Annotated in this window: 101 protein-coding genes and 5 pseudogenes (1 of these 106 running past the window's edge); 66 read left to right on the forward strand and 40 right to left on the reverse strand. The window is 68.8% G+C overall.

Annotated features, from left to right (window positions below; translation table 11 throughout):
* Window positions 1-170: 170 nt before the first annotated feature.
* A pseudogene (locus tag QM693_RS23970) lies at window positions 171-580 on the forward strand (Rv1733c family protein).
* 42 nt (window positions 581-622) lie between these two features.
* Here the strand turns inward: QM693_RS23970 and otsB are convergent.
* The 3 genes and pseudogenes from otsB to QM693_RS23985 all read right to left on the reverse strand — a co-directional run.
* Window positions 623-4,326 (reverse strand): annotated as a pseudogene (gene otsB, locus QM693_RS23975) (trehalose-phosphatase).
* A gap of 90 nt (window positions 4,327-4,416) precedes the next feature.
* Entirely contained in the window at window positions 4,417-4,950 is a 534-nt protein-coding gene (locus tag QM693_RS23980; RefSeq protein WP_280783212.1) for a flavodoxin family protein, read from the reverse strand.
* 374 nt (window positions 4,951-5,324) lie between these two features.
* Window positions 5,325-5,954: pseudogene (locus QM693_RS23985) on the reverse strand (serine hydrolase domain-containing protein); the annotation flags it as partial.
* A 174-nt stretch (window positions 5,955-6,128) separates the two neighbouring features.
* Between QM693_RS23985 and QM693_RS23990 the strand changes: the two are divergent.
* From QM693_RS23990 to QM693_RS37670, 7 genes and pseudogenes are all read left to right on the forward strand, one after another.
* Window positions 6,129-6,383 carry an SHOCT domain-containing protein gene (locus QM693_RS23990; RefSeq protein ID WP_164063258.1) on the forward strand — a complete coding sequence of 85 codons (255 nt, stop codon included), beginning with the start codon at window positions 6,129-6,131 and terminating at the stop codon, window positions 6,381-6,383.
* A 202-nt stretch (window positions 6,384-6,585) separates the two neighbouring features.
* Window positions 6,586-8,007, forward strand: a complete 1,422-nt coding sequence (locus tag QM693_RS23995) for a wax ester/triacylglycerol synthase domain-containing protein (RefSeq protein ID WP_283332422.1) — start codon at window positions 6,586-6,588, stop codon at window positions 8,005-8,007.
* A 69-nt stretch (window positions 8,008-8,076) separates the two neighbouring features.
* Window positions 8,077-8,364 (forward strand): DUF1876 domain-containing protein, encoded by a 288-nt coding sequence (locus tag QM693_RS24000; protein WP_280783214.1) that lies wholly within the window; start codon window positions 8,077-8,079, stop codon window positions 8,362-8,364.
* Window positions 8,365-8,398: 34 nt separating this feature from the next.
* Window positions 8,399-9,545 (forward strand): annotated as a pseudogene (locus QM693_RS24005) (4Fe-4S dicluster domain-containing protein).
* A 208-nt stretch (window positions 9,546-9,753) separates the two neighbouring features.
* Window positions 9,754-10,035, forward strand: a pseudogene (locus tag QM693_RS24010) (NADH-quinone oxidoreductase subunit B family protein); the annotation flags it as partial.
* Window positions 10,019-11,311: a Ni/Fe hydrogenase subunit alpha gene (locus QM693_RS24015; RefSeq protein WP_283353614.1), complete on the forward strand. Its 1,293-nt coding sequence runs from the start codon at window positions 10,019-10,021 to the stop codon at window positions 11,309-11,311. The pseudogene QM693_RS24010 and the gene QM693_RS24015, both read left to right, overlap by 17 nt.
* Complete coding sequence (locus QM693_RS37670) at window positions 11,308-11,634, forward strand: hydrogenase maturation protease (RefSeq protein ID WP_349307520.1); 327 nt, start codon at window positions 11,308-11,310, stop codon at window positions 11,632-11,634. The genes QM693_RS24015 and QM693_RS37670 overlap by 4 nt, the downstream gene beginning before the upstream one ends.
* A gap of 157 nt (window positions 11,635-11,791) precedes the next feature.
* Here QM693_RS37670 and QM693_RS24030 read toward each other — a convergent pair whose 3' ends face one another.
* On the reverse strand, window positions 11,792-12,805 hold the full coding sequence (locus QM693_RS24030) for an Acg family FMN-binding oxidoreductase (protein ID WP_283353616.1): 1,014 nt from the start codon (window positions 12,803-12,805) through the stop codon (window positions 11,792-11,794).
* Between the two features lie 203 nt (window positions 12,806-13,008).
* Here QM693_RS24030 and QM693_RS24035 point away from each other — a divergent pair, with 203 nt between their 5' ends.
* From QM693_RS24035 to QM693_RS24060, 6 genes are all read left to right on the forward strand, one after another.
* Window positions 13,009-13,749 carry a universal stress protein gene (locus QM693_RS24035; RefSeq protein ID WP_283353617.1) on the forward strand — a complete coding sequence of 247 codons (741 nt, stop codon included), beginning with the start codon at window positions 13,009-13,011 and terminating at the stop codon, window positions 13,747-13,749.
* Window positions 13,750-13,853: 104 nt separating this feature from the next.
* Entirely contained in the window at window positions 13,854-14,870 is a 1,017-nt protein-coding gene (locus QM693_RS24040) for an Acg family FMN-binding oxidoreductase (RefSeq protein ID WP_283353618.1), read from the forward strand.
* A gap of 13 nt (window positions 14,871-14,883) precedes the next feature.
* A complete protein-coding gene (locus QM693_RS24045) occupies window positions 14,884-15,702 on the forward strand; it encodes a universal stress protein (protein ID WP_283332548.1) in 819 nt (272 codons plus the stop codon).
* Between the two features lie 65 nt (window positions 15,703-15,767).
* Window positions 15,768-16,367, forward strand: coding sequence for an Rv1733c family protein (locus QM693_RS24050; RefSeq protein WP_283332417.1), 600 nt, complete (start codon window positions 15,768-15,770; stop codon window positions 16,365-16,367).
* 61 nt (window positions 16,368-16,428) lie between these two features.
* On the forward strand, window positions 16,429-17,856 hold the full coding sequence (locus tag QM693_RS24055) for a wax ester/triacylglycerol synthase family O-acyltransferase (RefSeq protein WP_283353619.1): 1,428 nt from the start codon (window positions 16,429-16,431) through the stop codon (window positions 17,854-17,856).
* Complete coding sequence (locus QM693_RS24060) at window positions 17,853-19,163, forward strand: wax ester/triacylglycerol synthase domain-containing protein (protein WP_283353620.1); 1,311 nt, start codon at window positions 17,853-17,855, stop codon at window positions 19,161-19,163. Before QM693_RS24055 ends, QM693_RS24060 begins: the two co-directional genes overlap by 4 nt.
* 16 nt (window positions 19,164-19,179) lie before the next feature.
* On the opposite strand, the gene QM693_RS24065 is transcribed toward QM693_RS24060, so the two are convergent.
* The gene (locus tag QM693_RS24065) at window positions 19,180-19,773 is read right to left on the reverse strand and encodes a hypothetical protein (RefSeq protein WP_283353621.1); all 594 of its coding nucleotides are present in this window, start codon (window positions 19,771-19,773) and stop codon (window positions 19,180-19,182) included.
* A 37-nt stretch (window positions 19,774-19,810) separates the two neighbouring features.
* Window positions 19,811-20,692 (reverse strand): universal stress protein, encoded by an 882-nt coding sequence (locus QM693_RS24070; protein ID WP_280783228.1) that lies wholly within the window; start codon window positions 20,690-20,692, stop codon window positions 19,811-19,813.
* Window positions 20,693-20,948: 256 nt separating this feature from the next.
* Between QM693_RS24070 and QM693_RS24075 the strand changes: the two genes are divergently transcribed.
* The gene (locus QM693_RS24075) at window positions 20,949-21,131 is read left to right on the forward strand and encodes a hypothetical protein (protein WP_005257869.1); all 183 of its coding nucleotides are present in this window, start codon (window positions 20,949-20,951) and stop codon (window positions 21,129-21,131) included.
* 47 nt (window positions 21,132-21,178) lie between these two features.
* Here the strand turns inward: QM693_RS24075 and QM693_RS24080 are convergent, their stop codons facing one another.
* Entirely contained in the window at window positions 21,179-22,162 is a 984-nt protein-coding gene (locus QM693_RS24080) for a magnesium transporter (RefSeq protein ID WP_283353622.1), read from the reverse strand.
* Between the two features lie 993 nt (window positions 22,163-23,155).
* Here QM693_RS24080 and nrdH point away from each other — a divergent pair.
* Complete coding sequence (nrdH, locus tag QM693_RS24085) at window positions 23,156-23,383, forward strand: glutaredoxin-like protein NrdH (protein WP_283353623.1); 228 nt, start codon at window positions 23,156-23,158, stop codon at window positions 23,381-23,383.
* Window positions 23,384-23,434: 51 nt separating this feature from the next.
* Here the strand turns inward: nrdH and QM693_RS24090 are convergent, their stop codons facing one another.
* Window positions 23,435-23,980, reverse strand: coding sequence for an Lrp/AsnC family transcriptional regulator (locus QM693_RS24090; RefSeq protein ID WP_283353624.1), 546 nt, complete (start codon window positions 23,978-23,980; stop codon window positions 23,435-23,437).
* A 156-nt stretch (window positions 23,981-24,136) separates the two neighbouring features.
* Between QM693_RS24090 and QM693_RS24095 the strand changes: the two genes are divergently transcribed.
* The 7 genes from QM693_RS24095 to QM693_RS24125 all read left to right on the forward strand — a co-directional run bounded on the left by QM693_RS24095 (window position 24,137) and on the right by QM693_RS24125 (window position 30,889).
* The gene (locus QM693_RS24095; RefSeq protein WP_283353625.1) at window positions 24,137-25,528 is read left to right on the forward strand and encodes an NAD(P)/FAD-dependent oxidoreductase; all 1,392 of its coding nucleotides are present in this window, start codon (window positions 24,137-24,139) and stop codon (window positions 25,526-25,528) included.
* Window positions 25,529-25,640: 112 nt separating this feature from the next.
* On the forward strand, window positions 25,641-26,318 hold the full coding sequence (locus QM693_RS24100; RefSeq protein WP_283353626.1) for a hypothetical protein: 678 nt from the start codon (window positions 25,641-25,643) through the stop codon (window positions 26,316-26,318).
* A gap of 74 nt (window positions 26,319-26,392) precedes the next feature.
* The gene (locus QM693_RS24105; RefSeq protein ID WP_283353664.1) at window positions 26,393-27,319 is read left to right on the forward strand and encodes a metal ABC transporter substrate-binding protein; all 927 of its coding nucleotides are present in this window, start codon (window positions 26,393-26,395) and stop codon (window positions 27,317-27,319) included.
* Window positions 27,316-28,053 (forward strand): metal ABC transporter ATP-binding protein, encoded by a 738-nt coding sequence (locus QM693_RS24110; RefSeq protein ID WP_283353627.1) that lies wholly within the window; start codon window positions 27,316-27,318, stop codon window positions 28,051-28,053. Before QM693_RS24105 ends, QM693_RS24110 begins: the two co-directional genes overlap by 4 nt.
* Window positions 28,054-28,059: 6 nt before the next feature.
* Entirely contained in the window at window positions 28,060-28,986 is a 927-nt protein-coding gene (locus tag QM693_RS24115) for a metal ABC transporter permease (RefSeq protein WP_283353628.1), read from the forward strand.
* 85 nt (window positions 28,987-29,071) lie between these two features.
* Window positions 29,072-30,271 (forward strand): Fic family protein, encoded by a 1,200-nt coding sequence (locus QM693_RS24120; RefSeq protein WP_283353629.1) that lies wholly within the window; start codon window positions 29,072-29,074, stop codon window positions 30,269-30,271.
* Between the two features lie 141 nt (window positions 30,272-30,412).
* Window positions 30,413-30,889, forward strand: coding sequence for a hypothetical protein (locus QM693_RS24125; protein ID WP_283353630.1), 477 nt, complete (start codon window positions 30,413-30,415; stop codon window positions 30,887-30,889).
* 13 nt (window positions 30,890-30,902) lie between these two features.
* Here the strand turns inward: QM693_RS24125 and QM693_RS24130 are convergent, their stop codons facing one another.
* From QM693_RS24130 to QM693_RS24140, 3 genes are all read right to left on the reverse strand, one after another.
* Window positions 30,903-32,114 (reverse strand): RNA polymerase sigma factor, encoded by a 1,212-nt coding sequence (locus tag QM693_RS24130; RefSeq protein ID WP_283353665.1) that lies wholly within the window; start codon window positions 32,112-32,114, stop codon window positions 30,903-30,905.
* Between the two features lies 1 nt (window position 32,115).
* Window positions 32,116-32,475, reverse strand: coding sequence for a YciI family protein (locus tag QM693_RS24135; protein WP_283353631.1), 360 nt, complete (start codon window positions 32,473-32,475; stop codon window positions 32,116-32,118).
* 119 nt (window positions 32,476-32,594) lie between these two features.
* On the reverse strand, window positions 32,595-33,149 hold the full coding sequence (locus QM693_RS24140; RefSeq protein WP_043793370.1) for a helix-turn-helix domain-containing protein: 555 nt from the start codon (window positions 33,147-33,149) through the stop codon (window positions 32,595-32,597).
* An 86-nt stretch (window positions 33,150-33,235) separates the two neighbouring features.
* Here QM693_RS24140 and QM693_RS24145 point away from each other — a divergent pair, with 86 nt between their 5' ends.
* From QM693_RS24145 to QM693_RS24170, 6 genes are all read left to right on the forward strand, one after another.
* Complete coding sequence (locus tag QM693_RS24145) at window positions 33,236-33,910, forward strand: AzlC family ABC transporter permease (RefSeq protein ID WP_283353632.1); 675 nt, start codon at window positions 33,236-33,238, stop codon at window positions 33,908-33,910.
* Complete coding sequence (locus tag QM693_RS24150; protein WP_283353633.1) at window positions 33,907-34,230, forward strand: AzlD domain-containing protein; 324 nt, start codon at window positions 33,907-33,909, stop codon at window positions 34,228-34,230. Before QM693_RS24145 ends, QM693_RS24150 begins: the two co-directional genes overlap by 4 nt.
* A 17-nt stretch (window positions 34,231-34,247) precedes the next feature.
* Entirely contained in the window at window positions 34,248-35,072 is an 825-nt protein-coding gene (locus QM693_RS24155) for an MBL fold metallo-hydrolase (protein ID WP_283332392.1), read from the forward strand.
* Window positions 35,073-35,132: 60 nt separating this feature from the next.
* Complete coding sequence (locus QM693_RS24160) at window positions 35,133-35,933, forward strand: helix-turn-helix domain-containing protein (RefSeq protein ID WP_283353634.1); 801 nt, start codon at window positions 35,133-35,135, stop codon at window positions 35,931-35,933.
* Window positions 35,934-35,946: 13 nt separating this feature from the next.
* Window positions 35,947-36,120, forward strand: a complete 174-nt coding sequence (locus QM693_RS24165; RefSeq protein ID WP_009480519.1) for a hypothetical protein — start codon at window positions 35,947-35,949, stop codon at window positions 36,118-36,120.
* Window positions 36,121-36,302: 182 nt separating this feature from the next.
* Window positions 36,303-37,694, forward strand: a complete 1,392-nt coding sequence (locus QM693_RS24170; RefSeq protein ID WP_283332390.1) for an NAD(P)/FAD-dependent oxidoreductase — start codon at window positions 36,303-36,305, stop codon at window positions 37,692-37,694.
* 82 nt (window positions 37,695-37,776) lie between these two features.
* Here QM693_RS24170 and QM693_RS24175 read toward each other — a convergent pair whose 3' ends face one another.
* On the reverse strand, window positions 37,777-38,238 hold the full coding sequence (locus QM693_RS24175) for a PaaI family thioesterase (RefSeq protein ID WP_005255099.1): 462 nt from the start codon (window positions 38,236-38,238) through the stop codon (window positions 37,777-37,779).
* A gap of 250 nt (window positions 38,239-38,488) precedes the next feature.
* On the reverse strand, window positions 38,489-39,268 hold the full coding sequence (locus QM693_RS24180) for a hypothetical protein (protein ID WP_283332388.1): 780 nt from the start codon (window positions 39,266-39,268) through the stop codon (window positions 38,489-38,491).
* 178 nt (window positions 39,269-39,446) lie between these two features.
* Here QM693_RS24180 and QM693_RS24185 point away from each other — a divergent pair, with 178 nt between their 5' ends.
* From QM693_RS24185 to QM693_RS24195, 3 genes are read left to right on the forward strand one after another with little or no spacing between them, the layout of a single operon-like run.
* On the forward strand, window positions 39,447-40,916 hold the full coding sequence (locus QM693_RS24185) for a FecCD family ABC transporter permease (protein ID WP_283332387.1): 1,470 nt from the start codon (window positions 39,447-39,449) through the stop codon (window positions 40,914-40,916).
* Complete coding sequence (locus QM693_RS24190) at window positions 40,913-42,019, forward strand: FecCD family ABC transporter permease (protein ID WP_283353635.1); 1,107 nt, start codon at window positions 40,913-40,915, stop codon at window positions 42,017-42,019. Before QM693_RS24185 ends, QM693_RS24190 begins: the two co-directional genes overlap by 4 nt.
* Complete coding sequence (locus tag QM693_RS24195) at window positions 42,016-42,849, forward strand: ABC transporter ATP-binding protein (protein ID WP_283353636.1); 834 nt, start codon at window positions 42,016-42,018, stop codon at window positions 42,847-42,849. Before QM693_RS24190 ends, QM693_RS24195 begins: the two co-directional genes overlap by 4 nt.
* A 6-nt stretch (window positions 42,850-42,855) precedes the next feature.
* On the opposite strand, the gene QM693_RS24200 is transcribed toward QM693_RS24195, so the two are convergent.
* Entirely contained in the window at window positions 42,856-45,444 is a 2,589-nt protein-coding gene (locus QM693_RS24200; RefSeq protein ID WP_283353637.1) for a phosphatidylglycerol lysyltransferase domain-containing protein, read from the reverse strand.
* Window positions 45,445-45,619: 175 nt separating this feature from the next.
* On the opposite strand from QM693_RS24200, the gene QM693_RS24205 reads away from it, so the two are divergent.
* The 11 genes from QM693_RS24205 to QM693_RS24255 all read left to right on the forward strand — a co-directional run bounded on the left by QM693_RS24205 (window position 45,620) and on the right by QM693_RS24255 (window position 59,523).
* On the forward strand, window positions 45,620-46,033 hold the full coding sequence (locus QM693_RS24205) for a BlaI/MecI/CopY family transcriptional regulator (protein WP_005246077.1): 414 nt from the start codon (window positions 45,620-45,622) through the stop codon (window positions 46,031-46,033).
* A gap of 26 nt (window positions 46,034-46,059) precedes the next feature.
* Complete coding sequence (locus QM693_RS24210; protein ID WP_283353638.1) at window positions 46,060-47,013, forward strand: M56 family metallopeptidase; 954 nt, start codon at window positions 46,060-46,062, stop codon at window positions 47,011-47,013.
* Between the two features lie 225 nt (window positions 47,014-47,238).
* Window positions 47,239-49,068, forward strand: a complete 1,830-nt coding sequence (locus QM693_RS24215) for a DEAD/DEAH box helicase (protein WP_283353639.1) — start codon at window positions 47,239-47,241, stop codon at window positions 49,066-49,068.
* Between the two features lie 152 nt (window positions 49,069-49,220).
* Window positions 49,221-50,672, forward strand: a complete 1,452-nt coding sequence (gene gnd / locus QM693_RS24220; protein ID WP_283332383.1) for an NADP-dependent phosphogluconate dehydrogenase — start codon at window positions 49,221-49,223, stop codon at window positions 50,670-50,672.
* A gap of 95 nt (window positions 50,673-50,767) precedes the next feature.
* On the forward strand, window positions 50,768-52,165 hold the full coding sequence (locus tag QM693_RS24225) for a DEAD/DEAH box helicase (protein ID WP_283353640.1): 1,398 nt from the start codon (window positions 50,768-50,770) through the stop codon (window positions 52,163-52,165).
* 5 nt (window positions 52,166-52,170) lie between these two features.
* Window positions 52,171-53,049, forward strand: a complete 879-nt coding sequence (locus tag QM693_RS24230; RefSeq protein WP_283332382.1) for a DMT family transporter — start codon at window positions 52,171-52,173, stop codon at window positions 53,047-53,049.
* Window positions 53,050-53,052: 3 nt separating this feature from the next.
* On the forward strand, window positions 53,053-54,489 hold the full coding sequence (locus QM693_RS24235) for a GuaB1 family IMP dehydrogenase-related protein (protein ID WP_009480507.1): 1,437 nt from the start codon (window positions 53,053-53,055) through the stop codon (window positions 54,487-54,489).
* A gap of 306 nt (window positions 54,490-54,795) precedes the next feature.
* Window positions 54,796-56,166, forward strand: coding sequence for a hemolysin family protein (locus QM693_RS24240; RefSeq protein WP_210460529.1), 1,371 nt, complete (start codon window positions 54,796-54,798; stop codon window positions 56,164-56,166).
* Window positions 56,159-57,247: a hemolysin family protein gene (locus tag QM693_RS24245; protein WP_283353641.1), complete on the forward strand. Its 1,089-nt coding sequence runs from the start codon at window positions 56,159-56,161 to the stop codon at window positions 57,245-57,247. Before QM693_RS24240 ends, QM693_RS24245 begins: the two co-directional genes overlap by 8 nt.
* A 4-nt stretch (window positions 57,248-57,251) precedes the next feature.
* Window positions 57,252-58,112 (forward strand): 3-methyladenine DNA glycosylase, encoded by an 861-nt coding sequence (locus tag QM693_RS24250; protein WP_283353642.1) that lies wholly within the window; start codon window positions 57,252-57,254, stop codon window positions 58,110-58,112.
* 100 nt (window positions 58,113-58,212) lie between these two features.
* Window positions 58,213-59,523, forward strand: coding sequence for a CoA transferase (locus QM693_RS24255; protein WP_283353643.1), 1,311 nt, complete (start codon window positions 58,213-58,215; stop codon window positions 59,521-59,523).
* Here the strand turns inward: QM693_RS24255 and QM693_RS24260 are convergent.
* Window positions 59,507-60,136, reverse strand: a complete 630-nt coding sequence (locus tag QM693_RS24260) for a maleylpyruvate isomerase family mycothiol-dependent enzyme (RefSeq protein WP_283353644.1) — start codon at window positions 60,134-60,136, stop codon at window positions 59,507-59,509. The two genes, QM693_RS24255 and QM693_RS24260, sit on opposite strands and share 17 nt — an antisense overlap.
* Before the next feature lie 90 nt (window positions 60,137-60,226).
* On the opposite strand from QM693_RS24260, the gene QM693_RS24265 reads away from it, so the two are divergent.
* Together QM693_RS24265 and QM693_RS24270 are read left to right on the forward strand one after the other, a co-directional pair.
* Window positions 60,227-60,694 carry an OsmC family protein gene (locus QM693_RS24265; protein ID WP_283353645.1) on the forward strand — a complete coding sequence of 156 codons (468 nt, stop codon included), beginning with the start codon at window positions 60,227-60,229 and terminating at the stop codon, window positions 60,692-60,694.
* Entirely contained in the window at window positions 60,691-61,728 is a 1,038-nt protein-coding gene (locus QM693_RS24270) for a nucleoside hydrolase (protein ID WP_283353646.1), read from the forward strand. Before QM693_RS24265 ends, QM693_RS24270 begins: the two co-directional genes overlap by 4 nt.
* Here QM693_RS24270 and meaB read toward each other — a convergent pair.
* The 3 genes from meaB to mutA are packed head-to-tail and all read right to left on the reverse strand — an operon-like array spanning window position 61,717 to window position 66,927.
* Window positions 61,717-62,721, reverse strand: coding sequence for a methylmalonyl Co-A mutase-associated GTPase MeaB (gene meaB, locus QM693_RS24275; RefSeq protein ID WP_280784534.1), 1,005 nt, complete (start codon window positions 62,719-62,721; stop codon window positions 61,717-61,719). The genes QM693_RS24270 and meaB overlap by 12 nt on opposite strands.
* Before the next feature lies 1 nt (window position 62,722).
* Entirely contained in the window at window positions 62,723-65,014 is a 2,292-nt protein-coding gene (scpA, locus tag QM693_RS24280; protein ID WP_105418581.1) for a methylmalonyl-CoA mutase, read from the reverse strand.
* Entirely contained in the window at window positions 65,011-66,927 is a 1,917-nt protein-coding gene (gene mutA / locus QM693_RS24285; RefSeq protein WP_283353647.1) for a methylmalonyl-CoA mutase small subunit, read from the reverse strand. The genes scpA and mutA overlap by 4 nt, the downstream gene beginning before the upstream one ends.
* Window positions 66,928-67,044: 117 nt before the next feature.
* Here mutA and QM693_RS24290 point away from each other — a divergent pair, with 117 nt between their 5' ends.
* The 8 genes from QM693_RS24290 (at window position 67,045) to QM693_RS24325 (ending at window position 77,031) form a co-directional block, all read left to right on the forward strand.
* Entirely contained in the window at window positions 67,045-67,866 is an 822-nt protein-coding gene (locus QM693_RS24290; protein ID WP_283353648.1) for a PaaI family thioesterase, read from the forward strand.
* Between the two features lie 50 nt (window positions 67,867-67,916).
* A complete protein-coding gene (locus QM693_RS24295; protein ID WP_283353649.1) occupies window positions 67,917-68,627 on the forward strand; it encodes a TVP38/TMEM64 family protein in 711 nt (236 codons plus the stop codon).
* A 59-nt stretch (window positions 68,628-68,686) separates the two neighbouring features.
* Window positions 68,687-69,268 carry a hypothetical protein gene (locus tag QM693_RS24300; RefSeq protein ID WP_009480494.1) on the forward strand — a complete coding sequence of 194 codons (582 nt, stop codon included), beginning with the start codon at window positions 68,687-68,689 and terminating at the stop codon, window positions 69,266-69,268.
* The gene (locus tag QM693_RS24305; RefSeq protein ID WP_280784540.1) at window positions 69,265-69,792 is read left to right on the forward strand and encodes a hypothetical protein; all 528 of its coding nucleotides are present in this window, start codon (window positions 69,265-69,267) and stop codon (window positions 69,790-69,792) included. The genes QM693_RS24300 and QM693_RS24305 overlap by 4 nt, the downstream gene beginning before the upstream one ends.
* A 132-nt stretch (window positions 69,793-69,924) precedes the next feature.
* Window positions 69,925-71,676 carry a fatty acyl-AMP ligase gene (locus tag QM693_RS24310; protein WP_283353650.1) on the forward strand — a complete coding sequence of 584 codons (1,752 nt, stop codon included), beginning with the start codon at window positions 69,925-69,927 and terminating at the stop codon, window positions 71,674-71,676.
* A gap of 30 nt (window positions 71,677-71,706) precedes the next feature.
* Window positions 71,707-71,994 (forward strand): acyl carrier protein, encoded by a 288-nt coding sequence (locus tag QM693_RS24315; protein WP_283353651.1) that lies wholly within the window; start codon window positions 71,707-71,709, stop codon window positions 71,992-71,994.
* Window positions 71,991-76,301 carry a type I polyketide synthase gene (locus QM693_RS24320; protein WP_283353652.1) on the forward strand — a complete coding sequence of 1,437 codons (4,311 nt, stop codon included), beginning with the start codon at window positions 71,991-71,993 and terminating at the stop codon, window positions 76,299-76,301. The genes QM693_RS24315 and QM693_RS24320 overlap by 4 nt, the downstream gene beginning before the upstream one ends.
* A gap of 4 nt (window positions 76,302-76,305) precedes the next feature.
* Window positions 76,306-77,031 carry a thioesterase II family protein gene (locus QM693_RS24325; RefSeq protein WP_283353653.1) on the forward strand — a complete coding sequence of 242 codons (726 nt, stop codon included), beginning with the start codon at window positions 76,306-76,308 and terminating at the stop codon, window positions 77,029-77,031.
* On the opposite strand, the gene QM693_RS24330 is transcribed toward QM693_RS24325, so the two are convergent.
* From QM693_RS24330 to QM693_RS24340, 3 genes are read right to left on the reverse strand one after another with little or no spacing between them, the layout of a single operon-like run.
* Complete coding sequence (locus QM693_RS24330; RefSeq protein WP_280784545.1) at window positions 77,012-78,214, reverse strand: SPFH domain-containing protein; 1,203 nt, start codon at window positions 78,212-78,214, stop codon at window positions 77,012-77,014. The two genes, QM693_RS24325 and QM693_RS24330, sit on opposite strands and share 20 nt — an antisense overlap.
* Window positions 78,215-78,646, reverse strand: a complete 432-nt coding sequence (locus tag QM693_RS24335; protein ID WP_005241863.1) for an NfeD family protein — start codon at window positions 78,644-78,646, stop codon at window positions 78,215-78,217.
* Between the two features lie 8 nt (window positions 78,647-78,654).
* The gene (locus tag QM693_RS24340) at window positions 78,655-79,494 is read right to left on the reverse strand and encodes a DUF3097 domain-containing protein (protein WP_280784547.1); all 840 of its coding nucleotides are present in this window, start codon (window positions 79,492-79,494) and stop codon (window positions 78,655-78,657) included.
* A gap of 67 nt (window positions 79,495-79,561) precedes the next feature.
* On the opposite strand from QM693_RS24340, the gene QM693_RS24345 reads away from it, so the two are divergent.
* Window positions 79,562-80,371 carry an Rv1486c family protein gene (locus QM693_RS24345; RefSeq protein WP_280784548.1) on the forward strand — a complete coding sequence of 270 codons (810 nt, stop codon included), beginning with the start codon at window positions 79,562-79,564 and terminating at the stop codon, window positions 80,369-80,371.
* Here the strand turns inward: QM693_RS24345 and QM693_RS24350 are convergent.
* The 8 genes from QM693_RS24350 to QM693_RS24385 form a co-directional block, all read right to left on the reverse strand.
* Window positions 80,337-81,446: a ferrochelatase gene (locus QM693_RS24350; RefSeq protein ID WP_283353666.1), complete on the reverse strand. Its 1,110-nt coding sequence runs from the start codon at window positions 81,444-81,446 to the stop codon at window positions 80,337-80,339. The genes QM693_RS24345 and QM693_RS24350 overlap by 35 nt on opposite strands.
* Before the next feature lie 41 nt (window positions 81,447-81,487).
* Window positions 81,488-82,285 (reverse strand): NADH-dependent enoyl-ACP reductase InhA, encoded by a 798-nt coding sequence (inhA, locus tag QM693_RS24355; RefSeq protein ID WP_005241845.1) that lies wholly within the window; start codon window positions 82,283-82,285, stop codon window positions 81,488-81,490.
* A gap of 48 nt (window positions 82,286-82,333) precedes the next feature.
* A complete protein-coding gene (gene fabG1 / locus QM693_RS24360) occupies window positions 82,334-83,083 on the reverse strand; it encodes a 3-oxoacyl-ACP reductase FabG1 (protein WP_005241843.1) in 750 nt (249 codons plus the stop codon).
* A gap of 63 nt (window positions 83,084-83,146) precedes the next feature.
* The gene (locus tag QM693_RS24365; protein ID WP_009480477.1) at window positions 83,147-84,127 is read right to left on the reverse strand and encodes a VWA domain-containing protein; all 981 of its coding nucleotides are present in this window, start codon (window positions 84,125-84,127) and stop codon (window positions 83,147-83,149) included.
* Entirely contained in the window at window positions 84,124-85,098 is a 975-nt protein-coding gene (locus QM693_RS24370) for a DUF58 domain-containing protein (RefSeq protein WP_280784550.1), read from the reverse strand. The genes QM693_RS24365 and QM693_RS24370 overlap by 4 nt, the downstream gene beginning before the upstream one ends.
* Complete coding sequence (locus QM693_RS24375; RefSeq protein ID WP_280784554.1) at window positions 85,095-86,270, reverse strand: AAA family ATPase; 1,176 nt, start codon at window positions 86,268-86,270, stop codon at window positions 85,095-85,097. Before QM693_RS24375 ends, QM693_RS24370 begins: the two co-directional genes overlap by 4 nt.
* Before the next feature lie 204 nt (window positions 86,271-86,474).
* Window positions 86,475-87,998 (reverse strand): NlpC/P60 family protein, encoded by a 1,524-nt coding sequence (locus tag QM693_RS24380; protein ID WP_105418552.1) that lies wholly within the window; start codon window positions 87,996-87,998, stop codon window positions 86,475-86,477.
* 357 nt (window positions 87,999-88,355) lie between these two features.
* Window positions 88,356-88,961 (reverse strand): Rv1476 family membrane protein, encoded by a 606-nt coding sequence (locus tag QM693_RS24385; protein ID WP_283353654.1) that lies wholly within the window; start codon window positions 88,959-88,961, stop codon window positions 88,356-88,358.
* A 305-nt stretch (window positions 88,962-89,266) separates the two neighbouring features.
* On the opposite strand from QM693_RS24385, the gene acnA reads away from it, so the two are divergent.
* A complete protein-coding gene (gene acnA, locus QM693_RS24390; RefSeq protein WP_280784552.1) occupies window positions 89,267-92,071 on the forward strand; it encodes an aconitate hydratase AcnA in 2,805 nt (934 codons plus the stop codon).
* A gap of 203 nt (window positions 92,072-92,274) precedes the next feature.
* Window positions 92,275-92,841: a TetR/AcrR family transcriptional regulator gene (locus QM693_RS24395; protein WP_009480470.1), complete on the forward strand. Its 567-nt coding sequence runs from the start codon at window positions 92,275-92,277 to the stop codon at window positions 92,839-92,841.
* Between the two features lie 25 nt (window positions 92,842-92,866).
* Here the strand turns inward: QM693_RS24395 and QM693_RS24400 are convergent, their stop codons facing one another.
* Both QM693_RS24400 and QM693_RS24405 read right to left on the reverse strand, forming a co-directional pair.
* Window positions 92,867-93,082, reverse strand: a complete 216-nt coding sequence (locus QM693_RS24400; protein ID WP_005255033.1) for a helix-turn-helix domain-containing protein — start codon at window positions 93,080-93,082, stop codon at window positions 92,867-92,869.
* 73 nt (window positions 93,083-93,155) lie between these two features.
* On the reverse strand, window positions 93,156-94,787 hold the full coding sequence (locus QM693_RS24405) for an ABC-F family ATP-binding cassette domain-containing protein (protein WP_283353655.1): 1,632 nt from the start codon (window positions 94,785-94,787) through the stop codon (window positions 93,156-93,158).
* A gap of 647 nt (window positions 94,788-95,434) precedes the next feature.
* On the opposite strand from QM693_RS24405, the gene QM693_RS24410 reads away from it, so the two are divergent.
* Together QM693_RS24410 and ku are read left to right on the forward strand one after the other, a co-directional pair.
* Window positions 95,435-96,583, forward strand: a complete 1,149-nt coding sequence (locus QM693_RS24410; protein WP_283353656.1) for a lycopene cyclase family protein — start codon at window positions 95,435-95,437, stop codon at window positions 96,581-96,583.
* Between the two features lie 40 nt (window positions 96,584-96,623).
* Entirely contained in the window at window positions 96,624-97,511 is an 888-nt protein-coding gene (gene ku, locus QM693_RS24415; RefSeq protein ID WP_443706314.1) for a non-homologous end joining protein Ku, read from the forward strand.
* A 19-nt stretch (window positions 97,512-97,530) separates the two neighbouring features.
* Here the strand turns inward: ku and QM693_RS24420 are convergent, their stop codons facing one another.
* From QM693_RS24420 to QM693_RS24450, 7 genes are all read right to left on the reverse strand, one after another.
* Window positions 97,531-97,950 (reverse strand): metal-sulfur cluster assembly factor, encoded by a 420-nt coding sequence (locus QM693_RS24420; protein WP_280782148.1) that lies wholly within the window; start codon window positions 97,948-97,950, stop codon window positions 97,531-97,533.
* Window positions 97,947-98,462: a Fe-S cluster assembly sulfur transfer protein SufU gene (gene sufU / locus QM693_RS24425; RefSeq protein ID WP_283332362.1), complete on the reverse strand. Its 516-nt coding sequence runs from the start codon at window positions 98,460-98,462 to the stop codon at window positions 97,947-97,949. Before sufU ends, QM693_RS24420 begins: the two co-directional genes overlap by 4 nt.
* Complete coding sequence (locus QM693_RS24430; protein ID WP_105418540.1) at window positions 98,459-99,718, reverse strand: cysteine desulfurase; 1,260 nt, start codon at window positions 99,716-99,718, stop codon at window positions 98,459-98,461. The genes sufU and QM693_RS24430 overlap by 4 nt, the downstream gene beginning before the upstream one ends.
* A gap of 6 nt (window positions 99,719-99,724) precedes the next feature.
* Complete coding sequence (gene sufC / locus QM693_RS24435; protein WP_280782150.1) at window positions 99,725-100,534, reverse strand: Fe-S cluster assembly ATPase SufC; 810 nt, start codon at window positions 100,532-100,534, stop codon at window positions 99,725-99,727.
* Window positions 100,535-100,579: 45 nt separating this feature from the next.
* Entirely contained in the window at window positions 100,580-101,809 is a 1,230-nt protein-coding gene (sufD, locus tag QM693_RS24440) for a Fe-S cluster assembly protein SufD (protein ID WP_280782151.1), read from the reverse strand.
* On the reverse strand, window positions 101,809-103,269 hold the full coding sequence (gene sufB, locus QM693_RS24445; protein WP_009480461.1) for a Fe-S cluster assembly protein SufB: 1,461 nt from the start codon (window positions 103,267-103,269) through the stop codon (window positions 101,809-101,811). The genes sufD and sufB overlap by 1 nt, the downstream gene beginning before the upstream one ends.
* 95 nt (window positions 103,270-103,364) lie before the next feature.
* Complete coding sequence (locus QM693_RS24450) at window positions 103,365-104,114, reverse strand: helix-turn-helix transcriptional regulator (RefSeq protein ID WP_283353657.1); 750 nt, start codon at window positions 104,112-104,114, stop codon at window positions 103,365-103,367.
* Between the two features lie 132 nt (window positions 104,115-104,246).
* Here QM693_RS24450 and mptB point away from each other — a divergent pair, with 132 nt between their 5' ends.
* The 5 genes from mptB to QM693_RS24475 all read left to right on the forward strand — a co-directional run bounded on the left by mptB (window position 104,247) and on the right by QM693_RS24475 (window position 110,253).
* A complete protein-coding gene (gene mptB, locus QM693_RS24455; RefSeq protein WP_502942667.1) occupies window positions 104,247-106,031 on the forward strand; it encodes a polyprenol phosphomannose-dependent alpha 1,6 mannosyltransferase MptB in 1,785 nt (594 codons plus the stop codon).
* A 6-nt stretch (window positions 106,032-106,037) separates the two neighbouring features.
* Window positions 106,038-106,982 (forward strand): ABC transporter ATP-binding protein, encoded by a 945-nt coding sequence (locus tag QM693_RS24460; protein ID WP_037203409.1) that lies wholly within the window; start codon window positions 106,038-106,040, stop codon window positions 106,980-106,982.
* Window positions 106,979-107,779 (forward strand): ABC transporter permease, encoded by an 801-nt coding sequence (locus QM693_RS24465; RefSeq protein ID WP_283353658.1) that lies wholly within the window; start codon window positions 106,979-106,981, stop codon window positions 107,777-107,779. Before QM693_RS24460 ends, QM693_RS24465 begins: the two co-directional genes overlap by 4 nt.
* Entirely contained in the window at window positions 107,776-109,221 is a 1,446-nt protein-coding gene (locus QM693_RS24470; protein WP_283353659.1) for a hypothetical protein, read from the forward strand. The genes QM693_RS24465 and QM693_RS24470 overlap by 4 nt, the downstream gene beginning before the upstream one ends.
* Before the next feature lie 69 nt (window positions 109,222-109,290).
* Window positions 109,291-110,253 (forward strand): COX15/CtaA family protein, encoded by a 963-nt coding sequence (locus tag QM693_RS24475; RefSeq protein WP_283353660.1) that lies wholly within the window; start codon window positions 109,291-109,293, stop codon window positions 110,251-110,253.
* On the opposite strand, the gene QM693_RS24480 is transcribed toward QM693_RS24475, so the two are convergent.
* Window positions 110,250-110,615, reverse strand: a complete 366-nt coding sequence (locus QM693_RS24480) for a hypothetical protein (RefSeq protein WP_005565772.1) — start codon at window positions 110,613-110,615, stop codon at window positions 110,250-110,252. The two genes, QM693_RS24475 and QM693_RS24480, sit on opposite strands and share 4 nt — an antisense overlap.
* Before the next feature lie 80 nt (window positions 110,616-110,695).
* Between QM693_RS24480 and QM693_RS24485 the strand changes: the two genes are divergently transcribed.
* Window positions 110,696-111,661 (forward strand): quinone oxidoreductase family protein, encoded by a 966-nt coding sequence (locus QM693_RS24485; protein WP_283332357.1) that lies wholly within the window; start codon window positions 110,696-110,698, stop codon window positions 111,659-111,661.
* A gap of 59 nt (window positions 111,662-111,720) precedes the next feature.
* On the opposite strand, the gene QM693_RS24490 is transcribed toward QM693_RS24485, so the two are convergent.
* Window positions 111,721-112,704 carry a heme o synthase gene (locus QM693_RS24490; RefSeq protein ID WP_280782156.1) on the reverse strand — a complete coding sequence of 328 codons (984 nt, stop codon included), beginning with the start codon at window positions 112,702-112,704 and terminating at the stop codon, window positions 111,721-111,723.
* Window positions 112,705-112,920: 216 nt separating this feature from the next.
* Here QM693_RS24490 and tkt point away from each other — a divergent pair, with 216 nt between their 5' ends.
* A complete protein-coding gene (gene tkt, locus QM693_RS24495) occupies window positions 112,921-115,029 on the forward strand; it encodes a transketolase (RefSeq protein ID WP_283353661.1) in 2,109 nt (702 codons plus the stop codon).
* 6 nt (window positions 115,030-115,035) lie between these two features.
* Window positions 115,036-115,343, forward strand: partial view of a transaldolase gene (tal, locus tag QM693_RS24500; RefSeq protein ID WP_283353662.1) — the 5' end (the start) only. Its footprint extends 817 nt past the window's final position; only the first 308 of its 1,125 coding nucleotides appear in the window; its start codon is at window positions 115,036-115,038; the stop codon falls past the right edge of the window.

Here is a 115,343-nt window from a genome sequence, read left to right on the forward strand (position 1 = left end):
TTCCTGCTCGCCGGCATCGTCGAGTGGCTCAAACTATTAGGAGACATGTCCTAGCCGCTCACCTCGTGCGCGCAAGGCTCGAAAACAGGAGGACGGTCCGAGGAGGCTGTGATGATCCTGATCAGGCACTGCCCTGGTGGCGCCTGGCGCCCTGGAGCCGAAATCCCCTCATGCGTGCCACGGACCGATGCGACTCCGTCGTCGCGGCCGTCCTGATCACATTCATCCTGATCGTGGTTCCGTTCGGTGGACGGCACCGGACGGCACCCTGCGCTCGACCGCCGTGGAAACCAGACCCGGCACGCACAGCGGCGACACGGTCACCGTAGGGGTGGACACAAACGGCAACGTCGTCGCCGAGCCCCGTTCTCGAGTGCAGAACGCGGCGATCGCCGTGAGCGCGGCACTGTCGGTCTGGGCGGCCGCGGCGGTCGGCTCCCTCCTGCTGTACTCGGGGGTGCGCTGGACGAACGGCCGACGCCGGATGCGCCAGTGGGATCGAGAGTGGAACGATCGCGGCCGCACACCCGGATGGCCGGTCAGGTTCCCCTCGCCGCAGCCCTGCGCGCCACGTCGCTGACCGTGGGAGGCGCCGGTCGTGGACGGGCAGCGCCGACGGTGGCTAGCCCAGACTGACCGTGCACCCCGGCTCCAGTCGGACCACCTGGTCACGACACGAGATCTCGATCGCGCGTTGATTTCCGGCGCCCGCACTGACCTGAACGCGGCGACCGCTGATGGTCAGCCACAACTGATGTCCGCGATAGACGATCGGGAATTCGAGCGCACCGAGCGTTCTCGGCCATTCCGGGCTGAAAACGAGGCGATCACCACGAGTTTCAAGTCCCGTGAAGCAGCGCTGAAGCAGGTCGATACTCCCCGCCATGGCTGCCAAGTGGATCCCCTCGGAGGTCGTACCTCCCTGGATGTCAGTGATGTCGGATGCAAGCACCCTGTCGAAGAACTCCATGGCCTTGTCGCGATTGGCGCGGGCCAGCACCCAGGAATGCACCACCGCGCTGAGTGTGGAACCGTGCGAGGTCCGGGCGATGTAGTAGTCGATGGTGCGCGGTATCGCCTCCGGTTCGAGCTGATATCCGAGTCGTTCGAACAGATCACGCAGTTCGTCGGCGGACAGCAGATAGAACAGCATCAACACGTCGGCCTGCTTCGATGCCCGGTACCGGTTGACGTCGTCCCCCTCCGCCTCGAGGGTGCGGTCGAGCCGTTGAATGTCGGTGTACCGCTCCCGGTAGCCGGCCCAGTTCAGTTCCGCCAGCGCCTCGTAGCCCTCGAACTGACTGATGACCCGATCGTGGAAGGGAACGAACATGCGGCGGCTCACGTCCGCCCACCGGGCCATCTCGCTCACGTCCAAGCTCAGGGAGTCGACGAGATCGGACCGGTCCGGGGCCGGAATCACATCGAGCGCCTCTCTCGCCCGGAGGATCACCCACACGGCCATGACGTTGGTATATGCGTTGTTGTCGACTCCCTCGTGCGGAGCCTCGGGGTAGCCGGAATGAAACTCGTCCGGTCCCATGACCCCGCGGATCGTGTAGCGCCCCCGGGCGCCTCGTAGGAGGCGAGGCCTGCGAAGAATCGGGCGATCTCCACCAGCATCTCGGCGCCGAAATCACTGAGAGACTCGAGGTCCCCGGTGACCTGGTAGTAGTGCCACACGTTGTAGGCGATCGCGATGCCGATGTGGTGTTGGCGCCAACTCGGGTCTGGGAGCCAACGACCGGACCGCGGGTTGAGATGCAGTTGCTGGCTTTCCTCCCGGCCGTCGCTGCCCGACTGCCACGGGAACATCGCGCCGCGATATCCGGCCGCCCGCGCGGCCCGGCGGGCCTCCGGCAAACGACGGTACCGGTAGCGCAGCAACGACCGGGTCAAGATCGGCACCCGCAGATTCAGGCACCGGACTCTCGGTGTGTGCGGATGTGGTAGTCGCCACCTCCGTGTCAGTGCTGGCCGCCGGACCGGGAAGACGAACAACTCGTCCCAGAAGACGTGGCCCCGATACGCCTCACCGTGCAACCCCCGGGCGGGCACACCGACGTCGAGGTCGGCGGTGTTCGGCGACACCGTCTGCAGGAGTTGCATCTGATGGAGCCGGGCGATGCGCAGACCGTCCCGGTAGTCGCCGAGGGTGATCCCGATACGGTCCCACAGGTGCTCCCAGGCCAGCACGTGACCGTCCAGCACTTCCTCGAACCCGCCGATCGACGGCACCCAGCGGGCCGCTTCGTCGGCCGGCTCGGACAATGCGTGATCGCGCCCCGTGAACACCGTCACCATCTTCTCGAACGTCACGGATTCACCCTCGGTGAGGTCGACCGTGATGTCGTGGCCGATGCGGCCGTCGCGATTGTGCAGACGGTAGGTGCACTCACGGTGTCGGTCGCGGGGCAACAGCGTGGTTCGTGCCGCCATGGCCACCGGTATGCGCGATTGAGTGGTCTGCATCGCCAGCAGGACGGAGTCCGCCGACAGCGGGCCCGAATGGAGTAGTACGAGATGATCGGCGGCGAGATCCCGGTACCGCTCGACGAGGGTGTTGCGAACCGCACCATTTAACGCCGAACGCAATTCGACCGAGCCGGACCAGTTCTCGGCGATGATCGTCGTCTGCAGCGCGCACACGTGGGGGAGGTGCATGGCGACGAATCGCCGCTGGATGACCGACGTCGTTCGCCCGGTCTCGTCGCGGTACCGGAACTGGCGGGTGAGTACGGCGCGACGCAGATTGAGGTACTGGCGGTACTCGAGCAGGTCGACGGCGTCGACGTCGAACCACGGCCCGCCCTCGATACGAAAGGTCGTCGTCAGCCAGTTCGGCGCGTTCACCATGCTTTCGTTCACGATCTCCATCCCGGCCCGCTCGTCGCGCAAGCGGTTGTACACACCCGCGAGATACGTGCCCGGGTAGTGGACCGGGCCGGCGGTTGCTTCGGGTGCGCACCCGCGAGTGGCGAAGTAGCCGTTCCCCAGAGTGCAGACGGCCTCCCGTAGCTTCTCGGTCGGGGGTTCATAGCCGTCGAAGAACAGCATCCATGCATCGGCCGCAGACGCGGTCTCGGGGTCGCGGCCGAGACGATCCGCCAGCCGCTGCAGCAGTACGCGGACCTGAACTGGATCGGTCACGGCGAAGCGTGCCGCAGACCGTCGATCCCCGACCTCACTGCTGCGGACGACGATCCCCACCCCGTTCGCCGTCACGGCGTCGAATGCGTCCTCGTCGGTGAAGTCGTCGCCGACGTAGATCGGCAGTAGGGATCTCGCGTCGTGGATGTGCTCGAGGACCCAGTTCAGTGCGCGTCCCTTGTCCCAATCGACGTCGGGACGGAGTTCGACGACCTTGCGACCCCCGGTGACTCTGAGCCGGACCTCCCCGGACGTGGCGACATCGTGGACCGTGGCAACGACCTCGTCTATCCGATCGGCGGCAACGTTGCGATAGTGCACGGCGACGGTGTACTTCTTGGGCTCGATCAACACGCCCGGCACGCCACGGAGGCGGTCGGTGAGGGCGCGGGTGGCGTGATGCAGCACCGGTACCGCGGCGAGAGCGTCGGGATTCTGGTAGTACTGCCCCTGCGGTCCGGCCAATTCGAACCCGTGGCTGCCCGCATACCAGATCTCCGCCATACCGACCCGTGTCTGCACGTCCGCGAGGTCGCGTCCGCTGATCACGGCCACCGGACACTTGCGTGTCAATCGGGCCAACTCGGCGGCCACACCGTCGACCAGGACGGCCTTCGCAGGATCGGACACGATATTCGCGAGGGTGCCGTCGAAGTCGAGAAACACTGCGGGCCTGCGGACACGGAGGACGGCGGGGAGTTCGTGCCGAGAGGTCAGAGCGTCCGGAATTTCGGATAGCCGGAGATCGCCTGCACGGAACGGGATCTCGGAGGGGTCGACGACGACGATATCTGCTCCGCATCTTCTCAAGTCGTCGGCGCGGTGGTCGTGACCGACCCCGATGACGAGTGCGAAGCCGCCACGCGTGGCCGCGGCAGCCGTTTCTCCGGAGGCCGTGACGACCACCGCACCGCCCGGCCGCGCCCCCAGCCGGTCGGCGGCGTCGACCGGTGAGGCGCCGTCGACCCGTACGGGAAACACGTCGGCGATTCTCGCGGCGTCGAGCACCGGTCGAACGTCGCGATCGGTCGAGAAGACCGCCGTCGCCACCCCGAGACTCTGCAACTGACGGACGAGTGCTCTCGTGGTGTCGGCCCGCGCGGACTCGGCCATCACGACGTCGAGGTCGAAGAGCACCGCATCGTGCCGTCGCAGATCGATCGCAGCGTGTGACATGGGCTCAGCCCCCGGGTGGTGGACGCATGTCAACTGCTTTCCGAACTGCCGCGACGTCGGTATGCCCAGATTACGTCGGAAGCACGATGATCAGGCGCGACCGGAAGTGACCTGCTGGGCGAGTGTCCGACCCCACTGCTCGGCGCGTGTCTCCTCACCTTCCTCGAGCCGCGATTCCTTGTCGACGAGGAAACTCTCGGATTCGGCGACGAGATCGAACCCGTGCCGGCGTAGCTTTCGGCCGATACCCTTCGATGCTCGTCCGGTCAGGAGGGCAGGGCCGTCGGCGCGAGTGTCGAACGCCACCGCCTTCCCGTGGGTCGGGGGGAGCCCGTCGAGCCATTCGCGGAGGCCCTCGCTTTCCGCGTCTGGTTCCAGTGCCACAGTGCTGTCGGGTTTGTGCGCTGTCACGGCGGCTCCGTGGCGGGTCGACTCGCGACTCATCCCGTGGACATGCGTCGGGCCGCCGACCATCACGAGATCGTAGCCGGACAAGTCTTCGTCACCGGCTCGGGCGACCGGGACTGCTGTGACGGTTCCCGTGGACTCGAGACCTCGCGCGATCGCCTCTGCGACGTGCCGGGTATTTCCGAACATCGATTCGTAGACCACGAGTGCTCGCATGTCGACTCCTTCTGCGGTTGGTGGGCTCGATCCCGGCGCTCGGTGCCCGAGCATGTTCTAGCCGACGGTTCTCGTCGATGGGTGTGCACCGGACATCACACGCGCCCACCAGTCCGCCAGTGGGCTCGGGTCGGGCCAGTCGATTCGGTCGTCTGGTGTCCGGCGCTGGTGAGCGCGTGTGTCTCGGTGTCGACTGATCTTCCGGTCGACGATGGTGCCGTGGGGGATTCATGACGAACTCCGGGGTGTCGTGTCACTTCGGATTCAACCAACGATGTCGTCCACCGAGTAGGGTCAACCGTCACTTTCCGGACTGTGCCAGGCGGCCAAGCGTCGAGCCTGCCGCGTTGCAGCCAGATGACCTACGCCCCTGGCCCCTCCGGCATGCCTGCGTGTGCGATGTTTCGCAGCACGGGCAGGCACGATAGGGCGAAGGACACGGTCTCCCAGGGGCACCCCGAAGGGAGTGATGCGCGGGAAGGACTTCGCGATGCGGTGACGTTCCTCCGCGGGAACCTGAAACCAGAACTCCCGGATTCCGAGGGGTTCGGCGATCTCGGCACGGACGAGGTCGGTGAACGACGAGCCGGTCGCCCGAGTGGTGAGTTCCGCGACCAGTGATCCGAACGTGACGGCGTGATAGCCCGGCATGACGGCTCAGCGACGATCCGGCGCCGCGGATGCGAGTGCGCCGACGACGCTGTCGTGATCGAACAGCGCCGAGGGTCCCGGTGCCAGTCCGCGCACGCGGCGCAGACCGGCCCGGTGCGTCAACAGCTCCCGCACCGTCACCAACTCCTTGCCGGCACTCGCGAACTCGGGCCAATACGTGGCGACGGGCGTCGTAGTCGATCAGTCCGCGGTCCACCAGCCCGGTGGAGCACCGTGCTCGCAACTCCCTTGCCCGTGGAGAAGGACACCGACACGGAGTCGGGTTGCCAGCGGGTGTCGCGCGCGGCCCATCCCGACCAGATGTCGACCACGGGCTCACCGTGCAGGTACGCCACCGCCATCGCTTGTATACAACGCCGGATACGGCGCGCTGATTCCGCCGGGGCGACACCACCGGAAACGGCCGAAAGACCCTGTGAACCACCCCTCGCACGGTTGGACACTGGTAGTACGGCGGGCCGACCCGGACACACACCGCCGAACAGACCGTAGGAGGCCGCCCCGTGATGTACGACGATGATTTCGGCGGTTGGGGGTATGCACTGATGTTCACCGGTATGGCGCTTTTCTGGGGGCTGCTGATCGTGGGGATCATCCTGCTGATCCGTTATGTGAGTCACCCGTTCCCGGCACCGCCCGGTGGGTCGCCGCCGCTTCGCAGTGCTGAGGCGGTCCTTGCCGAGCGGTTCGCGCGCGGCGAGATCGACGAGCAGGAATACCGGAGTCGCCTGACCATTCTGCGCGCCGGGACGACACCCTGACACGAGCGCACGGCGAAGGAGGTGACCGTGATGGATGCGATGCAGATGTTCCACATGTTCATGATGTGGCTGCACAGCACGGGTGTTCTGCCACCCATGCCCATGATGCCGATGTGACCCGTGGCCGCCGGGAACCCCAAGGGACCGGGCCCCGGCGGGACACACCGAAGACGACCGACCGCAGACCCAATCGACGAGCGAGTTGACCGACGTGAGCACGACGAATCAGCGCTACATGACCCAGACGGACTTCATGTCGTGGCGGATGGAGCAGGACCCGATCCTCCGGTCGACCATCGTGGCGGTCGCGCTGCTCGACCGCAGTCCGGATCAGAGCCGATTCGTCGACATGATGCGCAGGGCGGTCGACCTGGTTCCCCTCTTCCGGCGGACGGCGATCGAGGCTCCGATGGGCTTTGCGCCGCCGAGGTGGGCGGACGATCACGATTTCGATCTCAGCTGGCACCTGCGCCGCTACACCCTCCCCGAACCACGAACATGGGACGGGGTTCTCGACTTCGCCCGGACCGCCGAGATGACCGCCTTCGACAAGCGCCGTCCGCTGTGGGAGTTCACCGTTCTCGACGGACTCCACGACGGCAGGTCCGCCCTCGTGATGAAGGTGCATCACTCTCTCACCGACGGTGTCAGTGGAATGCAGATTGCCCGGGAGATCGTGGATTTCACCCGCGACGGCGGGCCGCGGCCGGACCGGACCGACCATCGGACGGCCGCGCCGAACGGTGAATCGCCCACTCCGCCGGGCCGCCTCTCCTGGTACCGGAACACGGCCGCCGACGTGGCCCGCCGGGCATCGAACGCGCTGGGCCGCAACAGTGTTCGACTGGTCCGGACTCCGAGGGCCACCTGGCGCGACGCAGCCGCACTAGCCGGCTCCACACTGCGCCTCACGCGTCCCGTGGTGTCCACGCTGTCCCCGGTGATGTCGAAACGCAGCACGCGGCGTCACTGTGCGGTGCTCGACGTGCCGGTGGAGGCGCTCGCTCAGGCGGCCGCGGCGGGTGCCGGTTCGATCAACGACGCGTTTCTGGCTGCTGTCCTGCTGGGAATGGCGAAGTACCACCGACTGCACGGCGCCGAGATCAGCGAACTGCGGATGACGCTGCCGATCAGCCTGCGTGCCGAGACGGACCAGGTGGGAGGCAACCGCATCACCCTGGCACGTTTTGCACTACCCACCGACATCGACGACCCCGCCGAGTTGATGCGCCGGGTGCACGCCACGGTGGATGCCTGGCGCCACGAGTCCGCGATTCCGCTGTCACCGACGATCGCCGGCGCCTTGAACCTGCTTCCAGCCTCGACACTCGGAAACATGCTCAAACACGTCGACTTCGTCGCCTCGAACGTCGTCGGATCGCCGGTGCCACTGTTCGTCGCCGGGTCGGAGATTCTGCACTACTACGCGTTCAGCCCCACACTCGGATCGGCGTTCAACGTCACCTTGATGTCCTACACCTCACGATGCTGTGTCGGGATCAACGCCGACGCCGATGCCGTCCCGGATCTCGCCGCCTTGACCGATTCGATAGCCGACGGGTTTCGCGCCGTCCTCGGGCTGTGCGCGAAGACAACCGATACGAGGGTGGTCGTGGCCTCGTGATCGCGGCACACCCCATACCCGAGAACCACATCGAGGGCGCGACACCGCGTCCACACCGAACGGAGGCCGATGAACATGAACGAGAAGAAGTGGTCCGTGGAGATCGTCATCGACGAACACGACGCCGACGAGGGTGGATCCAGGACCCGGGCACAGGCCCGGCTCCGAACCCGCGATACCCACACCCTCGTCGGGGTCGGGCTCGCCCGCCGGAATCCCGCGGACACCGAGATCCCCGAGATCGGGGACGAACTGGCCACGGCACGTGCGTTGGCCGACCTGGCCCACCAATTGATCGAGCTCACCGCGTCCGACGTAGAAGCGGCCACGCACAGCCGCGTTCACCTCACCGAGTGACCGGACCCGCCGGTAAGGCAAAAGGAGTGAGCGCATGGATGGGCAATCGACCGTGCACACCGATGCGAGTGTTCTGAATCGCCGCGGCCTCGACCAACTGATCGAGGCCCTCCGCGCCCGCGGCTATTGCGTTGTCGGTCCCACCGTCGAGGACTCGGCCATCGTTCTCGCCGAACTCGAATCCGGCGCGCAGCTACCGTCCGGCTGGGGTGTGACAACCGGGCCCGGGACGTATCGGCTGCGTCGGCGGGACGACGCCGCGGTCTTCGGCCACTCGGCCGGCCCGCAGTCGTGGAAACGCTTCCTCCATCCGCCACGACAGCAGCAGTGGTCCGTCGACCGGGACGGTGCCTTCATCGCACCGGCACCCGACGAGTGGCCCTACGCATTCGTGGGGGTTCGAGGCTGTGATCTCGCGGCGATCGCGGTCCTGCGCCGGGTGCTGTGCCCGGACCCTGATTCCGACAGCACCACCGCCCGCAGGTTCCGGCACCTGTTCATCGTGGCCGCCCACTGCACCGAACCCGGAGGTGTGTGTTTCTGTGCCTCGATGGGGACCGGACCGGCGGCCGGCCCCGGATACGACCTGGCACTGACCGAGCGCATCGACGACAACGGTCACCGCTTCGTCGTCGAGGCCGGCACCGAATCCGGTGCCGCCGTCCTCGCCGAGGTCGCCCACCGCACCGCCGCGACCGCAGAGGTCGACGAGGCCCGGAACGCCGTGAGCACCGCAGCCGGCCGGATGGGACGGGCAATGCCCGAGGTGGATCTTCGTGCACTGCTCCGCGACGCGCGGAGCCGACGTCTGGGAGGACGTCGTCAGCCGGTGCCTGACCTGTGGAAACTGCACCATGGTGTGCCCCACCTGCTTCTGCACCACCAGTGAGGACGTCACCGATCTGACCGGCGAGCGCTGGCAGCATTGGTCGTCGTGTTTCGAACCCGATTTCAGCCACGTCCACGGCGGGAACGTCCGGACGTCAGGGGAGAGCCGGTACCGGCAGTGGATGTCCCACAAACTCGGCACGTGGTTCGACCAGTTCGGCAGCTCCGGGTGCGTGGGATGCGGACGGTGCATCGACTGGTGCCCAGTCGGTATTGACATCACCGAAGAGGCGGCACGGCTCGTCCAGCTCATGCCGGCGTATCGGCCGGAGGACGACCGGGAGCAACGGTGAACGCCGACGAAGCGCCGCTGCCCCTGCCCTCGGCCACCTCGGCCACAGGCACCGGCTGCGGCTCGCAGAACTCAGCACCCCGGTTCGATTCGCCGCGGGGGAATTCGTCTTCCGCGAGAACGAACCGGCGACCCGGTGCTGGCTGCTCGGCACCGGAAGTGTCGTCCTGACCACGCTGGTACCCGGCCGCGGCACCGTCGCACTCGAAACCTGCACCGAGTGCAAGCGGCGCGGACTGACGTGTGTGATGGTCGCCGACGGAACACCGTGCCTCGGCTCGGTGACCCACTCCGGGTGCGGCGCGCAGTGTCCGTCGGTGTCGCGGGGGTGCTATGGCTGCTTCGGTCCCACCACCGACCCGAATCTCGCCGCGATGAGCGGGTGGCTGCGCACGTGCGGGATGAACGAGGACGCCATAGGCCGCATCTTCGCCACATTCAACGTGGCGGCGTACGGATCGGAAGGGCACGACCGTGGCGCCCCGGAATAGGGAACTGACCGTGCGCGCCCTCGCCGGGGTCGAGGGTGAGGGCCGGGTCGACGTCACCGTGCGCGAGGGGAGAGCCGAACGCGTCGAACTCAACATCTACGAGCCGCCCCGCTTCTTCGAATCCTTCCTCCGCGGCCGCCACTTTCTCGAACCCCCGGACATCACCTCGCGTATCTGCGGTATCTGCCCGGTCGCCTACCAGGTGAGCGCATGCAATGCCATCGAGCAGGCATGCGAACTCGAACTCGACGACGCGGTGAGGGATCTGCGGCGACTTCTGTACTGCGGCGAGTGGATTGCCAGTCACGTGCTGCACATCTACTTCCTGCACGCACCCGACTTTCTGGGGCTCCCGGATTCGATTGCCCTCGCCCGGCGCGATCGGGAGGCCGTCGAGCGGGGCCTGTCGTTGAAGAAGGCCGGAAACGCGATCCTCGATGTGATCGGTGGCAGACCGATCCACCCGGTCAACGTCCGAATCGGCGGGTTCCACCGGATGCCGACCACAGCCGAACTGATTCCCCTGTCCGACGAACTGTGCACGGCACTCGATCACGCCGTGGCAACCGTCCGATGGGTGTCGTCCTTCGACTTCCCCGACGTCGAACTCGACCACGACCTCCTCGCACTTCACGACGACTCCAGCTACGCGATCGACGACGGCGAGATCTGGTCGTCGACCGGATTACGTTGCACCGCTGACGAATTCCCGAAGCACGTGGCCGAGCGTCAGGTCCCGAACTCGACCGCGCTCCACGCCGAGCTCGACGGCCGCCGGTACCTCACCGGACCACTGGCTCGATACTCACTCAACTCGTCGCAGCTTGCCGGAGTGTCGGCGCAGACCGCCGCCGATGCCGGGCTGGGCGCGCAGTGCCGGAACCCGTACCGCAGCATCGTCGTCCGCGCCGTCGAGGTCGTCTACGCCGTCGAGGAAGCGTTGCGGATCATCGACCGCTACGAGCGGCCTGCGGAGCCCTTCACCGCCGGGCCACCGATACGCACGGTCGGGCACGGGGTCAGCGAGGCACCCCGTGGACTGCTGTATCACCGATACGAGTTCGATCCCACCCGATCGATCCGCGCCGCCATCATCATTCCTCCGACCTCGCAGAATCAGGCTGCCATCGAACACGATCTACGGCGCGCGGTGGACGGAAATCTCATGCCGGCCGATGACGATCTGACAACGCTGTGCGAACGAACCATCCGCAACTACGATCCGTGCATCTCCTGCGCCACCCACTTTCTGACCCTCACGCTCGACCGCCGATGACCGTCGTGGTGATCGGGCTGGGAAACGATCTCCGCCGCGACGACGGGATCGGCCCGATCGTTGCGCGGCAGGTCGCGGACCACGTCGCCCCGGACGTGTGCGTGTCGGTATCCGATGGGGACCCGGGCACTCTGCTCGAAGCGTGGACCGGTGCGCAGCTGGCCGTCATCGTGGACGCCGTCGTCTGCGACCCGGCGCCGTGTATCAGCTCACTCCGGACGAGCTCGGCGACGTTCGGGCGGGGTCGTTCAGCACGCACGGAATCGCGCTCGACCAGACAATCCGCCTCGGCGCCGTGCTCGATCGGCTGCCCCACAGAATGATCGTCCTGGCGGTGGAGGTCGCTGATCTGGGGGGGTGGCCGCGGGCTCTCACCCGCGGTGGGCCGAGCTGTCGACACGGCGGTGTCGGCGGTGCTGTCGGTGATCAGTGAGCCCTCCGACCGAATGTCCTGACCGTGCGCAGGTGTCGCCGGAATCGTCAACGAGCGGAGTGGCGGCGGCCGATCGAGAACACCGACTCGACGGGGCGTCGCGGAGTCTGCCGTGGCGGAGACTTCTTCTCAGTCGTGCCTACCCGAATCAGGGCCTGCGGGAAGCCGCGGTCGGGGAGTAGTTCGCGGATCATCTCCCGGCTCTGCCGTAGTTCGGTCGTGTGCGTCAGCGGGCAGGTCGCGAGACCGCCGACGGTAGCCTCCAGCAGCACCGCGGACAGGGCCTCACCAGCCCTGAGCCACGCATCGCGGCTGTCGGTGTCGGTGCTCAGCACGAGAACCGTCGAGCGGTCGATCTCCGCGGTCGCGTTGTTGTCGCGGCCTGCGGGAAAGCGGCGCCCGATGTCGACGCGGTCACGGTTCTCCGCGGTCGCGAGCGAATCTGCGGGTATTCCACCCTGAGGAATCGAATGACCGGCCCACCAGTGGAGCTCGGCCTGGTACGCGGAATCGTATTTCCGTGCCGCCGCAGTCAACTCCGTCGCCTTCGCAAGGGTCGGACGAGCATCCTGTCCCAGCCGTGTCAGGTGGACGTCCATGCCCCGCGCCATGTCGGTCAATGCCGTGGGCAACGGGGTCTTCACGCTGATCGGGCCGAATGGCCTGCGGTCGGAATACCGGTGCCGGATCGCCGCGAGCAGATCGAAGTCGTGCGACTGAGGCCGGGCGTCGTGGCGGAACCGAATCGTCGCCAGGTGCCCCGAGTGCGGACCCTCCGGGACGCGCCGGATGTCGACGGACCATTTGAGCCCTGTCAATGCCGTCTGGAGATGATTCAGCGCCGCACCACAACTGACGACCAACTGTCGGCCCGACGGGTCCGTCGAGGCCAGAAGCCGCCCACGTTCGGTGTAGAGGTCGAGCTGGCCGTCGGCGTACGTCCACTGCCACGGTTGACTGTTGTGTACCGACGGTGCCCGGCAGGCGAGGTCCACGGCAATGCGAACGACGTTCTCGTCGGGAATGGTGCTGTCCACGATCGCCTCCTCGGTGAATCGCACTCCGCCCTGACCTGGGTCGGACAGTCGGTGCGTCCACCTCAGTGTTCGCCTATCCGTGGCCCGAGGTTAGGGCCGATGGTCACTGACGGAGACCTGTCGACGATTCGGGCCGGAAGACCACCGACGGGTATGCGCCCGCTGCAAACCTGGGAAGACGTCCGGCGCTATCGCCATCCGCATGGTGTGCACGCGGTGAGTCGACCGTGACCGACGCGGGGACACCTTCTCTCGCCCCGGTTGTCGTCGGAGTCGACGACTCGGCGGCAGCGAGAGCCTCTGCACACTGGGCCGCCGCGGTTGCGGAGAGGCAGGGAACAACGCTGCACCTGGTTCACGTGCTTCCCCCACACCCGGTCTTCTACACAGAACCGCGGCCCCTGCCGTCGGAAGACGAGGACCACATCGCAGGGGAAACGTTCCTGGCCGATGCGGTGCGCAGCATCAGAGCCGACCGGAGTGCCCTCGCCGTGGAGTGTTTCCTACCGGCCGGATCGACGGCGCCCTGCGCCCTGTTGCCGTTGGCGGACTCGGCGTCCATGGTGGTGATCGGGTCGACGGCACGAGGCCCGGTGGAAGGATATTTGAATGCGACGGCGTTGCGACTCGCCCATCACTCCCGGTGCCGGGTCGTGGTGCGGCCCGAAACCGAGAACGCACCGGATGAGGTCGCGGCCCGTCAACGGGAGCGTTGCGGTTCTGGCGGAAAGTCTCGCGGGACTGGCCGAACGATACCCCGACGTCGCCGTGCGAGAGATTGTCGAGTCCGGTGGAGTGGGCGAAGTATTGCTCCGCTGGTGTGTGGACGCGCAGCTTCTCGTCCGGTCATGATCAGCAAGGTTCACTGTGACACCGACACGGTCCCTGATCAGGTCGTGGAGTTCGGCGACCGCTACACCGCAAATGTGCCGGTCAGATGGTGCAACCTTCCTCGGCGGCGTCGATGACCAACGGCCCTAGAGTCACCGAGCTGCGAGCACAACACTCGAAGCCAGTACAACTCAGGAGACACGATGATCGGCGGAGCACCCACCACATTCACGGACGCACTGTGAACACGCGAGAACTGCCCGTGGTACCCGACCGACGTACGGTCGAGTCAGCTGTGGCGCTGGCGTGTCGCGCGCCGTCACTGCACAACAGCCAACCGTGGCGTTGGGTGATGGGCACTGCCCTGCGGTTGTACAGCGATCCCGACCGGCTGCTACCCGCCACCGATGGCTTCGGCCGTCAGATGGTGATCTCCTGCGGTGCGGCCTTGAATCACCTCGAGTACGCCTTCGCGGCGAATCGCTGGCGTCCTCTGATCGAACGGCTGCCGCGTTCCTCCGACCGGCAACTTCTGTCGACGATCGGCTTCGTCCCGGCTCCGACACCGACAGATTTCGTCGCCCGAATGGCGGCGGCGATCGAACGAAGGCGAACCGAACGACTGCCACTGGACGCACCGCCCGCATGGACGGAGACACTCGAACAGCTGGTGCGAATCATTGCAGGAACAGGCGTCGAACTCGAAGACCTCGGCGAGCGAAGCCGTCCCGCACTCGAGGACGCATCACGCCGGATGACCGGTTTACGGCACGACGACCCCACCTACCAAGCCGAACTGCGGTGGTGGTCGGGGCGCGGACTGTTCCCCGACGGTGTGCCGGAACAGGCGCGCCCGTCCGACTCGCAGCAGCACTCGGTGCACCTCTCACGTGAGTTTCCACCCGGCCGCGCGAGCACACCCGACGGCGGCCCGTCGGAAGACAGCGCCGCGATCCTCCTGCTCTCCACATCCTCGGATTCGAGACTTGATTGGCTACGGAGCGGCGAAGCACTCTCCGCCGTTCTGCTCGCCTGCACGGACCGCGGACTCGCCACCTGCCCCGTCACCCATCTGACCGAACGCGCCGCGACACGGACAATGCTGCGGGAGCTGTCTTCCGGGGACGGGATGCCGCAAGTTCTGATCAGGGTGGGAGCGGGCACCGGGGTGGGGGAACCGTCGCCCACACCCAGACGCCCGTTATCGGAAGTCCTGGTTCGAGAGCGGCCTGCTCCGAGCAACCCGCCCGGTGAGTAGGGCATGCTGACTCATCCGGACGTCGCTGGATGCGGTGCGGTGGGCCGCACGTGAGGCAGAAGTGCGCGGGGCGCCGCTACTGTTGTTGTCCTGCATCACGTACCGCGGTGCACAAGATGGGCCGCGACTCGCTGAAATCCTCCACGCCCGAGCCGAGCGGGACCTTGCCGAAGCACTCGAGACCGCCCGAGCCGGATCCGCAGACTCAGACATCGACATTCGGGCCGAAGTGTCCCATCAGAACGCCCCGGGATCACTCGTCGACCGATCCGCCGGCGCAATAATGGTCGTACTCGGCAGACGCGGACTCGGCGAGTTCACTGACGGGCTGATCGGCTCCGTGACCTCGGCCGTGGCGCGTCATGCGCAGTGCCCTGTAGCAGTGATCGACGGCTGGTCGAGAGTCGCGGACGGCACGGGACCCGTCGTCGTCGGCGTCGACGGATCTCCGAGCAGTGCCCGGGCCGTCGGTCTGGCGTTCGAGGAGTGTTCCCTTCACAGCACGGAACTGATCGCACTGCACGCGTGGTCCGACCAGGACCTGTCGATACTCCCCGTCGGTGAAGAGCAGACCATGGAGCGGTCGGTGCTCGAAGCCGGCGTCGCCGAATGGTGTGAACGATTCCCCGAGGTCCGGGTGCGACAGACCCTCGTTCGGGACCGACCGGTTCGCCACCTCCTCGAAATGGCCGACGAAGCCCAGATGATCGTCGTCGGCAGCCGCGGACGGGGCGGCTTTTCCGGGATGACGCTCGGCTCGACCAGCGCAGCCTTGGTGCACATAACCCCGTGTCCCCTCCTGATCGCCGGACCGATCCGACCAGAGCGATGACCTTGGGCCCTACATCGGCATCTGTCCCGGCGCGACACTCGAAGGAGCAATCGCAGGAGGTCGCCATGATCGGGGAACAGACACTGGTATCGCGGATGTGGCGATTGGGGCCGTGGAGCGGGAACCGACTGATGCGGGGAAGCTATCGCCTCGAATCCTCGGTCTTCCTCGCCGTCGTCGCCCTGGTGCTGATCTTGGTTCCCCTCGCCGCAGCCTTCGGAACCGTTACTCACACACGCCTCGACGGCCAATCCCGCGCCGACCGCGAGAACCGGCATCAGATCGCGGCAGTGCTCCTCGAGGACCCAACTGTGAACCTGGCGGATACCACCCCGGCAACGGGTGCCACGGGGCAGGCACAGGCCCGGTGGACAGTGGATGGGACCACACGCACCGGCCAGGTACTGACCGCGCCGGAAGCGAAGGCGGGACAAACGATCAGCATGTGGATCGACCCGGCCGGCAAGATCGTCGATGCGCCGAAGACAGGCACCGAGAACGCATTCGAGGCCGTGGGCGCCGCACTCGCACTGTGGACAATGGGTGCGACGATCTGTCTCACGATGTTGATCGGAATTCGCTGGGCAGGAACGAGATACCGGATGTCACAGTGGGACCGCGAGTGGAGGAACCTCGGAAAGGCCCCCGGGTGGCCGGTCAGCTGACGCCCATTGATGTCGAACACAAGAAGACGACGACGATTTCCGAATGGTGAGGCCAGAGCCAGTGGACGACAACTTGAGCTTCCTGGACGCGGGTTTTCTCGAGACGGAGGACTCCGACCCACACGCGAGCCTGACGATCGGTGCTCTCGCCATCATGGAGGGCCCCGTTCCCGGGCAAGACGAATTTCGTGACACGGTCGCCGCACGTTTCGCGAAGCTCCCGCACGCCCGAGACAGGGTTCACACGGTCCCACTCGACTTCAGCCCACCCTCCTGGTCACCGGATCCGCATTTCGACCTCGGCCATCATCTGCGACGGGTCGCCGTCCCGGAACCAGGGGAGGAGGAGTCCCTGTTCGGTTTCGTTGCCCGGGTCATGGCGCACCGACTCGACCGTGACCGCCCCTTGTGGGAATGCTGGGTCGTCGAAGGCCTCACCGACGACCGCTGGGCCATACTGACCAAGATTCATCACTGCATGGCGGACGGGATCACCGGAACCAAACTCTTCGAGGCCATGTGCGACGAAGTCGTGGCCGAAACGTCGACGACCGCAGAGCCCGACACCGACGCCGAGCCGGTACCGACCGTCGGTACACGCCTCGAGAGCGTCGAGAGCCTGGTCCGCTCGACGATCGAGTTCCTGTCCCCGGTGCGGCAACTCCGGCTCGTCTCGGCGGCACTGGCAATTCCACGTCGGCTGACAGCCGCCGGTATCGGCGTGGCAACCGGCCTCACCCACCTGCTGTCCGAGATACTGACCTCATCCACGGACACTTCGCTGATCGGACCGATCGGTCGCCAGCGCCGCTACTGCGCCGCGCGAGTCAGGATGCATGACGTTCGCGAAATCTGCGCCACGTACCAGGTCACCGTGAACGACGTCGCACTCGCGGCGATCACCACCGGACTACGGCAGCTGCTCCTGAAACGGGGCGAGCGTCCCGAACCCCACACGGTCCGCACGCTCGTTCCCGTGTCCGTCCGCTCCGCAACCGAGGAACATGCGATCCACAATCAGGTCTCGCTCATGCTGCCCTTTCTGCCAGTCGACATCGAAGACCCGGTCGAGCAGTTGGTCGCCGTCCACGAACGCCTCACGACGCACAAGGCGAGCAAGGAAGCGGAAGGGGGCAAGGCGTTCACCGCGGTGGCCCAGTACGGACCGTTCATGCCCATGGCCTGGGCCGTTCGACTCGCCACCCGGTTTCCTCAGCACAGTGTCGTCGCCGTCGCAACCAACGTCCCCGGTCCGAAAGCCACACGACACGTGATAGGCCGCACGATCCTGGAGATCTTTCCGTACGTGCCGATCGCGCTGCGGCTGCGGATCGGGATCGCGATCCTCAGCTACAGCGACCATCTCGCCTTCGGTCTCACCGGGGACTACGACACCACACCGGACCTCACCGACCTCTCCGACTCGATAGAACGCGGTGTCCTGACCCTCCTCGCCTCGTCGCGCGCGGCTGACGCAGCCTCCGAATGACCGCCGGCGACCGTCGCGAGCAACTCTGCTCGGGCGACCTGATCACGCTCGTCTCAGACGTCGGACCGGTACCCATGAACGTCGGCGCTTTACTGTTCGTTGCCGGTGACGGTGACGTGGATGCGGCGACCGTCGAGGCCACGTTCACACGACGGCTCACCAGCATTCGGCGCCTGCAACAGCGCCTGGCCACGCCACGGCGGGGCCTGGGACGGCCGTACTGGGTCGACGACTCCGATTTCGATGTCCGCGCCCATGTGGCCCGAGTCCGGTGCCCGAGCCCGGGGGGCCATGACGCTGCGCTGGCAATCGCGGTGGACGCGGTGACCCGGCCGCTGCCCCGGTCACGACCATTGTGGCGGGCGGTCGTCGTCACCGGTCTCATCGACGATCACACCGGTCTGGTACTGGTGCTGCATCACGTCGTGGCCGACGGGATCGGTGGCCTCGCCGTGCTCGCGCGCCTGGTCGACGGCGCGGACCCGGCTGGGCCGGCCGACGATACCGCGGCACCGCCTCGGGGCCGGTTGGTTGACCGCATTTCCGAACGGTTCCGCACGCTGCGCCGACTTCCGCACAGGGTTGCTCGTATACGAGGCGGCTGGGCCGAACTCGGTCGTGGTCGCGGCGGGTGGGCACCGCGGTGTTCCCTGAACGCTGCCACCGGCCCCCGTCGCAGGGTAGTGACCGTCGACGTCGGTCTCAACGGTGTCCGGGCAGCGGGGCGGAGGTCGGGTGCCACCGTCAACGATGTTCTGTTGGTCGCCGTCACTGGGGCATTGGCCGAACTCCTACGTGAGCGGATGGAGTTTCCGCAGGAGCTGGTGGTGTCGGTGCCCGTCTCGGCCCGGAGTTCGGCAACGAGTGGGCACCTGGGGAACCAGGTCGGTGTAATGCCGGTACGTGTACCGCTGGTAGGAAGTTTCCAGGAACGGCTGACCACTGTTTCGGGCGTCACCCGCGTTCAGAAGATGCGAACCCGAGGTACGTCCTCGGCACTGATCGGACCACTTTTCCGGATCCTGGCCGCGCTGCGGTTGTTTCGGTGGTTCGTCGACCGTCAGCGACTCGTCAACTCGTTCCTGACGAACCTCCCGGGTCCCCCCGGGCAACTCGTCATCGCCGGGGCACCGATCACAGGCATCACCCCGATCACCGTCACCGCGGGGAACGTCGGCGTCGCGTTCGCGGCACTATCCTATGCGGGCACGCTGACAGTAACGATCATCGTCGACCCCGACGTTGTACCCGAGGTCCGCGAGCTCGCCGCAGCTCTGCACGAACAATTCCGGGCCGCCATCGAATGACGAGCTGGGCCGCGACTCAGAGAGACTCGGCCTCGTCACGGATCAGGCGCAGTACCGGCCCGCCCATCGCCTTGACGAACGGGCCCACCACCGTCCAATACGCGCGGAAGCTCCGCCGTGCCTTGTCGTCCGTGCCGTGTACGCGCACCTCGGTGACCAGGACAGACGTGTGGGCGTCGTACGTGAGAACTGTGAAACCCCAAGCGCCGATGCCATATCCGGGAAGGGCGAACCGGCCGAAGTCTGCTGGCGACCACTCGACGCGGCCGTAGCCCTTCTCCCACCAGCGACCGATGAACCCGAGCACCATCGCGTGTCCCGGCTCCTCCGCGAGAAGATGGAACCCGCCGTCGGGTTCCAGCAGCTGGTCGAACCTGAATTCGGACCGACTCCCCTGAAGATGGGCGCCCCGACGTCCGCGGACGGTGTCGATCGCAATTCGGGCCCGGTTCGGGAGCGCGACCACCGGCGACCGGAAGAAGTCGACGCGGCGGATGGCGGCGAAGGTCGTCGGCGCAGACGCACGGACGACCTGCGTGCGCAGAATGCGTTGCTCATACCTCGGCAGCTGAGACTCGATCAGGCTTGATCCGAGGCTGGGGTCGTGCACGATACATCTCCTCCTGGGCGGCATCCCCGCGGTACGGCTAGCGAACAATGAGAAGTGGGCAGACGACCGAATGCATCAACGCCCTGCTGGTCGACCCCAGCAGCATGCTGGAAAACCCTCCTCGCCCCCGGCTCCCCACCACGAGAAGCTGCGCATTCTCGGCCTGCTCACGCAGGTGCCGGGTGGGGCGATCCCTGACCACGAGGGTGCGCACCTTCACATCCGGATAGTTCTCCGCACGACCGGCGAGATTCTCGGACAACAGGGCCGTTTCGTTGGCCGCATCCCGCAGCCACTCCGCCTCGCTGCCTCCGTCCGGGGAGAACTGCAGAACGATGTCGGACCATGCATGAACGGCGACGAGTTCCGATTGCCGCAGACCTGCTTCCTCGAAGGCCATGGAGATGGCCGGTTCACTGTGCTGTGATCCGTCGACACCGACGACAACCGGTCCGGGGATGTCGTTGATATTGCGATCAGGTTCACCGCGGATCACCGCGACCGGGCATGAGGCGTGGGTCGCCACCGCCGAACTGACCGATCCCAGGACGGCGCGCTCTACGATTCCCCGTCTGTTCGCACCCACAACGAGCATCGTGGAATCCGCCGCACGTTCCAGAAGTTCACCGGCCGGCGTCCCGGAGCAGACGGTGGTCTCGATCTCGATGTGGTGTTCGGGCACTGCGGCACGGGCGGTTTGCGCCGCGCGCTCCAACCTGTCCTTACCGTCGCGCTCCTCGTCCTGGAAGAAGCTGGCAGGCACACCGATCGGGACGCCGTACCTTCCGGGAACGAACATCGTCGTGACCAGTGACAGGGGCGAGCTGCGGAGCGCGGCCTCCCTCGCCGCCCATGCAACAGCCTGCAGCGACGATGGGGAGCCGTCGATCCCTACAACGATCGGGCGGTGGCCGGACATGGTGCACTCCTACAGGGTTGCTGGCGCCGAATTTCTGCCTCGACCTTCATCGTTGCGGCCCGCCGGTGATGCCCGTAGGGGAGAAGGTCACCAGGCTGAGACCCTGGACCCGATTCCCTACGGCAAAGCCGCAGCGCCGCGGGTGACCAATGACTCTGTCACCGCAGACCGGCGGTAATGACACTGAGACGAGGCGCCCAATCGTGTTTCTCGCGATCCGGTGTCACGCACTTCGGCCTGGGGAAGGTATGTGACCATGAGCGACGGCAACACCGGCGCCGCGGGCGGCGGAGCGATCTACGCGCTGGGCATCTTCGGAGCCTGGGTGTGGTTCTGGCAGCAGGCGGACGCATTCTGGGAGTATGTTCTCGCGATCATCCAAGGGTTGTTCTGGCCGGCGTGGATGGTCTACGACGTTTTCAAGGTCCTTGCAGGGTAGGCGCTTTCGGTGTCCCGCCTCCTCGCTGCAGGTTCGGGCAGGGGGATCTAACTGACAAGCGCCGTGACGGCCGCGAAATAGATCATGATCGACAGCAGGTCCTGAACGACAGTCGCAAGTGGACCGGAGCCGAATGCCGGATCCTTGCCGAGCCGCTGCAGGAGCCACGGCAGCACCATGGCGACGATGGTGGCGATCGCACTCGCGGCGAGAACCGCCACGGCCACCGCGAGCGCAAGCATCGTGTCACCGGTCATGAGACTGACGACAGGGAGCATCACGGCTCCGAGGAGAGCACCCACCGACAGACCGGTGAGCGCCTCGCGCCCCACGATACGTCGAATTCCCACCCCGACTGACAATCCACGGATCGCCAAGGTCTCGGTCTGCGTTCCGACTGCGTCTGCGAGATACACGATTCCGGGGATGAAGTAGGCAACGGCGACATTCGCTTCGAGAGTGACTTCGAATGCCGCCATGAACACGGCCGAGACCATGGCACCCAGCAATCCGACGAGGAGCCAGGGAACACGGTGCCACAGCCTGCGCCGTACGTTCTCCACGCTCGTCTCGCGCGTGGTCTCGACCGAATGGAGGAAGCCTCCGAGGCGCGAGAGGTCCTCCTCGTGTTCCTGGAGCAGTACCGCGAGAAGTTGTTGTGGTGCGACGAGACCACGGAACCGACCGTCGTCATCGACCACCGCCAGCCCCGGCTCCCCGTGCTGGACCGCCTGCCACGCGGCCCGTTCCTGGTGAGTATCGGGTCGGACCGTCGGCGGATTCGGATCCATGACATCGCGCAGAACCTCACGGTCCGCGGCGCCGAACATACGTTCTATCGTCGCGACGCCCACTAGCCGGCCTCCGTCCAATACGGCGACGACCGAAGCGCAGTCGTACCGCTTAGTGGCCATATCGCTCAGTACGGCCGTCACCGAGTCGCCCGGGGCGGCCGTGGGAACCCTCGTGCAGGCATGCCAGAGCGCAGTCCGGGGTTCGGGCTCATCGTCGAAGACCAGTAATTCGGACACCGGCACACCCTTTCCGAACGTGTTGTGGACTGCCCTTCGATCCTGGCACGGGTGATACCGAAGCCGGCCACGTTCCGAGTGGACCGGGCGCACCCTCATTACGTCACAGTGACGTAATGAGGGTGCATGGGCGGAGGGAGGGGAGACCCGAAACCGAACATTCATTCGGAAAAGCGGGCCACTCGACGACACCGCCGAATTGGCCTTAGCGGTCCGGGGCCGCACATCCGGCGGCGTGAATATTATTCAGCAGCCGATGGACGCATCGTGCCGCGACGCTACGAGGCCGACGCACCGAGTCGGATACGCGGCGAACAAGTGCCGGACGGGCTCGGCGAACCAGATCGACGCAGACCGGCTGGGGGTATATGGGCAGGCCAAATCCGGGCCTCTGACCTGCGGCGATAAAACGGCCCTTTTTGCCGATAATCGACATTATGTCAACTAGTGGATCGCAGGGCCTGCCCCGCGCCACCGGCGACCTCCACGCCCCGCCCGGACGACGGGTCGGCAGCGTCGGCGCGTCGAGCGCTGTGGGTGACAGCCGCGCACCTTTTCCGCAGGCGCACCCGTTCTCGGCCTCGAGAACGGGTGCGGGAACCGAGAACGAGTGCGTCCGTCCCTGAACGCTGAGGAATCCGGTACGAAGTCATGGATGCGTCCCACAGCGGCCCGGAACGGCACAGCCCCGACTCGCCGGGACGGACGTTCGGGCCGCGCCCTGACGCTTCTCCCCCGTGCCGATACTCCGGAATCTATCCGACAAGCATTGCGCGACAAGAGCTCTCGTGTTTTCCGCTGCATTGACGGCGCCAGTGACGGAGTCTTCCCTACACCGTCACTGGCGCCGAAAGGTCACCATAACAGATAATCGAATGTATGTTCGATGGGTTGGCGGGACTCGGCGCCTCCGCGCTGTCAGCGCGCGAACCCGGGCCGGAGAGCATATGCTTCCGGTCCCCCGCCGGCACACCTCACGGAGCGGAGTGCACCATGACCATCACGATCTACAGCAAGCCGGCCTGCGTGCAATGCACCGCCACCTACCGCGCCCTGGACAACGAGGGGCTCGACTACACGATCGTCGACATCACCCGAGACCCCGACGCCCATGACTACGTAAGAGGTCTCGGCTACCTGCAGGCCCCTGTCGTCGTGGTGGGTGACGACCATTGGGCGGGTTTCCGGCCCGACCGCATCAAGGCGCTCACGGCAGCCTGACGGGTACCGGTCTCGGCCCCTGGACGACGGCAGCGTGGACGGTGGAAGTCCTCATCGGCCCGACGATTGCTCGGCCCGGGGCGCTCGGTGCCGCGGGCGCACGTGCTCGAAGATCAGGATGGTTTCCGTCGAGGCGACCGCGGGATGTGCGCTGAGGTGGTCGAGGACGAAGCGTCTCAGCTCTTCGCTGCTCGCGGTGGCGACGTGGATGAGGTAGTCGTCGGCGCCGGCGATGAAGTACACGTTCAGCACCTCGTCGAGGGTGGCGAGTTGCTCGGCGAGCTGCCCGAGATGCTGTCTTGCGTTGGCCTGTACTCGCACTGCGATCATTGCCTGCAGGTCCCTGCCGAGGGTGGCGGGATCGATGTCGGCATGGAATCCGCGGATCACTCCGCGATCGATCAGCGAACGCACCCGGCCCAGGCAGGTCGAGGGGGCGATGCCCGCGAGGGCGGCGAGGGCGTTGTTCGGGGTACGCGCGTCGCGCGAGAGTTGATCGAGGAGGATTCGGTCGATCTCATCGATCGGCGCCCCCGTTCGAACATCATTCGATCCCGAGCCTTCGCCATACGGCGCGCCTGAAACATTCTTCTTCATCGGCTCAGTCTAGAGAATTTTGTTCTCTCACCTTGGCTTCCCTGCGCCGCTTGTTCACTATTGATGCCTGTCAGTCGAATTGCTGGCCTGACCCCTGACATCCATCTCCCCCGACACCGAGATCGTCGCCCCTGGGCGTGATCGGAAAGGCTCACCATGAGCAACCCCCAGTCCCCGCCCACGCGCCACCGCGTCGTCGTCATCGGATCTGGCTTCGGTGGGCTGTTCGCAACGAAGGCCCTCCGCCGCGCGGACGTGGACGTCACGGTGATCGACCGCACCACCCACCACCTGTTCCAACCCCTCCTGTACCAGGTGGCCACCGGCATCCTCTCCGAAGGCGAGATCGCCCCCTCGACGCGGATGATCCTCAAGGACCAAGCCAACGCCGCCGTCCGACTCGGCGACGTCACCACCATCGACCTGACCGAACGTACGGTGACGTCCGAACACCTCGGGCAGATCACCGTCACCGGATACGACAGCCTCATCGTCTCCGCCGGGGCGCAGCAGTCCTATTTCGGCAACGACCACTTCGCCGAGCACGCACCCGGCATGAAGACGATCGACGACGCCCTCGAACTCCGCGGCCGGATCCTCGGCGCGTTCGAGCAGGCAGAGGTCACCACCGACCCGCAGGAGCGGGCACGCCTACTCACCTTCGTCGTCGTCGGTGCCGGCCCCACCGGCGTCGAGATGGCCGGCCAGATCGCCGAACTCGCACACCGCACACTCGTTGGGGCGTACTCCAACTTCGATCCCCGGGATGCGCGGATCGTCCTGCTCGACGCCGCCTCGGCGGTACTCCCGCCGTTCGGGGACAACCTCGGCTCCGAGGCGGCGGAAACCCTCGAAAAGCTGGGCGTCGAGGTGCGGCTGGGTGCGTCGGTGACCGACGTCGACGCCCACGGACTAACCGTTCGCGACGCCGACGGCACCGAGCACCGCATCGAATCCGCCTGCAAGGTCTGGTCCGCGGGAGTGGCCGCGAGTCCCCTCGGTCGCCAGCTCGCCGAACAGTCCGGCGCCGACATCGACCGCGCAGGCCGCGTGGCCGTCGACGAAGACCTCACCCTGCCGGACAATCCGAATGTGTTCGTTGTCGGCGACATGATGTCGCGCGATCGTCTGCCCGGCGTCGCCCAGGTCGCGATCCAAGGGGGCCGCTACGCCGCGAAACAGATCGCCGCCGAGGTCACCGCCGCAGCCAAGGGACGCCCGGTACCGGAACGGAACCCCTTCCGGTACCGCGACAAGGGCTCGATGGCAACCATTTGCCGATTCAACGCGGTCGCCAAGATCGGCGGCCTCGAGCTGACCGGTTTCCTCGCGTGGATCATGTGGCTGGCCGTGCACGTCGTCTATGTCGTCGGCTTCCGCAGCCGCCTCGCGACCCTGCTGTCGTGGGCCTGGACCTTCCTCGGCACCTGGCGCGGTCAACTGACCAACACCCACCAGCAGATCACCGCCCGCAACGCGATCGCGCAACTGCACTACCTCGAGCGCCGCATCGAGGACACGGAAGCCGACGTCGCGCGGGCGAGCTGACACGACACCGACTTCGGTGTCCGCACGGGGGCCACCGTGTGACTGCCTGCCCATCTTCCCGCCGGCGCTACCGCGATTGCGGCCGGCGGACCTCTTTGGAAACCTCGAAGACATGATGCTGGCGAATGCCTGCGAGCTGTATCGCGACGCAGGTTTCATCGGGCAGCCGGCGGCCGCCGTCACCAGCCTCGCCTTCGTGATTGCCGGTCTCGCGGTCGTCGCGCGTCGTCCGCACGGCGCGCCGACCGTGACGTACGGCCTCCTTGTCATCGCGGTCGGCGCCGGGTCGCTCGTTGCACACGGACCCAACCCACCCTGGCAGGCCTACGCACACGACATCCCGATCGCGACACTGCTGGCCTACCTCGCCGTCGACGCCGCCTCCAACCGGTTCGGCCGGCGGCTGTCGCCGGTGTGGTGGCTTGCCGTCCCGGTCATGATGATCCCCGCGGTGGCGGCCGGCCCGACGGCCTCCACGATTGTGCAGGCAATACTCGCCGCGGTCGCCGTGGGACTCGGTCTGGAACGCGCCCGCGTCCATCCGCAGCTGCGGCGCACGACCGTCGTCGCGGCACTGCTTCTCGTGTCCGGCGCGCTGCTCGGCACCATCGGCGACCGGACGTCGATCTGCCGGCCCAGCAGTGTCCTGCAGGGCCACGCGCTGTGGCACATTCTCGCCGCCGCTGGATTGTGGCGGCTCGCGCCCACGATCGGGTCCAGCGCCGACACAGTCGCGGCACGGCGGTCCCAGGCGGGCTCCAACGGCGACTTCCGTCGACCGACGACGTGACTGCGGTTTCCGCCCTCTTGTGGTTTCGGTCAGCCGAACATTATGATTCGACCGTGAAAACAACGGGCTTCAAGGTGGGTGCGCGACGACAGCCGGCAGCCGGTGCCGCCGTGCTGACAGCTCTTGCCACGGCGCTGATGCTGTCGGGATGCGGCACGGGCGACGGGCCGGAAAACGACAAACCGGTGGTGTTGACGACGTTCACCGTTCTCGCCGATATCGCCGCGAACGTCGGAGGCGAGCACGTGACCGTCGAGTCGATCACCAAGGCCGGCGCGGAAATCCACGGATACGAACCCACCCCGGGCGATATCAAGAAGGCAGCCGAGGCCGACCTGATCCTCGACAACGGGATGAACCTGGAGGCGTGGTTCGCCCAGTTCGTCGACGGCTTGGACGTCGAGCACGTGGTCGTCAGCGACGGCGTCGAGCCGATCGCCATCGGCGAGGACGCCTACGCGGGCAAACCGAATCCGCACGCCTGGATGTCACCGTTGAACGTGCAGATCTACGTCGACAACATGGTCGCCGCGTTGAGCGAACTCGATTCGGCACATGCTCCGGACTATCGCATCAACGGCGACACGTACAAGGCGCAGCTGCAGAAGGTGCAGGACGAGTTGGTCGCCGAGCTGGGGGCACTGCCGGTCAACGAACGGGCGCTGGTCACGTGCGAGGGAGCGTTCTCGTATCTGGCCCGGGACGCGGGGCTGACCGAGAAGTACATCTGGCCGGTCAACGCCGAACAGCAGGCCACGCCCCAGCAGATCGCTTCGACGATCGAGTTCGTCAAGGACAATCGGGTTCCGGCGGTGTTCTGCGAATCCACGGTGTCGGATGCGCCGATGCAACGCGTCGTCGAAGCCACGGGCGCCGCGTTCGGTGGCACCCTCTACGTCGACTCGCTGTCCGAGGCGGACGGGCCCGTGCCGACGTACCTGGATCTGATCCGGCACGACGCCGACACCCTCACCGCCGCACTGAACGGGCAGCAATCATGACCACCCGGCCGGCCGTCGAGGTGCAGGACGTCACCGTCCACTACGGCGATGTCCTTGCGCTCGACCAGGTCTCGCTTGCCCTGCACCCCGGACGCGTCTGCGGTCTCGTCGGCATGAACGGTTCCGGAAAGTCCACCCTGTTCAAGACGATCATGGGCACCGTCAAACCCGACTCCGGCACGGTCCGCATCAACGGCACGGCGCCCGCCGCGGCACGCAAGACCGGTGTGCTGGGTTACGTTCCGCAGAGCGAGGACGTGGACTGGACGTTCCCCCTCTCGGTGCGGGACGTGGTGATGACCGGCCGCTACGGGCACATGGGGCTGACCCGGCGGCCCGGCAGAGCTGACCGCGAGGCCGTCGACCACGCCCTCGAACGCGTCGAACTGACCGAACTGGCGGACCGGCAGATCGGGCAACTGTCCGGCGGCCAGAAGAAGCGCACCTTCGTCGCCCGCGGAATCGCACAGGGCGCCACCATCCTTCTCCTCGACGAACCGTTCGCCGGGGTCGACAAACGCTCCGAAGCCACCATCACCGCACTGCTGCGTGAACTCGCGGCCGCGGGTGCGGCGATCCTGGTCTCCACCCACGACCTGCACGCACTGCCCACCCTGGCCGACGAGGCGATCCTGCTGATGCGCACCGTCCTCATGCACGGTGACCCGACGGTCGTGCTGCAACCGGAGAACCTGGCGGCCGCCTTCGGCCTCGACGTCATGACAAGGACCTGAGAATCAATGGATGTCATCGACTTCTTCGTCGACCCGCTGCGCTACGACTTCATGGTCCGCGCGCTGATCACCACCCTGATCGCCGCCGTGGTGTGCGCGGTGCTGTCGTGCTGGCTGGTTCTGATTGGCTGGTCACTGATGGGTGACGCGGTCTCGCACGCCGTCCTGCCCGGCGTCGTCCTGGCCTACATCGTCGGCGCCCCGTTCGCGATCGGCGCGGTGATCTTCGGGTTCCTTGCCGTGGCACTGATCGGGGTGGTCCGCGACACCAGCCGCGTCAAGGAGGACGCCGCGATCGGCATCGTGTTCTCCACCCTGTTCGCGCTCGGGCTGGTGCTGGTCTCGGTCACCCCGAGCCAAACCGACCTCAACCACATCATCTTCGGCAACCTGCTGGGTGTGAGCCGCTCCGACCTCGTCCAGATCGCCCTACTCGGGGCCTTCGTCTTCGTCGCACTGATCGTCAAGCGCCGCGACTTCACGCTGTACGCCTTCGACCCCACCCACGCCCACGCGATCGGCCTGAACCCGCGCCTGCTCGGGGCCGCGCTCCTGGGGCTGCTGGCCCTGACGGCGGTGGTGGCCCTGCAGGCCGTCGGCGTCATCCTGGTCGTCGCGATGCTGATCATTCCCGGAGCCACCGCGTACCTGCTGACCGACAGCTTCCACCGGATGCTGGTCATCGCCCCGGCGATCTCGGCAGCCTGCGCCGTCATCGGCCTGTACCTGAGCTATCACCTCGACACGGCCAGCGGCGGCATGGTGGTGCTGTCCCAGGGTGCGGCATTCGCGCTGGTCTACCTGTTCGCACCCCAGCACGGAATCATCGGTCGCCGAATCACCGCCTCCCGGCGACGCCGGTCACAGCGTGATGAACACGGGAACACCGAGAATCACGCGGAACACGCTTGGGCGCCGGAACCGAAGTCGTAGAACCGGCGCTCGATCGCGTTGCACACCGCCACTACCCAGGGTCCATACCATTGGATAACTTATTAACCAATGGTATGTTCGCTGGGTGGCATCGGTTAACGGCGGACTCTTGTGGCCTCCTGTCGCCTACGAGCAGCATCCGTGGGTCAGCACCGCCGGCGACTACGGCTCTCGGCGCGAGCGGCGCCTCACTGCCGGCCCCTACCGTGCGGCAGTACCGGCGTTCATCGCGGAGCAAACCATCTCACTGAGCGGCGAGCTGCAATCGCTGACGGAGGACGCGGCGACCGAGCTCACCCGTTTCGACGTCGAGGTCGGCCACATCACCGCCCCGTTCGCCTCCATTCTGCTCCGCACCGAGAGTGCGTCGAGCTCGGAGATCGAGAACCTCAGCAGCGGGGCGCGGCAGATCGCGCTGGCCGAACTCGGCGAGCACGCCTCCCGCAACGCCCGCCTGATCGTCGGAAACGTCCGCGCCATGCACGCCGCGTTGGAGTTGTCCGACTCCATCGACGCCGAGGCGATCCTGCAGATGCATCGCGCGCTGCTCGAACACGGCGATCCGAACATCGCCGGTCGATGGCGGCAGCAGCAGGTCTGGATCGGCGGCGGAAGCCTCGGACCCCACACCGCGCAATTCGTCCCCCCGCACCATGACCGGGTTCCCGCACTGATCGACGACTTGATCGTCTTCGCCAACCGCGTCGATGTGCCCGTGATCGCGCAGATAGCGGTCGCGCACGCGCAGTTCGAAACCATCCACCCGTTCCCGGACGGCAACGGGCGTGTCGGACGCGCCCTGATCCAGGCGATGCTGCGCGGCGGACAGCTCACCCGCAGTGTTGCCGTTCCGGTGTCCGCGGGCCTACTACACGACACCGCAGAGTATTTCGACGCACTCGGCGAGTACCGGTCCGGGAACGTCGAGCCGATCGTCCGGTCGATCGCGGAGGCATCGTTCGGTGCGGTCGCCAACGGTCGCACCCTCGTTCAGGACCTGGAAGCGGTTCGAGCCGACTGGCGCACCCGTGTGACGGCGCGGCGCGGCGCGGCGGTACACCGGCTGGTGGACTTGCTCCTTCGCCAACCGGTCGTCGACAACAAGCTCGTCACATCCACGCTCGGGGTGACCGGCGCCAACGCGCAGATCGCCATCGACCGCCTGGTCGACGCCGGGATCCTCACCCAGATCACCGACGGGCGACGGAACCGGATCTGGCAGGCCAAGGACGTGGTCCGGGTGCTGGACGAGTTCGCCGCCCGCGCCAAACGCCGCCGACGCTGAATGCTCCGATCCCCGGCGGGTGCCGTCGAATGATCCACCGGGGGAACTTGACGTGTCGCCCGCCGCCGTTTATCCGCCCGCACCGCGGGTATCAACACCGTGAAGTCCGGAGTGAGACCGCCGAGAACGAAGGTTCCGCTGATGACACTCGTGCCCCGGGCCGCGGTCACGCTGATCGCCGCAGGCCCCCTCCCCCTGTTCCTGGCCGCTCCCGTCGCCGCGGACCCACCCGACGTGACCCTGGCCGCCGCGGTGGCCGGGAGCACCGTCACGACGACGATCGCGAACGACACCGGTGCGGACATCGTGTGCGGACTCGGCGGGCTGCATGCGGCGGATGACATCGTGAACCCCGAGTCCGTGGCGATGTTCCACGCATCGAATGTGGTGATCGGGCCGGGACCGCGGGACTTCGTGTTCGACGCGGTGCCCGACGGCGACTACCTGGTCCACTGGATCTGCAGTGAGAACGCGGGCCCCGGTGACGAGGTGTGGGGTTCGGCGCCGCTCCCGGAGACCGCATACGCGAAGCCGGCGACGGCGGAGCCTCTCCCCGTCACCGTGAGCACGGAAACGTGTTTCGGGTCGGTGTGCCTGCCGCCGGGCCTGGGTCTCTGACCGGCAGTCCGGGTCATCGGAGCGAATCGCGCTGTTCCCGAAGGAATTCCCGCTCGGCAGCGTTCTCGGTGCGGTCGCGCGCCGTCTCGTATGCGCGCGCCGCCTCGTCGGGACGTCCGAGTCTGCGGAGCAGATCGGCCCGCACCGCGTGGTACAGGTGGTATTTGCCGAGGTCGAGCTGGTCGACGAGGGCCAACCCCTGCTCCGGTCCCCTGACCTCGGCGACGGCGACCGCCCGGTTCAGGGCCACCACCGGACTCGGCGCCACCGACATCAACTGGTCGTACAACTGCAGGATCTGCCACCAGTCGGTGTCGGCGGCCGTCTCCGCATCGCTGTGGACGGCGTTGATCGCGGCCTGAATCTGATACTGCCCGGGCGTGTTCCGTCGCAGGCACTCCCGCACCAGCGACTGCCCCTCGGCGACGAGGTCACGATCCCACCGACTGCGGTCCTGATCGGGCAGGAGCACGAGCCGGCCGTCGCCGTCGGTGCGGGCGTCTCGCCGCGACTCGATCAGCACCATCAACGCGAGCAGCCCGGTGACCTCCGGTTCGTCGGGCATCAGCGCGGCCAGGACCCGGCCGAGGCGGATGGCCTCGGCGCACAGGTCCGCCCGCGTCAGCCGGTCCCCGGAACTGGCCGTGTAGCCCTCGTTGAAGATCAGATAGACGACGGCCAGGACGGCGCGGAGGCGGTCCGGCAGATCGGTCTCGCTCGGCACCCGGTAGGGGATCCGGGCGTCCCGGATCTTCCCCTTGGCCCGGACGAGGCGCTGCGCCATGGTCGGCTCGGGGACCAGGAATGCGCGCGCGATCTCCGCGGTGCCGAGCCCGCCCAGGAGGCGGAGGGTCAGCGCGACCTGGGCGGCGGGGGCGAGCGCCGGGTGGCAGCACGTGAAGATCAGGCGTAGCCGGTCATCGTGCACGACGCCCTCCTCCACCGGTTCGTCGCGGGCGAGCAACAGGGCGGCCTGCGCGTGGCGGTCGTGCCGGGTGGCCTCGCGCCGGAGCCGATCGATCGTGCGGCGCCGGGCGGTGGTGATGATCCATCCGGCCGGGCTCGGCGGCAGCCCGGACGAGGGCCAGCGCCGCACCGCCTCGGTGAACGCGTCCTGGACGGCGTCCTCGGCGATGTCGAGGTCGCCGAACACGCCGACCAGGACGGACACCGCGCGGCCGTGTTCCTCGCGGAACACCCGTTCGATGTCGGCGGACCCGACCACGTCAGTCGCCGGCTCCACCGTGGTGTACGAACGGCCGGACCTCGATCGGAAGGGTCGTCGCCCGGGTGAGTTTGCGACCCCATTCGAGGGCGGCGTCCAGGTCGGGCGCCTCGACGATGGTGAATCCGCCGAGATGTTCCTTGCCTTCGGTGTAGGGGCCGTCGGTGAGGAGCACGTCCCCGCCCTGGGCCCGCAGCACGGTCGCCGTGGCGGGGGCGCACAGTCCCCCGCTGAACACCCACGCGCCCGCGGACACCATCTCCTGGTTGAGGGCGTCGAGGTCGTCGCCGATCTTCGCGAGGACGTCGGGTTCGGGAGCGGGTCCGTCGGGCTGGTACACGCTCAACAGGTACTGGGTCATCTCGGGTTCCTCCTCGGATCGGACAGCCGGCGACTGCGGATGTGGCCGGCTCTCACCTCCTATACGAATGTCACCCTTCCGAATCGACACCCTGGGCGGAGAAATTTCGCCGAATGTCCTCAGTTGTGTTCGGACACCAGGACGGCGCGGGTGCCCGGCTCCAGCGCTTCGAACACATGTGCAACATCGCCGGGGTAGGCGATGTAGTCGCCGGGTCCGAGTTCGACCGGATCACCCGCGACGCCGACGAGGGCGCGCCCGGCACTGAGGATGACGTGCTCGACCACCCCGGGCATGTGCGGTTCGGACTCCCGGGCGGGGCCGGGTTCGACGGCGAGGCGGTATAGATCCCGGCGCGCGGACGGCGGGCAGGACGCGACGAGGGTGGCGCGGTAGTCGGACCGGTCGGATGTCAGTTCCGGTCCTTCGTCGGCCCGGATGACCTGCACGCGCGGCCGCGGCGGGTCCAACAGTTGCGACATCTGCACGTCGAGTGCGACGCAGAGGGCCCACAGGGTTTCGACGCTCGGGTTGCCGCCCCCCGATTCCAGTTGGGACAGTGTGGATTTCGCAACCCCGGCGCGGCGGGCGACCTCGGTCAGGGACATACCCGAGCGTTCGCGTTCGCGACGCAGCGAGGGTCCGATGTAGCCCAGTGGGGATTGCCCTGCCATGGTTTCCCTTCCCGACAACCCGTTCATTATTTTGGTCGCGATGTTCGTCTTGACGAACGATGCACCATGTGTTCAGTATAGAAGTCATGCGTTCGATGAAGCGAACACTCGATTCGCGGGTCCTCCGAAACATCGCGCTGGTGTGCCTCGCCGACGGACTGGTCGGCATGTCGTACGGCGCCATCGCGGTGGGTTCGGGCCTGGACGCCTGGTTGCCCGTCGCGCTGTCGGTGCTGGTCCTCGCCGGATCTGCGGAGTTCCTGTTCGTCGGCATCGTCGCGGCAGGCGGAAGCCCGGTCGCGGCGACGATCGCCGGGCTGCTGGTGAACGCGCGGCACCTGCCGTTCGGTCTGGCGGTCGGTGACGTGCTGGGGCGCGGGCTGCGCCGCGTCGTCGGCAGTCACCTGATGAACGACGAGTCGGTGGTGTTCGCCCTCGGTGAGACGGACGCCGACCGCAGGCGCGCCGCGTACTGGGCGTGCGGTGTGGGGATCGCGATGTGCTGGCCGCTCGGGGCCGTGCTCGGCGCGGTGGCGGGCTCGGCGATCGGCGACCCCGCGGTGCTGGGACTGGACGCCATGTTCCCGGCGGTGCTGCTGGCGCTGGTGCTGCCGGCGTTGCGCGATCGGGACGTGCGGGTACCGGCACTGGCCGGCGGTGTGATCGCCCTGGCCACCACGCCCTTCCTGCCCGCCGGGCTTCCGGTGCTGGCGGCGCTGGTGGGGCTGCGTGCCGGTGTGCGGCGGAAGGTGCTGCCGTGACCGGGAACCTCGTGCTGATCGGGTCGGTCGGGGTCCTTGCGGCGGGCACGTTCGCCTTCCGGTTCGCGGGACCGGTGCTGCGGCCACGGATCGCCACCCGGCCGTGGGTGGAGCGGACCATGGCGACGGCCGCCGTGGTTCTGCTCACCGCACTGGTGGGCACGACCGCGCTCACCGAAGGCCACGACCTCGCCGGAGTGGCGCGTCCCACCGGCGTCGTCGTCGCGGGCATACTCGCCCGGCGGAAGGCACCTTTCGTCGTGATCGTCCTGTCCGCGGCCGCAGCGACTGCCGGATTGCGGCTCCTCGGGGTGCCGTGAGGATGCATGATCGAGGGGTGTTATTTCATCTCTGCGCCACGTGCGGCGTCGAACAGGACCCGAACACCCCGCTCCCCGACGAGTGCGCGATCTGCGCGGACGAACGCCAGTACATTCCGCTGGGCGGTCAGGAGTGGACCACCGTGGAGAAGCTCGCCGGTGCGGGGTACCGCGCGGTCGAGCACGAGGTCGAGCCGGGGCTGCACGGCCTGTACGTGGACCCGAAGACCGCGATCGGCCAGCAGTCCCTCGTGATCCGCACCCCCGCCGGGTCGCTGCTGTGGGATCCGATCGGGTTCGTCGACGACGCCGCCGTCGACGCCGTCGCCGCGCACGGCCCGGTCATCGCCGTCGCCGGCAGCCACCCGCACATGTTCGGGGTCCAGACGCAGTGGTCGAAGGCGCTCGGCGGCGTGCCGATCCTGGTGGCCGACGCGGACCGCGCGTGGCTGGCGCGGTCCGACGGCCCGATCGTGTTCTGGTCCGGCACCCACGAGGTGACGCCGGGTCTGACCCTGCACCAGATCGGCGGGCACTTTCCGGGCAGCGCCGTCGCGCACTGGCGGGACGGCGCCGACGGCCGGGGGGTCCTCCTCACCGGGGACGGCGTGTTCCCCAACCCGGACCGCCGCACGGTGTCGTTCCTCCGGTCCTACCCGAACCGGCTGCCGCTGTCCGCGGCGGTGGTGCGGCGCATCGCGGACCAGCTCTCGCATCTCGAGTTCGACCGCATCATCGGCAACTTCGACAACGTGATCGACAGCGACGGCCGGGAGGCGCTCGAATACTCGGCCACGCGGCACTGCGCGTGGGTGACCGGGGAGTTCGATCACCTCACGTGACCGCTGACCATGACGTCCGAGGTAATGGTCGCGGCGATCCGCCCGACCTAGGCTGGCCGAATGACCACCCTCGACGATCGGCGCACGTCGCATGTCGGCACCCACCTGCGGGCGTGGCGGGAACGCCGCCGGCTCAGTCAGCTGGAACTGGCGAACCGCGCGGAGATCTCGGCACGGCACATCAGTTTCCTGGAGACCGGGCGGTCGAATCCCACGCGGGCGATGCTGCTGCGCCTCAGCGACCATCTCGACATTCCGCTGCGTGAACGCAACGCACTGCTCCTCGCCGGCGGTTTCGCGCCCGCCTTCCCGGAGCACCGACTGTCGGAGGTGCCGATGGCGTCGATCGCCGACGCCATCGGGAAGATCCTCACCGCGCATTCCCCGTATCCGGCGGTGGTCGTCGACCGGCACTGGAACATGGTGGACGCCAACGAGGCCGTCGCGGTGCTGACCGAGGGATGTGCCGCGGAGCTGCTCGAGCCGCCCGTGAACGTCCTGCGGTTGAGCCTGCACCCGGACGGCATGGCACCGCGGATCCTCGACCTGGCGCAGTGGCGGGGGCATCTTCTGCACCGGCTGCGTCATCAGATCGCGGTGACCGGCGACGACGGACTGCGTGACCTGCTGGGCGAGTTGGAGGGCTACCCCGGCGGCACCGTCGACGGCGCCGGACTGCCGGGGTCGCTCGTCGTGCCGCTGCGTATCCGACACCACGACACGGTGCTGGCGTTCCTCAGCACGACCACGATGTTCGGCACTCCCCTCGACGTGACGGTCGCGGAGCTGGCCATCGAATCGTTCTTCCCCGCCGACGCGGTGACAGCGGCTACCCTCCGCAGTAGCGTGAGCAGCGACTGAGGAGGTAGGTCTGATGGACTTGACAGCAATTGGTGTCGGTTTCGGCTACGTGGTCGTAGTCCTCACCATTCTTGTCGTCGTGGTCGGGGTGTCGGCACTGTTCGTGTTCTCGATCAAATCGGATTTCATTCCGCCGGAATCGCCGGGGACTCCCACGGGGCGGAAGCGGATCGGACGGGCGGAATAGCCGCGTACGCACCGGAAGGCGGGCAATTCCTCACGGAGGGGCTGCCCGCCTTCACGTATGGACGGGCCGCCGGGTTCTGGATCGATTCCGCTGTGCAGGCGGGGGGAAGCGCGGCTTACTGAGACGCTCGGGGACAAGGCGACTACCGTGACAGGAGTCGTCTATTTTTCGAGGAGCACGGAATGAGTATCAAGTCGGTTGAGTCACGCCGCCATCGCGTCGTGGTCATTGGATCCGGCTTCGGTGGGTTGTTCGGCACACAGGCGCTGAAGAATGCCGATGTCGACATCACCATGATCGCGCGCACCACTCACCATCTGTTTCAGCCGTTGCTGTATCAGGTGGCGACCGGCATTCTCTCCGTCGGCGACATCGCTCCCGCCACCCGGTTGGTGCTGCGCAAGCAGAAGAACACCAAGGTTCTGCTCGGCGATGTCGACGAGATCGATCTCGAGGCGAAGACGATCACCTCCCGGTTCCTGGACCGGACCACCGTCACCCCGTACGACAGCCTGATCGTCGCGGCGGGCGCGGGCCAGTCCTACTTCGGCAACGATCATTTCTCCGAGTTCGCGCCGGGCATGAAGACCATCGACGACGCCCTCGAACTGCGCGGCCGCATCCTGGGCGCGTTCGAGCAGGCCGAATTGTCGAACGATCCCGCCGAACGCGCCCGGCTCCTGACGTTCGTCGTCGTCGGCGCCGGTCCGACCGGTGTCGAACTCGCCGGCCAGATCGCGGAACTGTCGCGGCGCACCCTGTCGGGGGCGTTCCGCAACATCGATCCCCGTGAGGCCCGCGTGATCCTGCTGGACGGCGCGGACGACGTGCTGCCCGTCTACGGCGGCAAGCTGAGCCGTAAGGCCCGCCAGCAGCTGGAGAAGCTCGGCATCGAGATCCAGCTGGGGGCGATGGTCGTCGACGTCGACGTCGACGGCCTCGTCGTCAAGGACAAGGACGGCACGCAACGCCGGATCGAGTCGCAGTGCAAGGTGTGGTCGGCCGGTGTGCAGGCGAGCCCGCTGGGCAAGCAGATCGCGGAGCAGTCGGACGCCGAGATCGACCGGGCCGGTCGCGTCCTGGTCAAACCCGACCTGTCGGTGCCCGGCCACCCCGAGGTGTTCGTGATCGGCGACATGATGGCGCTCGACAAGTTGCCAGGTCTGGCGCAGGTCGCGATGCAGGGCGGCAAGTACGCAGCCAAGCAGATCAAGGCCGGCCTGAGCGGTCACAAGCCGGAAGACAGGCCGCCGTTCAAGTACTTCGACAAGGGCAGCATGGCCACCATCTCGCGATTCAGTGCGGTGGCGAAGGTCGGGAAGCTCGAGATCAGCGGTTTCATCGGCTGGGTGGCCTGGCTGGCAATCCACCTGATGTACCTGGTCGGGTTCCGCAGCCGGCTGTCCACTCTGCTGTCGTGGACGGTGACGTTCCTCGGCCGCGGGCGCGCGCAGATGGCATCCACCGAGCAGTGGGTGTTCGCCCGCAACGCGATGGAGCAGCTGGAGCGGCACGAGCGGGAGAAAGAGGCCGCCGAGAAGTCGGGCGGCGCGCAGCGCAAAGCCGCGGGGTGACGCAGGCGCGCCCATGACGTGAACAGAGCGGAGGGGACGGACCTGTCGGGTCCGTCCCCTCCGCCGTGCGCGTGGGTGGTCGTCAGTTGCCGAGGCGTCCGGTGTCGGTGATGTTCGCGAGCCGGACCTGCCCCTTGGAGACGAGTCGGTCCTGTTCGTCGGTGATCCGGACCTCCCACAGCTGCTGGGTGCGTCCGCGGTGGACGGGGCTGGCTTCGGCGGTCAGCGTGCCCTCCCGGGTCGCGCGGAGGAAGTCGGTGTTGTTGTTGACACCGACGACGTGTCCGCGGCCGCCGAGCCACACCGTGCCCGCTGCGCTGGCCACCGATTCGATGACGGAGCAGTAGACGCCGCCGTGCTGGATTCCGGCCGGCTGCTGCAGGTCCGGGGTGACCGTCCATTGCGCTCGCACGCGGTCGGGTGAGAGTTCGGTGTATTCGAGCCCGATGAGGGCGTCGAAGCCCTTGCCCAGTTGATCGGCCAACGCGGCAGTGTCGATCCGCCCGTCACCGTTCGATGCCTGCTGTTCCCCGGAATCCACCATCACACTCTCCATCGGATCGCTGTGCGCTCTCGCGGCGCACCCGATCTCCTGCCTACACGACGGGAAGGGAGGCGGGAAAAGCAGGTGGGGCAAACGGATCGGCGGGCCTCACACTGTGTCAGCGTGAGGCCCGCCGTGGGATGGACCTGGGAGTCACTGCAGCCCTCAGGACTCCGGCGCGGTCCGGTAGTTCGGTTCTCGGCGCCGGCATTTCTGCTCGGCGCCTGGAACGAGTATAGGCAAGGCTGCCCTAATTAAGCAAGCGCTTCCTGGCTTGCCCGAGTCGGCCGCAGTGCGGGCGCGTGATCCGGCTCTTCGAGCGGACCGGCACCCCGGCGGCCACGAAGGCGTCCAGGATCCCCTGCCCGCGGCGCTGCGCGGCCGCCTCGCCGCCACCGGCGAGGATCGGCACGTACGTCGCGGCTCCGAGCACGGCCTCCCCCACGAGTCCCCAGAAGCGGGACGCGTCGATCGGCGTCAGCCGGGCGATGGCGTCGAACACCGCGTGCAGCGACGTGAGACTGCGGTGCACCGTCCAGAGCAGCAGCGCCCGCTCGCAGGGCACGGTGACCGTCCGGGGTGCGCCGGCGTAGGGGTCGTCCGGCAGCACGCGCATGGTGTCGTCGGCGACACCCGCCCAGTCGATGCCCTCGTCGCTGTCCATGTGGATCCACAGGTTCTCGAGCCCCGGGTCCCACGCGCGGCCCTCCAGGACGACGAGCGCGGTGACGCGCCCGACCACGGCGTGAATGAGCGCGGTGGCCACCTGCATCGCGGCGACGTCCGGGTCGGGAACATCCTCGAGCGAACGGGCCCACATCCGGGGCACCCGGTCGCCGTCGATGTCGTCCGCCAGCGACCACCACCGGCGTTTACCCTCGTCTGCCATCGTCGCGACCGCGTACATGCGCGGATATTCGGCGTTCAGCGCGCGAAGTCGCGTGCAGGACACGTCCAGTGCGGTCGCGGGGGCGGACAGGGTCGAAGTCACCGTGCACTCCAATCGGTCGGGATGGAACACACCAAACATAGGTGAGCCTAACCAAATATCAAGACTTGACATCATGTGATGTGAGGCACCCCCGTCGACCGCAACGCTCGGGACGTCCCGCCGGATGTGGCATCAGAGATAGGGTTCCGTAACCTAAGTAGTTGAATTCGGTGCAGATCCGGTGCACAGGCACACACGTCAGGAGCTTCCCCCGCCAGTGACGACGACGAGACAGTTCGGCAGCGACATCCCGCACCTGCCGACCGACGAGCCCTACGGGAAGCGCGACGTCCCGCGCGGTCCCGCCCCGCTGTACCTCCGGGCACTCGCGGGACTGCTCGACATCGGGATAGTGGCCATCCCCCTCGTCCTCGGCTGGTACATCGTGGAGTCCCTCCGCGACGACAACGGCGGCGGGCAGGCGGACCGGGTCGTGTTCGGCGGCGCCGCCGTCGCGATCGCCCTCGGACTGGCCCTGTGGAACCGCGGTTTCCGCGAAGGCAACACCGGCCAGAGTTCGGGCAAGGGCTGGGTCGGCCTGGTCACCCGCGACACCCACACCCAGGACGCGATCGGCCCGAAACGGTCGCTGCAGCGGGTGTTCCGGCGTTCCGGAACCGAGGTCGTGCGGGAGAGCACCGCGTCCGACGAGGGCTTCACCGTCCGCGAGAAGGACGTGTCGGTCGCGGCGATCCGGCGACGTCGGCTCGTCGGGCTGGGCGTCCTCGTGGTCCTGCTCGGGTTGGTGCTCCTCGCCAGCGTCGCCGTCGGGGCGCGGCCGCTGTCGTTCGCGGAGATCTTCCATGCACTGTTCGACGCGGACGGTTCGCAGACCGACATCATCGTGCGCACCCTCCGCGGCCCGCGCACCGCACTGGGACTCGTCGTCGGAATGGCGCTCGGTGTCGCGGGCGCCCTCATCCAGGGGCACACCCGCAACCCGCTCGCCGACGCGGGCCTCCTCGGGCTCAACGCGGGCGCCGCATTCCTCGTGGTGCTGTCGATGTACCTGTTCGGGTTCAGCGCGCCCAGCGAATACCTGTGGTTCGCGTTCGCCGGGTCGTTCGCGGCGAGCGTGATCGTGTTCGGGCTGTCATCGATCGGGAACGGGGCGGCGAGCCCGCTGAGCCTGGCCCTGGCCGGCGCCGCCGTCGCGTTCTTCCTGCAGGCGATGACCAACGCAATCATCATCGTCGACCAGTCCAGCCTCGACTCCTACCGCTTCTGGGTGGTCGGGTCGGTGGCCGGCCGCGGCTTCGACGTGCTGTGGCAGGTGCTGCCGTTCCTCGTCATCGGACTGATCCTCGCCCTCGTCAGCACACCGGGCCTGAACGTCCTCAGCCTCGGCGAGGACGTGGCACGGTCGCTGGGCACGAACATCGCGGCCAGCCGCGCACTCGGCATCGTCGCGATCACCCTCCTCACCGGTGCGGCCACCGCGGCGTGCGGTCCGATCGCATTCATCGGTCTCGTCGTCCCCCACGTCGCGCGGGCGATCACCGGCCCCGACTACCGGTGGCTGGTCCCCTACGCCGGGCTCCTCGGCGGCGTCATGCTCGTGACCGCCGACGTCATCGGACGCGTCGTGGTCCGGCCGGGTGAGCTGCAGGTGGGGATCGTGCTGGCCGTGTTCGGTGCACCGTTCTTCATCGCGTTGGTTCGGCGCAGAAAGTTGGCAAGCCTGTGAGCACTCGCGACGAAGTGCGCCCCGACCTCGGGGCCGCCCCGGCGTCCCGCGTCCCGGCCCGCCCCGCGTTCCGGCTCGGACCGATCTCCCTGGTCCTGCGCCCCCTCGGCATCGCCGTGAACGTGGCCCTGCTGGTGGCGCTGTTCCTGGTGCTGTGCCTCAACATCGGTCGCGGCGACTACCCGCTGTCGATCCCCGAGGTCACCCGGGTGCTGTTCGGCGGCGGCACGAAGGCCCAAAACTTCATCGTCATGGACCTCCGGCTGCCGCGGTCGCTGACCGGGGTGTTCATCGGCATGGCCCTCGGCCTGGCCGGCGCCATCACCCAGTCCATCGCCCGCAACGCCCTCGCCAGCCCGGACATTCTCGGCATCACGTCCGGTGCCAGCGCCGCCGCGGTCGCGCTGATCGTCCTCGGCGGCGGCGGCAGCTTCGTCGGCCTCCTCGCCACCCTGGGCATCCCGCTGGCCGCCCTGTTCGGCGGACTGCTCACCGCGCTGGTCATCTATATGCTCGCGTGGCGCGGCGGGGTGGAGGGTTACCGGCTGATCCTGATCGGCATCGGCATCAACGCCATGCTGATCGCCGTCACCGGCTGGCTGCTGATCTCCGCGGACATCAACGACGCGTCGCGGGCCCAGGTGTGGCTCAACGGGTCCCTCAACGGCGCCGCCTGGAGTCAGGTGTGGCCCGTCACCATCGCCGTCGTCCTCGTCGGCGGCTACGCGGTGATCTCGTCGTTCACGATGGGCGCCCTCCGCCTCGGCGACGACAACGCGGTGTCGCTGGGTGTGCGGCTGCAGTGGTCGCAGGCCCGGCTCCTGCTCATGTCCGTCGCCCTGGCCGGCATCGCGACCGCGGCAGCGGGTCCGGTCGGCTTCGTCGCGCTCGCCGCACCGCAGGTGGCGCTGCGGCTGGTGCGGTCCGCCGGCCCGCCGCTCATCGCGTCCGCCCTGACCGGCGCCGTGCTCGTGGTGGGCAGCGACGTCGTCGCCCGCACGATCCTGCCCGTCGAGCTGCCGGTGGGTATCGTCACCTCCGCACTCGGCGGTCCATTCCTGCTGTATCTGCTGGTGCGCAACAATCGGAAGGTCTCGGCATGACCGTGCAGACTGACTCTCGACTGATCGCCGAGAACCTGAGCCTCGGGTACGGCGACCGGGTCATCGTCGACAACCTCGACCTCGAGGTGAGGACCGGGGTGATCACCACCGTGATCGGGCCGAACGGCTGCGGCAAGTCCACCCTGCTGCGCGCGCTGGGGCGGCTGCTGAAGCCGCGCAACGGTTCGGTGCTGCTCGACGGCAAGGCCATCGGCTCGATGCGCACCAAGGACGTCGCCCGCACACTGGGCATGCTTCCCCAGGCGCCGCTGGCCCCCGAGGGGCTCACGGTGGCCGACCTGGTGGCCCGCGGCAGGCACCCGCACCAGTCGTGGCTGCGGCAGTGGTCGTCCGACGACGAGGGCGAGGTCGCCGAGGCGCTCGCGTTGACCGGGGTGTCCGATCTCGCGGACCGCCCCGTCGACCAACTGTCGGGTGGTCAGCGTCAGCGGGCCTGGATCTCGATGGCCCTCGCGCAGGGAACCGACATCCTCCTGCTCGACGAGCCCACCACCTACCTGGACCTGGCGCACTCGATCGAGGTGCTCGACCTGGTGGACCGGATGCATGAGGAGCTGGGCCGCACTGTGGTGATGGTGCTCCACGACCTGAACCTCGCGATCCGCTACAGCGATCAGCTGATCGTCATGCGGGACGGCACCATCGTCGCGGCCGGCGCGCCGAAGGACATCATCTCCGCCGAACTCCTGCTCGAGGTGTTCGGTCTCGAGGCCGCGGTCATCGCCGACCCGGTGTCCGATCGCCCGCTGGTGGTGCCGATCGGCACCCGCCACGTGTACGGCGCGGTCGGCGGACCGGAGACGAAGTAGCGGCCGTCAGCGTCGGCCGCCGATCATCGTCCGCACCAGCCGGTAACTCTGTCCCAGCGACACCGTCGGCAGGTACGCCCTGCCGACGGCGTTGCCGATGCTCGGCAGGGCGGCCGGGTCGGCGAACGTCATGTGCATGGCCACGTACCGGGGCTGGAACTTCGACTTGAACGCCAGCAGCGAACGGAACCCGTACACCGGTTCCAGGGTCCGGCCGAGCAGATCGAGAACGCTGTCCATCACCGCCGACAGGCTCGACGACTCCGACCGTTCCTGCTCGTCGGCGTCGCCGTCCGGTTGTTCGACCTTGGCGAGCGGGGCGCCGGACAGGCTCAGGAACTGCGCCCCCTCCTCCTCCAGTTTCAGCGCCGCGGACGCGATGAGGAACTCCATCGCCGGCCGGAACCCTTCCGAGCGCCGCCGCATGAAGTCGAGGGTCCAGCCGACCACCCGCGCGTCCTGGTACACCGGCAACCAGGACGTGACGCCGTGGACGGTGCGGTCCTCGTCGACGGCGACCAGGCAGCGCACCTCCGGGTCGTCGACCTCGTCGAGTCCGCCGAGCGTGAACCCCATCTCGGGCATCCCCTTGTCGGCCACCCATTCCTCGGAGATCGCCGTGATCTGGTCGGTGATCGACCGGGGGGCGCTGGGGAAGCTGACCCATTCCGCGGTGATCCCCGACTTCTTCGCCTTGTTCAGGGCGGTCCGGACGTCCTGGAATCGCTTTCCGGTGAACGCGATCTGCCCCAGATCCAGCACCGTCTCCTCGGCGACCTGGATGCCGCTCCAGCCGAGGGCGTCCGTGACGGCGCGGACCTCCCCGGTCACCGAGTAGAAGCACGGGATCCACCCGTTGGCGGCGGCGAATTCGGCGAAGTGTTCGACGTTGTCCCGCAACCGGTCCGGCGGGCCGACCGGGTCGCCGGTGGTGAGCGCGACACCGGCGAGGACACGGTACGCGACGTAGCCGGTGCCGTCGGCGGAGAACCAGTAGTTGTTGCCGCGCCACGTCGTCATCCAGGACAGCGGGCTTCCGCTCCCCGACTTCAGCAGGGCGCGGGCCCGTTCGGCGGACTCCGAGTCCGATCCGATGGCGGGACTGAGGAACGTCGCGGCGACGAGCGCGCACGCCGCCACCCAGAACACCACCCCGGTCCACTCGTACAGCAGGGTCGCGGGAATGCTCACCGGCAGCAGCCGGGGGTCGAGCCACTGCAGGTACACGGGCGGGATGAGCCGCTCCGGGAAGTCGGCGAGCAGCGTCGCCATGCCGGGCCGGGGGTCGAAACCGTTCCGCGCCCACAGCCCGCCCAGGACGTAGAGGACGGCGAGCCCGCCCAGGACGGACACCAGGACGACGGCCAGCCGCCGGTAGGTGCCGGCCGGGGCGGAGACGTCGAAGAACCGCCGGGTGGCGAGCAGCACGATCAGGATCGCCAGCGGCGTCAGGAACGGCACCAGCGTCCGGTACAGGTTCGGGTCGGCGAGACCGTAGAACAGGGAGTCCTCGTCGAGGGAGTCGACGAACCGGACCGCGAAGTTCAGCAGCGACAGCACCAGCAGGATCACCTGGGCGATCACGGACGCGACCCACGCGAAGCGACGGCCCCGTCGGAGGCCGTCGCTGAGGGTGAGGAGGAACAGGGACGGCATCAGACTCAGCAGGGTCGGCCCGACCCCGGACAGGCGCAGTTCGAGCAGCCCGCGCCGGCATTCGGGGTCCGACGCCGACACCTCGCACAGGTCGCGCACCTCGCCGGCCGTGTAGGGGATGCCGCGGAACAGGTCGCGGAGCACGGCGAGCGGTCCGACCGCCTCCGCGGACAGCGCCGCGATCATCGGGCCGATCGCACTGGCCGCCACGATGATCGCGACCAGCACCCGGCCCTCACGCTGGGTGCCCGCGATCCGTTCGCCGCGGGCGGAGCGGCCGACGATCCAGCGGCCGATCACCAGCCCGACCACGGCCGCGGCGAGCCGGACCACGTCCTGCAGCGACCCACTGAACAGTGCCAAGGTGATGGTGAACACGAGGACGCCGACGCGGATCCGCCGACGCCACAGGGTGCCCATGTTCGAACTGGCGACCATCGCGGCACCGACGATCCACGTGCTCGGGCCGACGGCCATGCCCACGTGCAGCCGGAAACCCCAGTTCGCGTCGACGACCTTCGCGACGGCGGCCACCGACAGTGCGAGCAGCCCGCCGAGCACCTGGGTGGCGACCGCGGCCAGCGCGAACCGCGCCGACCCCATGCGACGTTCCAGCGGTGCGGCCGCCACGAGGACGAGGACGGTCGTCGACAAGTACGCCAGGACGTCGTCGCCCCACAGCCCGGCCGTGAACAGGGTCCACACCCACCCGTTCTGGAACGCCCGGATCCCGATCGCGACGTGCTGGGACAGGTCGTGGGAGGGGCCGCTGATCACACTGGACGTGGCGATCGCGAGGATCCAGATCACCACCAGCAGCGCAATGCTGACCGGTGCACCCCGCACCCCGCCCCAGACCCGTTCCGCTGCCCGCCCGGTCTGACCCTTGACCCTGGCCGCCGCATCGTGCCCGGTCGCCGCGCTGTCGTCGGTCTTCATCCGCCAGGTCCCCACTCTCCGCGATGTCGAGAACGAACGCTTGCCCGGCGGGTCGGCCGCTGCCAACCCGACCGTAATCCACCCCTTCGAAGTATGGCCAATACCACACGCCGTGACGCAGTTTTACTACTACCAGTAGTACGTATCTGCGTCGTCGTATCCGTAGAATCGGTTTATGGCTGGACTCGGCGAACTCGAACGCGCAGTGATGGATCACCTGTGGTCCACTTCGGAACCGCAGACGGTACGGCAGGTACACGAGGCACTGGCGGCACGCCGTGAACTCGCGTACACGACTGTCATGACAGTGCTCCAGCGACTGGCGAAGAAGCACCTCGTCATTCAGCAGCGCGACGACCGCGCCCACCGGTACCTGCCGGTGCACCAGCGTGAGGAGCTCGTCGCGAGCCTCATGGTGGACGCACTGCAGCAGGCCGACAAGTCCGGCAGCCGCGCCGCCGCACTCGTGCACTTCGTCGGCCAGGTCGGCGCCGACGAGGCCGACGCGCTCCGCGAGGCCCTCGCCGCGCTCGAGGCCAAGGAGCGGTCCACCGGAGACAATCAGTCGGGAACCGTTCGCGCCGGCTGACGTTCGTCATGCATGATGAGTAGGACATGGACGCCACCACCGCGCTGGTATTCGGAGTACTCGCACTTCTACTCGCAGGGCCTGTCCCTGCGCTGTTGAGTCGTGCCCGATGGCCGCATCGCGCCCCCCGAGCAGCACTCGTGCTGTGGCAGGCAATCGCCCTCGCCGCAGTTCTGTCCGCATTCAGTTCGGGCCTCGCGATCGCCAGCCAGCTCCTGGTCCCCGGACCGGACGGACGCCCGACCACGGCGCCGGTCGCCGAGATCGACGCCCTGGGCCTGCCCCTGTGGCTGCTGTACGTGGTGGTCTTTGCGCTCACCCTCCTCGTCGGCGCCAAACTGATCTTCGCGATCGTGCAGGTCGGGGTCCGCACCCGTCGCCGACGCGCCCGGCACCGCATGCTGGTCGACCTCCTCGACCGCTGCGATTCCTCGTCACCGCTCGCCCGCACCCCGGACCTGCGGGTCCTCGACGTCACCGAGCCCATCGCCTACTGCCTGCCCGGTCTGCGCCAGCGGGTGGTGCTGAGCCAGGGCACGTTCACCAATCTCGACGACGCGGAGATCACCGCGATACTGACCCACGAGCGGTCCCATTTGCGGGCCCGGCACGACCTCGTCCTCGAGGCGTTCACCGCCGTCAACGCCGCCTTCCCCACCGTCGTGCGCAGCAAGTCCGCGCTCGGGTCGGTGCAGTTGCTGGTCGAGATGCTGGCCGACGACTCCGCCGTCCGCGCCACCGGACCGACCGCGCTGGCCCGCGCGCTCGTCGCCTGTTCGGGGTCGATTGCCCCCAAGGGCGCCATGGCCGCGGGTGGTCCCAGCACCCTGCTGCGGGTGCAGCGCCTGGCCTCCTCGGAGGCGGGAACCCCGATGGCTCTCGCCGCCTACGCCGCGTCGGTGGCCATCCTCGTGGTGCCGACCATCGCCGTCGCCGTCCCCTGGCTCACCGAACTGAGCCGGTTGTTCAGCGCCGTGTAGTCACCCAGCTCACATCCCGCCGGGTTCGATAACCGGGTGCCCCGTCGCGTACACTGGTTGACGGTCGCCACTGCGGCCCATCAACACTGAAACGGCACACAGCCCAATTCCCCGCACTTCCGCGAATGGATTGACCAGGTGACATGTGCCCTGGCTCGTCCCTTTGTGCGTGCTGCATGACAGCCCCCGCTCCGCGACGCGCCCTATGCCCGGAGAGGTATTTGCGTGACCAACGCTGTCCAGACGACGTCTGCCCCACTAGAGCAGACCGAGACCGAAACCCCTGACCAGAACGCCACCGTGACGTTCGCCGAGATCGGCCTGCCCGCACCCCTGGTGCAGGCCCTCGCCCGCAACTCCATCACCGTCCCGTCGCCGATCCAGGCGCTGGCCGTCCCCGACGCGCTGGCCGGCACCAACGTCCTCGGCCGCGCACAGACCGGATCGGGCAAGACCCTCGCATTCGGCCTGCCCATGCTTACCCGCCTGTCCCGGCACGAGGACCGGCCCGCACCCAAGCGTCCCCGCGCACTGGTGCTCGTTCCCACCCGTGAACTCGCGTTCCAGGTGGTCGACTCCCTCAACTCGTACGCCGGGGCCATGGGACTGACCGTCCGCCCCGCCGTCGGCGGCACCCCGTTCAGCAAGCAGGTCGACCAGCTGCGCCGCGGCGTCGACATCCTCGTCGCCACCCCCGGCCGGCTGAACGACCACCTGCGTCAGGGCACCTGCATCCTCGACTCCATCGAGATCACCGCGCTCGACGAGGCCGACCAGATGGCCGACATGGGCTTCCTGCCCGAGGTCCGGGCCATCCTCGGGGAAACCCGGGCCGACGGCCAGCGTCTCCTGTTCTCGGCCACCCTGGACCGTGAGGTGCAGTCGCTGGTCCGCCAGTTCCTGCCCGACCACGTGCAGCACTCCACCGAGGACGGTCGCGCCAGCGTCGACACGATGGAGCACTACGTGCTGCTCGTCGACCGCGGCCAGAAGGACAACGTCCTCGCCGAGATCGGCGCCCGCGACGGCCGCACGATCATGTTCGCCCGCACCAAGCTCGGCTGCGAGGGCATCACCGACCGCCTCCGCGCGGTGGGAATCGCCGCCGAGGCGCTGCACGGCGGCAAGGCGCAGAACCAGCGCACCCGGGTCCTCGAACGGTTCAAGAACGGCCGCACCCCCGTGCTCGTCGCGACGGACGTCGCCGCCCGCGGCATCCACGTCGACGGCATCGACCTGGTCGTGCACGTCGATCCGCCCGCCGACCACAAGGACTACCTGCACCGTGCAGGCCGGACCGCCCGTGCAGGCGAGAAGGGCACCGTCGTCGCGATCGTGCTGCCCAACCAGAAGCGCACGTTCCGCCGCCTGACCGGGATGGCCGGTGTCGACGCCACCGCCGTGCCCGTCACCCCCGGCTCGGAGAAGCTGGCCACCATCACCGGCGCCAAGGCGCCCAGCGGAGAACCGGTGCGCGACACCTACTCCCGCGGTGAGCGTGGCGGCGACCGCAAGTTCGGTGACCGCGGACCCCGCCGTGAGGGCGGATACGACGGCGGCGGCTACCGCGGCAATCGCAACGACCGCGGCGACCGTGGTGAGCGCAGCTTCGGCGACCGTCCGTCGGGTGGTCGCAGCTTCGAGGGTCGCGGCCCGCGCCGCGACCAGACCGACAACCGGTCCGGCGGCTACCGCGGCGACCGTCCCCAGCGCGACGGTGACAACCGTGGCGGCGGCTACCGCGGCGACCGGGACAACCGGACGTTCACGGATCGGGCCCCGCGCCGCGACTTCGGCGACCGCGGCGACAGCCACCGCGGAACCGGCGAGCGCAGCTTCGACCGCAGCGCACCCCGCCGCGAGTTCGGCGACAACCGCGGTGCGGCAGGCGGGTTCCGTCGCGACGATCGCCGGGATGACCGCCGTGACGATCGCCGCCCCGCGGCCACGTCGGAGCGTCGCCCCGCGGCGACGACCGGTGGCGGGTTCCGCAGCCGCACGGAGCGTCGCTCGTACGACGGTTTCGACGGCCCGCGGCGTGAGCGCCGCAGCTGATCGATCGCTGATCCGACAACCGAATATCGAAGTGTGAGAGAAGGCCGGCCGTCGCATGTGCGACGGCCGGCCTTCGTATGTTTGGCTTAGGCGGTCGAGCTTTTCGTAGCCGCCGATTTCACTACCGCCGAGCGAGAGGGAATGCTGTATCCATGACTATCGACAACACTGAGGGTGCCCGCGCCCAGATCGGCGTCACGGGACTGGCCGTCATGGGCTCGAACATCGCCCGCAACTTCGCCCGGCACGGTCACACGGTCGCGCTGCACAACCGCAGCATCGCCAAGACCGACGCCCTCATCGAGGAGCACGGCAGCGAGGGCGACTTCGTCCGCACCGAGACGATCGAGGAGTTCGTGGGCGCGCTGCAGAAGCCGCGCCGCGTGCTGATCATGGTCAAGGCCGGCGACCCCACCGACGCCGTCATCGAGGAACTCGCCGCGGCGATGGAGCCCGGTGACATCATCATCGACGGCGGCAACGCCCTGTACACGGACACGATCCGCCGCGAGGCGTCGCTCCGGGAGCGTGGCCTGCACTTCGTCGGCGCCGGCATCTCCGGCGGCGAGGAGGGCGCGCTCAACGGTCCGTCGATCATGCCGGGCGGCCCGAAGGAGTCCTACGCGGCCCTCGGACCGCTGCTCGAGTCGATCGCCGCGCAGGTCGACGGCACCCCCTGCTGCACGCACATCGGCCCCGACGGGTCCGGCCACTTCGTGAAGATGGTGCACAACGGCATCGAGTACGCCGACATGCAGCTCATCGGCGAGGCGTACAACCTGCTCGGATCCGCCCTCGGCTACGACGCCGGGAAGATCGCCGACGTGTTCACCGACTGGAACGGCGGCGACCTCGAAAGCTACCTCGTCGAGATCACCGCGGAGGTGCTGCGGCAGAAGGACGCCAAGACCGGCAAGCCGCTCGTCGACGTGATCGTCGACGCCGCCGAGCAGAAGGGCACCGGCCGCTGGACCGTCAAGTCCGCGCTCGACCTCGGTGTCCCCGTCACCGGGATCGCCGAGGCCGTGTTCGCCCGCGCGCTGTCCGGGTCCCGCGAGCAGCGCAAGGCCGCGGTCGGGCTGGCGTCCGGCGTCCTCGCCGACAAGCCCACCGATGCCGCCCAGTTCACCGAGGACATCCGGCAGGCCCTGTACGCGTCGAAGGTCGTGGCCTACGCGCAGGGATTCGACCAGATCGCGGCCGGCAGCGCCGAATACGACTGGGACCTGCACCCCGCCGACCTCGCGACCATCTGGCGTGGCGGCTGCATCATCCGGGCCCGGTTCCTCAACCGCATCAAGGAGGCGTACGACGAGAACCCGAAGCTGCCGAGCCTCATCCTGGCCCCGTACTTCCGGGACGCCATCGAGACGGCCATCGACAGCTGGCGCCGGGTGGTCTCCACCGCCACCCTGCTGGGGATCCCGGTGCCGGCGTTCGCGTCGTCGCTGTCCTACTACGACGCCCTGCGCGCGGAGCGGCTGCCCGCGGCCCTGACGCAGGGGCAGCGCGACTTCTTCGGCGCCCACACCTACGAGCGGGTCGACGCGGAGGGCAAGTTCCACACCCTCTGGAGCGGTGACCGCAGCGAAGTGCAGGCCTGAGCCTCGCACACTGCCCGTCCCCGGCCGTGACGTACCGCGTGTACGTCACGGCCGAGGCGTCGGAGGCCCCTCTCGGAGGCGGTAGCCTTCTCGATATGCCCGACGACGAGTTCTCCTCCCCCGCACCGGTGGGTGAGACGTTCCTCGCGCTCGGTCTCCCCGCGGTGATGACCCACGCCCTCGACCGCAGCGGCATCGGGGCGCCGTTCCCGATCCAGGCGGCCACCATTCCCGACGTCCTCGCGGGCCGCGACGTACTCGGCCGCGCGCCGACCGGGTCCGGGAAGACCCTCGCCTTCGGACTGCCGATGCTCGTGCGACTCAAGGGCGCCGCGAGCAGGCGGGGCTTCCCGCGCGGCATCGTGCTGGTGCCCACCCGTGAACTGGCGTTGCAGATCGAGCGGGCGCTGGACGAGCCGGCCCTGTCCGTGGGATTGCGGGTGGCGAACGTCGTCGGCGGGATTCCCATCAAACGTCAGGTCGAGATCCTGTCGCGGGGGGTCGACCTGCTGATCGCGACGCCGGGACGCCTCGCCGATCACGTGGCGCAGGGGTCGGTGTCCCTGGACGACGTGACCGTACTGACGCTCGACGAGGCCGACCACATGGCCGACCTGGGGTTCATGCCGCAGGTCACGACGATCCTCGACAAGACCCCGGCGCATGGTCAGCGGCTGCTGTTCTCGGCGACCCTCGACGGGGAGGTCGACACCCTCGTCCGCCGGTACCTGCGGGACCCGGTCACCCACTCGACGGCGCCGGTCACCGCGTCGGTGAGCACCATGCGCCACCACCTGCTGTTCGTCGACTGGGCCGACAAGAGATCCGTTGTGGCACATATCGGTTCACGTGCGGGGCGGACCCTCATGTTCGTGCGCACCAAGTACGGAGTGGACCGGCTCGCGCAGCAACTCCACGAGGCGGGCATCTCCGCGGGCGCCCTGCACGGCGGCAAGGCGCAGAACAACCGCACCCGCACCCTCGAATCGTTCGCCGACGGCACCACCCCGGTCCTGGTCGCCACCGACGTGGCGGCCCGCGGCATCCACGTCGACGACATCTCGCTCGTCGTCCACGTCGACCCCCCGGCCGACCCCAAGGACTACCTGCACCGCGCGGGCCGCACCGCCCGCGCCGGCGAGTCCGGCGTGGTGGTCACCCTCGTCACCGAGGACGAGCGCGCCGAGGTGGAGAAGCTGACCCGCAAGGCCGGGATCGAGGTGGACGGCGTGCGGGTGCGGCCCGGCGACACGGTGCTGGCCGAGATCACCGGCGCCCGCCGCCCCACCGGGAAGGCGGTCCCCGCGCCCGATACCCGGGCACCGGCGCAGGACACCCCGAAGAAGGGCAGGCAGGCGCACGACACCGGGGGTCGCCCGGCCCGCCGCGGCCGCCCCGGGGACGGCGGAGCACCACGGGCGGGTGCCCGACGCGGCCGGAAACCCGGACCTGCGTCAACTCCGCACGGACACCGCAACCGCGGGGCACACTGAGAGGCATGTCCCTGCCGTTCGCGTCGATCGTGTGCGCGCTGATCGCGGCGTTGCTGTTCGCGTGCGCGTCGGTCGCCCAGCAGAGCGCGGCGTCCGCGGTCCCCGAGGACGCCGCGTTGATGACCACCCTGCTGCGCAGTCCCCGCTGGTGGGCCGGCTTCGTCGGGGACGGCGGCGGGTACGCGATGCAGGCGGTGGCGTTGGCGCTCGGATCGGTGCTCGTGGTGCAGCCGCTGCTGGTGACCGCGCTGCTGTTCGCGTTGCCGTTGTCGGCGAAGTTCTCCGGGTACCGGCTCAGCCGCACCACCTGGGCCCTCGCCGTCGCGCTGGCTGTCGCGCTCGCGGTGTTCCTGGTGATCGGCGACCCCACCGAGGGCAACATCGACGCCCCGTTCCGCGAATGGGTGGTGCCGCTCGGCATCCTCCTCGCCGTGGTGGCGGTCGCGGCCGCCGCGGGGATGTCGAAGATCGACCCCGGATGGCGGGCGCTGCTGCTCGGCGGGGCCGGCGGCATCCTGTACGGGGTGGCGGTCGCGTTCACCAAATACGTCGTCGAACTCGTGCCCCACGGGCTGTGGGCGGTGCTGAGCAGCTGGCAGGCGTGGGCGCTCGTCGCCGCCGGCCTGGTCGGGGTGTACCTGCAGCAGCGTGGCTTCCAGGTGGGACCGCTGTCCGCGTCGCTGCCCGCGCTGACCATCGCCGAACCACTCGCCGCCGTGTTCCTCGGCATGACCGTCCTCGACGAGCGGCTGCGGGTGGCGGGCCCCGGACTGGTGGTGGTCGGCTGCGCGGTCGCGGTGATGCTGGTGGCCACGATCGGACTGTCCAGGTCGCAGGCCCAGCGGACATCCGACACCGCCGCAACTTCCCCGGTATCGTCCTGACATGTGCAGTTCCTCGACGGGCATCGCCCTCCCTATGACCTGACGTACGACGACGTGTTCCTGGTGCCGAACCGCACCGAGGTCACCTCGCGATTCGACGTCGACCTGGCCACCTCGGACGGGTCGGGCACCACCATTCCGATCGTCGTCGCCAACATGACGGCGGTCTCGGGACGGCGCATGGCGGAAACGGTCGCCCGCCGCGGCGGTCTGGTCGTTCTCCCCCAGGACCTTCCGGCACCCGCCGTCGCGGAGACCGTGTCGTTCGTCAAGAGCAGGCACCTGGTCGCCGACACCCCGGTCACGCTCGGCCCCGACGCCGCCGTCTCCGACGCCCTGGCGCTGCTGCCGAAGCGGGCGCACGGCGCCGTGGTCGTCGTCGAGAACGACCGCCCCGTCGGCGTCGTCACCGAGGGCTCCTGCACGGACGTCGACCGGTTCGCGCGACTGCGCTCGGTGGCGCTCACCGACTTCGTCACCGCCCCCGACTCCGCGTCGCCGCGGGAGGTGTTCGAACTCCTCGAGGGCAAACACGACTCCCTCGCCGTGATCGTCCACCCCGACGGCACCCTCGCCGGGGTCCTCACCCGCACCGGCGCCATCCGGGACGGCATCTACCAGCCCGCCGTCGACGGCAACGGGAAGCTGCGGGTCGCCGCGGCCGTCGGCGTCAACGGCGACGTCGCCGCGAAGGCCCGCGCCCTCGTGGACGCGGGGGCCGACCTGCTGGTCGTCGACACCGCGCACGGCCACCAGCAGAAGATGATCGACGTCCTCGGCGCACTGAAGAAGGCCGACCTCGGTGTCCCGCTGGTCGCCGGCAACGTCGTGTCCGCCGCCGGCACCCGGGACCTGATCGACGCGGGCGCCGACATCGTGAAGGTCGGGGTCGGACCGGGCGCGATGTGCACCACCCGGATGATGACCGGGGTGGGCAGGCCGCAGTTCTCCGCCGTCGAGGAATGCGCCACGCAGGCCCGCGCGATGGGCGCGCACGTGTGGGCCGACGGAGGCGTCCGTCACCCCCGCGACGTCGCCCTCGCCCTCGCCGCCGGCGCGTCGAACGTGATGATCGGGTCGTGGTTCGCGGGCACCTACGAGTCCCCCGGCGACCTGCGGGTGGACCAGTCCGGCAACGCGTACAAGGAAAGCTTCGGCATGGCCTCCAAGCGTGCGGTCGCGGCGCGCACCGCCACGGACACCGCGTTCGACCGGGCCAGGAAAGGCCTGTTCGAGGAGGGTATTTCGAGTTCCCGGATGCGCCTGGACCCGGAACGCCCCGGCGTCGAGGACCTGATCGACCACATCTGTTCGGGTGTGCGCAGCACCTGCACGTACGCGGGCGCGCGGACGCTCGCCGAACTGCACGAGCGTGCCGTTCTCGGTGTGCAGTCCGCCGCCGGGTTCGCCGAGGGCCGCCCGCTGCCGGCCGGCTGGTGACGACCGCTTCCTGATGCGCCGGTGGGTGTCCTGTTCCACGGAACCGGACATCCACCGGTATCATGGGTCGCTCAACCACACCAGTTCTCGGCGCCGGACCCGTCCGGGCCGTCGAGGCCGAACGAGAGGACTCCGGTGCCCGCGGCACCCACACACGAAGCAAGCGCCCCACCCGCCGTCTCCGGGAGTGCCGTGGCCTCCTGCTCCGTGGAATCGGACTCCGATTCCGCCGGTTCGGAGGGCTCCTCTAGCGAGCCGGGTGACAAACCCGGCGACCCCCGTTCCTCAGCTCGGCGGCGATGACACATGGAGATCGCGCTCAGCATTCTCGCCCTGCTCGGCTTTCTCGCCCTGACCGCGGGTACCGCGTTGTTCGTGGCGGCCGAGTTCTCCCTCACCGCCCTCGAACGCAGCACCGTCGACTCGCACGCCCGCGACGGTGACCGCCGGGCCCGGCAAGTGCAGCACGCCCACCGCACGCTGTCCTTCCAGCTGTCCGGGGCGCAGCTCGGCATCACCATCACCACGCTGATCACCGGATACCTGTCCGAGCCGGTCCTCGCCCGGTTCATCACCCCGGTGCTGTCCGCGATCGGGTTCAGCGAATCCGCTGCCGCGGCAACGTCGTTGGTGATCGCCCTCGTCCTCGCGACCTCCTTCTCGATGGTGTTCGGCGAGCTCGTGCCGAAGAACCTCGCCATCGCCCACCCCCTGCCCACGGCACGCGCGACGGCCGGCATGCAGGCGGCGTTCTCGCTCATCTTCAAGTGGGCCATCAACGGGCTCAACGGATCCGCGAACTGGCTGGTGCGACGCCTCGGCATCGAACCGGCCGAGGAGCTGCGGTCGGCGCGGTCCCCGCAGGAGCTGGGATCGCTCGTGCGGACGTCCGCGCAGCGCGGCGCCATCGACAAGGGCACGGCGCTGCTGGTGAACCGATCGTTGCGGTTCGGGGAACGCACCGCGGAGGAACTGATGACCCCGCGCGTGAAGATCGAGACCCTGTCCACCACGGACACGGTCGCCGACCTGATCGACACCGCCTCCCGCACCGGGTTCTCCCGCTTCCCCGTCGTCGACGGGGACTTGGACGACGCCGTCGGCGTCGTCCACATCAAGCATGCGTTCGCGGTGCCCGCCCACCGTCGGCGCACCGCCCGCCTCAACTCGCTGGCCCAGAAGGTCCCGGTGGTGCCCTCCAGCCTGGACGGTGACGCCCTGATGGAGCGGATCCGGTCCGACGGCATGCAGGTCGCGTTCGTCGTCGACGAATACGGCGGCACCGCCGGGATGGTCACCATGGAGGACCTGATCGAGGAGATCGTCGGCGACGTCCGCGACGAGCACGACGAATCCGAGATCGACGTCCAGCGGGTCGGTGACGGCTGGTCCTGCTCCGGGCTCCTCCGGGTGGACGAGGTCTCCGACACCACCGGCTACACCGCGCCCGAGGGTGAGTACGAAACCCTCGGCGGACTCGTCCTCACCGAACTCGGGCGGATACCCGACGAGGGCGACGAGGTGGAACTGCCACTGCCCGAGGGCGCGCACGACCCCGGCGGCCGGTGGGTCGCCACCGTCACCCACATGGACGGCCGGCGCATCGACCGGGTGCTGCTCACCCCCAAGCCCGACGAGACCGGCGACACCGACAGCGAGGAGGACGACGATGAGTGACCTTTTCGGTGTGCTGCTCACCTTCGTGCTGCTGGGAGGCAACGCCTTCTTCGTCGGCGCCGAGTTCGCGCTGATCTCGGCCCGCCGCGACCGGCTCGAGGCCCTCGAGTCGCAGGGCAAGAAACGCGCCCGCACCGTGATCACGGCGGGCGAGAACCTGTCGCTGATGCTCGCGGCCGCGCAGCTCGGCATCACCATCTGCTCGATCCTGCTCGGCAAGGTCGCCGAACCGGCGATCGCGCATCTCCTCGAGGTCCCGCTCCACGCGGTCGGCCTGCCCGCCGGGCTGCTGCACCCGGTGGCGTTCACGATCTCGCTGGCGCTGGTCGTGGTGCTGCACATCCTGCTGGGTGAAATGGTGCCGAAGAACATCGCGCTCGCGGGCCCGGAGCGGACGGCCATGCTGCTGGTCCCGTTGCACCTGCTGTTCATCAAGCTGGCCCGCCCGCTGATCTCCTTCTACAACCTGTGCGCCAACCTGACGCTGCGGTTGCTGCGGGTGGAGCCGAAGGACGAACTCGACGTCACCGTGTCGGCGGTGGAACTGTCCGAGATGATCGGCGAGTCCCGGTCCGAGGGACTGATCGACGCGGAAGAACACCGTCGGCTCACCCAGGCGCTGGAGACCACCGACCGCACGGTCAGCGAGGTGATGATCCCGCTCGACGAGGCCCGGACCATCCCGCTGTCGGACGGCGGCACCCGGCTCGGCGCCATCGAGGAGGCCGTCGTCGAGACCGGGTACTCCCGGTACCCGGTGCGCGCCGACGACGGCTCACTGGTCGGGTACCTGCACCTCAAGGACGTGCTCGACGACATCCTCGACGAGGAGGCCGGACCCGACACCGTCATCCCGCGGTCGGACATCCGTCCGCTGCCGTGCATGTCGACGACCACCCCGCTCGCGGAGGCCCTGGCGAGTCTGCGGCGCGCCAGCTCGCACCTGGGGGCGGCGGCGGACGCGTCCGGGCAGATCGTCGGCATCGTCGCCCTCGAGGACCTCGTCGAGGAATACGTGGGCACCGTCCGCGACGGCACCCACCGCGTCAACGGCGTCAATCCGGGACAGCGAACGAGCTGATCGGATGGACGTTCTGGATGCGTCGGAGTGGATCCCTCGCCGCGACCGGCACCGGGCGAGGGTGTCCGCGCTGATCGGACCGCACCTGGAGCGCCGGGAACGCGGCGAGACCCACCCGGTGATCGACTTCCTCTTCACCTATTACAGCTATCGGCCGAATCAGCTGCTGCGCTGGCACCCCGGGTGGGGAACGGTCCTCGCCGGCGGGCAGGAGTACGCCGAACTCCGCGGGTATCACCGCACCGACGCCGGCGTCACCGTCGACCCGGAATTCCTGCAGCGCCGCTCGGACACGGTCGCCTTCACCGCACGACTGATGGAGGCGACCGCCGGGCGTCCCACCCACCTGGCCTGCTTCGGGCTGCACGAGTGGGCGATGGTCTACCGATCGGACGAGGTTCGGCACGGCAGCGTCCCGCTGCGGCTCGGGCCGGGCGGCACCGACTCCGTCGTGGAGTCGCTGAACCTGCGGTGCACCCATTACGACGCGTTTCGGTTCTTCACCCCCGCCGCCGAACCGCGGAACAGTGAGCCGTTGACCCGCGACGACCAGCTCGGGCGGGAACAGCCCGGGTGCCTGCACGCGTCCATGGATTTGTACAAGTTCTGCTACAAGCTGGCGCCGATGATCGACTCGGACCTGACCGTCGACTGCTTCGAGCTGGCGCTCGCCGCACGGGAACTCGACATGCGGGCCAGCCCGTACGACCTCACCGCCTACGGGTACACCCCGATCCCGATCGAGACCCCGCACGGCCGCGCCGAGTACGTCCGGGAGCAGTCGGCGCTGGCCGACCGCGCCGCACCGCTTCGTGCCGCGTTGCGCGACCGGTGCAACCGGTTGCTCGCTACCGTGAGCCCATGACTCTCACGGGTTACGACCGCGACTGTGCCGAGATCGTCACGCAGACCGCACTGCCGGCCGCCACCATCGACGGCGCGGACATGACGGTGCCGGTGCCCGGATGATCCCCACCGTGATCGACTACGGCGACCCCGGCGACTACCTGGCGGCCCGCCTCCCCGTGCTCTCGTTGGCGGCGGGTTCGGTGGCGGCGCTCACCGGCGCCGTCGACCGGTTCGACAGCGCGCACGGCCGTGACCCCCGGTCGCGGCGGCTCGATCCCGAGCGGATCGCCGCCTCGTTCGCGAGCGACCGGCTGCTGCGGGTCTCGGGGGCCCCGGTGTCCGGTTTCGCGGAGCTGTCGGGGTTTTTTGCGGCGTCGGACGGCTGGGTGCGGACCCACGCCAACTACCCGCATCACCGCACGAGACTGCTGGCGGCACTCGACCTCTCGGACGACGCCGGCCGCGACGCGGTGGCCGCCCGGATCGGGCGCCTGACCGCCGCCGACGTCGAGGACCGTGCCGCCGTGGCGCAGGCCGTCGCCGTGCGCGTGCGGACCGCGGCGGAGTGGGCGGCGAGCGCGCAGGGTGCGGCCGCGGCGTCCGGCGACCTCGTGTCCACCGTCGTGCACGCCGAGAGCTGCCGTCCGCGAACACAGCACCGCTCTCACCGGGAACCCGACCGGGGGCCGTTGGCGGGGGTGAAGGTCCTCGACCTGACCCGGGTGATCGCCGGCCCCGTCGCCACCCGCACGCTGGCGCTGCTCGGCGCCGACGTGCTGCGGATCGATCCGCCGTCGATTCCCGAGATCGTCGTGCAGCACCTCGACACCGGGCAGGGCAAGCGGACCGCGCTGCTCGATGTGCGGTCCGCGGACGGCAAGCTTGTGTGGCACAGCCTGCTCGCCGAGGCCGATGTCGTCGTCACCGGGTACCGTCCGGGCGCGCTGGACGGGCTGCTCGACGACGCCCCCGACCATCTGGTGCGGGGACGGGTGTGCGCGTGGGGCGGCTCCGGACCGTGGGCGGACCGCCGCGGCTTCGACAGCATCGTCCAGGCGGCGTCGGGGATCGCGACGATCGAGGGCGGCGATAACACCCCGGGCGCGCTGCCCGCGCAGGCACTCGATCACGCCACCGGTTATCTGCTCGCCGCCGGCGTCGTCGACGCCCTCGCCGCGACGCACGTCGATGGACGCGGCCGCTCGGTCGACGTGTCCCTCGCCCGTACCGGCGCGTGGCTGCTGACCGCGGACGGCCGATCCGAGGACCCGCTGCCGCCCGCGGTGCCCGGGCCCCGGTGCCTCACCGCGCACGGCGACCTGGTGACCGCCCGTCCCGCCCTGGCCGAATTCGACGACTACCCGTTCCCGGCCCGGCCCTGGGGCGGCGACGCCCCCTCCTGGTCCGGGGTCAGCCCATCGCCGTGAACCGTGCGCTCGGTTCCCCGCTCAGATGTCCCGGCGGCAACCGGCGACCGCACAGCACGAGGAGCAGGTCCTGGGCGGAACCGCGCAGCGGCGCACCCGCACCGAAGGTCCAGGGGTGATCGTCCGCGGTCAGCTGCACTCCCGTCAGGTCGGTGCCGAAGTACTTGACGTGCTTCGGGCCGACGCCGCCGAGGACCCGGTCGAGGCGGTCGTCCGGGACCCGCCTGCCCAGGCCGAGCGCCACCGACACGTCGAGACCGTGGATGACGTCGTGGGACAGTGCCCCCTCGAAGCCGCCGCCCGGCGGCTTCCACGGGTGCGCGACGTTCTCCTCCAGCGTGTGCAGCAGCGCGTCGGCGGTCAGGGTCCGTGCGTCCTCGCGGGCCTGCGTGTCCGACATCCGGTTGAAGTTGCCGCGCGCCTTCACCATCTTCAGCAGGATCCGCGGCGTCGACAGGCGGTACGGCATGGTGATGTGCGCGATCACCTCCCGGCTGCGCCACCCCGTGCACAGCGACGGCGCGTCCCATTGCTCCGGCGTCAGTCCCGCCAGCATCGACGCCAGGTCGCGCCGCTCCCCTGCGACCCAGTCCGGTGCCGTGTTCCGTGTCATGTCCGTCTCCTCCGGTCGCCGTGTCGTGCCCTACGTAGGCAGACCGTGCCCGCCGGCGAAACTCATCGCGCAGCCGTGAAGAATGGTCGGGTGAGCACACACGACTACACGCTGACGGTCACCTGGACCGGGAACCGCGGAGACGGCACCACCCGACCGGACGGCTACGACCGGGACCACGTGGTGTCGGCGCCCGGCAAACCCGACATGCAGGGCAGCTCCGACCCGTCGTTCCTCGGCGACCCGACGCGGTGGAACCCCGAGGAGTTGCTGGTCGCGTCGCTGTCGCAGTGCCACATGCTCTGGTATCTGGGCCTGTCCGCCGCGGCCGGCGTGGTCGTCGTCGACTACCGCGACGAGCCGACCGGGACCATGTCCGAACACCCTGGCGGTGCAGGCGAATTCACCGAGGTCGTGCTGGCGCCCGTCGTGACCGTCGCCGACGGGTCGATGGCCGCGCGCGCCGAACAGCTGCACACCCGCGCACACGAGAAGTGTTTCATCGCCCGGTCGGTCAACTTCCCGGTCCGGCACCGTCCCGCGGTGCGCGTCGCATGAGCGCCCCGGCCCACCGGCTGATCGTGGACGTCGACACCGGCATCGACGACTCCCTCGCCCTGCTGTACCTGCTGGCCAGCCCGGAGGCCGAGATCGCCGGCATCGCCAGCACCGCCGGCAACGTGCCCGTCGAGCAGGTCGCGGCGAACAACCTGAACTGGCTCGCCCTGTGCGGCGCACCCGACATCGAGGTGGCGCTCGGCGCCCGGGTGCCGCTGGACTGCCCGCTGCGCACCACCGAGGACACGCACGGGCCCCAGGGCATCGGGTACGCCGTCCTCCCCCCGTCCGGGCGGTCGCTGTCGGAGCGGGACGCCACCGCCCTGTGGGTCGACCTGGTCCGCGCCCACCCCGGCGAGCTGACCGGGCTGGTGACGGGGCCGCTGACGAACCTGGCCCTCGCGATCCGCGAGGAACCCGCGCTGCCCCGGTTGCTGCGGCGCCTGGTCGTGATGGGCGGGGCGTTCAACCACCCCGGCAACACCACCCCCACCAGCGAATGGAACGTGTCGGTGGATCCGGAGGCCGCCAAGGAGGTGTTCGACGCGTTCTCCGGGCTGCCGGCGGGCAGGCGCCCGATCCTGTGCGGGCTGGACGTCACCGAAACGATCGAGATGACACCGGACCACGTCCGGCGGCTGGCGGAGGCGGCGGGCAGCACACCCGCCGAGATCATCTCCCCCGACGACGGGCCGCAGGTGCGCTCGACCGCGTCCAACCCGGTGATCCGGCACCTGTCCGACGCCATCCGCTTCTACATGGACTTTCACCGCACCCACGACCAGGGTTTCCTGGCGCACATGCACGACCCGTTCGCGGCGGCGGTGGCGTTGAACCCGGCGATCACAAGGACCCGTCCGGCCACCGTCGACGTCGAACTGCACGGCCGGCTCACCCGGGGCACCACGGTCGCCGACTGGGTGGGGCACTGGAACCGGGAACCCAACGTCGACATCGCGGTGCGCACCGACCCGGCCGCGTTCTTCGACGATCTCGTCGACCGGGTCGGGCGCTTCGCGAAATCAGTCGGCTGACGCGTCCGGGCCGTCGAACGCGTCGAGGATCTCGGCGGCGGCCAGCGCCGCCGTCAGGGAACCGTCCCGCACCCGCTGTTCGACCTCGCCGCGGATCGCCTTGACCCGGGTGTTGGACGCGAGCCGTCGCAGCAGCTGATCGTGGACCATCGTCCACGTCCAGTCCACCTGCTGGCGGCGCCGGTTCTCCTCGAACTGCCCGGCCGCGGTCAGCACCTCACGATGCCGGCAGACGGTGTCCCAGAAGTCCTCGAGACCGACGCCCTCGAGGCCGCTCATCGTGATCACCGGCGGCGTCCAGACGGCGTCGTGCGGGTAGATCAGCCGCAGCGCACCCGCGAGTTCCCGGGCGGCGCCCTTCGCCTCCCGCTCGTGCTTGCCGTCCGCCTTGTTCACGGCGACGAGGTCGGCGAGTTCGAGGACACCCTTCTTGATGCCCTGCAACTGGTCGCCGGTGCGGGCCAGGGTGAGGAAGCAGAAGCAGTCCACCATGTTCGCGACCGTCACCTCGGACTGCCCGACACCCACCGTCTCGACGAGGATCACGTCGAATCCGGCGGCCTCGAGCAGCACGATCGTCTCGCGGGTCGCCTTCGCGACCCCGCCGAGGGTGCCCGACGTCGGCGACGGCCGGATGTAGGCGTCCTTCTCGACGGTCAGTCGCGCCATCCGCGTCTTGTCACCGAGGATCGACCCGCCCGTGCGCGTCGACGACGGGTCGACGGCCAGGACCGCCACCCGGTGCCCCTTGCCGATCAGGTGCATCCCGAGCGCGTCGATGAACGTGGACTTCCCGACGCCGGGCACACCGGTGATACCCACCCGGTGTGCCTTCCCCGACTCCGGCAGCAACTCGAGCAGCAGCCGCTGCGCCGCCTCACGGTGATCGGTCCGGGTGGACTCGACCAGGGTGATGGCCTTCGCCAGGCCGGCGCGCTGATTGGCGCGCACGGCCTGGGCGAGGGCATCGATGTCGACTGGAGGGCGCCCCATGCTATTCCGGGGTGCCCGTCAGGTCGTGGCCGAGCTGCGCGGCCAGCTTCTCGAGCAGACCGCTGGCTGCGTCCGCGATGACCGTCCCGGGCGGGAAGATCGCGGCGGCACCCGCCTCGTACAGTTCGGCGAAGTCGCCGGGCGGGATGACGCCGCCGACCACGATCATGATGTCGGGACGTCCCACCGCCGCGAGGGCTTCCCGGAGCGCAGGCACCAGCGTGAGGTGGCCTGCAGCCAACGACGACACACCGACGACGTGGACGTCGTTGTCGGCCGCCTGGTTGGCGACCTCTTCCGGGGTCTGGAACAGCGGTCCCACGTCCACGTCGAATCCGATGTCCGCGAAGGCCGTGGCGATCACCTTCTGCCCGCGGTCGTGGCCGTCCTGCCCCATCTTGGCGATGAGGACACGGGGACGCCGACCCTCCTCCTCCGCGAACTTCTCGACGAGTTCCGTTGCCTTGCTGATGTTGTCGACCTTTCCGGCCTCGTCCCGGTACACCCCGCTGATGGTCCGGATCTCGGCCTGGTGACGCCCGTACACCTTCTCGAGCGCCTCGGAGATCTCCCCGACCGTCGCCTTCGCGCGGGCCGCGTCGATCGCCAGGGCCAGCAGGTTGTTCTCCATCGAGACATGACCTGTCGCTTCGCTCGCCCCGGCCTCGGTGGTGGCCGCGGCGCGGCTCAACTCGGCGAGCGCCGCCTCGACGGCGTCCGAGTCGCGGTCGGCGCGCAGCCGGTCCAGCTTCTCGAGCTGCTCCTTGCGGACCCGCGAGTTCTCGACCTTGAGGACCTCGATCTCGTCGGCCTCGTCCGGCACGTACTTGTTGACGCCGACCAGCGGCTGCCTGCCGGAGTCGATGCGGGCCTGCGTGCGGGCCGCGGCCTCCTCGATGCGCAGCTTCGGGATGCCCTCGCTGATCGCCTGCGCCATGCCGCCGGCCTCTTCGACCTCGGCGATGTGCGCGCGGGCCCGGTTGGCCAGCTGGTGGGTGAGCCACTCGACGTAGTGCGATCCGCCCCAGGGGTCGATGGGACGGACGGTCCCCGACTCCTGCTGCAGCAGCAGCTGGGTGTTGCGGGCGATGCGGGCGGAGAAGTCCGTCGGCAGGGCGAGGGCCTCGTCGAGCGCGTTGGTGTGCAGCGACTGGGTGTGCCCCTGCGTCGCCGCCATCGCCTCGACGCACGTGCGGGCCACGTTGTTGTAGACGTCCTGCGCGGTCAGCGACCAGCCCGACGTCTGCGAGTGGGTGCGCAGCGACAACGATTTCGCGGACTTCGGCTCGAACTTCGCGACCAGTTCACTCCACAGCAGGCGACCCGCCCGCAGCTTCGCGACCTCCATGAAGAAGTTCATGCCGATCGCCCAGAAGAACGACAACCGGGGCGCGAACTTGTCGATCTCCATGCCGGCGTCGAGGCCGGCGCGGATGTACTCCACACCGTCCGCGAGGGTGTACGCCAGCTCCAGGTCGGCGGTGGCCCCGGCCTCCTGGATGTGGTACCCGGAGATGGAGATCGAGTTGAACTTCGGCATCTTCGCGCTGGTATACGCGAAGATGTCGGAGATGATCCGCATCGACGGCTTCGGCGGATAGATGTAGGTGTTGCGGACCATGAACTCCTTCAGAATGTCGTTCTGAATGGTTCCGGCCAGCTGCTCCGGGGCGACACCCTGCTCCTCGGCGGCCACAACGTACAGCGCCAGGATCGGCAGCACCGCACCGTTCATGGTCATCGACACGCTGACGCTGTCGAGCGGGATGTGGTCGAACAGCTGACGCATGTCCAGGATCGAGTCGATCGCCACCCCGGCCATGCCCACGTCACCCTGCACCCGCGGATGGTCGGAGTCGTAGCCGCGGTGCGTCGCCAGGTCGAACGCCACCGACAGACCCTTCTGCCCGGCCGCGAGGTTGCGGCGGTAGAAGGCGTTGGATTCGGCGGCGGTGGAGAAGCCCGCGTACTGCCGGATCGTCCACGGCTGGTTCACGTACATGGTGGGGTACGGGCCGCGCAGGAACGGTGCGGCGCCCGGGAAACTGCCCACCGGGTAGCCCTCGGCCTCGGCGGCGTCGCGGTCGGCCTTGGTGAACACCGGTTTGACGTCGATGCCCTCGGGGGTGGACCACACCACCTGTTCCGGGCTGTAGTGGTTCGCGGCCGCGGCGGCCGCGATCAGCTCCTCCGTCTGCTCCGGCGTGGGGGCGGACGGCTGCGGAAACTGCGGATCTTCCAGTGGCACTTCGGCGAAGCTGCCGATCGCGTGCTTGACCTCGCGAGTAGTCACTTCTTGCTCCCTGTGTCGCCCGAGGAGTCGCTCGAGCTCTCGATGGTGTCGAGCAGGCCGGACAGGACCGAGACTGCGTCGATACGGGCGGTGACGAATCCGTCGGGCCGGGCGGAGCTGTCCGCGTCGGCGACGACCTTCTCCGGGCCGGCGAGCAGCACGGTGCCGACACCGGCCGCGCGCAGTTCCTCCACCGCGGCGGTGGCTTCGGCGGCGTACCGCTTATCGGTACCGCAGATCACCGCGATACCGGCGCCGGAGTCCTTCGCGGCGGCGGCGATGCTGCCGTCACCGACCGCGAGCGGACCGGGGTTGCGGGCCTCGATGCCGCCCGACGCCAGCAGGTTCGCGGCGAACGTGGTCCGCACGTTGTGCTCGGCGACGGGGCCGAGCGGGGCCAGGAACACGGCGGGTCGCGCACCGTGCGCCGCCAGGTAGGCGTCGGAGCAGTCCCGCAACGCCTCGAACGCGGCGGCGTACCGGGCGACGCTGCCGGTCTCGGCGGCGCCCGCGGGCAGCGGTGCTTCCGCGAGGTTCGGGAACTCGTTGACCCCGGTGACGGTGGTCTTGCGGTGCGCGATGTCCGACTCACGCTGGGCGCGGGTGGCCGCGATGCGTTCGGAGATCAGGCCGGCGTCGAGCGCGGCGAGGTAGCCGCCTGCCGCCTCGATCTGCTGGAAGAACTCCCACGCCTTGGCCGCCACCTGCTGGGTGAGGTCCTCGACGTACCACGACCCGGACGCCGGGTCGAGCACCCGGCCGAGGTGCGATTCCTCGAGCAGCAGCAGTTGGGTGTTGCGGGCGATGCGGGCGGCGAAGGTCTTCGACACACCCAGCGCCCCGGCGGGCAGTGCGGCGTCGAACGGCAGCACCGTGACGGCGTCCGCGCCGCCGACGCCGGCACCGAACGCGGCGAGCGTCGTGCGGAGCATGTTCACCCACGGATCGCGTTGCGCCATCATCGCGGCCGAGGTGACCGCGTGCTGGGGGGCGCCGCCGAAGTCGGACGCGCCGCAGACCTGGGCGATCCGCGCCCACACCAGCCGCGCCGCCCGGAACTTGGCGATGGTCTGGAACTGGTCGTCGGTGGCCGAGAACCGGAAGCCGAGCTGCCCGAGCGCCTGCCCGATGGTCAGGCCGCTCTCGGTGAGCGCCCGCAGGTATTCGAGGCCCGCCGCGATCGCCGCGCCGAGTTCCTCGGCGTCGGACGCGCCGGCGTTGTGAAATGCGGTGCCGTCCACGGCGATTGCCCGCACACTCTCCGAGCGCGCCGCGGCCTCGGCCGCGAGGGCCACCGCGTCGCCGAGTGCCACGTCGGCGGCACCGGAGAACGCGCTCGTGAGCGGGGCGGTCCCGAGGTCGACGCGGACCGCGGTGCGGTCGGTGACCCCGTCCCCAGCGGCGGCACGCGCGTCGAGCAGCGCGAACAGTGCCTGCGCCGCGAGCGGTGCGTCCGTTCCGGCGTCGAGGGTGAGCGGTGCCAGGTCGAGGAGCACCCCGTCGAGCGCCGTCTCCAGCGACCGGACCGGAAGGTCGGCGCCGCCGACGGCGAGCCACAGCGCGCTGACACCGTTCTCCAGGGAGTCGAGGACGGCGCGGTTGACGTCCGACGCGTCCGCGCCCTCGCCGAAGCGGGCGCTGACCAGCCAGCCCGCGTTCACGTCCCGGGTGGCGTCCGCGCCGCGCACGTAGGGGAAGGTGCCGGGCAGGGGCTGCTCCGGACGCTCGTCGCGCGGGCTGTACAGCGGCGCGACGGTGACACCGTCGTAGGTCACGGTCTCGAGGAGCTTCTGGGGTTCCGGACCGAGTTCCGCGGCGTCGATCCGACGCGACTTCGCGAGGACTCCGGCCACGGAGTGCTGCCAGTCGGCGTACGCCCGCGCAGCTTCCTCGGCTTCTGAAGCTAATGACACGGTGTCGGCTTCCTCTCCCTGATGAGCGATCGATCAATACATTGTGTGACTGTGATGCTAGCCGCAGTTCGGCGACCCCTATCGTGAGGATCACCACACGATGCATAACCTCAGGTCATGAGCATTGCGCAGGAACCGGTGGTCACCGATCGCACCGCCACGCAGCGGTTGTTCGGTCTCGGCGCGCCGACCCGGGACGTCGACGACCGCGGCGAACCACTCAATCGTATGAGCATGGACATCGGTGCGCTCGCCTCGAACACCGCCCGCACCCCCTACGGCGGCGTCCTCGCCGTGCTGCTCGACGATCTCCTCGGATTCACCGTGTGGGACCGGCGCGGAGCACGCGACGGCCTGGTCACGGCCGAATTGTCGGTGGACGTCCTCACACCCCGGCGGTGGCAGGGGCCGACGCTGCGGGCGGAGAGCCGGCTCCTCGCGCTCACCGCCGACGGCGGCACCTCGACCGCCCGCGTCCACGACTCGGCGGGCACCCTCATCGCCACCGGCACCCTGTGGGGCAACTTCGTGGACCTGCCGGCACCGGCGGCGGCCGGGTCGGCCCTGCCCGACTTCCCGGAACCGGGGGTCGCGCCGCTCGACTGGATCGGCGGGCGGATCGAGGACGGACCCGACGTGCGGGTCGTGGTGCCGGCCAACCCGCTGATCGCGAACAAACTCGGGTTCATGCACGGCGGCGTCCAGGCATGCGCGATGGACCTCGCGGCGAACGCGGCCCTGAGCCGGGCCGGCGCGGACACGGACACGGCGTCCGCGCGGATCAACTACTTCCGCCCGATTCCTCTCGACCGCGACACGACGTTCACCGCGGACGTGGTCAGGGCGGGCCGCTCGGTGGCGGTGGCCCGGGTGGCCGGGACGTCGGGCGGGCGGATCTGCGTCGAGGCGACCGTGACGGGTCGCCGCCGCCCGTCCTGACCCGCCGCTCGCGGCGCCCCGCACCGGTCACCCGGGTAGCCTGGTGCCCTGTGAAGAGACGCCTCGGGGACCGCAGGGTGATCGGCGTCGCAGTACTGGCAGTCGCGCTGGTCGTCGTGGCGCTGCTGGCCCCGCACCCGTCCGTGCTGCAGGTGCGGGAATGGGCGCGATCCGTCGGGCCGGCTTTTCCGCTCGTCTTCTTCGCCGTGCACGCGGTGGTGACGGTGTTCCCGTTCCCCCGCACGGTGTTCACGCTGAGTGCCGGCCTGCTGTTCGGTGCGTGGCTGGGCATCGCGATCGCGGTGCTGGCGTCGACGGTCAGTGCCGTACTCGCCCTCTACCTGGTGCGCGCCGTCGGCCGGGACGTGGTGTGGCAGCGGATCTCCAATCCGACGATCCGCCGGGTGGACGAGCGGATCGCCCGGCGCGGTTGGCTCGCCGTCGGGTCGCTGCGCCTGATCGCGTTCGTCCCGTTCTCGGTGGTGAACTACTGCGCCGGGGTGTCCTCGATCCGGTTGGTCCCGTACGTGCTGGCCACCGTGGTCGGTGTGCTGCCGGGGACCGTCGGCATCGTCGTTCTCGGCGACGCCCTCACCGGGGAGACGAAGCCGGGCCTTCTCATGCTGTCCGCGGTGTGCATCGTCGTCGGAATCGCCGGGCTGGTGGTCGATTCCCGGCGGCCGCTGGACGGTTCAGGCGACGCGATGCCGGACGGGGCCGTGGACCGCCCCGCCGAGGACGAGTCAATCGCGCAGCCTTGAACCAGGAAAGTCAAGCTTTGAGTCTTGACATCGTGGTATCCAGTTTCTAACCTTGACCCATGTTCGTGTTGACGGTCGACCAGCGCGGAAGCCGCCGCGACGTCGACCGCGTCGCGCAACTCCTCACCGAATTCGCGCACCGCGACCTCGTCCGCCCGTTCCAGCGGACCGCCGGCGACGAGGTCCAGGCCGTGGTCGCGGACCCGGCCACCGTCGTCGACCTCGCACTCGACCTCGTCGGACGCGAACACTGGAGCATCGGCATCGGCGCCGGCCCCGTCGAAGAACCCCTCCCCGCCGAGACCCGGGCCGGGCGCGGCCCCGCGTTCGAATCCGCACGGGTCGCCGTCGACCGCGCCAAGAACGCCCCCGGCCGGGTGGCCGTCGAAGGCTCCGACCCCGACGGCGCCGCCGACGCCGACACCGCCCTCACCCTCGTCGCGATCCTCGTCGCGCGCCGCACCGAGGAGGGCCGCGAGGCCGTCGAACAGATGCGGCACGGCTCCACCCAGACCGAGGCGGCCCGCGCGCTGGGCATCAGCAAGCAGGCGGTCTCCCAACGACTCTCCACCGCCGGCTGGCACGTCGAGACCGCCGGACGACGACTGGCCGAACGACTCCTACGCAAGGCGGACACGTGACGACCCTCGCACTCATCGCCCTCGGCGTCGCCGCCGTCGCACCGCTTGCCCTCGCGGCGCCCCGCAGCCCCCGCTGGATGTCGCAGTGGGCGGCACCGATCGTGGTCGCGCTCGCCCTGGCCGTCGCCGCGCTCGCCGCCTCCGCCACCACCCCGGTCACGGGCTTCGCGCTCGCCGCGACCCTCGTCCTGTGCGTCGCGGCCGCCGCCACCGGCGGGGCGCCCCTCGTGCTCGCCGCGTTCCGGATCGCGCGCCGCCAGCCCGACGCCGGTTCCGACCCGCGGCCGGACGCCGGGCCGCTGCGCGGAGGACGGATCATCGGACTCCTCGAGCGTGCCGCCGTCGCGGTGGCGATCCTCGCGGCCTGGCCGGAGGGCATCGCCGTCGTCCTGGCGGTCAAGGGACTGGCCCGCTACCCCGAACTGCGCGAACCGCACGCGTCGGAACAATTCATCATCGGCACGTTCACCAGCGTGCTCTGGGCGATCGCGGTGTGCGGGACGGGACGCGCCCTCATCACGTAAGCCGTTCCCGGCGGCATCCACCGGTGCAGGACCGTCACCCCAGGGGTGCGCAGAACCAGCCCTCGGGGTGGTGGGATCCCTCCTCGACGCGGACGAGAGTCGTACTCGTCCGCATCGAGGGAGAAAAGTTTCGTGCCTACCGATTTCGTGTCCCACGTCCGCGCCCAGGTCGCCGTCTACGGCGACGACCGGTCTTACACCTACCACCGTGAGGTCGGCCGGGAACTCGTCGCCGAGGAAGTGACCTACCGCGACCTGGATCGCGACGCCCGCGCACTGGCGGTGTGGCTGTCGACCCGGCCCGAGGCCGAACATCCGGTGATGCTGCTGTACGTCGACGGAATCGACTTCCTCCGCGCGTTTCTCGGGTGCCTCTACGCCGGGGTGGTCGCCGTCCCCGCGCCCGTCCCGCACGACGCGCGCAGCATGCAGCGCGTCGCCACGATGTTCGATGACGCCGACGTGCGCCTCGTCCTCACCACCGCCGCGGTCGCCGAGCCGCTCGACACCTGGATCCGCGACTCCGGGCTCGCCGCCACGGTCTCCGTCGCCGCCACCGACACCACCGAACCGGGTGATCCCGACGACTGGCGGCTCCCGGACCTGCACGGCGACACCCTGGCGTTCCTCCAGTACACCTCCGGTTCCACCAGTGAGCCGAAGGGCGTGATGGTGACCCACGGGAACCTGCTGCACAACGCCGCGGCCATGACCCTCGCCAACGGTGCGGACGACACTTTGACCGGCGCCGGCTGGCTCCCGCACTTCCACGACATGGGGCTGATCGGGATGCTGCTGCTGCCGCTCTACGTCGGCGGCAATCTCGTGTTCATGTCGCCGATGGCCTTCCTCAAGCGCCCGGTGCGATGGCTGCAGCTGATCGACCGGTACCGCGCCGACATGACCCTCGGCCCGAACTTCGCGTACGACCTCGTCGCCCGCCGGATCTCCGACGACCAACTGGCCGGGCTGGATCTCTCCTCGGTGCGGGTCGCGCTGAACGGGGCCGAACCCATCCGGCCACGCACCCTCGACGCCGTCACCGACCGGCTCGCACCCTTCGGCTTCCCGGCGGGCGCGTTCCTGACCGCGTACGGGATGGCCGAGGTGACCCTGCTCGCCACCGCGAGCGAGGTGGGCTGCGCCCCAAGGTATCTCGACGTCGACGCCGCCGCGCTGGAGCGCCACGAGCTCACCCCGCGGGTCGGCGGTGTCCGGCTGGTCGGCAGCGGCCGGCCGTTCGGGTGCGACATCCGCATCGTCGACCCGCACACCGGCCGGGAGCTGCCGCACGGCCGGGTCGGGGAGATCTGGATCTCCGGTGGCAGCGTCGCCGCCGGTTACTGGAACCGGCCGGACGAGACCGAGCAGAAGTTCCGCGCCACCCTCGCCGGCGACGGACCGTACCTGCGCACCGGTGACCTCGGGGTGACCGACGACGACGGTCACCTCTACGTCACCGGCCGCCTGAAGGACCTGCTGATCGTCAACGGCCGCAACCTGTACCCGCAGGACATCGAGGAGGCCGTCCGGGACCTGCACCCGGCGCTCACCGGTGCCACCGGGGTGGTGCTGTCGATGGATACCGGGCAGCACGAGCGGCTGCTGGTGATCCACGAGGTCAAGACCGCGCTGATCGACGACCTGACGCTGCCCGGCCTCGCACGCCGGATCCGGCTCGCCGTCTCCCGCGACTTCGACGTCCACGCCCCGAGTGTGGTGCTCGTCGACCGGCACGGGGTGCACCGCACCACGAGCGGGAAGGTCCAGCGCAGATCGATGCGCGCGTCGTTCCTGCAGTCCCGCGTCGACGCGGTGCTGCACGAGGAGATCGACCCGGCGGTGCAACGCCTCCGGACCACCGCCGTCGCAGCACCCGCCTGACCCCCGATCACCGACCAGGAGAGAACACCCATGCGTATCCCCGAACAGAGCACCCCGCGCGACCACGCACCCGTCATCGACTGGCTCGCCGGCAGGGTGGCCTTCCACACCGAACAACCGGTGCGCGAGGTCGACCCCCACCTGCCCCTCGCCGAACTGGGAATCGAATCGGTGTCCGCGGTGAGCCTGTGCGGCGAGATCGAGGACCGCTGGGACCTCGAACTCGATCCCACCGTGGTGTTCGAGTATCCGACCATCGCCGAAATGGCCGTCTTCGTCGTCGGCGAGGCCGCAGCCCGGTACCGGACGGCCTCATGACCGACGTCGCCGTCGTCGGCCTCGACTGCCGCTTCCCGCAGGCACCCGACGCCGACGCGCTGTGGGCGCTGCTGATGGGCGGCGGCGACGGAATCACCGATGTCCCCGCCTCGAGATGGAACGCGGACGACGTCTTCGACGCCGCCGGTGGTCCCGGCGCGGTCAACAACCGCAACGGCGGATTCCTCACCGACGCCGACGCGTTCGACCACGAATTCTTCGGCATCGCGCCCCGCGAGGCCGCGGCGATGGACCCACAACAGCGGCTGCTGCTGCAGGCGGCGTGGCGTGCGCTCGAGGACGCCGCCCTGGACCCGCGGGCGCAGGCCGGGTCGAACACCGGCGTGTACGTGGGCGTCATGGCCAACGAGTGGAATCTCCAGATGCGTGACATCTCGCGTATCACCCCCCAACTCGGCAGCGGCAACGGCTATTTCATGACCGCCAACCGGGTGTCCTATCACCTGAACCTGCAGGGCCCGAGCATGGCGATCGACACGGCCTGCTCGTCGTCCCTCGTCGCCGTCCATCTCGCCTGCGCGGCGCTGCGGTCCGGGGAATGCGATCAGGCCCTCGCCGGGGGCGTCAACCTCACCCTGACCCCCACGGTGAACGTCTTCTACACCCAGGCCGGGCTGTCCGCACCGGACGGCCGGTGCAAACCGTTCAGCGGGACGGCGGACGGCATCGGTCGCGCCGAGGGTGTCGCGGTGCTCGTGCTGCGCCGGCTCGAGGACGCGCAGGCCGAGGGCCTGCCGATCTACGCGGTGATCAAGGGCAGCGCCGTCAACAACGACGGCCGCAGCAACGGGATCACCGCACCCAACCGCTGGGCCCAGCAGCAGGTCGTCGAGACGGCCTACCGGCGTGCCGGTGTCACGCCCGCCCAGGTCGCGTTCGTCGAGGCCCACGGCACCGGGACGGTGCTCGGCGACATGATCGAGGTCAAGGCCCTCGGCCACGTCCACGGGGTGACCCGGCCGCAGCCGTGCGCGATCGGATCGATCAAAGGCAATCTCGGCCACACGGAGGGGGCGGCCGGCGTGGCCGGCCTGATCAAGGTGGCCCTGTCCCTGCACCACCGCGTGGTACCCCCCAGCCGCTACGCGGAGGACGCGAACCCGCGACTCCGCCTGGCGGACAACGGCCTCCGACTCCTGTCCGAGCCGATGACGCTGCCCGACGACGACGCGCACGGCGCCGTCAGCAGTTTCGGCCTCGGCGGCACCAACGCCCACATGCTGCTGGCCTCCGCGCCCGCCACCACCCCGGCCGCGCCGAGCACCGGCGGCGGCGTGCTCACCCTGTCGTCGAACAACCCGGACGGCCTCGCCCGCACCGCCGCCGTCCTGGCCGACGATCTCGCACGACCCGGCGCGGATCTGGGCCGGGTGTGCTGGACCACCAACACGGTCAAGGCATCCGGGCGCCACCGCCTCGCGCTCACCGCACACCACCGGGACGAGGCCGTCGCGGCGCTGCGCGCGGTCGCGGCCGACGACGACCTGCGCGCGTCGCTGTCCGGCGCGGCCCGCCCCGTCAGCATCGGCTGGTTCTTCACCGGTCAGGGCGCGCAGCACCCGGGAATGTCCCGCGCGCTGCACGAGCACCACGGCGGCTACCGGCGTGCACTGTCCGACGTGGACGAGCGGATGACACCGCATCTGGGCCGCTCGGTGCGGGAGATGCTGTTCGATGCCGGTGACGACATCCACCGGACCGAGTTCGCGCAGCCCGCCCTGTTCGCGGTCGAATACGCGCTCGCCCGGACGCTCGGCGAGCTGGGTGTCGAACCGGCGTGGCTGGTCGGTCACAGCGTCGGCGAGTACGCCGCCGCGGCGCACGCCGGCGTGTTCGACCTGGACGACGCGTGCCGGCTGATCGTCGCGCGGGGACGGCTCATGCAGCAACTGCCCGCCGGCGGGACGATGCTCGCGGTCCGGGCCACCCCGGACGAGGTCGCCGACCTGCTCGCCGGCGAACCCGCGGCCGCGCTGGCAGCGGTGAACGGGCCGCGGGACGTGGTGCTGTCGGGGGCGGCCGACGCACTCGAACGCCTCGGCGCCGCACTGACCGCGGCCGGACTCCGCGTCCGCCGGCTCACCGTGTCGCATGCCTTCCACTCCCCCGCCATGGCGCCGATACAGGACGCGTTCGCGGAGGTCGCCGCCGGCTGCACGTACCGACAGCCCGAGATCCCGATCTTCTCCACCACACGCGGCCGGTTGCTCGACGTCGACGAGCCGATGGACGCGGCCTACTGGACCGACCACATCACGGCGACCGTGCGGTTCGCGGACGCCACCGCGGCCGCCCTGACCTGCGATCCGACCCACCTGATCGAGGTGGGCCCCGCACGAATCCTGTTGCCGCTCGTCGCTCGCGCCCATCACGATTCGCCCGCGCGGCACCTGGCACCGTGCCCCGGTCCCGCCGCGACCGGAGCCGAACTCCCCGACACCGTCGCCGCCCTGTACCGGGACGGACTGAACCCCGTGTGGGATGCGCTGTACGAACCGGACTCACGGGTCCGGCGGCGGCTCAGCGGATACCAGTTCGCCACCACCGCCCGCTTCTGGACACCCGGGGACGCACCCGCCGCCGCGGTCCAGGCCACCGTCACCGCATCGCCCACCGTCACACGAGAACCCGAGGACACCACCATGGACCAGCTGATCGCGCTCTTCCGGGAACAGGCCGCCGTTCTCGCCGCTGCCGCCAACGGCGCTCCCACGGTTGCCCTCCCCGCGCCCGCGCCCGCGCCGGCGGCGACGCCGGACGCCGGGCCGGGTCCCGCGACAGCGGTCGGCGACGTCGCGACCAGGGTGCGCACGGAAGTCGCCCGGGTCAGCGGATTCCCCGCGGCCGCACTGAAGACGACGCAGACGATCGTCGGCGACCTCGGATTCGACTCGATCATGATCACCGACCTGTTCGGCGGGGTGAGCCGCGCATTCCCCGGTCTCGTCGTCGAACCGCACTGGTTCTCACCGAGCCGCACTCTCGGCGATGTGATCGAGCACGTGACCGCGCACCACGCACCCGGGTCGCGTCGCACGGTGACGGCTGTCCCGGAACCGGAACGGACGGTGGCACCCGAGTTCCGCATCGCGGAGTTCCCGGAGGTTCAGGCGCTCGCCGCACGGCTGACCTCCGCCGAGGGGCTCGGGGTCACCAACCCGTACTTCCTCGTCAACGACGGCGTCACCCGGGACACGTCGACGATCGGGGGCGCGGAGGTCGTCAACTTCTCCAGCTACAACTACCTCGGCATGTCCGGGCACCCCGCCGTCGTCTCGGCCGTGCAGGACGCGGTCGCCCGCTACGGCAGTTCCTGCTCGGCCAGTCGGCTGCTGTCCGGGGAGAAACCGGTACACCAGGAACTCGAGGCCGAACTGGCCGGCCTGCTCGGCACCGAGGACGCGATCGCCCTCGTCAGCGGACACGCCACCAACGTCACGGTCATCGGTCATCTCCTCGGGGAGGGCGACCTGGTCATCCACGACAGCCTCGCGCACGACAGCATCCTGCAGGGCTGCGCCCTGTCCGGCGCCACCCGGCGTCCCTTCCCGCACAACGACCACGCCGCGCTGGACGCCCTCCTCACCGCGATCCGATCGCAGTACCGGCGGGTCCTCATCGTCATCGAGGGCGTCTACAGCCAGGACGGCGACATCCCCGACCTGCCCGCGATGATCGCGGTGAAGAAGAAGCATCGGGCGCTGATGATGATCGACGAGGCGCACAGCATCGGGGTGCTCGGCGCCACCGGCGGGGGCATCGGCGAGCACTTCGACGTCGACCGCGACGACGTGGAGCTGTGGTCCGGCACGATGTCGAAGGCCCTGGCCGGTTGCGGCGGCTACGTCGCGGGCAGCGCCGAGCTCATCCGCTTCCTGAAGTACACGACGCCCGGCTTCGTCTACAGCGTCGGGATCACGCCGATGAATGCCGCGGCGTCCCTGGCCGCGATCCGGCAGATGCGCGCCGAACCCGAGGCACTGGACCGGTTGCGGCGCAACTCCCGGCTCTTCCTGCAGCTCGCCACGGACGCCGGAATCGACACCGGGGACTCGAAGGACACCCCGGTCATCCCGTGCATCGTCGGGGATTCACTCCGCACCCTCGCGCTGTCCAACGCACTGCTCCGGCGCGGCATCAACGTGAACCCCATCCTCTACCCGGCCGTGCCGGAAGACCTCGCGCGGCTGCGCTTCTTCGTCACCTCGTGCCACACCGAGGACCAGATCCGGTCCACGGTGGCAGCTCTCGCCGACGAACTCGCCACGCTCGTCGCGGCCGCGTAGCGCCGTGCCCGGCCCCCTCCTGCTGTTCTGCTTCCCCCACGCCGGCGGCGGACCCTCGACGTACCGGCACTGGCACCGCGCCCTGAGCCCGCACGTGTCGGTGTGGCCCGTGCACGTGCCCGGCCGGGAGAGCCGTGCCGGCGAGGCCGGATTCACCGACGTCGAGTCCCTCGTCACCGCACTCGAGTCCGAACTCGCCGAACCGCTCACGCAGCCGCACGTCTTCTTCGGGCACAGCATGGGTGCGCTGGTGGCGTACCGGCTCGCGTGTCGCCGGCGCGCGGCCGGGCGCCCGCTCCCGCGGGCGCTGCTGCTGTCCGCGTACTCGGCGCCGCACCTGCCCTCGCCGCTGCCGCCGGTCGACGACCTGGACGACCCGGCCCTGATCGAGTTGCTGCGCGCCACGGGCGGTCTGCCCGCCGACCTCCCGGCCCGGCCGGCATGGCGGGACCACTGCCTCCCCGCACTGCGCGACGATCTGCGCCTCTGCACCGGGTACCGCGATCCCGCAGACCCGCCGCTTCCCTGTTCGACGCACGTGCTCGGCGCGGACGCCGATCCGCTGGTCGGCGAGCGGGATCTCCGCGCCTGGGATCGGCACACCACCGAGCTGCGCGAGGTGCGCATCATGACGGGCGATCACTTCTACCTCGAGCACACACCCAAACAACTCTTCCGTGTGCTCCGGCCGGTGCTGCGCCGGTACGCCGCTACTGTCCCGGCGGGGTGACGGGCGGCGGCAGCTGCCCGGGCGCTCCCCCCGGATCCAGCGGCGGATGCTCGTCGGCGCCACCGGGGTTCGCGAGCGGTCCCGGACCGTCAACTGGACGACGTGCCTCGACCTCGGCGGCGCGGACGGCCTGCGCGATGGCCGGGTCGGACTTGGTCTCGAACCAGTCGGCGACCTCTTCCGAATCGTCCTCGGGCTTGGGCAGATCCTCCTCCGTGGTGGACGGTTCGTACCGGAACACCCCGTCCTGCCCCTGCGCGCCGAGGGTCTTCGCGAACCCCTTGAGGGCGTCACCGAAGTCGCTGGGCACCAGCCACACCTTGTTCGCGTCGCCCTGCGCCATCTGCGGCAGCGTCTGCAGATACTGGTAGGCGAGGAGTTCGGGGGTGGGCTTGCCGGATTTGATTGCGGCGAACACCTTTTCGATCGCCTTCGCCTGCCCCTGCGCCTGCAGGTACTTCGCGGCCCGGTCACCCTGCGCCCGCAGGATGCGGGACTGCCGCTCACCCTCCGCGGTGAGGATCGACGCCTGCTTCGCGCCCTCCGCGGCGAGGATGCGGGACTGCTTGTCGCCCTCCGCCGTCTTGATGGCCGACTCCCGGTGCCCCTCGGCGGTGAGGATGGTGGCCCGCTTCTCGCGGTCCGCCTTCATCTGCTTCTCCATCGACTCCTGGATCGACGGCGGCGGATCGATGCTCTTGAGTTCGACCCGGGCCACGCGCAGACCCCACCGGCCGGTGGCCTCGTCCAGCACGCCACGCAGCTGCCCGTTGATGGAGTCACGGGAGGTGAGCGTCTCCTCCAGCGTCATCCCGCCGACGACGTTGCGCAGCGTGGTGGTGGTCAACTGCTCGACACCGACGATGTAGTTGCTGATCTCGTACACCGCGGCCTGCGGGTTGGTGACCTGGAAGTACACGACGGTGTCGATGTTCAGTGTCAGGTTGTCCTGGGTGATCACCGGCTGCGGCGGGAACGACACCACCCGTTCCCGCAGGTCCACCTTGGCCCGGATGCGGTCCGCGAAGGGGATCAGGAACGTCAGCTGGCCCGACACGGTCCGCGCGTACCGGCCCAGTCGCTCGATCACCGCGGCCTCGGCCTGCGGCACCAGCGCCACCGATTTGGCCACCACCAGGGCGACGAACAACACGAGCACGATCAACACGATGAGCGCTGCCATCTACGGTCCCCTCCATACGACGGCGGTCGCGCCGTCAATTTGCATTACCGTCACGGTCGTTCCCGGTGGATACACTTCCGTGCTGTCGAGCGGGCGGGCCGTCCAGACGTCGCCGCCGAGCTTGATCTGCCCCGCGTGTTCGGCGACCTCCTCGAGCACCAGGGCCTGCTTGCCGGTCAGGGCCTCGATCCCGGTCGGGGTCGGCGGCGGGGTCTCGAACTTACGCAACAACACCGGCCGCACCCCGAGGATCAGGGCGAGGGACAGCACCCCGAAGATCACCGCGTCGACCCAGACCGGGAAGTCGGTGATCGCGGTGACCCCGGCCGTGGCCAGCGCACCGCCCGCCAGCATGAGGAGGAAGAAATCCCCCGTCAACGCTTCCGCGGCGGCGAGCAGCACCCCCGCTACCAGCCAAATCAATGCAGCCACAACACCATCTAACCAGAATCTCCGGAACCGACGGTGACGAAGTCGACCAGCTGTTCGACCGCCCCGATCAGCGGTGCCTCCAGGTCCCGGAACGTGTTGACGGCCGAATAGACCCGGCGCCAGCCGTCGCGCGGTGTCCCCCACCCCAATTCGCGGCACACCCCGGTCTTCCAGTCCTCACCGCGCGGGATCTTCGGCCACGCCTCGATGCCCACCGCCGACGGGCGGACCGCCTCCCACACGTCGATGAACGGGTGCCCGGTCACGAGCACATTCGGACCGAGTCCCTGGGTCAGCTGCGTCTCCTTCGATCCGGTGACGAGGTGATCGACGAGGACACCGACGCGCCGTCCGGGGCCAGGCCGGAATTCGGCGAGCCGCTCCCCGAGATTGTCGAGACCCTCGAGGTGCTCGACGACGACACCTTCGACGCGCAGGTCGTGCCCCCACACCCGTTCCACGAGGGCGGCGTCGTGCACGCCCTCCACCCAGATCCGGCTCGCCAGCGCCGTCCGGGCCCGCAGCCCCTCCACCTTGGTGGATCCCGACGCCGATCGGGTGGTGGCCGGTCCGGCGGGCTTGGCCGCCGGGCGGACCAGGGTGACCGGTTTCCCGTCGATCAGGAACGCCGCCTCGCGCATCGCGAACAACCGGGTGCGCCGCGCCCCGTCCTCGAGGCGGACGAAATCGCCGTCGTAGGTGCGCTCGAACCCGACCACCGCCCCGCAGAAACCGGTGCCGGCGTCCTCGACCACCAGGTCCCGCTCGGCCGGGACCGTCGGCGTCACGGGCTTCCGCGCGCGTGGGTGTCCGGAAAAGATGTCGCCGTATCTGTCGCCTCCGCTCACGGGCGCTGACGCTATGCCAGCGGCGCCGTTACGCACACGCCGCCACGCCGACATATGCTCGTTTATCGTGACTTCACCCAGCGCCACTCTCACCGTGTGGGCCAGTTCCTGGCTCGCCGGGAACAGTGCACCCGACGACGTCATCGACGCCCTCCACGCGTGGGCGCCGATGCATCTCGCCTGCGCCGAGGACGAGGGGACGGCAGGCCGCACCGGGCTGCCGTGGCCCCACCCGCAGGACGCCGGGGTGACGGCGCTGCTGCAGACGATGCGCCGCTCCGTGTCGCAGCCCGAGACCGAGATCCGGCTGGTGCTGCCCGGGCCGGGCGACGTGCGCGGGCTTCCCGCGGGCACCGAGTTCGCGTCCGCCGCGATCAGCGCGGGCGAGGGTGTGCTCGTCGGACCGCCCGGCCGGTCCGGAACGGGGCTGGTCCCGCACGTCGAGGGTCCGGACGTGCTGCGCTGGACGGTGTCGACGATCGAGCGGCTTCCCCTCGACGCCCACCACACCGGGCTGGGTGAGGCCGAGTTCACGATGCGGCAGGCGGTGCGGGACGCCGCGGCCGCGCTCGAGGCGCTGCACATGCTCGATTCCGGTTTCGGCGCCGACCCGCGCGCGCTGATCGCCGACGCGCTGGCGCAGTCCGCGCGGCACCGGTATCCGACGACGATCGCCCCGCGGGCGCTGCGGATCCTGGACTCGGCCGATCAGGTGGCCGCGATCCTCACGGTCGCCGAGCAGATGGCCCCCGCGCGCACCGTGTCCGCGTCGGGTGCGGCCACGCTCGAGGACCTACTGCGGCCGCTGCGGTCGGCGGTGCGCTCGGCGCGCACCGCCGCCGTCAATGCGTGTGCGCGGGACGGCCTGACGGCCTGACCACGGCCTTGCAGCAGTCGATCGCGCAGGACCGACCGTCGAGGGTCGAACCGAGCAGCGGCTCGGACCCGAGCCGCGCGGCGGGTGCGCCGGCCAGTTGCTCGGCCACGAGGGCGACGACGAGTTCCGCGAACCGCCGATCCGTTCCGGGGGTGGCCGCGCGTACGAAGTCGATGCCGAGTTCGGCAGCCCTGTCCCGGGCCTCGGTGTCGAGATCCCACACCACCTCGAGGTGATCGGACACGAATCCCACCGGGCACACGATCACCGCGCCCACCCCGCGGCCGGCGAGGGCGTCCAGGTGGTCGCAGATGTCCGGTTCGAGCCACGGCACCTGGGGTGGCCCGGACCGGGACTGCCACACCAGGTCGAAGTCGTCGAAGCCGGCGGCGCGGGCGGTGAGCCGGGCAGCCTCGGCCACCTGCCGGCTGTAGAGATGACCGCCCTCCGTGGGCGGTCCCGCGTTGACGTCCGCGGACACCGGCACGGAATGCGCGGTGAACACCAGGCGGGCGTCGGCCCGCCGCCCGGCGGGGAGCTGCGCCGCGGCCTCGCGGACGGCGTCGGCGAACGCCCCGATCAGCAGCGGGTGGTCGTAGTACTGCCGCAGCTTCAGCAGGTGCGGTGCCCCGTCCCCGGCCGCGGTCCGCGCCCGGGCGACGTCCTCGTGGTACTGCCTGCAGCCCGAGTACCCGCCCCACGCCGAGGTCGGGAACACGAGGGCGGACCGCACCCCGTCCGCGCCCATCCGGGCGACGGTGTCCTCGACCATCGGATGCCAGTTCCGGTTACCGAAATAGACGGGCAGATCCATTCCGGCGCTTGCCAATTCGGATTCGACGCGGGAGATGATGTCGCGATTGAGGGCGTTGATCGGCGACACACCCCCGAAATGCAGGTAGTGCTCGGCAACCGCGTCCAGACGTTCGGGCGGCACCCCCCGGCCCCGGGTGACGTTCTCCAGGAACGGGCGCACGTCGGCGGGCTGCTCCGGACCCCCGAACGACAACACGAGAAGGGCATCGAACCGGGAACCGGAACCGTCCGTCGAATTCGCAGCGATCATGATCCCCATCTTCCGCGGTGCCGTTCGGGGCACACTCCCCGGGTAGTGCCCTAGCCGGCCATCGCGTGGGCGCCACCGTCGACGTAGATGATCGACGCGGTGGTGCCGGGAAGCCAGTCGGACAGCACGGTGCACACGGTCTTCGCGACCGGCTCCGGGTCGTCGACGTTCCAGCCGATGGGCGCGCGCTCGTCCCACGCCGTGTTCAGTTCGTTCATCTGCTTGGCGTCGTCGGTGGCGGTACCGGCGATGGCCTTGGCGGCGAGGGTCTTGATCGGGCCGGCCGCGACGAGGTTCGAGCGGATACCGCGTTCGCCGACCTCCTTGGCGACATACCGGTTCACCGACTCGAGCGTCGCCTTGGCGACGCCCATCCAGTTGTAGAACGGCACCGCGCGCGCGGGATCGAAGTCCATGCCGACGATCGACGCGTTGTCGTTCAGCACCGGCAGCAGCGCCTTCGACAGCGACGCGTACGAGTAGGCGGAGACCTCGAACGCCACTCCCACATCCGACCACGGTGCGTCGAAGAACGGGCTGCCCAGGCAGGACCGCGGCGCGAACGCGATGGAGTGCACGACGCCGTCGACACCCTCGGGCGCGATCTCCCGGATGCGGTCGGCGAGGCTCGCGAGGTGCTCCGGGTTCTGCACGTCCAGTTCCAGCGCCGGCGGCACCGGCTGCGGCAGGCGCTGCGCGATGCGGTCGATCAGCCGGAGACGGTCGAAGCCGGTGATGATCACCTTGGCGCCCTGTTCCTGGGCGACCTTGGCGACGTGGAACGCGATGGACGCGTCCGTGATGATGCCGGTGACGAGAATGGTCTTACCTTCGAGCAATCCGCCCATGAGGTGTCCTCCTGTGAAGAAAAAGTCCGGGAAGTGGAGTGGGGAGAGCTAGTGGCCCATGCCGAGGCCGCCGTCGACGGGGATCACCGCGCCGGAGACGTAGGCGGAATCGTCGGAGGCCAGGAAGCTCACCACCGCGGCGACCTCCTCGGGCTTGCCCTGCCGCTGCAGCGGAACCGCGCCGGTGATCATGTCCTTGTACTTGTCGTCGAGGACCGCGGTCATGTCGGTGTCGATGAATCCCGGGGCCACCACGTTCGCGGTGATCGACCGGGAACCGAGCTCACGGGTCAGCGACCGCGCGATGCCGACCACACCGGCCTTCGACGCCGCGTAGTTCACCTGGCCGGGACCACCGGCCAGACCGACGACCGACCCGAGGAACACGAACCGGCCGAACCGCGCCCGCAGCATCGACCGCGTGGCCCGCTTCGCGACGCGGAACGCGCCGGTCAGGTTGGCGTCGACGACGGAGGTGAACTGCTCCTCCGTCATCCGCATGATCAGCGTGTCGTCGGTGATGCCGGCGTTCGCGACGAGAACCTCGACGGGACCCTGGTGCGCTTCCACCTCTTTGAAGGCGCGGTCGACCGACTCGGTGTCGGTGACGTCGCACTGGACGCCGAACAGCCCGTCGGGCGCACCCGAGCCGCGGTGCGTGACCGCGACCTTGTGGCCGTCCGCCGCGAGGCGCTGCGCGACAGCGAGGCCGATCCCGCGGTTGCCGCCGGTGACGAGCACCGACCGGGGAGTGGACACCGTCCTAACTGACGCGTCAGTAGTTTGTGGGGTAGACATGGGGATCAACCTATCTGTTCAGATGTGCGGGAGTGGAAGCGCGGGGCCGCGGTGGAACGCAGATCACGGCAGCCGTTGACGCAGGACCAGCGCGAGGATCAGCCCCGCCGTGGCGGACAGGACACCGAGCACGAGCCAAGGGCGGCTGGCGTCGCCGCGGGTGGTCTCGAAACCGATCTGCTCCTCGAGGGTGTCGTAGACGTCGCGCAGTTCCTCCAGGCTCGACGCCGTGAAGAAGCTGCCCCCGGAGAGATTCGCGATCTCCCGCAGCGACGGATCGTCGACGGGCACGGGGATGCGTTCGTCCTCGATCTCGACCTTGCCGTAGCTGGTGCCGAACGAGATCGTCGAGATGGGGACGTCCTTGTCCTTCGCCTGCCGGGCGGCGGTGAATCCGCCGCGCGGATCGTCCGGGTTCTCGGGGACCGTCTGCTTGCCGTCCGAGAGCAGCACGATGCGGGCGGGCGGCGCCTGATCACTGCCGCCGAGCACCGCGGCCAGGGTGTCGATCGACTGCAGCGACGTGAAGATCGCCTCACCGGTGGCGGTCCGCTCGCTCAACTGTAGATTGTCGATCGCCACCTTCGACGCCTCCCGGTTGGTGGTCGGCGACACCAGCACCGAGGCCGTGCCTGCGAACGCGACGAGACCGAGGTTGATGCCGGGGGTGAGCCCGTCGGCGAACGACTTCGCGGCGTCCTGTGCCGCGGCCAGCCGGGTCGGTTCCACGTCGGTCGCCTTCATCGACAACGACACGTCGATGACGAGGATCACGGTGGCCCGGTTCCGCGGAACCCGCTTGTCCTCCGTCGGTCCGGCCAGCGCCACGCTGAAGAACACCAGCGCCAGCACCATGAGCAGCGCCGGAATGTGCCGGGCCCGGCCCGGCCGCGACGGCGCCACCTTCTCGAGGAGCGCGAAGTTGGTGAACCGGAGGGTGTGCTTCTGCCGCTGACGCTGCACCCACACGTATCCCGCGACCAATGCCACGACGACCAGGAGGAACAGCAGCCACCACGGTGAGGTGAACTGGGAAAGGCTCACCGGCGGGACCTCTGGTTCGTCGCGGTCCCGTAACTGTGCTTCCGGGCGGACACGAACCGCACGACATCCGAGATCCAGTCCCGGTCGGTCCGCAGACTGAGCAGCGGGGCGCCGCAGCGCCGCAACGACTGCTCCACCTGCAGGCGGTGCTCGTCCGCGGCCCGCGCGAAGTCGGCGCGCAGTTGCGGCGTGGTCGTGAACTCGCGGGTCCGTCCGGACTCCGGATCGTGCAGCACTACATCCCCCATGTCGGGTAATTCCAGATCTCGCGGGTCGAGCACCTCGACCCCGAGTACGTCGTGGCGGCCGGAGATCGCCCGCAGCGACCGCTCCCAGTCGATCGGCCCCAGGAAGTCACTGATGACGACGGCCAGACCGCGGCGACGCTGGGGTCGGCGCAACGACTCCACCGCACCCTGCAGGTCGCCCCGCACCCCGTCCGGGGCGTGCGGGGTGGTCGCGATCTGACGCAGCATCGCCTGCGCGTGGATGCGGCCGCCGCGGGCCGGGATCCGGGTGGTCTGGGCGCCGGTCGAGACGATCGCCCCGATCCGGTTCCCGCCGCCGCTGGTCAGGTGCGTGACGGCGGCGGCAGCCGCCACCACGAGGTCCCGCTTCTCGCAGCCGGCGGTACCGAAGTCGAGGCTCGACGACAGGTCGACGACGAGCCACGTCTCGAGTTCCCGGTCGGCCACCGACTGCCGGACGTGCGGGTGCGTCGTCCGGGCGGTCACCGACCAGTCCATCTGACGCACGTCGTCACCCGGCTGGTACTCGCGGGCATCACCGGGTTCGGAGCCCGGGCCCGGGATCAGGCCAAGATGGTCGCCGTGCAGGACCCCGTCGAGGCGGCGGCGGACGGTCAGTTCCAGCGTCCGCAGCGCGGCGGACAGTTTGGGATCACGGAGTTCGCCGGAGCGAAACGACGGCGGCGGGCCGGAACTCTGCGCACCGGCGGTACGCGCACTCACCGTGGCTGGCTCATCGCCGTCGGTCCGGGCACCGACGTGGACGGGACGGGCGGTCCGTGGTGACCGGCGGGAGCGGCCGGTACCGTCGTCGGCTGTGCGGCGATCTGCGGCAGACCCACGGTCTGCAGCACGCGGGAGATGACGTCGTCCGGGCTGACCTCGTCGGCGAGAGCGTCGTAGGACAGCACGAGACGGTGACGCAGCACGTCCGGGATCACCTCGAGCACGTCCTGCGGCACCACATAGTCACGCCCGCGCAGCAACGCCAACGCGCGGGCCGAGGAGATGATGCCCAGCGTCGCGCGCGGCGACGCGCCGTACGCGATCCAGCCGTCGACCTCGGGGAGACCGAACTCGGCCGGCGTGCGCGTGGCCGCGATGACCCGCACCACGTAGTCGACCAGCGCGTGGTGCACGAAGACACCGCTCGCGACCTTCTGCAGGCGGACGAGCTCCTCGGGATCGAGGACCTGGTGGGGTTCCGGCGCATCGACACCCATCCGGTAGACGATCTCGCGCTCCTCCTCCACCGTCGGGTAGTCGACGAGGATCTTGAACAGGAAGCGGTCGCGCTGCGCCTCCGGCAGCGGGTACACCCCCTCGTTCTCGATCGGGTTCTGCGTCGCCATCACCAGGAACGGGTCGGGCATGTGGTACCGCTTGCCGCCGATCGAGACGTGCCGCTCGGCCATCACCTCGAGCAACGCCGACTGCACCTTCGCCGGCGCGCGGTTGATCTCGTCGGCGAGCACGAAGTTCGCGACGACGGGACCGAGTTCGGTGTCGAACTCCTCACGCCCCTGCCGGTAGATGCGCGTACCGATCAGGTCGGTGGGCACCAGGTCGGGGGTGAACTGGACACGCGAGAAGGATCCGCCGACCACCTTCGCGAATGTCTCGACGGCCAGGGTCTTCGCGACACCGGGCACACCCTCGAGCAGCACGTGCCCTTTCGCGAGCAGACCGACCAGGATCCGCTCCACGAGCCGGTCCTGCCCGACGATCACGCGCTTGACCTCGTAGATCGCGCGTTCCAGCGTCTGGACGTCGGCGGCGAGATTGGGCGCGACCGTCTTCGTCGTCGCGCTCTGCGTGCCCGTGTTCTGTGAGGGTGCATTCGGCGCGGTGACGTTCTGGGGACCCGATCCGTTGGCCGCACCCCCATTCTTCACACCTTCGGGAGCGGCCTTCGCGGGCGACTCCTTCCGGGCTGCACCCTCCGATACCGCATCATCACGTGAGGTCACCAAGAATCCACCGCTTTCACCTAGATCGTTCCGCCCGTTCACGTACTTGCTCAACTATTCCAGGTGCAAGCAACCCCCGCCGCAACCAAGCACGATCCGCACTGCGGACTACTTCATCGACATCATGGATCACGACACCATACGGACAGCGTAAGGGGTCATGCCATCCCATCGCACCGGGGAGATCTGGACGGTCGATCCGGACTGCGGGGCCTCCAGCATTTCGTCGTTTCCGAGATACAGGGCGACGTGCTGGCTGGCGTTCGGGCCCCAGAAGATCATGTCGCCGCGCTGCATCTCCTCCGAGGGAACCTGCTCGCCCGCGGTGTACTGATACCCGGTGTAGTGGGGCAGGGAGATGCCGATCCCGGCGAACGCATAGATCATCAGGCCGGAGCAGTCGAAACCGACCTTGTTGAAGTCGCCGTAACTGTCGGCGACACCGCCGTCGCGGATGCCGAGGGTCGGGCCGTTCTCGTCGCCGCCGCCCCACGCGTACTCCACACCGATCTGGGACAGACCCCGGTCGATGACGGTCTCGATGGCCTCGCTGCCGGTCAGGTCCTCACCGCTGGTCGACGGTTTCGATTTGGGGGTGGACTTCGGTGTGGTCGTCCCACCGTCCGCGGAGTAGTCGGAGTCCTCGTCCTCCGAGTCCTCCTCGATCGTGGTGTGCGCGCGCTGCCCCGCGGCGAGTTCCGCGGCGCGCTGTCGAGCCGCCTCGTTGGCGGCGACCCGCGCGGCGGCCTGAGTCGCGGCTTCCCGGGCCGCGGCGGCGATCGCCGCCTTCTGCGCGTCCTCGGCGCGTTTCTGCTCTTCCCACGTCGCGTACGCCTCACGCTGCCCCTGCAGCCCCGCGACGTTCCCTCGGGCGGCGTCGAGCTGGGCCTGGGCGGCGGCGCGGTTGCTCTCGATCTGTGCCTTCTTGGCAGCCTGATCCTGCAGCGCCGAACGGGCGATCGCGATCGCCTGCTCCGCGAGCGACTTCTTCGCCGCGGCCTGGTCGGCGGCCACGTCCGCCTGCTGCTTGGCCTCGCGTGCCGCAGAATCCTTGTTGGCCTGCGCGGTCCGTGCCCGCTGCAGACCCTCGAGCACCGCGTTCTGGCTGGTGGCCAGGAGTTTCAGAACCTGCGCGCGATCCAGGACGTCGCCGGGCCCCTGGGCGCCCAGGTACGTCGAGATCGAGGAGACGTTGGTGCCCTGCGTGTAGCTCGACCGGGCGTACTTGTCGAAGTCCTTCTGCGCGAGTTCGATCTGCGCCCCGGCGTCGCGCAGCGCCTGCTGCGAGGCCCCGACCACGTTGGCCGCCAGATCGGCGGCGCTGCGGGCGTTCTGCAGATCGACCAGAGCCCGGTTCACGTCCTCGCGCTTGATGGCGACCTCGTTGTCGAGCTGAGCGAGCTGCTGATCCGCGGAGGCGACCTGGTTGATCAGTTCGCTGACCTGCCCGAGGCCCGCCGACACCTGGGTCTGGGCCTGCGCGATGTCGTTGTCGGACGGATTCGGTGGCGGGGGCGGTACGGCTGCGGCCAGGCCGGGTGTGCTGCCGACCAGGGCTCCGACGATGCCCAATCCGATCAGGAGGCGCGCCGTGCGAGTGTGCCCGCGGGAGAAGCTACGGTGCCCCACTCCAGCTCGTGCTTGTCGCTTCACAACTCTCTCCCTCGGTTCTGCACCGATCACGCACACCGCGCCGTGCTCGTCGTGGGGAGAAATTTGCGGCAGCCACACCTTCCCATGCTTCGGCGACACCGACATACGCCGGATCGTCGTCACTCTGGACGTCAATCACCAGCCTGCGACACTTCTTCCCCAAGAGCGCCAAATGCACCGTACGACACTTCCGGACTCTATGGAAACTTTAGTCACAAATAACACATGAGTAATTTGACCAGCGGAAATGTCGAACTGTGAATCGTCGGCGCTATTTACGCGCATCGACGCAGGCAGCGGCCACAGTCGGACGAATAGTGAAATTGCCGCCGAGTTATCCCGGAAATTCGGCAGGCGTCAGGGCTTCTGTCGCTCGTACGACGTGCCGGCCCCCGCGGCGTTGTCGCCCTTTTCCGCAGTGTCGTCACGCGATCCGGACGCCCGGCGCGATTTCGCGAAGAACGTGGCGGCCGACGCGATCACGACGATCGCGACGATGACGGCCGTGATCAGGGCCCACGGGGGTCCCGGCTCGATCACCTCGTCCACGAAGTGATTGGCGGAGACCACCGCATCGCCGGTGTAGGTGCGGTCCTGACCCGATTCGAGCAGGACCCGGCTGATCGAATCGCTGTACGTGCCGACCCAGCTGGGACTCAGCACCAGAACGGTGCCGCCTTCTTCCGCCCCGACCTCGGTCGCGAGGTCGCGCAGCTGCGAATCGCGGCCGGGATCCTCGTCCAGCACCACGATGCTCAGCTCGATCCCGTGGTCGGCGGCGCGGTCGACCACGGCGGCGAGTTCACTCGCCTCGTCGGACGGCGCCGACACGCCGTCGTCGGACACGTCCGCGACCACGTCGGAGACGTCGATGTCTTCCGGAAGGTCCGTCGACAACGGGAGGGCCGACTGGACGGGGAGCATGACACTGGCAGGAAGTGCGGTGGCGATAGGGGCAGGCATCTCTCATCCGGGTTTGCTGTAGGAACGTAAGCCTCGCGTGAACACTACGTGAGGAGTCCCCGAAGTTCCGTTCCGTCCGCGCGCGTCCCGCGTCGGGGTCGAGGAGAATCGCCGGGGGGTACACGCTCGATCCCCCCGGAATTCTCACAGGACAAGCGTACTGTTAGACTATCGGAGGTACCGCGGTATGGGCCGATTCCGTCATCGCTAGCACGACAGCGCACACGGATCAGCCGTGCCCGCAGTGCCTGCAGCCGTCGACACAGCCCCGTCGGCGGCGACCCTCATAGACGAGTGGAGCTGACGTGAGCACGAGTATTGATTCGTTCGGCGCCAAAGGCACCCTCGAGGTCGGTGAGAACTCCTACGAGATCTTCCGCCTCTCGGCCGTGCCCGGCACCGAAAAATTGCCCTATGCACTGAAGGTTCTCGCCGAGAACCTGCTTCGCACCGAGGACGGCGCGAACATCACCGCCGACCACATTCGCGCCATCGCGAGCTGGGATCCCTCGGCCGACCCGAACGTCGAGATCCAGTTCACGCCTGCCCGCGTGATCATGCAGGACTTCACCGGCGTCCCCTGCATCGTGGACCTCGCCACCATGCGTGAAGCGGTCACCGCACTCGGCGGCGACCCGAACAAGGTGAACCCCCTCGCACCCGCCGAGATGGTCATCGACCACTCGGTCATCATCGACGTCGCCGGCCGCGCCGACGCATTCGAGCGCAACGTCGAGATCGAGTACTCCCGCAACGGTGAGCGGTACCAGTTCCTCCGCTGGGGCCAGGGCGCGTTCGACGACTTCAAGGTCGTCCCCCCGGGCACCGGCATCGTCCACCAGGTCAACATCGAGCACCTGGCCCGGACGATCATGGTCCGCAATGGCCAGGCGTACCCCGACACCTGCGTTGGCACCGACTCGCACACCACCATGGTCAACGGCCTGGGCGTGCTGGGCTGGGGCGTCGGCGGCATCGAGGCCGAGGCCGCCATGCTCGGCCAGCCCGTCTCCATGCTGATCCCGCGCGTCGTCGGTTTCAAGCTGACCGGTGAGATCAAGCCCGGCGTCACCGCCACCGACGTGGTCCTCACCGTCACCGACATGCTGCGCAAGCACGGCGTCGTCGGCAAGTTCGTCGAGTTCTACGGCAAGGGCGTGGCCGAGGTTCCGCTGGCCAACCGCGCGACGCTCGGCAACATGAGCCCCGAGTTCGGTTCCACCGCCGCGATCTTCCCGATCGACGCCGAGACCGTCAGCTACCTCCGCCTCACCGGCCGCTCCGAGGAGCAGCTCGCACTCGTCGAGGCGTACGCGAAGGAACAGGGCCTCTGGCACGACGCCGACCACGAGCCCGAGTACTCCGAGTACCTCGAACTCGACCTCGGTGACGTGGTTCCGTCCATCGCAGGCCCGAAGCGCCCGCAGGACCGAATCCTGTTGTCGGACTCGAAGAACGCGTTCCGCAAGGACATCCACAACTACGTGGAGGAGCACCACCCCACGGGTCACTCGCAGCTCGACGAGGCCGTCGAGGAGTCGTTCCCCGCGAGCGATCCCGCCGCCCTGTCGTTCGCCGACGACGGCGCCGTCGACGTGCAGTCGGCCGCCAACGGATCCGAGGGCCGCCCGACCAAGCCGGTCAAGGTTCTGTCCGAGGACAAGGGCGAGTTCATCCTCGACCACGGTGCCGTCGTGATCGCGTCGATCACCTCCTGCACCAACACGTCCAACCCGTCGGTCATGCTCGGCGCGGCCCTGCTCGCCCGCAACGCCGTCGAGAAGGGCCTGTCCGCCAAGCCGTGGGTCAAGACCTCCATGGCTCCCGGTTCGCAGGTCGTCACCGACTACTACAACAAGTCCGGCCTCTGGCCGTACCTGGAGAAGCTCGGCTTCTACCTCGTCGGTTACGGCTGCGCCACCTGCATCGGCAACTCCGGCCCGCTGGACGAGCAGATCTCGCAGGCGATCCAGGACAACGACCTCACCGCCACCGCGGTGCTGTCGGGTAACCGCAACTTCGAGGGACGCATCTCCCCCGACGTGAAGATGAACTACCTGGCTTCCCCGCCGCTGGTCATCGCGTACGCCCTCGCAGGCACCATGGACTTCGACTTCGAGCACGACGCCCTCGGCCAGGACGCCGACGGCAACGACGTGTTCCTGAAGGACATCTGGCCCTCTCCCCAGGAGATCCAGGAGACCATCAACTCCTCGATCAGCCAGGAGATGTACGTCAAGGGTTACGCGGACGTCTTCAAGGGCGACGAGCGCTGGCGTGGACTGCCCACCCCGGAGGGCAAGACCTTCGAGTGGGACGCCAACTCCACCTACGTGCGGAAGCCACCGTACTTCGACGGCATGCCGAAGGAGCCGACCCCGGTCAGCGACATCAAGGGCGCCCGCGTCCTCGCGCTGCTCGGCGACTCGGTCACCACGGACCACATCTCCCCGGCAGGCAACATCAAGGCCGGAACGCCTGCGTCGCAGTACCTGGACGCGAACGGCATCGACCGCAAGGACTACAACTCCTACGGCTCGCGTCGCGGCAACCACGAGGTGATGATCCGCGGCACGTTCGCGAACATCCGTCTGCGCAACCAGCTCCTCGACGACGTCTCCGGTGGCTACACCCGCGACTTCACCCAGGACGGCGGCCCGCAGGCGTTCATCTACGACGCGTCGCAGAACTACCAGAAGGCCGGCATCCCGCTGGTCGTGCTGGGCGGCAAGGAGTACGGCTCCGGATCGTCCCGTGACTGGGCCGCCAAGGGCACCAGCCTCCTCGGCGTCAAGGCCGTCATCACCGAGTCGTTCGAGCGCATCCACCGCTCCAACCTCATCGGCATGGGCGTCGTGCCGCTGCAGTTCCCGGCCGGCGAGTCCGCTGCGTCGCTGAAGCTGGACGGCACCGAGGTCTTCGACATCGAAGGCGTCGAGAAGCTGAACGAGGGTGTCACGCCGAAGACCGTCAAGGTCACGGCAACCCGCGAGAACGGTGAGAAGGTCGTCTTCGACGCGGTCGTGCGCATCGACACGCCCGGCGAGGCCGACTACTACCGCAACGGCGGCATCCTGCAGTACGTGCTCCGCAACATGATCAAGGGCTAGGCGCTACCGCGCCTGTGCGAGCTTTCGGCCCATAGGCGCTACGCACCTGTGAGTGTTTTCGGCCATGGCAGGCACGAAGCGCGCACGACCAGTTTCAGGGGAGCTCCGCTGTTCCCGATCGAGGTGGTCGTGCGCGCTTCGTGCATTCGGTGACCCTCAGATGTCGAGGGCCGAAACACTCACAGGCCGACGAAGGAGGCACTTTGCCCAAGGTCAGTGAAGACCATCTCGCGGCACGGCGCAGTCAGATCCTCGACGGCGCCCGCCGCTGCTTTGCCGAATACGGCTACGACGGTGCCACCGTCCGCCGGCTCGAAGAAGTGACCGGACTGTCACGCGGGGCGATCTTCCATCACTTCAAGGACAAGGACGGCTTGTTCCTGGCGCTCGCCCACGAGGACGCGACCAGGATGGCCGACGTCGTCGCCCACGAGGGCCTCGTCCAGGTGATGCGGGACATGCTCGCCCAGCCCGAACAGTTCGACTGGCTGGGAACCCGGCTCGAGATCGCCCGACGGCTGCGGAACGATCCCGACTTCCGCAGAAGCTGGTCACAACGGTCGGCGGAACTCACCGAGGCGACCATGGCGCGTCTCGCGCGGCAGAAATCCGCGGGCCGCCTCCGCGACGACGTCCCGACCGACGTCCTGATCGGCTACCTGGACCTGGTTCTCGACGGCCTCGTCGCGCGCATCGCCTCCGGGCACGCCGGCGACAACCTGTCGGCCGTGCTCGACCTCGTCGAGGAATCCGTCCGACGCCGCGACTGACACCGCACTCCCCCACCGACACCGGTCAGGTCTTGCGACGGTGAGCTCCGCCTCGTCCGCGGAGCTCCACCTCGGACTCCGCGAGAATGTTGCGGACGAATCCGTACGATCTCCCCATTTCCCGGGCAAGGGAACGAATACTCGCTCCGGCCTGGTAGCGCTCCTTCAGCTCCGCCTGCAGATCGGCGCGCGACGGTCCCGTGATCCGAGCGCTCTTGGCGAAGACCCCGATGTCAGCCATGAACTCCTCCAGTCGGCGAGCGACGGTGGTTTCCACGGTAGAGCCCCGCGACGGCGATATCTACGCGCAGTGATCAGGCGAGCTGGATCAGTTCCAGGTAGTCCTGCGACCAGTGGTCCTCCGTGCCGTCGGGCAGCAGAATGACCCGTTCCGGGTCGAGCGCCTCGGCCGCACCCGGGTCGTGTGTCACCAGCACGACGGCACCGGTGTAGCTGCGGAGCGCGTCCAGCACCTGCTCGCGGGAGACGGGGTCGAGGTTGTTCGTCGGCTCGTCGAGCAGCAGGACGTTCGCCGCCGACGACACGAGACCCGCGAGCGCGAGGCGCGTCTTCTCACCACCGGACAGGGTGCCTGCGGGCTGCTCGAGCTGCGGGCCGGTGAACATGAACGCACCGAGCAGCGAACGCAGCTCCTGCTCCCCCGTGTCGGGGGCCGCGTGGCGAATGTTCTCCCACACCGACGCGTTGTCGTCGAGGGTGTCGTGCTCCTGCGCGAAATAGCCGATCTTCAGCCCGTGACCGGGGACGAGCCCGCCCGCGTCCGGCGTCTCGACGCCGCCGAGAATGCGCAGCAGCGTCGTCTTACCGGCACCGTTGAGACCGAGCACCACGACCCGTGACCCACGGTCGATCGCGAGATCCACTCCGGTGAAGATCTCGAGCGAACCGTAGACCTTGGTCAGGTTCTCCGCCATCAGCGGAGTCTTGCCGCACGCGGCCGGCTCGGGGAACCGGATCCGGGCCACCTTGTCGGACACGCGTTCCGCGTCGAGGTCGGACATCAGCTTGTCGGCGCGCTTCGCCATGTTCTGCGCCGCCACCGCCTTGGTGGCCTTCGCGCCGAGCTTCGCGGCCTGCGCGCGCAGCGCACCGGCCTTCTTCTCCGCATTGGCGCGCTCGCGGCGACGACGCTGTTCGTCGGTCGCGCGGGCGTCGAGGTACTTCTTCCAGCTCATGTTGTACACGTCGGCCTCGCCGCGCACGGCGTCGAGGAACCACACCCGGTTCACGACGTCGTTGAGCAGATCGACGTCGTGGCTGATCACGATCAGACCACCCTCGTGGTTCTGCAGGAATCCCCGCAGCCAGGTGATCGAGTCGGCGTCGAGGTGGTTGGTCGGCTCGTCGAGCAGAAGAGTCGTGTCCGACCGTCCGCCGCTACCGTCCGACGCCGCGAACAGGATGCGCGCCAGTTCGACACGGCGGCGCTGACCACCCGACAGGGTGTGCAGCTGCTGACCGAGGATGCGGTCGGCCAGGCCGAGGCTGTTGCAGATGCGCGCAGCTTCGCTCTCGGCCTCGTAACCCCCGAGGGCCGAGAAGCGGTCCTCGAGGTTTCCGTACTTGCGCACGGCCTTGTCGCGCTCGGCGTCGTCGACGACCTCCGACATCAGGATCTGCTGCTTCTCCATGTCCCGCAGCAGCGAGTCGAGGCCGCGCGCGGACAACACGCGGTCCTTCGCGAGGACGTCGAGGTCGCCTTCCTTCGGGTCCTGCGGGAGGTACCCGACATCGCCGGTGCGCACCACGGCACCCGCATACGGCTCCCCCTCCCCCGCAAGAATGCGGAGGGTGGTCGTCTTGCCGGCACCGTTGCGGCCGACCAGCCCGATGCGGTCGCCGGGCTGCACCCGCAAAGCCGGCCCGGGCGCGGACAGCAACGTCCGTACTCCAGCTCGAACTTCCAGGTCGGTAGCGGTGATCAACAAGACTCCTAGGAAAATGACGCTCGCGTTGAATGAGAAAAACTGCACAAAGAACACACGAACCAGCAATTTTACCCGACCGCCGGCAACTCGGAACACGCCCGCCAGTGATCCCGCTAACGTTCGCGGCCGTATCCGACTCGCAGAAAGCCCTGGCCCCCTCGTCATTGGCCTGTTGTTCGAGAGTGAAGCGTTCGAGAGGTGTGCACCGTGGTGACGTCCATTGGTGGCAGGAGAGATGGCCACTATGAGTATTCGGGGAACTAGTGTGTTCCGTCCGGGTCCGAGTCTATACCAGGTTGCCAACCTGCTGGGCCGGGAAGCCCGACCGGCGTTTCCGGGATTTCGCAGGCGCATTCAGGTTCCCCACCCCGCGCAACTCGATCTCGCTCAACCCTTCGCGCTCCCCCACGGTCGGCGAGGCCGGACCGCGGCGCCCACTCCCCCCAGCACCCGTCGTGGCCGGTCCGGGCCGTCCAGGGTGAGTTGACGAGGTCGTGACGTGCGCCGGCGAAGCCCCCACTACCCCGCGCTATCTGGAGCGCACCAGATAAGTTCAGGAAATATTGCTCTTCCGTCCGTGTCCGACTATGGAGCATGGATTTATTCTGCGGCAGGAAACTCGGCTCTCGTGTCAGGCTGGCTGCGTGACAGCTTCTCCCCGTCCAGCGATCTGGGACGTTGCGATCGTGGGCCTCGGTCCTGCCGGCCGCGCCCTCGCCCACCGGGCCACAGCTCTCGGCGCGACGGTCGTCTCGGTCGACCCACTCCCCCGGAGGTCGTGGACCGCGACGTACGCGGCGTGGGAAGACGAGCTCCCCGACTGGCTCCCTCGGGGCGCGATCGAAACGAGAACTTCTCGCCCGGCGGCCTGGACGACACGTCGCCACACCATCGATCGCACATATTGTGTTTTGAATACATCGTCACTGCAATCAATACTCAGTAGGGAATGCGGAACTGTCCTCGCAGGTAGAGCCGTGGACCTCTCCCCCACGTCCGTTCTGCTGGACGACGGGTCCACGCTGGAGGCGCACGTCGTGGTCGACGCTCGCGGCACCGGCGACAGCCCCGACCTCGCCCAGCAGACGGCCTACGGCGTGGTGGTGGACCCCGGCACGGCCGCACATGCGCTCGCCGGCGAGGCCGCGGTGTTCATGGACTGGCGCCGCGACAACGGCACATCGCACTCGGACGCGCCGTCCTTCCTCTACGGGGTTCCCCTCGCGCACGACCGGTTCCTGCTCGAAGAGACCTGCCTGGTCGGTCGCCCGCCACTCCCGATCTCGGAACTCGCCACCCGACTCCACGACCGACTCCGACAACGGGGCGTCACCGTACCGTCCCATTCGGACGTCGAGAGAGTCAGATTCGCCGTCGAACCACCCCCCGAGGCGGGTCGTGCCCACAACTCGGATCAGGTGCGCTTTGGGGCCCGCGCCGGGTTGATGCACCCCGGAACGGGTTACAGCGTCGCAGCGTCGCTCCTGTGCGCAGATGTTCTGGCCCACGATCTTCGTGACGGTTCGAACGCGCGACTGTGGCCGTGGAAGGCCCGCACCGTCGCGTCCCTGCGGTCGGTCGGTCTCCGCGTCCTCCTGAATCTGGATGCAGAACACGTCCCCGAATTCTTCGAGCATTTCTTCGATCTACCGCCACAACTCCAGGCGGCATATCTGTCCGAACGGTCGAATCCGCGCGGAACCCTGTCCGCAATGGGGCGGATGTTTCGGGCATCCTCCGGCGATATCCGCAGTGTGATTCTCCGTTCGACGCTTCGCCGGGAAGTTCGATGAACTGTCGCGCGAACGCGAAAAGGAGACCATCATGGAACGCATGCGGTCGATATGGAAGGGCTCGATAGCGTTCGGACTCGTGAATGTGCCGGTCAAGGTCTATTCGGCAACCGAGGATCACGACATCAGGTTTCACCAGGTCCATGCCAAGGACGGCGGCCGGATCAAATACAACCGCGTCTGCTCCGAATGCGGCAACGTCGTCCAATACGCCGATATCGACAAGGCCTACGACTCCGACGACGGCGTGCGCGTGGTGTTGACGGACGATGATTTCGGGAAACTGCCCGCCGCCGAGAAACACGAGATTCCCGTTCTGCAGTTCGTGCCGACCGAACAGATCGACCCCATTCTGTTCGAGAAGAGTTACTTCCTCGAACCCGATTCCAGCTCTCCGAAGGCGTATGTCCTCCTCGCGACAGCCCTCGAGAACAGCGACCGCACAGCCCTCGTCCACTTCACCCTCCGGCAGCGCACCCGACTGGCCGCGATGCGGTCACGCGACGGGGTACTGGTGATCCAGACGCTGCTGTGGCCGGACGAGGTACGCGCCGCCGAGTTCTCCTCGCTCGACGGCGTCGACAAGCCGAAGGCGAAGGAACTCGCCATGGCCGAGACGCTCGTCGACAGCATGGCCGACGACTTCGACCCCACCGAATTCACCGACGACTACCAGGTGCAGTTGCGTGAACTGCTCGACGAGATGATCGAGTCGGGCGGCAAGAAGGTCATCCCCGTCGCCGAAGTCGAGAAGAGCGGCGAGGACGCCGAAGTGGTGGACCTGGTGGCGGCACTGCAGCGCAGCGTCGACGCCGCCGGGAAGAAGGCCGCACCCGCCAAGAAGAAGCCGGCCAAGAAGGCTCCGGCCAAGACCGCCGCGAAGAAGGCCACCTCCAAGTCGTCCACTTCGGAACGCAAACGCGCCTGAACCGACGCGGAGGGGCTGGTCAGACCGTGAAGCCGAGCGCGCGCAACTGCTCGCGGCCGTCCTCGGTGATCTTGTCGGGGCCCCACGGCGGGAGCCACACCCAGTTGATCTTCAGTTCGTTGCACAGACCGCTGCGCACGAGCGCGCCCCGCGACTGGTCCTCGATGACATCGGTCAGCGGGCACGCCGCCGACGTGAGCGTCATGTCGAGGGTCACGACGTCCTCTTCCTCGGTGATTCCGTACACGAGACCGAGGTCGACGACGTTGATGCCGAGTTCGGGGTCCACGACGTCACGCATCGCCTCCTCGAGCTCCTCGAGGCGTTTCGGGTCGGTAATCGCACCCGACGCGGCAGTGGCGGTCTCGCCGCCGTGGTCGGCCGTCGCCTGCTCCGGTACGGCCGTGGCGTCCGCCTCCGGCGTCTGCGTCTCGCTCATGATGCCTGTCCTCCGATTCGAGCTGGTTCGCCGTCTTCTGTCGGAACGGCCGAATCCCGTTCGTCCACGACCCGGTCGTCCACTATCTGAACAACCGCGTCCTTGAATGCCATCCATCCCAGCAGCGCACACTTCACGCGAGCCGGGTACTTCGAGACGCCGACGAAGGCGATGCCGTCCCCGAGGACGTCCTCGTCCCCCTCGACGGTACCGCGGCTGCTGACCATCTCGTTGAATGCGGCAACGGTCTGCAGGGCCTGCTCGACGGGCATCCCGACCACCTGATCGGTGAGCACCGACGTCGACGCCTGGCTGATGGAGCAACCCTGGCCGTCGTACGACACATCCACGACGGTGCCGTCGTCGGCGAGCTGCACGCGCAGCGTCACTTCGTCACCGCACGTGGGATTGACGTGGTGGACTTCGGCGCCGAACGGTTCGCGCAGACCGCGGCCGTGGGGATGCTTGTAGTGGTCCAGGATCACTTCCTGGTACATCTGTTCCATTCTCATGCAGGAACCTCCCCGAAGAACTCCTGTGCGCGCCGCACCGCCGCCGCAAGTGCGTCGATCTCGTCGACCGTGTTGTACAGCGCGAACGACGCCCTCGCCGTGGCCGCGACACCGAAATGACGGTGCAGGGGCCAGGCGCAGTGGTGGCCGACGCGGATGGCGACCCCCTCGTCGTCGAGGATCTGACCGAGATCGTGTGCGTGGATTCCGTCGACCACGAACGACACGGCCCCGCCGCGGTCCTCGGCGGTCGTGGGTCCGATGATGCGCACACCGTCGATGGCACCGAGCGCCGCCAGTGCCGCCTCGACCAGGGTGTGCTCGTGCGCCGCGACCGCGTCCATCCCGATCTCCTCGAGATACCGGACCGCTGCGCCGAGTCCGACCACCTGCGACGTCATCGGAACGCCCGCCTCGAACCGCTGCGGTGGCGGCGCATAGGTGGTGCGTTCCATCGTGACGGTCTCGATCATCGAACCACCGGTGATGAACGGCGGCATCGCATTCAGCAGTTCGCGGCGCCCGTACAGGACACCCACGCCGGACGGGCCGAGCATCTTGTGCCCCGAGAAGGCCGCGTAGTCCACGCCGAGCGCGTGGAAGTCCACCGCCATGTGCGGGACGGACTGGCACGCGTCGAGTACCACCAGCGCGCCGACCGCGCGGGCGCGACGCACCAATTCCTCGACGGGTGCCACCGCCCCGGTCACGTTGGACTGGTGGGTGAACGCCACGACCTTGACGGCGTCGGTCAGCTCGAGCGAATCGAGATCGATCCGGCCGTCGTCGGTGACGCCGTACCAGCGCAACGTCGCACCGGTGCTGCGCGCGAGCTCCTGCCACGGCACCAGATTGGCGTGATGCTCGAGTTCGGTGATGACGATCTCGTCGCCGGGGCCGAGGTGCCGCTCGAAGCGGTCGTCGCCGAGGACGTGAGTCACGAGATTCAGCGATTCCGTCGCGTTCTTGGTGAACACGAGTTCGTCGCTGTCGGCACCGACGAACGCGGCGATCGCCGCACGCGCATTCTCGTACGCGTCGGTGGCCTCTTCGGCGAGCTGGTGAGCGCCCCGGTGCACGGCCGCGTTACAGGTGGTGAGGAACTCCCTCTCGGCGTCGAGCACCTGGTTCGGGCGCTGTGACGTCGCGCCCGAATCGAGGTACACCAGCGGTTTTCCGTCGCGGACCGTACGCGCCAGGATCGGGAAGTCCTCCCGGATCCGGGTGACGTCGAATACGCGCACCGAGGTGGTCATCTGCGTTTATGCTCCTTGCGTTGCTGCAGCCTGGGTGAAGCGCTCGTAGCCCTTCGCCTCGAGCTCGTCGGCCAGTTCCGGTCCGCCCGACTCGACGACACGACCGCCGACGAACACGTGGACGTATTCCGGCTTGATGTACCGGAGGATGCGCGTGTAGTGCGTGATCAGCAGGATTCCGCCGTGCTCGCGTTCCTTGTACTTGTTCACGCCCTCGGAGACGACGCGCAGGGCGTCGACGTCGAGACCGGAGTCGGTCTCGTCGAGGATCGCGATCTTCGGCTTCAGGAGACCGAGCTGCAGGATCTCGTGGCGCTTCTTCTCACCGCCGGAGAATCCTTCGTTGACACTGCGCTCGCCGAACGAGGGGTCGATGTCCAGCTCGGTCAGCGCTTCCTTGACTTCCTTCACCCAGTGACGGAGCTTCGGGGCCTCGCCACGGACTGCGGTGGCCGCGGTGCGCAGGAAGTTGGACATCGAGACGCCGGGGACCTCGACCGGGTACTGCATCGCGAGGAACAGTCCGGCGCGGGCACGCTCGTCGACGCTCATCTCGAGGACGTTCTCACCGTTGAGTGTGATGGAGCCCGAGGTGATCTGGTACTTGGGGTGACCCGCGATGGCGTACGACAGCGTCGACTTGCCGGACCCGTTGGGTCCCATGATCGCGTGGGTCTCGCCGGAACGAACCGTCAGATTCACACCCTTGAGGATGTTGATCGGGTCGGCGTTCTCGTCGGTGTTCGCGACGTCGACGTGCAGGTCCTTGATTTCCAGGACCGAGGTTTCGGGGGTGGAAGCGTCAGGGGTAGACATTGTGATCCTTCGAAGAAATGGGAAGTAGTGGTCCGGCGGCGCGGGTCACACGCCGACTGCGGCGAGTTCGGCCTCGACAGCAGCCTCGAGGCGCTCGCGAATCTCGGCGACGGCGATCTTGTTGATGATCTCGTGGAAGAACCCGCGCACGACGAGTCGCCGTGCCGCGTCCTCGGGGATTCCGCGGGCGCGCAGGTAGAACAACTGCTCGTCGTCGAATCGTCCCGTGGCGCTGGCGTGGCCGGCACCCACGATCTCACCGGTCTCGATCTCGAGGTTCGGAACCGAGTCGGCGCGTGCACCGTCCGTCAGGACGAGGTTGCGGTTCAGCTCGAACGTGTCGGTGCCTTCGGCCGCGGCGCGGATCAGCACGTCGCCGATCCACACGGTGTGGGCGTCGGGCTTTCCCGAATTCGGATCACCCTGCAGGGCGCCCTTGTAGACCACGTTGGACTTGCAGTGCGGCTGCGAGTGATCCACCAGCAGTCGCTGCTCGAAGTGCTGTCCGGCGTCGGCGAAGTACAGGCCGAGCAGTTCGGCGTCGCCGCCGGGGCCGTCGTACTTGACGGTCGCGGACAGGCGGACGAGGTCGCCGCCGAGACTGATCGCGTTGTGGCGGAGCACCGCGTCACGGCCCAGCCGCGCGTGATGCGACGCGACGTGCACGGCGTCGTCGGCCCAGTCCTGGACGGCGACCACGGTGAGGCGGGCGCTGTCGCCGAGAACGAATTCGACGTTCTCGGCGAACGTGCCGCTGCCGCGCTGGTCGATGACGACGGTCGCCTTCGCGAAGGCGTCGAGCCGAATCTGCAGGTGCCCGAAGGCGACCTTGTCCTCGCCCGGGCCGGTGACCGTGATGTTGATCGTCTCGGCGACCTCGACCTCACGGCCGACCGTCACGACGGTGGCCGTCTCGAAACCCGAGTAGGCCTGTGCGGCCACCCGGTCGGCGGGCACGCCGGCCTTGCCCAGCCGGTCGTCATCACGCCCGACGGTCTCGACCTGGACGGAGTCCGGACCGGCGACGTCGACGGTGACCGTGCCGTTCGCGACGGCCGTTCCGTCGTGCAGTCCGCGGAGTCGGCGCAGCGGGGTGAACCGCCAGACCTCGTCGCGACCACCCGGGATCTCGAAGGCGTTGACGTCGAACGAGGTGAAGACCTCACCCTTGTTCTTGATCGGCGAGCCGGTGGCGGTCCGCGCTATCCGCGGATTCTCGCCTGCGACGGCTCCCGCGACTCCGAGATTCTGGACACCAGTTTCTGGCGTGGTCACTAACCCACCGCCCCTTCCATCTGCAGTTCGATCAGGCGGTTCAGTTCCAGGGCGTACTCCATCGGGAGTTCCTTGGCGATCGGCTCGACGAAGCCGCGCACGACCGTGGCCATGGCCTCGTCTTCGGTGAGCCCGCGGCTCATCAGGTAGAACAGCTGGTCGTCGCTCACCTTCGAAACGGTGGCCTCGTGGCCCATGGTCACGTCGTCCTCGCGGATGTCGACGTACGGGTAAGTGTCCGAGCGGCTGATCTGATCGACCAGCAGCGCGTCACACTTGACCGTCGACTTGGAACCGTGAGCACCCTTGTTGACCTGGACGAGTCCGCGGTAGGACGCGCGTCCGCCGCCACGTGCCACCGACTTGCTGATGATCGTCGACGACGTGTACGGCGCGAGGTGCAGCATCTTGGCACCGGTGTCCTGGTGCTGTCCCTCACCGGCGAATGCCACGGAGAGAACCTCGCCGCGGGCGTGCTCGCCCATCATCCAGACGGCCGGGTACTTCATGGTGACCTTCGACCCGATGTTGCCGTCGATCCACTCCATGGATCCGCCGGCCTCGACCTTGGTGCGCTTGGTGACCAGGTTGTAGACGTTGTTCGACCAGTTCTGGATGGTCGTGTAGCGGCAGTGGCCACCCTTCTTCACGATGATCTCGACGACCGCGGAGTGCAGGGAGTCCGACTTGTAGATCGGCGCCGTGCAGCCCTCGACGTAGTGCACCGAGGCGCCCTCGTCGACGATGATCAGGGTCCGCTCGAACTGGCCCATGTTCTCCGTGTTGATGCGGAAGTAGGCCTGCAGCGGGATGTCGACGTGCACACCCGGCGGGACGTAGATGAAGGAGCCACCCGACCACACCGCGGTGTTCAGCGCGGAGAACTTGTTGTCGCCGGCCGGGATGACCGTGCCGAAGTACTCCCGGAACAGCTCGGGGTGCTGCTTCAGGCCCGTGTCGGTGTCGAGGAAGATCACGCCCTGCGCCTCGAGGTCCTCACGGATCGAGTGGTACACCACCTCGGACTCGTACTGAGCCGCGACACCGGCGACGAGGCGCTGCTTCTCGGCCTCGGGGATGCCCAGCTTGTCGTACGTGTTCTTGATGTCCTCGGGCAGGTCTTCCCAGCTCTCGGCCTGCTTCTCGCTCGAGCGCACGAAGTACTTGATGTTGTCGAAGTCGATGCCCTCGAGGTTCGAACCCCAGTTCGGCATCGGCTTCTTGTCGAAGGTCTTCAGCGCGCGCAGGCGGATGTCGAGCATCCAGTCCGGCTCGCTCTTCTTCGCCGAGATGTCGCGCACGACGTCTTCGGACAGACCGCGCTGCGCACTGGCACCGGCCTCGTCGGAATCGGACCAGCCGTACCCGTAATGCCCGAGTGACGCGATGGTCTCTTCCTGCGTGAGCGGCTCGGCGTTGGCCGACGCAGTGGATGTCACCTGGTCTGATGTGACGGTCATGCGAGCTCCTTCCGGAGTCTTGTTACGAGACCGGCGAGGGCTGGTCGCCGGTGGAGAACAGGTTGCTGACAAGGGGATCTATCGGGAAATCGTTGTTATTTGGGACCGGACGGGGGGACGAGTGGAACGTGGGTGGTGCATGCGCAGTCGCCGTTCGCGATGGTCGCGAGCCGCTGGACGTGGGTGCCGAGCAGTTGGGCGAACGCTTCCTGCTCGGCTTCGCACAGTTCCGGGAACTCCTCGGCCACGTGTGAGACCGGGCAGTGGTGCTGGCAGATCTGCACGCCGTTGCCCACCGGGCGCGTCGACGCCGCGAATCCCGCAGTGGTGAACGCGTCGGCGATGGCGTCGGCGGTGGTCTCGAGGCCCTCGGCGCTCTGATCGTCTGCCGGGGTCACGTTTCCGACGATCGCCTGGACTCGGCGACGAGCGAAATCGGTGATCGCGGAGTCTCCCCCGACCTCCCGCAATTGACGCATGGCCGCACCGGCGAGGTCGTCGTACGCGTGTCCGAGCCTGCCGCGGCCCTTGGCGGTGATCTGGAAGTATTTGGCGGGTCGTCCTCGTCCGCGGTGACGCACGGCGACGGAGGACGCCTCGCGCGCCTCACCGGAGTCCAGGAGTGCGTCGAGGTGCCGGCGGACACCGGCGGCACTGAGGCCGAGGCGGGTTCCGATTTCCGATGCGGTGATCGGCCCCTCCTCGAGGAGGAGCTTCACGACGGCAGCGCGGGTGTGGCCTTCATGGCCGACGGCGACGGGTGACGCGGTTCCGACAGGCGCCGCCGAGGAAGGCGCGTGAACTGCGCTTTCCTTCGTTGCACGTGGTGTCGTTTCCGTTTTCACAACACCAGTGTGACGGAATTCGGATCGCAGGTCTACTAAGGGTGCCCTGCCTTACACCTGTGATTATGTGCCGCCCGGGCCCGGGAATACTGGCCGAACCGGTTGTGTTCGGCGCACCGCTACGCTGCCTGTGTGCCGCAGACCCCCGAGAACCCGGAGCCGACCCGCGCGGAGCCGACCTTCACGGCTCGCGCCGCTCTCCGACATCCGGCCGAGCTCGCCCGCCGGGCGCTGGGCATCGACGGCCGCTCCCCGCGCCCCTCGGTGGCGGCCGCGTTGCACGGCGACGAGCCGGAAACCGCGGGGCTGAACGAACAGGAAACCGCGCAGCTCCGCGGGATCCGCCGGTTCGGCGCCACCGGAACCGTCCTGATGGCGGTGGGTGCGCTGGGCGCAGGCGCCCAGCCGGTACTGCAGAACCCGGTCCAGGGGCTTCGCGTCATCGGGCTTCCCGCCCGGATCCCCAGCGTCGCATTGACGCTCACCATGACCGGCACCGTGATGATCGTGCTCGCGTGGCTCCTCCTCGGGCGCTTCGCGATCGGCAGCCTGCAGTCCGGGGCCGTGCGTCGCCTCAACCGGTCTCAGCTCGACCGCACCCTGCTGCTGTGGATCATCCCGCTGTCCGTCGCGCCGCCGATGTTCAGCAAGGACGTGTACTCGTACCTCGCTCAGAGCGAGATCGCGGCCCGCGGGCTCGATCCCTACGCGATCGGTCCCGCCGGTGCGCTCGGGGTCGATCACGTCCTGACCCGGACCGTGCCGACGATCTGGCGCGACACCCCGGCGCCGTACGGGCCGCTGTTCCTCTGGATGGGGCGTGGAATCAGCTGGCTGACCGGCGAGAACATCGTCGCGGGGATCTTCCTGCACCGGCTGCTGGCCCTCGCCGGTGTGGCGATGATCGTGTGGGCACTCCCCCGGCTGGCGCGGCGCTGCGGTGTCGCCGAGGTCAGCGCCCTCTGGCTGGGCGCCGCCAACCCCCTGCTGCTGTTCCACCTGGTCGCCGGAATTCACAACGAGGCTCTGATGCTCGGCCTCATGCTGGCCGGGATCGAGCTGGCGCTGCGGGCCGTCGAACGATCGGAGCCGATCCGCGGGCAATCTCTCCTCCTCCTGCTGTCCGGGGCGGCACTCATCGCCCTGTCGTCGACGATCAAGATCCCCTCCCTCCTCGCACTGGGATTCGTCGGGATGGCGCTCGCCCGGAGATGGGGCGGAACCCCGAAAGCGGTGCTCACCGCGGCCGCCCTGCTCGGCGGGGTGGCCCTGGTGGTCACCCTCGCCATCAGCACGTCCAGCGGACTCGGCATCGGCTGGGTACACACCCTCGGCACTGCGAACGCGGTCCGCAGTTGGATGTCCATCCCCACGCTCCTCGGGCTGGGCACCGGACTGGCCGGGGTCCTGCTGGGCCTCGGCGACCACACGACGGCGGTGCTGAGCCTGACCCGGCCGATCGCGGCCGTCGCTGCGGCGTTCATCACACTGCGGATGCTCGTCGCCACTCTCGTCGGCCGCATCCACGCGGTCGGCGCGCTGGGGCTGTCCCTCGGCGCGGTCGTCCTCCTCTTTCCCGTGGTGCAGCCCTGGTATCTGCTGTGGGCGGTCCTGCCGCTCGCCGCCTGGGCCACGGCACCCGCGTTCCGCGTCCCCGCCATCGTCTTCTCGTCCATCGTCAGCGTCATCCTGATGCCGAACGGCGGCGAGTACCAGCCGTTCGTCATCGTGCAGGCCGCCATCGCCACCATCTTCACAGCCGGAACGCTGATCGTGATCACCCGAAACCGGCTGCCGTGGCGGGTCGGTTCGGAGCAGCAGCCGACCGTGCCGGACACCCAGGATCCGCCCCGGGACGACGCCGACGCGGAAAGCCGGGGCACCGGCCGGGTCACACCAGGCCAGGGCTTACGCTGATTCCCCGTGACCTCGCGAACGCCCGGATCGGCGCAACCTGCTGTACGCCTGGAAGGCGTGGTGAAGACCTTCGACGGTGTGAGGGCCGTCGACGGACTCGATCTCACCGTCGAACCTGCACAGGTGGTCGCGTTGCTCGGTCCCAACGGCGCGGGTAAGACGACCACAGTCGAAATGTGTGAGGGCTTCGTCCGCCCGGACAGCGGCACCGTCCGCGTCCTCGGACTCGACCCCGTCGCGGATGCCGGCGCCGTCCGGGCCCGGATCGGTGTGATGCTCCAGGGCGGCGGCGCCTACCCCGGTTCCCGCGCCGGAGAAATGCTCGACCTCGTCGCCGCCTACTCGGCCGACCCCCTCGACCCCGACTGGTTGCTGCGCAGCCTCGGACTCGAGGATTCCCGTCGCACCCCCTACCGCAGGCTGTCGGGCGGGCAGCAGCAGCGCCTGTCCCTGGCCTGCGCGCTGGTCGGCAGGCCGGAATTGGTCTTCCTCGACGAACCCACCGCCGGACTCGACGCCCAGGCCCGCCTGCTCGTGTGGGAACTGATCGACGCCCTGCGCCGCGACGGCGTCAGTGTGCTGCTGACGACGCACCTGATGGACGAGGCCGAGGAGCTCGCGGACCGGCTCGTCATCATCGACCACGGGTCGATCGTCGCGGCGGGCACGCCCGCCGAGGTCACCAGCCGCGGCGCCGAGGGCCAGTTGCGGCTCAGCGCGCCCGCCGGTCTGGACACCGAGCCCCTCGCGAGAGCCCTCCCCGACGGTTTCCGGGTGGCCGAGTCCGGACCGGGCACCTACCTCGTCGAAGGGCCGATCGATCCGAAGGTGGTGGCGTCGGTCGCGTCGTGGTGCGCCGATCTGGATGCCCTGATCAGCGATATCCGCGTCGACCAGCGCAGCCTCGAGGACGTCTTCCTCGAACTCACCGGCCGGGAACTGAGGGGATGACGATGAGCACCAGCGACCGTCTGACGGAGAATCGTTTCGCCCCGGGCACGTTCGCGCCCGACCCCCGCCCGAGTGGCGCGGCGGTCATGTTGCGGGCCCAGACCGCGCTCGAACTCAAACTGCTCCTGCGCAACGGCGAACAGCTGCTGCTGACCATGTTCATCCCGATCACACTGCTGATCGGCCTGTGTCTGCTGCCCATCGGCGACCTCGGAACGTCGCGGGTCGACAAGGTGGTCCCCGCCGTCATGATGGTGGCGGTGATGTCCACCGCGTTCACCGGCCAGGCCATCGCGGTCGGCTTCGACCGCCGGTACGGGGCGCTCAAGCGGCTCGGCGCCACCCCCCTGCCGACGTGGGGAATCATCGCCGGGAAGAGCGCCGCCGTGGTCATCGTCGTCGCCCTGCAGTCGGTGCTCCTCGGTTCGATCGGGCTGGCGCTCGGCTGGCGTCCGAGTGCGTGGGGACTGGTTCTCGGCGCCGTGATCATCGCCGTAGGCACCGTGACGTTCGCGGCGATGGGACTGCTGCTCGGCGGCACCCTCCGCGCCGACATCGTCCTCGCGCTGGCCAACATCCTGTGGTTCGTCATGGTCGGCGTCGGCAGCGTGGTGTTCGCCACCGGCGAGCTGCCCTGGCTCCTCCACACCGGGGCCCGGCTGATCCCGTCCGGTGCGCTCGCGCACGCGCTCGACGCCGCACTGTCGGGGTCGGTGGATCTGCTCAGCGTCGTGGTCCTCGTCGTCTGGGGTGCGGCCGCGGGAGCCCTGGCGGCCCGGACGTTCCGATTCACGTGATCCGCCGTCCCGCAGCCCGGTGCGTCCGCAGCGTCGGCACCGTTCTGGCAGTCCTGCTCGCCGTCCTCGGCTGCGGCACGCTGCCCGCGGGCGCCGCACCGCAGTGGGGTCCGCCCGCCGCGCCGAACCCGTTCCTCGGACCCGCCGGCACGTCCACGATGCACGGCGACGCGGGGTCCACCGACGTGACTCCGCTGCCCGGTCCCGGGACCGGCCCGTTCACCCTGTCCGCGTACCCGCTGGTGTCGGCGTGCCCGACCCTCCTGCAGGGTTCCGACCGGCTCGTCGTCGCCTTGTGCACGTCCGTGGCCGGCCAGGTCCCGACCGTTCACCTCATCGATCCCGCCGCCCCCGCGGCCCCGTTCGGCAGCTCGCTCGCCACGTTCGCGCTGGCGAAGGGCAGCCTCCTGGGCGGCGTGTACGCGTTCCTCGACAACGACAACCGGCTGGTCGTGGTGGACGGCAACCGTCAGCTACTGCGCCTCGGACATTCGCAGGATCCCGAAGGCCGCTGGCGGATCACCGTCGACTCGCGCGTCGACCTGTCCGGCAGTGTTCCGCCGGGTGACAACGTGACCGGACTGACACCGGACTGGCAGGGCAACGTCTGGTTCGCCACGGGTGGCGGTGTCGTCGGAGCCGTGGATCGCGCCGGCGTCGCGCATGCTCTGCCGTTGGCCGCGGGCGAACAGGTCCAGAACAGCATCTCCACCTCGCCCGCCGGCACCGCGGTCGCGACGACGCATGCCCTGTACCAGTTCACGCTCCGCGACGGGGCGGTGCGGGTGGACTGGCGGCGCGACTACGACCGCGGCCCGGACCGTAAGCCGGGGCAACTCAGCCACGGCACCGGATCCACCCCCACCTACTTCGGGCCGTCGACCGGCAGCGATTTCGTCGCGATCGTCGACAACGCCGACCCGCAGGTGAGTCTTCGGGTCTTCCGCGCCGATTCCGGTGACGAGATCTGCTCCCTTCCGGTGCTCGGCAGCCCGGGCGGCAGCGAGAACTCGCCGATCGGTATAGCCAATTCGGTGTATGTCGCGGGGACGTACGGCTACCCGTATCCCGCGGTTCCGGACGGCGCGGGCCCGGCGGTGCCGACGAACGCCCCGTTCACCGGCGGCATGACCCGTGTCGACATCGACCCGATCGGCTGCCACCAGGTGTGGAGCAACGACGTCCGCAGCGCGGCGGTACCCCATCTCTCGACCGGTGACGGGTTGCTGTACACCGTGATCCGTCACGGGTTCGACGTCACCACGCCCCTGGACGGCTTCTCGTTCGCGGTGATCGATCCGGCGGACGGTTCGGTCGAGCACACCAGCCCACTCCCCGGCACCGCGGTCAACGACACACTGCAGATGTCCGGACTCGTCACCGACACTGGCGACTTCTGGCAGGGCACGGTCACCGGCATCCTGCGGATTCGCGGCGAGTAGCACGGAGTCGAGCGCGCCGCCACCGGCCCAACGACACGCTGTAGTTGACGGCCCTCTACCATCGACGTCGTGCTGTATCGCGGGTTTCTGAGCCTGGTAGACCGTCTCCCCCTTCCGTCGCTGACCGTGCAGCGTGTCATCGCGTTCGCGGTGATCCTCACGCAGGGCGGTATCGCCGTCACCGGGGCCGTCGTGCGGGTGACCGCGTCCGGCCTCGGGTGCCCCACCTGGCCGCAGTGCTTCCCCGGCAGTTTCGTGCCGGTCGGGCACGGCGAGGTCGCCGTCGTCCATCAGGCGGTCGAGTTCGGCAACCGGTTGCTCACGTTCGTCGTCGTCGTGGCCGCGGCTCTGATCGTTCTCGCGGTCACCCGCGCCCGCCGTCGTCGAGAGGTCCTCGTCTACGCGTGGATGATGCCTCTCGGCACCGTCGTGCAGGCCGTCATCGGCGGTGTCACGGTGCTCACCGGACTGCTGTGGTGGACGGTGGCGGTACACCTGCTCGCGTCGATGGCGATGGTGTGGCTGGCGACCGTGATGTACGCGAAGATCTGCGAACCCGACGACGCGCCGGCGATCGACGTGATCCCCGCCCCGCTGCGGTGGCTCACCGCGCTGTCGGGTGTCGCGCTGGCCGGGGTGCTCGCCGCCGGAACGCTGGTCACGGGCGCCGGACCGCACGCGGGAGACAAGAGTCTCGACCGCGTGGTTCCGCGCCTCGAGGTGGAGATCGTCACGCTCGTGCACCTGCATGCCCAGTTGCTGGTGGGCTACCTGGCGTTGCTGGTCGGCCTGTGCTTCGGCCTGTACGCCGTGGGCGCCACCCGCGCGGTGAAGATCCGCGTGCAGGTTCTGCTCGCACTGGTGGTGGCGCAGGCGCTGGTCGGACTCGTCCAGTTCTTCACGGACGTTCCCGCGGCCCTGGTGGCAGTCCATGTCGCGGGTGCCGGGCTGTGCACCGCGGCCACCGCGGCGGTATGGGCTGCGGGACGCACCCGCGAGTACGTCACGCAGCCGGACACCGCGAGCGTCTAGCGCTCGTTGCGCGCCTTCGGGAACCGCGTCTGCCGCGCGACCCAGCCGGCCATCTTCTGGAAGTGACCCTTGCGGGGCGTGACGATGCTGGTAATCGCGCGATCCCACTCCGAGACGGTGACGTCGTCGAAGGATGCGACGACGGCGTTCGCGGTGGCGAGATCCTTGACCACCTGGTCACCGAGGATGCCGTCGGCTCCGACGAGCGTGATGCGGACGCCGGCGAGTCCGATCGGCTGGATGACGGCACTGGCGGAACCGCCGTGCTCGGCCACGAACTTCTTGATCGCGTCGACCGTGTGGGACGGCAGCGAGGGCGCCGGGCTCGCGGGCGCCTGATCCGCGTGGGTGTCGGTACTCATGACCCCGAGAATACTGGGCGGTAGCGGCGTCGTGTCCGCCAGGCTCCGATCGGCGACACTCGCCGTGTAGAACTGAATCCATGCGCGCTATACAGGTTTCCCGTCTCGGTGGTCCCGATGTCCTCGAACCGGCGGAGGTTCCCGAACCCCGGATCGGAGCGACGGATCTTCTGGTTCGCACCGAGGCGATCGGCATCAACTTCATCGACACCTACTTCCGGACGGGGCTGTACCCGCGGCCGTTGCCCTACATTCCCGGAGACGAGGGCTCCGGAGTCGTGGAGGCCGTCGGCGGCGACGTGACCGGTATCGCTCCCGGTGACCGGGTGGCGTGGTGCTCCGCCCCCGGCAGTTACGCCGAGAAGGTGGTCGTCCCCGCGGCGGCCGCGATCACCGTCCCCGACTCCGTGCCCGCCCCGCAGGCCGCTTCCGCTCTGCTGCAGGGAATGACCGCCCACTACCTGGCCCACTCGACCTACCCGATCCAGTCCGGCGACACCGTCCTCGTCCACGCCGGTGCGGGCGGAGTCGGTCTGCTGCTGACCCAGATGGCGACCACGCTGGGCGCGCGGGTGATCACCACCGTGTCCTCCGACGCCAAGGAACAATTGTCCCGTGACGCCGGCGCACACGAGGTGCTGCGATACGACGACGACGTCGCCGCCCGGGTGCGTGAACTGACCGACGGCGAAGGCGTCGCAGCCGCCTACGACGGTGTCGGCGCGTCCACGTTCGAGGCCAGTCTCGCGTCGGTGCGGATCCGTGGGACGGTCGCGTTGTTCGGTGCGGCCAGTGGCCCGGTGCCGCCGTTCGATCCGCAACGGCTGAACCCGGCCGGTTCGGTGTTCCTCACCCGGCCGACACTCGCGCACCACATCCGCAACCGTGAGGAACTGACGTGGCGGGCGGGAGACGTGTTCTCCGCCCTGGCCGACGGTTCGCTGACGGTCCGGGTGGGCGCGGAGTACCCGCTCGAGCGGGCCGAGGACGCGCACCGCGACCTCGAGGCGCGTGCGACGACGGGATCGATCGTGCTGGTGCCCTGACGCGGAGCGTCAACTCAGGCCCTGACGCGGAGCGTCAACTGAGGACCTGACGCGGAAGGTCAGCTCAGCAGGCTGCCGACGGTCTGCAGTCCGAGCACGGAGTCGACGGCGAGACCGACGAAGACGATGGCCAGATAGTTGTTGGACTGCAGGAACAGGCGGAGCGGTTTCACGGCCGCTCCGCCGCGGACGCTGCGGTACAGCTGGTGGGCCATCAACAGGAACCAGGCGCCCGCGACGAGGGTCACGGCGGCATAGACGACGCCCGCGGCGGGGACGAGCGCGAGGGACGTGATCACCATCGCCCAGCTGTACAGCAGGATCTGCTTGGTGACGTGCTCCTCGGTGGCGATCACCGGCAGCATCGGGACACCGGCCGCCTTGTAGTCCTCCTTGTACCGCATGGCGAGGGCCCACGTGTGCGGGGGCGTCCAGAAGAAGATGACCAGGAACAGCACGATGGGCTGCCAGCTCAGCGACCCGGTGACCGCCGACCAGCCGACCATGACGGGCATGCAGCCCGCGGCGCCGCCCCAGACCACGTTCTGCCAGGTCCGGCGTTTGAGCACCATCGTGTACACGAGCACGTAGAACGCGATGGTCAGGACGACCAGGCAGCCGGCGAGCAGGTTGGCCCGCCACCACAGCCACAGGAACGACGCGACACCGAGAGTCATGCCGAACACGAACGCGTGGGACGTCGGCACCGCGTCGCGGGCCAGCGGCCGGCGGGCGGTGCGTTTCATGACCTTGTCGATGTCGGCGTCGACGACGCAGTTGAGCGAGTTCGCGCTCGCCGCGCCCATCCATCCGCCGAACAGCGTGCTGAGGATCAGCGCGATGTCGACGTTGCCGCGGTCCGCCAGCAGCATCGCGGGGATGGTGGCGACCAGCAGCAGCTCGATCACCCGCGGCTTGGTCAATGCGATGTAGGCCAGGACCTTGCCCGTGACGCGACCCAGCACCGTACCGGTGTCGGTCGCGCGGGGGGCGGGGCTGGGGCTGCCGAAGCCGTGTCCGCTCGGCTGATGCCCTGTCCGCACGTTCTCTCCTCGCACCACGCGTAATTCCACATCCGAATGCCGGCGACTGCTCCCGAAGTCCTTCGCGACGGCCGGCCGTCTACTACAAACGATGGTAGACCGCCGCAATGCGCGAACCGAATCGACCCGGATACGACCGCACACTAGGCTGGAGTCGCACAAGAGGCCCACGCATCCTCAGGCTCCACGTTCACCCATGTCAGGAGACTTCTGCCCGTGTCGATCACAGACGACATCCACGTCCTCACGCAACCGGTTCACCCCGCCGACTGGACCGACCTGGACACCAAGGCCGTCGACACCATCCGGGTGCTCGCCGCGGACGCGGTGCAGAAGGTCGGCAACGGCCACCCCGGCACGGCCATGAGCCTGGCCCCCCTCGCCTACACCCTCTTCCAGCGCGTCATGCGCCACGACCCCAACGACGCCGACTGGATCGGCCGCGACCGGTTCGTGCTGTCCTGCGGGCACTCCAGCCTCACCCTCTACATCCAGCTGTACCTCGCCGGCTACGGTCTCGAACTCGACGACCTGGAGGCGCTGCGCACCTGGGGCTCGAAGACCCCCGGCCACCCCGAACACGGCCACACCCGCGGTGTCGAGATCACCACCGGACCGCTCGGTCAGGGCCTCGCCTCCGCGGTGGGCATGGCAATGGCCGCCCGCCGTGAGCGCGGCCTCTTCGACCCCGAGCCCGCCCTCGGCGACAGCCCGTTCGACCACCACATCTACGTCATCGCCTCCGACGGCGACATCGAGGAAGGCGTCACCTCCGAGGCCTCCTCCATCGCCGGAGTGCAGCAGCTCGGCAACCTCACGCTGATCTACGACGACAACAAGATCTCCATCGAGGACGACACCGCCATCGCGCTGTCGGAGGACACCGCCGCCCGCTACGAGGCGTACGGCTGGCACGTGCAGATCGTCGAGGGTGGCGAGAACGTCGTCGCCATCGAAGAGGCCCTGAACAAGGCCCGCGAGGTCACCGACAAGCCGTCGATGATCCTGCTCCGCACGATCATCGGCTTCCCCGCCCCGACCAAGATGAACACGGGCGCGGCGCACGGCGCCGCCCTCGGTGCCGACGAGGTCGCGGCCGTGAAGAAGGCTCTCGGCTTCGATCCGGACAAGACGTTCGAGGTCGCCGAGGAGGTCATCGCCCACACCCGCAAGGTCGTCGAGCGCGGTGCGCAGGCACACAAGGAATGGCAGGCCCAGTACGACGAGTGGACGCAGCGCGCCCCCGAGGGTAAGAAGCTCCTCGACCGTCTGATCGGTCGCGACCTTCCCGCCGGCTGGGCCGATGTGCTCCCCACCTGGGAGCCGGATCCCAAGGGCGTCGCGACCCGCAAGGCGTCCGCCGCCGTTCTCAACGCCGTCGGACCGGTGCTCCCCGAACTGTGGGGCGGCTCCGCCGACCTCGCCGAGAGCAACAACACCACCATCAAGGGCGCCGACTCCTTCGGTCCCGAGGCCATCTCCACCCGGATGTGGACGGCCCAGCCCTACGGCCGCACCCTGCATTTCGGGGTCCGCGAACACGCCATGGGCTCGATCCTCAACGGCATCGCGTTGCACGGACCGACCCGCCCGTACGGCGGCACCTTCCTCGTCTTCAGCGACTACATGCGTCCCGCCGTGCGGCTCGCCGCGATCATGAAGACCCCGGTCACCTACGTGTGGACGCACGACTCCATCGGACTCGGTGAGGACGGGCCCACCCACCAGCCGATCGAGCACCTCGCCGCGCTGCGCGCGATCCCCGGCCTGTACGTCGTGCGGCCCGGCGACGCCAACGAGACCGCCCACGCCTGGCGCGCGGTCCTCGAGAAGGGCGCCGACGAGGCCACCCGCGCTCCCGCCGGCCTCGCCCTGACCCGCCAGGACCTGCCCGTCCTCGAGGGCACCAGCTACGAGGGTGTCTCCCGCGGCGGTTACGTCCTCGCCGACGCCTCCACCGGGGCACCGGAGGTCGTGCTCATCGGCACCGGGTCCGAGCTGCAGCTCGCCGTCGCCGCCCGCGAGACCCTCGAGGCCGAAGGCATCCCCACCCGGGTCGTGTCCATGCCCTGCGTCGAATGGTTCGACGCCCAGGACCAGGCCTACCGCGATGGCGTCCTCCCCCCGACGGTCAAGGCGCGGGTCTCCGTCGAAGCCGGCATCTCCATGCCCTGGTACCGCTTCGTCGGCGACGCAGGCGAAATCGTCTCCATCGAGCACTTCGGCGCGTCCGCCGACTACAAGACCCTGTTCCGCGAGTTCGGTTTCACCGCCGAAGCCGTCACCGCCGCCGCACAGCGCTCACTCGCACGCGTGAAGGGATAGACCGCCATGACTCAGAACCCCAACCTCCAGAAGCTCTCCGAAGCAGGCGTGTCGGTGTGGCTCGACGACCTCTCCCGTGACCGCATCGAGTCCGGCAACCTCGCCGAACTCATCGCGACCAAGTCCGTCGTCGGTGTCACCACCAACCCGTCGATCTTCCAGGCTGCACTCAGCAAGGGCCACGTCTACGACGCACAGGTCCGGGAGCTCGCCGAGCGCGGCGCCGACGTCGAGGCCACCATCCGCACGGTGACCACCGACGACGTGCGCGCCGCCTGCGACGTCCTCGCCCCGCAGTTCGAGGCAAGCCACGG

Source organism: Rhodococcus sp. IEGM 1305, from assembly GCF_030058635.1.
GTDB lineage: Bacteria > Actinomycetota > Actinomycetes > Mycobacteriales > Mycobacteriaceae > Rhodococcus_F > Rhodococcus_F opacus_D.

Bases quoted from the DNA above. Each gene is read 5' to 3' on its own strand.
- sufU (WP_283332362.1), bottom strand. From the start codon at position 98,462: ATGAGAATGGAACAGATGTACCAGGAAGTGATCCTGGACCACTACAAG.
- QM693_RS24140 (WP_043793370.1), bottom strand. From the start codon at position 33,149: ATGGCAGGGCAATCCCCACTGGGCTACATCGGACCCTCGCTGCGTCGC.
- QM693_RS24180 (WP_283332388.1), bottom strand. From the start codon at position 39,268: ATGTTTGGTGTGTTCCATCCCGACCGATTGGAGTGCACGGTGACTTCG.
- QM693_RS24315 (WP_283353651.1), top strand. From the start codon at position 71,707: ATGCGTATCCCCGAACAGAGCACCCCGCGCGACCACGCACCCGTCATC.
- QM693_RS24165 (WP_009480519.1), top strand. From the start codon at position 35,947: ATGGACTTGACAGCAATTGGTGTCGGTTTCGGCTACGTGGTCGTAGTC.
- inhA (WP_005241845.1), bottom strand. From the start codon at position 82,285: ATGGGCGGATTGCTCGAAGGTAAGACCATTCTCGTCACCGGCATCATC.
- QM693_RS24430 (WP_105418540.1), bottom strand. From the start codon at position 99,718: ATGACCACCTCGGTGCGCGTATTCGACGTCACCCGGATCCGGGAGGAC.
- QM693_RS23980 (WP_280783212.1), bottom strand. From the start codon at position 4,950: ATGCGAGCACTCGTGGTCTACGAATCGATGTTCGGAAATACCCGGCAC.
- fabG1 (WP_005241843.1), bottom strand. From the start codon at position 83,083: ATGTCTACCCCACAAACTACTGACGCGTCAGTTAGGACGGTGTCCACT.
- meaB (WP_280784534.1), bottom strand. From the start codon at position 62,721: ATGGGGCGCCCTCCAGTCGACATCGATGCCCTCGCCCAGGCCGTGCGC.
- QM693_RS24350 (WP_283353666.1), bottom strand. From the start codon at position 81,446: ATGGGGATCATGATCGCTGCGAATTCGACGGACGGTTCCGGTTCCCGG.
- QM693_RS24250 (WP_283353642.1), top strand. From the start codon at position 57,252: ATGGACGTTCTGGATGCGTCGGAGTGGATCCCTCGCCGCGACCGGCAC.
- QM693_RS24195 (WP_283353636.1), top strand. From the start codon at position 42,016: ATGACCGTGCAGACTGACTCTCGACTGATCGCCGAGAACCTGAGCCTC.
- QM693_RS24270 (WP_283353646.1), top strand. From the start codon at position 60,691: ATGAGCGCCCCGGCCCACCGGCTGATCGTGGACGTCGACACCGGCATC.
- QM693_RS24465 (WP_283353658.1), top strand. From the start codon at position 106,979: ATGACGATGAGCACCAGCGACCGTCTGACGGAGAATCGTTTCGCCCCG.
- sufB (WP_009480461.1), bottom strand. From the start codon at position 103,269: ATGACCGTCACATCAGACCAGGTGACATCCACTGCGTCGGCCAACGCC.
- QM693_RS24205 (WP_005246077.1), top strand. From the start codon at position 45,620: ATGGCTGGACTCGGCGAACTCGAACGCGCAGTGATGGATCACCTGTGG.
- QM693_RS24255 (WP_283353643.1), top strand. From the start codon at position 58,213: ATGATCCCCACCGTGATCGACTACGGCGACCCCGGCGACTACCTGGCG.
- QM693_RS24385 (WP_283353654.1), bottom strand. From the start codon at position 88,961: ATGCCTGCCCCTATCGCCACCGCACTTCCTGCCAGTGTCATGCTCCCC.
- QM693_RS23990 (WP_164063258.1), top strand. From the start codon at position 6,129: ATGTACGACGATGATTTCGGCGGTTGGGGGTATGCACTGATGTTCACC.
- QM693_RS24225 (WP_283353640.1), top strand. From the start codon at position 50,768: ATGCCCGACGACGAGTTCTCCTCCCCCGCACCGGTGGGTGAGACGTTC.
- QM693_RS24060 (WP_283353620.1), top strand. From the start codon at position 17,853: ATGACCGCCGGCGACCGTCGCGAGCAACTCTGCTCGGGCGACCTGATC.
- QM693_RS24485 (WP_283332357.1), top strand. From the start codon at position 110,696: ATGCGCGCTATACAGGTTTCCCGTCTCGGTGGTCCCGATGTCCTCGAA.
- nrdH (WP_283353623.1), top strand. From the start codon at position 23,156: ATGACCATCACGATCTACAGCAAGCCGGCCTGCGTGCAATGCACCGCC.
- QM693_RS24260 (WP_283353644.1), bottom strand. From the start codon at position 60,136: ATGACACGGAACACGGCACCGGACTGGGTCGCAGGGGAGCGGCGCGAC.
- ku (WP_443706314.1), top strand. From the start codon at position 96,624: ATGCGGTCGATATGGAAGGGCTCGATAGCGTTCGGACTCGTGAATGTG.
- QM693_RS24095 (WP_283353625.1), top strand. From the start codon at position 24,137: ATGAGCAACCCCCAGTCCCCGCCCACGCGCCACCGCGTCGTCGTCATC.
- QM693_RS24000 (WP_280783214.1), top strand. From the start codon at position 8,077: ATGAACATGAACGAGAAGAAGTGGTCCGTGGAGATCGTCATCGACGAA.
- QM693_RS24145 (WP_283353632.1), top strand. From the start codon at position 33,236: ATGCGTTCGATGAAGCGAACACTCGATTCGCGGGTCCTCCGAAACATC.
- gnd (WP_283332383.1), top strand. From the start codon at position 49,221: ATGACTATCGACAACACTGAGGGTGCCCGCGCCCAGATCGGCGTCACG.
- QM693_RS37670 (WP_349307520.1), top strand. From the start codon at position 11,308: ATGACCGTCGTGGTGATCGGGCTGGGAAACGATCTCCGCCGCGACGAC.
- QM693_RS24160 (WP_283353634.1), top strand. From the start codon at position 35,133: ATGACCACCCTCGACGATCGGCGCACGTCGCATGTCGGCACCCACCTG.
- sufC (WP_280782150.1), bottom strand. From the start codon at position 100,534: ATGTCTACCCCTGACGCTTCCACCCCCGAAACCTCGGTCCTGGAAATC.
- QM693_RS24480 (WP_005565772.1), bottom strand. From the start codon at position 110,615: ATGAGTACCGACACCCACGCGGATCAGGCGCCCGCGAGCCCGGCGCCC.
- QM693_RS24110 (WP_283353627.1), top strand. From the start codon at position 27,316: ATGACCACCCGGCCGGCCGTCGAGGTGCAGGACGTCACCGTCCACTAC.
- QM693_RS24170 (WP_283332390.1), top strand. From the start codon at position 36,303: ATGAGTATCAAGTCGGTTGAGTCACGCCGCCATCGCGTCGTGGTCATT.
- QM693_RS24240 (WP_210460529.1), top strand. From the start codon at position 54,796: ATGGAGATCGCGCTCAGCATTCTCGCCCTGCTCGGCTTTCTCGCCCTG.
- QM693_RS24070 (WP_280783228.1), bottom strand. From the start codon at position 20,692: ATGTCCGGCCACCGCCCGATCGTTGTAGGGATCGACGGCTCCCCATCG.
- QM693_RS24230 (WP_283332382.1), top strand. From the start codon at position 52,171: ATGTCCCTGCCGTTCGCGTCGATCGTGTGCGCGCTGATCGCGGCGTTG.
- QM693_RS24300 (WP_009480494.1), top strand. From the start codon at position 68,687: ATGTTCGTGTTGACGGTCGACCAGCGCGGAAGCCGCCGCGACGTCGAC.
- QM693_RS24050 (WP_283332417.1), top strand. From the start codon at position 15,768: ATGATCGGGGAACAGACACTGGTATCGCGGATGTGGCGATTGGGGCCG.
- QM693_RS24330 (WP_280784545.1), bottom strand. From the start codon at position 78,214: ATGGCAGCGCTCATCGTGTTGATCGTGCTCGTGTTGTTCGTCGCCCTG.
- QM693_RS24075 (WP_005257869.1), top strand. From the start codon at position 20,949: ATGAGCGACGGCAACACCGGCGCCGCGGGCGGCGGAGCGATCTACGCG.
- QM693_RS24200 (WP_283353637.1), bottom strand. From the start codon at position 45,444: ATGAAGACCGACGACAGCGCGGCGACCGGGCACGATGCGGCGGCCAGG.
- QM693_RS24210 (WP_283353638.1), top strand. From the start codon at position 46,060: ATGGACGCCACCACCGCGCTGGTATTCGGAGTACTCGCACTTCTACTC.
- QM693_RS24115 (WP_283353628.1), top strand. From the start codon at position 28,060: ATGGATGTCATCGACTTCTTCGTCGACCCGCTGCGCTACGACTTCATG.
- QM693_RS24245 (WP_283353641.1), top strand. From the start codon at position 56,159: ATGAGTGACCTTTTCGGTGTGCTGCTCACCTTCGTGCTGCTGGGAGGC.
- QM693_RS24100 (WP_283353626.1), top strand. From the start codon at position 25,641: ATGATGCTGGCGAATGCCTGCGAGCTGTATCGCGACGCAGGTTTCATC.
- QM693_RS24320 (WP_283353652.1), top strand. From the start codon at position 71,991: ATGACCGACGTCGCCGTCGTCGGCCTCGACTGCCGCTTCCCGCAGGCA.
- QM693_RS24400 (WP_005255033.1), bottom strand. From the start codon at position 93,082: ATGGCTGACATCGGGGTCTTCGCCAAGAGCGCTCGGATCACGGGACCG.
- QM693_RS24420 (WP_280782148.1), bottom strand. From the start codon at position 97,950: ATGAGCGAGACGCAGACGCCGGAGGCGGACGCCACGGCCGTACCGGAG.
- QM693_RS24135 (WP_283353631.1), bottom strand. From the start codon at position 32,475: ATGACCCAGTACCTGTTGAGCGTGTACCAGCCCGACGGACCCGCTCCC.
- QM693_RS24090 (WP_283353624.1), bottom strand. From the start codon at position 23,980: ATGAAGAAGAATGTTTCAGGCGCGCCGTATGGCGAAGGCTCGGGATCG.
- QM693_RS24175 (WP_005255099.1), bottom strand. From the start codon at position 38,238: ATGGTGGATTCCGGGGAACAGCAGGCATCGAACGGTGACGGGCGGATC.
- QM693_RS24125 (WP_283353630.1), top strand. From the start codon at position 30,413: ATGACACTCGTGCCCCGGGCCGCGGTCACGCTGATCGCCGCAGGCCCC.
- QM693_RS24290 (WP_283353648.1), top strand. From the start codon at position 67,045: ATGAGCATTGCGCAGGAACCGGTGGTCACCGATCGCACCGCCACGCAG.